At 72.5% G+C, this 113,749-nt stretch carries 102 protein-coding genes and 3 pseudogenes (2 of these 105 running past the window's edge); 58 read left to right on the top strand and 47 right to left on the bottom strand.

Annotation, left to right across the window (positions count from 1 at the left end; all coding sequences use genetic code 11):
• Window positions 1-282: the 5' portion of a WhiB family transcriptional regulator gene (locus tag D7193_RS18885; RefSeq protein ID WP_120781366.1), read on the bottom strand. It extends 102 nt beyond the left edge of the window; only the first 282 of its 384 coding nucleotides appear in the window; it begins with the start codon at window positions 280-282; its stop codon lies off the left edge, out of view.
• A 255-nt stretch (window positions 283-537) separates the two neighbouring features.
• Between D7193_RS18885 and D7193_RS18880 the strand changes: the two genes are divergently transcribed.
• Complete coding sequence (locus tag D7193_RS18880; protein ID WP_120780836.1) at window positions 538-1,365, top strand: helix-turn-helix transcriptional regulator; 828 nt, start codon at window positions 538-540, stop codon at window positions 1,363-1,365.
• A 67-nt stretch (window positions 1,366-1,432) separates the two neighbouring features.
• Here the strand turns inward: D7193_RS18880 and D7193_RS18875 are convergent, their stop codons facing one another.
• On the bottom strand, window positions 1,433-1,858 hold the full coding sequence (locus tag D7193_RS18875) for a DUF5319 domain-containing protein (RefSeq protein WP_120780835.1): 426 nt from the start codon (window positions 1,856-1,858) through the stop codon (window positions 1,433-1,435).
• Between the two features lie 182 nt (window positions 1,859-2,040).
• On the opposite strand from D7193_RS18875, the gene guaB reads away from it, so the two are divergent.
• From guaB to D7193_RS18855, 4 genes are all read left to right on the top strand, one after another.
• A complete protein-coding gene (guaB, locus tag D7193_RS18870; RefSeq protein WP_120780834.1) occupies window positions 2,041-3,603 on the top strand; it encodes an IMP dehydrogenase in 1,563 nt (520 codons plus the stop codon).
• A gap of 37 nt (window positions 3,604-3,640) precedes the next feature.
• A complete protein-coding gene (locus tag D7193_RS18865; RefSeq protein ID WP_120780833.1) occupies window positions 3,641-4,759 on the top strand; it encodes a GuaB3 family IMP dehydrogenase-related protein in 1,119 nt (372 codons plus the stop codon).
• Window positions 4,760-4,808: 49 nt separating this feature from the next.
• A complete protein-coding gene (locus D7193_RS18860; RefSeq protein WP_120780832.1) occupies window positions 4,809-6,212 on the top strand; it encodes a M1 family metallopeptidase in 1,404 nt (467 codons plus the stop codon).
• Window positions 6,213-6,360: 148 nt separating this feature from the next.
• Window positions 6,361-7,821 carry a M1 family metallopeptidase gene (locus D7193_RS18855; protein WP_120780831.1) on the top strand — a complete coding sequence of 487 codons (1,461 nt, stop codon included), beginning with the start codon at window positions 6,361-6,363 and terminating at the stop codon, window positions 7,819-7,821.
• A 126-nt stretch (window positions 7,822-7,947) separates the two neighbouring features.
• Here D7193_RS18855 and D7193_RS18845 read toward each other — a convergent pair whose 3' ends face one another.
• Complete coding sequence (locus D7193_RS18845; RefSeq protein WP_120780829.1) at window positions 7,948-9,081, bottom strand: LCP family protein; 1,134 nt, start codon at window positions 9,079-9,081, stop codon at window positions 7,948-7,950.
• A 143-nt stretch (window positions 9,082-9,224) separates the two neighbouring features.
• Between D7193_RS18845 and D7193_RS18840 the strand changes: the two genes are divergently transcribed.
• A complete protein-coding gene (locus tag D7193_RS18840; protein WP_120780828.1) occupies window positions 9,225-10,922 on the top strand; it encodes an FAD-dependent oxidoreductase in 1,698 nt (565 codons plus the stop codon).
• Between the two features lie 149 nt (window positions 10,923-11,071).
• Window positions 11,072-12,625 carry a glutamine-hydrolyzing GMP synthase gene (guaA, locus tag D7193_RS18835; protein WP_120780827.1) on the top strand — a complete coding sequence of 518 codons (1,554 nt, stop codon included), beginning with the start codon at window positions 11,072-11,074 and terminating at the stop codon, window positions 12,623-12,625.
• A 7-nt stretch (window positions 12,626-12,632) separates the two neighbouring features.
• Here guaA and D7193_RS18830 read toward each other — a convergent pair whose 3' ends face one another.
• Window positions 12,633-13,049, bottom strand: coding sequence for a PspC domain-containing protein (locus D7193_RS18830; protein ID WP_120780826.1), 417 nt, complete (start codon window positions 13,047-13,049; stop codon window positions 12,633-12,635).
• A 144-nt stretch (window positions 13,050-13,193) separates the two neighbouring features.
• On the opposite strand from D7193_RS18830, the gene D7193_RS18825 reads away from it, so the two are divergent.
• The 3 genes from D7193_RS18825 (at window position 13,194) to D7193_RS18815 (ending at window position 16,453) form a co-directional block, all read left to right on the top strand.
• Complete coding sequence (locus D7193_RS18825) at window positions 13,194-14,141, top strand: NUDIX hydrolase (RefSeq protein ID WP_120780825.1); 948 nt, start codon at window positions 13,194-13,196, stop codon at window positions 14,139-14,141.
• 133 nt (window positions 14,142-14,274) lie between these two features.
• Window positions 14,275-15,177, top strand: coding sequence for an NUDIX hydrolase (locus D7193_RS18820; protein WP_120780824.1), 903 nt, complete (start codon window positions 14,275-14,277; stop codon window positions 15,175-15,177).
• Between the two features lie 361 nt (window positions 15,178-15,538).
• On the top strand, window positions 15,539-16,453 hold the full coding sequence (locus tag D7193_RS18815) for a CDP-alcohol phosphatidyltransferase family protein (protein WP_120781365.1): 915 nt from the start codon (window positions 15,539-15,541) through the stop codon (window positions 16,451-16,453).
• 61 nt (window positions 16,454-16,514) lie between these two features.
• Here the strand turns inward: D7193_RS18815 and D7193_RS18810 are convergent, their stop codons facing one another.
• The 4 genes and pseudogenes from D7193_RS18810 to D7193_RS18800 form a co-directional block, all read right to left on the bottom strand.
• Window positions 16,515-17,768 (bottom strand): phosphatidylserine decarboxylase, encoded by a 1,254-nt coding sequence (locus D7193_RS18810; RefSeq protein ID WP_120780823.1) that lies wholly within the window; start codon window positions 17,766-17,768, stop codon window positions 16,515-16,517.
• A 493-nt stretch (window positions 17,769-18,261) separates the two neighbouring features.
• Window positions 18,262-18,522: a hypothetical protein gene (locus tag D7193_RS33275; protein WP_147434420.1), complete on the bottom strand. Its 261-nt coding sequence runs from the start codon at window positions 18,520-18,522 to the stop codon at window positions 18,262-18,264.
• A gap of 841 nt (window positions 18,523-19,363) precedes the next feature.
• Window positions 19,364-19,547: pseudogene (locus D7193_RS18805) on the bottom strand (hypothetical protein); the annotation flags it as partial.
• Complete coding sequence (locus tag D7193_RS18800) at window positions 19,544-21,619, bottom strand: PspC domain-containing protein (RefSeq protein WP_377456140.1); 2,076 nt, start codon at window positions 21,617-21,619, stop codon at window positions 19,544-19,546. The pseudogene D7193_RS18805 and the gene D7193_RS18800, both read right to left, overlap by 4 nt.
• A gap of 450 nt (window positions 21,620-22,069) precedes the next feature.
• On the opposite strand from D7193_RS18800, the gene D7193_RS18795 reads away from it, so the two are divergent.
• From D7193_RS18795 to D7193_RS18785, 3 genes are all read left to right on the top strand, one after another.
• The gene (locus tag D7193_RS18795) at window positions 22,070-23,266 is read left to right on the top strand and encodes a PspC domain-containing protein (protein WP_241563194.1); all 1,197 of its coding nucleotides are present in this window, start codon (window positions 22,070-22,072) and stop codon (window positions 23,264-23,266) included.
• A 2-nt stretch (window positions 23,267-23,268) separates the two neighbouring features.
• Window positions 23,269-23,955 (top strand): response regulator, encoded by a 687-nt coding sequence (locus D7193_RS18790; protein ID WP_120780820.1) that lies wholly within the window; start codon window positions 23,269-23,271, stop codon window positions 23,953-23,955.
• 189 nt (window positions 23,956-24,144) lie between these two features.
• Window positions 24,145-25,314 (top strand): thioester domain-containing protein, encoded by a 1,170-nt coding sequence (locus D7193_RS18785; RefSeq protein ID WP_120780819.1) that lies wholly within the window; start codon window positions 24,145-24,147, stop codon window positions 25,312-25,314.
• A gap of 80 nt (window positions 25,315-25,394) precedes the next feature.
• Here D7193_RS18785 and D7193_RS18780 read toward each other — a convergent pair whose 3' ends face one another.
• Entirely contained in the window at window positions 25,395-26,129 is a 735-nt protein-coding gene (locus D7193_RS18780; RefSeq protein WP_120780818.1) for a PIG-L deacetylase family protein, read from the bottom strand.
• Between the two features lie 433 nt (window positions 26,130-26,562).
• Here D7193_RS18780 and D7193_RS18775 point away from each other — a divergent pair, with 433 nt between their 5' ends.
• The 5 genes from D7193_RS18775 (at window position 26,563) to D7193_RS18755 (ending at window position 32,292) form a co-directional block, all read left to right on the top strand.
• Window positions 26,563-28,200, top strand: a complete 1,638-nt coding sequence (locus tag D7193_RS18775) for a peptide ABC transporter substrate-binding protein (RefSeq protein ID WP_120780817.1) — start codon at window positions 26,563-26,565, stop codon at window positions 28,198-28,200.
• A gap of 140 nt (window positions 28,201-28,340) precedes the next feature.
• Entirely contained in the window at window positions 28,341-29,267 is a 927-nt protein-coding gene (locus tag D7193_RS18770; RefSeq protein WP_120780816.1) for an ABC transporter permease, read from the top strand.
• The gene (locus tag D7193_RS18765; RefSeq protein WP_120780815.1) at window positions 29,260-30,237 is read left to right on the top strand and encodes an ABC transporter permease; all 978 of its coding nucleotides are present in this window, start codon (window positions 29,260-29,262) and stop codon (window positions 30,235-30,237) included. Before D7193_RS18770 ends, D7193_RS18765 begins: the two co-directional genes overlap by 8 nt.
• 26 nt (window positions 30,238-30,263) lie before the next feature.
• Complete coding sequence (locus tag D7193_RS18760; protein ID WP_120780814.1) at window positions 30,264-31,286, top strand: ABC transporter ATP-binding protein; 1,023 nt, start codon at window positions 30,264-30,266, stop codon at window positions 31,284-31,286.
• The gene (locus D7193_RS18755; protein WP_120780813.1) at window positions 31,279-32,292 is read left to right on the top strand and encodes an ABC transporter ATP-binding protein; all 1,014 of its coding nucleotides are present in this window, start codon (window positions 31,279-31,281) and stop codon (window positions 32,290-32,292) included. Before D7193_RS18760 ends, D7193_RS18755 begins: the two co-directional genes overlap by 8 nt.
• Window positions 32,293-32,376: 84 nt before the next feature.
• Here the strand turns inward: D7193_RS18755 and D7193_RS18750 are convergent, their stop codons facing one another.
• A complete protein-coding gene (locus D7193_RS18750) occupies window positions 32,377-32,745 on the bottom strand; it encodes a chorismate mutase (protein ID WP_377456139.1) in 369 nt (122 codons plus the stop codon).
• A gap of 495 nt (window positions 32,746-33,240) precedes the next feature.
• On the opposite strand from D7193_RS18750, the gene pcrA reads away from it, so the two are divergent.
• Window positions 33,241-35,643: a DNA helicase PcrA gene (gene pcrA / locus D7193_RS18745; RefSeq protein WP_120780812.1), complete on the top strand. Its 2,403-nt coding sequence runs from the start codon at window positions 33,241-33,243 to the stop codon at window positions 35,641-35,643.
• A 77-nt stretch (window positions 35,644-35,720) separates the two neighbouring features.
• Here pcrA and D7193_RS18740 read toward each other — a convergent pair whose 3' ends face one another.
• The gene (locus D7193_RS18740) at window positions 35,721-36,488 is read right to left on the bottom strand and encodes a M23 family metallopeptidase (RefSeq protein ID WP_120781363.1); all 768 of its coding nucleotides are present in this window, start codon (window positions 36,486-36,488) and stop codon (window positions 35,721-35,723) included.
• 275 nt (window positions 36,489-36,763) lie between these two features.
• Window positions 36,764-37,474: a M23 family metallopeptidase gene (locus D7193_RS18735; protein WP_120780811.1), complete on the bottom strand. Its 711-nt coding sequence runs from the start codon at window positions 37,472-37,474 to the stop codon at window positions 36,764-36,766.
• A 432-nt stretch (window positions 37,475-37,906) separates the two neighbouring features.
• Between D7193_RS18735 and D7193_RS18730 the strand changes: the two genes are divergently transcribed.
• The 4 genes from D7193_RS18730 to D7193_RS18710 all read left to right on the top strand — a co-directional run bounded on the left by D7193_RS18730 (window position 37,907) and on the right by D7193_RS18710 (window position 42,368).
• Window positions 37,907-38,311 carry a coenzyme B12-dependent isobutyryl CoA mutase small subunit gene (locus tag D7193_RS18730; RefSeq protein WP_120780810.1) on the top strand — a complete coding sequence of 135 codons (405 nt, stop codon included), beginning with the start codon at window positions 37,907-37,909 and terminating at the stop codon, window positions 38,309-38,311.
• 442 nt (window positions 38,312-38,753) lie between these two features.
• Entirely contained in the window at window positions 38,754-39,932 is a 1,179-nt protein-coding gene (sucC, locus tag D7193_RS18725) for an ADP-forming succinate--CoA ligase subunit beta (RefSeq protein WP_120780809.1), read from the top strand.
• 2 nt (window positions 39,933-39,934) lie between these two features.
• The gene (gene sucD, locus D7193_RS18720) at window positions 39,935-40,822 is read left to right on the top strand and encodes a succinate--CoA ligase subunit alpha (RefSeq protein WP_120780808.1); all 888 of its coding nucleotides are present in this window, start codon (window positions 39,935-39,937) and stop codon (window positions 40,820-40,822) included.
• A 256-nt stretch (window positions 40,823-41,078) separates the two neighbouring features.
• Complete coding sequence (locus D7193_RS18710; protein ID WP_120780807.1) at window positions 41,079-42,368, top strand: cell division protein PerM; 1,290 nt, start codon at window positions 41,079-41,081, stop codon at window positions 42,366-42,368.
• A gap of 54 nt (window positions 42,369-42,422) precedes the next feature.
• Here D7193_RS18710 and D7193_RS18705 read toward each other — a convergent pair whose 3' ends face one another.
• Window positions 42,423-43,001, bottom strand: coding sequence for a DUF4190 domain-containing protein (locus D7193_RS18705; protein WP_120780806.1), 579 nt, complete (start codon window positions 42,999-43,001; stop codon window positions 42,423-42,425).
• Between the two features lie 27 nt (window positions 43,002-43,028).
• Complete coding sequence (locus tag D7193_RS18700) at window positions 43,029-43,325, bottom strand: CD225/dispanin family protein (RefSeq protein WP_120780805.1); 297 nt, start codon at window positions 43,323-43,325, stop codon at window positions 43,029-43,031.
• Window positions 43,326-43,518: 193 nt separating this feature from the next.
• On the opposite strand from D7193_RS18700, the gene purN reads away from it, so the two are divergent.
• A complete protein-coding gene (purN, locus tag D7193_RS18695) occupies window positions 43,519-44,136 on the top strand; it encodes a phosphoribosylglycinamide formyltransferase (RefSeq protein WP_120780804.1) in 618 nt (205 codons plus the stop codon).
• Window positions 44,133-45,701: a bifunctional phosphoribosylaminoimidazolecarboxamide formyltransferase/IMP cyclohydrolase gene (purH, locus tag D7193_RS18690; protein WP_120780803.1), complete on the top strand. Its 1,569-nt coding sequence runs from the start codon at window positions 44,133-44,135 to the stop codon at window positions 45,699-45,701. The genes purN and purH overlap by 4 nt, the downstream gene beginning before the upstream one ends.
• Before the next feature lie 179 nt (window positions 45,702-45,880).
• Here the strand turns inward: purH and D7193_RS18685 are convergent, their stop codons facing one another.
• The 5 genes from D7193_RS18685 to D7193_RS18665 form a co-directional block, all read right to left on the bottom strand.
• Window positions 45,881-46,912 carry an ABC transporter ATP-binding protein gene (locus tag D7193_RS18685; protein WP_120780802.1) on the bottom strand — a complete coding sequence of 344 codons (1,032 nt, stop codon included), beginning with the start codon at window positions 46,910-46,912 and terminating at the stop codon, window positions 45,881-45,883.
• Entirely contained in the window at window positions 46,896-47,933 is a 1,038-nt protein-coding gene (locus D7193_RS18680) for an ABC transporter ATP-binding protein (protein ID WP_120780801.1), read from the bottom strand. The genes D7193_RS18685 and D7193_RS18680 overlap by 17 nt, the downstream gene beginning before the upstream one ends.
• A gap of 66 nt (window positions 47,934-47,999) precedes the next feature.
• Complete coding sequence (locus D7193_RS18675; protein ID WP_120780800.1) at window positions 48,000-48,956, bottom strand: ABC transporter permease; 957 nt, start codon at window positions 48,954-48,956, stop codon at window positions 48,000-48,002.
• 72 nt (window positions 48,957-49,028) lie between these two features.
• Entirely contained in the window at window positions 49,029-49,967 is a 939-nt protein-coding gene (locus tag D7193_RS18670) for an ABC transporter permease (RefSeq protein WP_120780799.1), read from the bottom strand.
• Between the two features lie 191 nt (window positions 49,968-50,158).
• Entirely contained in the window at window positions 50,159-51,760 is a 1,602-nt protein-coding gene (locus D7193_RS18665) for a peptide ABC transporter substrate-binding protein (protein WP_120780798.1), read from the bottom strand.
• A 450-nt stretch (window positions 51,761-52,210) separates the two neighbouring features.
• Here D7193_RS18665 and D7193_RS18660 point away from each other — a divergent pair, with 450 nt between their 5' ends.
• The gene (locus D7193_RS18660) at window positions 52,211-53,071 is read left to right on the top strand and encodes a bifunctional methylenetetrahydrofolate dehydrogenase/methenyltetrahydrofolate cyclohydrolase (RefSeq protein WP_120780797.1); all 861 of its coding nucleotides are present in this window, start codon (window positions 52,211-52,213) and stop codon (window positions 53,069-53,071) included.
• Between the two features lie 119 nt (window positions 53,072-53,190).
• Entirely contained in the window at window positions 53,191-54,141 is a 951-nt protein-coding gene (gene mdh, locus D7193_RS18655) for a malate dehydrogenase (RefSeq protein ID WP_120780796.1), read from the top strand.
• Window positions 54,142-54,331: 190 nt separating this feature from the next.
• On the opposite strand, the gene D7193_RS18650 is transcribed toward mdh, so the two are convergent.
• Window positions 54,332-55,138: an MBL fold metallo-hydrolase gene (locus tag D7193_RS18650; protein ID WP_120780795.1), complete on the bottom strand. Its 807-nt coding sequence runs from the start codon at window positions 55,136-55,138 to the stop codon at window positions 54,332-54,334.
• Between the two features lie 163 nt (window positions 55,139-55,301).
• Here D7193_RS18650 and D7193_RS18645 point away from each other — a divergent pair, with 163 nt between their 5' ends.
• Window positions 55,302-56,516 (top strand): NADP-dependent isocitrate dehydrogenase, encoded by a 1,215-nt coding sequence (locus D7193_RS18645; protein ID WP_120780794.1) that lies wholly within the window; start codon window positions 55,302-55,304, stop codon window positions 56,514-56,516.
• Between the two features lie 404 nt (window positions 56,517-56,920).
• Here D7193_RS18645 and galT read toward each other — a convergent pair whose 3' ends face one another.
• The 4 genes from galT to D7193_RS18625 form a co-directional block, all read right to left on the bottom strand.
• Window positions 56,921-57,997: a galactose-1-phosphate uridylyltransferase gene (gene galT, locus D7193_RS18640; protein WP_120780793.1), complete on the bottom strand. Its 1,077-nt coding sequence runs from the start codon at window positions 57,995-57,997 to the stop codon at window positions 56,921-56,923.
• The gene (locus D7193_RS18635; protein WP_120780792.1) at window positions 57,994-58,818 is read right to left on the bottom strand and encodes a DeoR/GlpR family DNA-binding transcription regulator; all 825 of its coding nucleotides are present in this window, start codon (window positions 58,816-58,818) and stop codon (window positions 57,994-57,996) included. Before D7193_RS18635 ends, galT begins: the two co-directional genes overlap by 4 nt.
• 112 nt (window positions 58,819-58,930) lie before the next feature.
• Complete coding sequence (cysC, locus tag D7193_RS18630; protein WP_120780791.1) at window positions 58,931-60,457, bottom strand: adenylyl-sulfate kinase; 1,527 nt, start codon at window positions 60,455-60,457, stop codon at window positions 58,931-58,933.
• Between the two features lie 116 nt (window positions 60,458-60,573).
• On the bottom strand, window positions 60,574-62,121 hold the full coding sequence (locus tag D7193_RS18625; RefSeq protein ID WP_120780790.1) for a glycosyltransferase family 2 protein: 1,548 nt from the start codon (window positions 62,119-62,121) through the stop codon (window positions 60,574-60,576).
• 206 nt (window positions 62,122-62,327) lie between these two features.
• Here D7193_RS18625 and D7193_RS18620 point away from each other — a divergent pair, with 206 nt between their 5' ends.
• From D7193_RS18620 to D7193_RS18600, 5 genes are all read left to right on the top strand, one after another.
• Complete coding sequence (locus D7193_RS18620) at window positions 62,328-63,242, top strand: ABC transporter ATP-binding protein (protein WP_120780789.1); 915 nt, start codon at window positions 62,328-62,330, stop codon at window positions 63,240-63,242.
• Window positions 63,235-64,122: an ABC transporter permease subunit gene (locus D7193_RS18615; RefSeq protein ID WP_120780788.1), complete on the top strand. Its 888-nt coding sequence runs from the start codon at window positions 63,235-63,237 to the stop codon at window positions 64,120-64,122. Before D7193_RS18620 ends, D7193_RS18615 begins: the two co-directional genes overlap by 8 nt.
• The gene (locus D7193_RS18610) at window positions 64,119-65,078 is read left to right on the top strand and encodes an ABC transporter ATP-binding protein (protein ID WP_120780787.1); all 960 of its coding nucleotides are present in this window, start codon (window positions 64,119-64,121) and stop codon (window positions 65,076-65,078) included. Before D7193_RS18615 ends, D7193_RS18610 begins: the two co-directional genes overlap by 4 nt.
• A 1-nt stretch (window position 65,079) precedes the next feature.
• Window positions 65,080-65,790, top strand: coding sequence for an ABC transporter permease (locus D7193_RS18605; protein ID WP_120780786.1), 711 nt, complete (start codon window positions 65,080-65,082; stop codon window positions 65,788-65,790).
• A 124-nt stretch (window positions 65,791-65,914) separates the two neighbouring features.
• Window positions 65,915-66,562: a hypothetical protein gene (locus D7193_RS18600; protein ID WP_241563190.1), complete on the top strand. Its 648-nt coding sequence runs from the start codon at window positions 65,915-65,917 to the stop codon at window positions 66,560-66,562.
• A 70-nt stretch (window positions 66,563-66,632) separates the two neighbouring features.
• Here D7193_RS18600 and valS read toward each other — a convergent pair whose 3' ends face one another.
• Entirely contained in the window at window positions 66,633-69,197 is a 2,565-nt protein-coding gene (gene valS / locus D7193_RS18595) for a valine--tRNA ligase (protein ID WP_120780784.1), read from the bottom strand.
• Between the two features lie 56 nt (window positions 69,198-69,253).
• Here valS and D7193_RS18590 point away from each other — a divergent pair, with 56 nt between their 5' ends.
• Window positions 69,254-69,916, top strand: a complete 663-nt coding sequence (locus D7193_RS18590; protein ID WP_120780783.1) for a nitroreductase family protein — start codon at window positions 69,254-69,256, stop codon at window positions 69,914-69,916.
• 171 nt (window positions 69,917-70,087) lie between these two features.
• On the opposite strand, the gene D7193_RS18585 is transcribed toward D7193_RS18590, so the two are convergent.
• The 6 genes from D7193_RS18585 to D7193_RS18560 form a co-directional block, all read right to left on the bottom strand.
• Window positions 70,088-72,010 (bottom strand): ABC transporter ATP-binding protein, encoded by a 1,923-nt coding sequence (locus D7193_RS18585; RefSeq protein WP_377456137.1) that lies wholly within the window; start codon window positions 72,008-72,010, stop codon window positions 70,088-70,090.
• Window positions 72,011-72,072: 62 nt separating this feature from the next.
• Window positions 72,073-73,959, bottom strand: a complete 1,887-nt coding sequence (locus tag D7193_RS18580) for an ABC transporter ATP-binding protein (RefSeq protein WP_120780782.1) — start codon at window positions 73,957-73,959, stop codon at window positions 72,073-72,075.
• Window positions 73,960-73,996: 37 nt separating this feature from the next.
• Window positions 73,997-74,509, bottom strand: a complete 513-nt coding sequence (locus D7193_RS18575; protein WP_120780781.1) for a methylated-DNA--[protein]-cysteine S-methyltransferase — start codon at window positions 74,507-74,509, stop codon at window positions 73,997-73,999.
• A complete protein-coding gene (locus D7193_RS18570; RefSeq protein WP_120780780.1) occupies window positions 74,506-76,008 on the bottom strand; it encodes a DNA-3-methyladenine glycosylase 2 family protein in 1,503 nt (500 codons plus the stop codon). The genes D7193_RS18575 and D7193_RS18570 overlap by 4 nt, the downstream gene beginning before the upstream one ends.
• Window positions 76,009-76,078: 70 nt before the next feature.
• Window positions 76,079-77,416 (bottom strand): FAD-binding oxidoreductase, encoded by a 1,338-nt coding sequence (locus D7193_RS18565; protein WP_158674822.1) that lies wholly within the window; start codon window positions 77,414-77,416, stop codon window positions 76,079-76,081.
• On the bottom strand, window positions 77,413-78,312 hold the full coding sequence (locus D7193_RS18560; protein WP_120780778.1) for an LLM class flavin-dependent oxidoreductase: 900 nt from the start codon (window positions 78,310-78,312) through the stop codon (window positions 77,413-77,415). The genes D7193_RS18565 and D7193_RS18560 overlap by 4 nt, the downstream gene beginning before the upstream one ends.
• A 67-nt stretch (window positions 78,313-78,379) precedes the next feature.
• Here D7193_RS18560 and D7193_RS18555 point away from each other — a divergent pair, with 67 nt between their 5' ends.
• Both D7193_RS18555 and D7193_RS18550 read left to right on the top strand, forming a co-directional pair.
• A complete protein-coding gene (locus tag D7193_RS18555) occupies window positions 78,380-78,763 on the top strand; it encodes a winged helix-turn-helix transcriptional regulator (RefSeq protein WP_120780777.1) in 384 nt (127 codons plus the stop codon).
• Window positions 78,764-78,935: 172 nt separating this feature from the next.
• Window positions 78,936-79,481 (top strand): hypothetical protein, encoded by a 546-nt coding sequence (locus D7193_RS18550; RefSeq protein WP_241563188.1) that lies wholly within the window; start codon window positions 78,936-78,938, stop codon window positions 79,479-79,481.
• 62 nt (window positions 79,482-79,543) lie between these two features.
• Here the strand turns inward: D7193_RS18550 and D7193_RS18545 are convergent, their stop codons facing one another.
• The gene (locus tag D7193_RS18545; RefSeq protein WP_120780776.1) at window positions 79,544-80,518 is read right to left on the bottom strand and encodes an EamA family transporter; all 975 of its coding nucleotides are present in this window, start codon (window positions 80,516-80,518) and stop codon (window positions 79,544-79,546) included.
• Between the two features lie 87 nt (window positions 80,519-80,605).
• Between D7193_RS18545 and D7193_RS18540 the strand changes: the two genes are divergently transcribed.
• The 3 genes from D7193_RS18540 to ychF all read left to right on the top strand — a co-directional run bounded on the left by D7193_RS18540 (window position 80,606) and on the right by ychF (window position 83,045).
• Entirely contained in the window at window positions 80,606-81,118 is a 513-nt protein-coding gene (locus tag D7193_RS18540; RefSeq protein WP_241563186.1) for a MarR family winged helix-turn-helix transcriptional regulator, read from the top strand.
• A gap of 83 nt (window positions 81,119-81,201) precedes the next feature.
• The gene (locus D7193_RS18535) at window positions 81,202-81,936 is read left to right on the top strand and encodes a Type 1 glutamine amidotransferase-like domain-containing protein (RefSeq protein ID WP_120780774.1); all 735 of its coding nucleotides are present in this window, start codon (window positions 81,202-81,204) and stop codon (window positions 81,934-81,936) included.
• Between the two features lie 23 nt (window positions 81,937-81,959).
• Complete coding sequence (gene ychF / locus D7193_RS18530; RefSeq protein ID WP_120780773.1) at window positions 81,960-83,045, top strand: redox-regulated ATPase YchF; 1,086 nt, start codon at window positions 81,960-81,962, stop codon at window positions 83,043-83,045.
• Window positions 83,046-83,296: 251 nt separating this feature from the next.
• On the opposite strand, the gene D7193_RS18520 is transcribed toward ychF, so the two are convergent.
• Entirely contained in the window at window positions 83,297-84,253 is a 957-nt protein-coding gene (locus D7193_RS18520; RefSeq protein ID WP_241563184.1) for a sulfotransferase family protein, read from the bottom strand.
• A gap of 384 nt (window positions 84,254-84,637) precedes the next feature.
• Here D7193_RS18520 and D7193_RS18510 point away from each other — a divergent pair.
• Window positions 84,638-84,999 (top strand): annotated as a pseudogene (locus D7193_RS18510) (hypothetical protein).
• Here D7193_RS18510 and D7193_RS18505 read toward each other — a convergent pair.
• Entirely contained in the window at window positions 84,983-85,243 is a 261-nt protein-coding gene (locus tag D7193_RS18505; protein WP_187356260.1) for a hypothetical protein, read from the bottom strand. The pseudogene D7193_RS18510 and the gene D7193_RS18505 overlap by 17 nt on opposite strands.
• Window positions 85,236-85,589, bottom strand: coding sequence for a hypothetical protein (locus D7193_RS18500; RefSeq protein WP_120780770.1), 354 nt, complete (start codon window positions 85,587-85,589; stop codon window positions 85,236-85,238). Before D7193_RS18500 ends, D7193_RS18505 begins: the two co-directional genes overlap by 8 nt.
• Window positions 85,590-85,962: 373 nt before the next feature.
• Between D7193_RS18500 and D7193_RS33485 the strand changes: the two genes are divergently transcribed.
• The 5 genes from D7193_RS33485 (at window position 85,963) to D7193_RS18475 (ending at window position 88,601) form a co-directional block, all read left to right on the top strand.
• Window positions 85,963-86,223, top strand: a complete 261-nt coding sequence (locus D7193_RS33485; protein WP_158674821.1) for a hypothetical protein — start codon at window positions 85,963-85,965, stop codon at window positions 86,221-86,223.
• 198 nt (window positions 86,224-86,421) lie between these two features.
• On the top strand, window positions 86,422-86,784 hold the full coding sequence (locus D7193_RS18490) for a nuclear transport factor 2 family protein (RefSeq protein ID WP_120780769.1): 363 nt from the start codon (window positions 86,422-86,424) through the stop codon (window positions 86,782-86,784).
• Window positions 86,785-86,798: 14 nt separating this feature from the next.
• On the top strand, window positions 86,799-87,338 hold the full coding sequence (locus D7193_RS18485; protein ID WP_241563182.1) for a hypothetical protein: 540 nt from the start codon (window positions 86,799-86,801) through the stop codon (window positions 87,336-87,338).
• A 97-nt stretch (window positions 87,339-87,435) separates the two neighbouring features.
• Window positions 87,436-88,017 (top strand): dihydrofolate reductase family protein, encoded by a 582-nt coding sequence (locus D7193_RS18480; RefSeq protein WP_120780768.1) that lies wholly within the window; start codon window positions 87,436-87,438, stop codon window positions 88,015-88,017.
• Window positions 88,018-88,184: 167 nt separating this feature from the next.
• Window positions 88,185-88,601: a carboxymuconolactone decarboxylase family protein gene (locus D7193_RS18475; RefSeq protein WP_120781360.1), complete on the top strand. Its 417-nt coding sequence runs from the start codon at window positions 88,185-88,187 to the stop codon at window positions 88,599-88,601.
• On the opposite strand, the pseudogene D7193_RS18470 reads toward D7193_RS18475, so the two are convergent.
• The 4 genes and pseudogenes from D7193_RS18470 to D7193_RS18455 all read right to left on the bottom strand — a co-directional run bounded on the left by D7193_RS18470 (window position 88,598) and on the right by D7193_RS18455 (window position 91,098).
• Window positions 88,598-89,228, bottom strand: a pseudogene (locus tag D7193_RS18470) (class I SAM-dependent DNA methyltransferase). The gene D7193_RS18475 and the pseudogene D7193_RS18470 overlap by 4 nt on opposite strands.
• The gene (locus D7193_RS18465) at window positions 89,225-89,788 is read right to left on the bottom strand and encodes a GNAT family N-acetyltransferase (protein WP_120780767.1); all 564 of its coding nucleotides are present in this window, start codon (window positions 89,786-89,788) and stop codon (window positions 89,225-89,227) included. Before D7193_RS18465 ends, D7193_RS18470 begins: the two are co-directional and overlap by 4 nt.
• A 23-nt stretch (window positions 89,789-89,811) precedes the next feature.
• Window positions 89,812-90,174, bottom strand: a complete 363-nt coding sequence (locus D7193_RS18460) for a PH domain-containing protein (protein ID WP_120780766.1) — start codon at window positions 90,172-90,174, stop codon at window positions 89,812-89,814.
• A 39-nt stretch (window positions 90,175-90,213) separates the two neighbouring features.
• Window positions 90,214-91,098, bottom strand: coding sequence for a LysR family transcriptional regulator (locus D7193_RS18455; protein WP_120780765.1), 885 nt, complete (start codon window positions 91,096-91,098; stop codon window positions 90,214-90,216).
• 119 nt (window positions 91,099-91,217) lie between these two features.
• Here D7193_RS18455 and D7193_RS18450 point away from each other — a divergent pair, with 119 nt between their 5' ends.
• Window positions 91,218-91,616, top strand: coding sequence for a VOC family protein (locus D7193_RS18450; RefSeq protein ID WP_120780764.1), 399 nt, complete (start codon window positions 91,218-91,220; stop codon window positions 91,614-91,616).
• Here D7193_RS18450 and D7193_RS18445 read toward each other — a convergent pair.
• Window positions 91,603-91,908 carry a 4a-hydroxytetrahydrobiopterin dehydratase gene (locus tag D7193_RS18445; protein ID WP_120780763.1) on the bottom strand — a complete coding sequence of 102 codons (306 nt, stop codon included), beginning with the start codon at window positions 91,906-91,908 and terminating at the stop codon, window positions 91,603-91,605. The genes D7193_RS18450 and D7193_RS18445 overlap by 14 nt on opposite strands.
• A 184-nt stretch (window positions 91,909-92,092) precedes the next feature.
• On the opposite strand from D7193_RS18445, the gene D7193_RS18440 reads away from it, so the two are divergent.
• Window positions 92,093-92,533, top strand: coding sequence for a (deoxy)nucleoside triphosphate pyrophosphohydrolase (locus D7193_RS18440; protein ID WP_120780762.1), 441 nt, complete (start codon window positions 92,093-92,095; stop codon window positions 92,531-92,533).
• Window positions 92,534-92,717: 184 nt separating this feature from the next.
• Here the strand turns inward: D7193_RS18440 and D7193_RS18435 are convergent, their stop codons facing one another.
• The 5 genes from D7193_RS18435 to D7193_RS18415 form a co-directional block, all read right to left on the bottom strand.
• A complete protein-coding gene (locus tag D7193_RS18435) occupies window positions 92,718-93,812 on the bottom strand; it encodes a succinate dehydrogenase/fumarate reductase iron-sulfur subunit (RefSeq protein ID WP_120780761.1) in 1,095 nt (364 codons plus the stop codon).
• Window positions 93,813-93,816: 4 nt separating this feature from the next.
• The gene (locus tag D7193_RS18430) at window positions 93,817-95,730 is read right to left on the bottom strand and encodes a fumarate reductase/succinate dehydrogenase flavoprotein subunit (protein WP_120780760.1); all 1,914 of its coding nucleotides are present in this window, start codon (window positions 95,728-95,730) and stop codon (window positions 93,817-93,819) included.
• 11 nt (window positions 95,731-95,741) lie between these two features.
• Window positions 95,742-96,548 (bottom strand): hypothetical protein, encoded by an 807-nt coding sequence (locus D7193_RS18425; protein ID WP_120780759.1) that lies wholly within the window; start codon window positions 96,546-96,548, stop codon window positions 95,742-95,744.
• A gap of 389 nt (window positions 96,549-96,937) precedes the next feature.
• On the bottom strand, window positions 96,938-98,329 hold the full coding sequence (locus tag D7193_RS18420) for a TldD/PmbA family protein (RefSeq protein WP_120780758.1): 1,392 nt from the start codon (window positions 98,327-98,329) through the stop codon (window positions 96,938-96,940).
• Window positions 98,326-99,762, bottom strand: a complete 1,437-nt coding sequence (locus D7193_RS18415; protein WP_120780757.1) for a TldD/PmbA family protein — start codon at window positions 99,760-99,762, stop codon at window positions 98,326-98,328. Before D7193_RS18415 ends, D7193_RS18420 begins: the two co-directional genes overlap by 4 nt.
• Before the next feature lie 387 nt (window positions 99,763-100,149).
• On the opposite strand from D7193_RS18415, the gene D7193_RS18410 reads away from it, so the two are divergent.
• The 5 genes from D7193_RS18410 (at window position 100,150) to D7193_RS18390 (ending at window position 106,205) form a co-directional block, all read left to right on the top strand.
• Complete coding sequence (locus D7193_RS18410; protein WP_377456136.1) at window positions 100,150-101,172, top strand: ABC transporter ATP-binding protein; 1,023 nt, start codon at window positions 100,150-100,152, stop codon at window positions 101,170-101,172.
• 55 nt (window positions 101,173-101,227) lie between these two features.
• Window positions 101,228-102,304, top strand: coding sequence for an ABC transporter ATP-binding protein (locus D7193_RS18405; RefSeq protein ID WP_241563180.1), 1,077 nt, complete (start codon window positions 101,228-101,230; stop codon window positions 102,302-102,304).
• A complete protein-coding gene (locus D7193_RS18400) occupies window positions 102,301-103,308 on the top strand; it encodes an ABC transporter permease (RefSeq protein WP_120780754.1) in 1,008 nt (335 codons plus the stop codon). The genes D7193_RS18405 and D7193_RS18400 overlap by 4 nt, the downstream gene beginning before the upstream one ends.
• Window positions 103,309-103,319: 11 nt before the next feature.
• Window positions 103,320-104,306: an ABC transporter permease gene (locus tag D7193_RS18395; RefSeq protein WP_120780753.1), complete on the top strand. Its 987-nt coding sequence runs from the start codon at window positions 103,320-103,322 to the stop codon at window positions 104,304-104,306.
• A gap of 156 nt (window positions 104,307-104,462) precedes the next feature.
• Window positions 104,463-106,205: an ABC transporter substrate-binding protein gene (locus D7193_RS18390; protein ID WP_120780752.1), complete on the top strand. Its 1,743-nt coding sequence runs from the start codon at window positions 104,463-104,465 to the stop codon at window positions 106,203-106,205.
• Window positions 106,206-106,312: 107 nt separating this feature from the next.
• Here D7193_RS18390 and D7193_RS18385 read toward each other — a convergent pair whose 3' ends face one another.
• Window positions 106,313-108,460 carry a S9 family peptidase gene (locus D7193_RS18385; protein WP_120780751.1) on the bottom strand — a complete coding sequence of 716 codons (2,148 nt, stop codon included), beginning with the start codon at window positions 108,458-108,460 and terminating at the stop codon, window positions 106,313-106,315.
• 85 nt (window positions 108,461-108,545) lie between these two features.
• Here D7193_RS18385 and mshB point away from each other — a divergent pair, with 85 nt between their 5' ends.
• The 3 genes from mshB to D7193_RS18370 all read left to right on the top strand — a co-directional run bounded on the left by mshB (window position 108,546) and on the right by D7193_RS18370 (window position 110,470).
• The gene (gene mshB / locus D7193_RS18380; RefSeq protein ID WP_174242664.1) at window positions 108,546-109,469 is read left to right on the top strand and encodes an N-acetyl-1-D-myo-inositol-2-amino-2-deoxy-alpha-D-glucopyranoside deacetylase; all 924 of its coding nucleotides are present in this window, start codon (window positions 108,546-108,548) and stop codon (window positions 109,467-109,469) included.
• A gap of 17 nt (window positions 109,470-109,486) precedes the next feature.
• A complete protein-coding gene (locus D7193_RS18375; RefSeq protein ID WP_120781359.1) occupies window positions 109,487-109,924 on the top strand; it encodes a hypothetical protein in 438 nt (145 codons plus the stop codon).
• Between the two features lie 78 nt (window positions 109,925-110,002).
• The gene (locus D7193_RS18370; protein ID WP_120780749.1) at window positions 110,003-110,470 is read left to right on the top strand and encodes a hypothetical protein; all 468 of its coding nucleotides are present in this window, start codon (window positions 110,003-110,005) and stop codon (window positions 110,468-110,470) included.
• A gap of 272 nt (window positions 110,471-110,742) precedes the next feature.
• Here the strand turns inward: D7193_RS18370 and D7193_RS18365 are convergent, their stop codons facing one another.
• Window positions 110,743-111,792: a GNAT family N-acetyltransferase gene (locus tag D7193_RS18365; RefSeq protein WP_120780748.1), complete on the bottom strand. Its 1,050-nt coding sequence runs from the start codon at window positions 111,790-111,792 to the stop codon at window positions 110,743-110,745.
• Between the two features lie 79 nt (window positions 111,793-111,871).
• Here D7193_RS18365 and fdxA point away from each other — a divergent pair, with 79 nt between their 5' ends.
• The 3 genes in view from fdxA to D7193_RS18350 are tightly spaced (at most 16 nt apart) and all read left to right on the top strand, a layout consistent with a single transcriptional unit that may run on beyond the window.
• Window positions 111,872-112,198, top strand: coding sequence for a ferredoxin (fdxA, locus tag D7193_RS18360; protein WP_007464872.1), 327 nt, complete (start codon window positions 111,872-111,874; stop codon window positions 112,196-112,198).
• Window positions 112,195-113,304, top strand: coding sequence for a succinyldiaminopimelate transaminase (dapC, locus tag D7193_RS18355; RefSeq protein ID WP_120780747.1), 1,110 nt, complete (start codon window positions 112,195-112,197; stop codon window positions 113,302-113,304). Before fdxA ends, dapC begins: the two co-directional genes overlap by 4 nt.
• A gap of 16 nt (window positions 113,305-113,320) precedes the next feature.
• Window positions 113,321-113,749, top strand: the 5' portion of a protein-coding gene (locus D7193_RS18350; protein ID WP_120780746.1) for a prephenate dehydrogenase. 597 nt of this gene lie beyond the right edge of the window; the window shows 429 of its 1,026 coding nt (coding positions 1-429); its start codon is at window positions 113,321-113,323; its stop codon lies beyond the right edge, outside the window.

The following is a 113,749-nucleotide window of genomic DNA, read 5'->3' as shown; positions in this document are numbered from 1 at the left end:
GTCCTCCCAGCCGATGGCGAGCAGGCGCAGCCGCTCGGACTCGCTGAAGCCACCCCAGACGCCGTACGGCTCGCGGACGGACAGCGCGTGCGCGGCGCACTCGGCGCGTACCGGGCAGGTGCGGCAGACCGCCTTCGCGCCGGACTCGCGGCGCAGGCGGGACGATCCCCGCTCGCCGTCCGGGTGGAAGAACTGGGCACTGTCCCGGCCACGGCAGGCGCCGAGCCGCTGCCAGTCCCAGAGATCGACGATGGGTCCGGGCAGTCTACGTACGTTCGACATCAGCATCCCTCCTCCCGCGCGGCACCGCGAGATACTCATGGCCGGCTTTCCGGGCGGCGGGCCGCACAGGCGCACCGTTTCCCGGCCTGGATCTCCCGGTACCCGGACGCTCCGCAACTCACACGTGTGTGATCCAAAACCTTCCGACAACTTGCGGCATATGCCCCATCTGTCGGAAAAGTTCGGAGGATTGCCGGGAACCTCCTCCCCAGCCCACCCGGTCATGGTCTGCTCGTGGGCGGAGAGGAGACCACAGTGCGTACCGTCCTTGTGTGCGTCCGGACACCACTTGCGGCGCAACATCTCACGTCCGCCGCGGCCCGGCTCGGACTGTCCGCGGTCGTCCGTACCGCCGTCTCCGATCCTGAGGTGATGTTGCGGCTCGCGGAACGACAGCCGGACGTGGTGCTCGCCGACACGGCGCTCACCCGGCCCGACAGCGCCGGTTTCGTCCGGCGGGTGCTGGCCCGGGCGCCGCAGGCGGCCGTCCTGCTGTTCGGCGCGGAGGAGTCCGAGGCGGCCGCCGCCACCATCAGCGCCGGCGCCCGCGGCCTGATCCAGGGCGCCGACCACGATCTCACCAGCGCCGTGGCGAAGGCGCTGCTGCTGCTCTCGGCGCCCGGGCGCGCGGCCCGGCACCGGGTCACCGACCCGGCGCGGGACACGGCGGCCGTCGGCGGGCCCTCCCGCTCGGCGCCGGGCGGCCGGCGCGGCGGGGAACCCGGCCCGGGCTGGACGGCCGGCCCCGAGGAGGGGCCGGGCGGCGTGCCGGCGGTGGTGCCCGTACAGCGCGGCGACGACGGCCCGGAGGGCAACGGCGGCGAGCCGGAGGGCGGGCAGCCGGACGGCCAGGCGCCGGCCTCGAACGTGCGGGCCGCGCGGGCGGCCATCGGGCTGACCGAACGCGAGCTCCAGGTGCTGCTCGGCATGGCCGAGGGCAAGAGCAACGCCGAGATCGGGCGGGAGCTGTTCGTCTCGGAGGACACCGTCAAGACGCACGCCCGGCGGCTGTTCCGCAAGCTCGGCGCCCGGGACCGGGCGCACGCGGTGGCCGCTGGCTTCCGCGCCGGCCTGGTGGCCTGAGCCGGTCCGGGGCGTCACCTCCGGGGCGACCCCGCGCCGGGTGCCGCGGCCGGACGCCCCACCCGCCTCAACGGTCGGCGGGCGCCTCGTCGGCCCCGGGCTCCCCGTCGGTGCCCTCGCTCAGCGTGTCGTGGACGCCGTCGGCGTAGCCCCGGGCGTACTCCCAGGTGACGTAGTGGTCCGGATCCGGGTCGTAGGCCGGCTCGTGCACCCGCGGCCGGCCGGAGCTCAGCAGGTGGCGCAGGTTGCCCCGGAGCAGGTCCCAGTCGAAGTAGTGCGGCTCGCGGCAGTCCTCGCATTCGATCACCAGCCCGCGCACCCCGATGGGCGCCAGGAGTGCCTGGTAGATCTCCAGGTCGGCGAGGTCCTCCAGCACGTCCTGCCGCTCGACGTCGGTCAGCGGGTCGAGCGGCGCGTCGTCGCCCGGATCGTGCAGCCCCGCGGCCGGATCGGCCGGGTCGCCGTTGAACGGGTCGATGGGCTCCTCGTGCACCCCCTCACCGTAGACCCAACGCCCCGGCCATGCCCGCCCCCGGGCGCGCGCCGGCCGGCCCGGCGCGACGGGGGTCGTTCAGCTGCACGGGTACGATGGTCAGGCGCGCCGCGTGCGGCGCTGCTCCGGTGCCGCCCGCGCCACCTCGCCGAAGCCCGTACGAGCCGCTCAGGGGAGCAATCGTGGAATTTTCGCCCAGCACCGATCTTCCGGCCGGCGCCGATCACGGCGAGCTGGGCGGCCACCTGCCGGAGCTGCCCGCCGGCTCGGCCCGCGTGGTGCCGCTCGGCCTCACCTTCGACGACGTACTGCTCCAGCCCGGCGAGTCGGACGTGGTGCCGAGCCGGGTCAACACCGTCACCCGGATGACCCGCAACGTCACCCTCTCCGTGCCGCTGCTCTCCAGCGCGATGGACACGGTGACCGAGGCCCGGATGGCGATCGCCATGGCCCGCCAGGGCGGCATCGGCGTGCTGCACCGCAACCTGTCCGTGGAAGACCAGGCGCTCCAGGTCGACCTCGTGAAGCGCTCCGAGTCCGGGATGATCACCAACCCGGTGACCGCCAGCCCCGACGACACCCTCCGCGACGTCGACGCGCTCTGCGGCCGGTACCGGATCTCCGGCGTGCCGGTGGTCGACGGCGACGGCGAGCTGGTCGGCATCGTCACCAACCGGGACATGCGGTTCGTCTCCGACCCGGCCACCCCGGTCCGGGAGATCATGACCCGCACCCCGCTGATCACCGCGCCGGTCGGCGTGAGCAAGGACGAGGCGCTGGCCCTGCTGCGCCAGCACAAGGTGGAGAAGCTGCCGATCGTGGACGGCTCCGGGCGGCTGCGCGGGCTGATCACCGTGAAGGACTTCACCAAGAGCGAGCAGTACCCGGACGCCACGAAGGACGAGGCGGGCCGGCTGCGCGTGGCCGCCGCGATCGGCGTCGGCGAGGACTCGTACAAGCGGGCCCGGGCCCTGGTCGACGCGGGCGTCGACGTGCTCATCGTGGACACCGCGCACGGCCACCAGCGGGCGGTGCTGGACATGGTCCGCCGGCTCAAGAAGGACGTGACGGTCGACGTCGTGGGCGGCAACATCGCCACGTACGCGGGCGCCCGTGCGCTGGTCGAGGCCGGCGCCGACGGCGTCAAGGTCGGTGTCGGCCCGGGCGCGATCTGCACCACCCGGATCGTCGCCGGCGTGGGCGTCCCCCAGATCACCGCGATCATGGAGGCCACCCGGGCCGCCCGCCCGGCCGGCGTGCCGGTGATCGGCGACGGCGGCATCCAGTACTCGGGCGACATCGCCAAGGCGCTGGTGGCCGGCGCCGACACGGTGATGCTCGGCAGCCTGCTGGCCGGCTGCGAGGAGAGCCCCGGCGAGCTGATCTTTGTCAACGGCAAGCAGTTCAAGGCGTACCGCGGCATGGGCTCGCTCGGCGCGATGCAGTCCCGCGGTCAGGCCAAGTCGTACTCGAAGGACCGCTACTTCCAGCAGGACGTGACCAGCGACGAGAAGCTGGTCCCGGAGGGCGTCGAGGGCCAGGTGCCGTACCGGGGGCCGCTGTCCCGGGTCGCCCACCAGCTGGTCGGCGGCCTGCGGCTGGCCATGGGGTACGCGGGCGCGGAGAGCATCCCCGAGCTCCACGAGCGCGGTCAGCTGATCCGGATCACCGCGGCCGGGCTCAAGGAGAGCCACCCGCACGACATCCAGATGACCGTCGAGGCGCCCAACTACCACACTCGCTGACCCCCACCATCACCCCCGACACCAGCAGGAGCGAGCCATGCGTGACGTGGTCGAGATCGGGTTGGGCAAGACCGCGCAGCGCGGCTACCACCTGGACGACATCGCGATCGTGCCGAGCCGCCGGACCCGGGACGTCGACGATGTCTCCACGTCCTGGCAGCTCGACGCCTACCAGTTCGGCATCCCGTGCGTCGGGCATCCCTCCGACGCCACGATGAGCCCCGCCTCGGCCGTGCGGCTCGGGCAGCTCGGCGGCCTCGGCGTGCTCAACGTCGAGGGCCTGTGGACCCGCTACGAGAACCCGACCAAGGTGCTCGAGGAGCTGGCCGGGCTCGACGAGGACGCCCCGGCCACCAAGCGGCTCCAGGAGGTGTACGCCGAGCCGATCCGTCCCGACCTGATCGCGGAGCGCGTACGCGAGCTGCGGGCTGGCGGCGGCACGGTGGCGGTGCGGGTGTCCCCGCAGCACACCCTGGCGCTCGCCCCGGTGATCCTGGACGCCGGCGTGGACATCCTGGTCATCCAGGGCACCATCGTCTCCGCCGAGCACGTCTCGACGACCGACGAGCCGCTGAACCTCAAGGAGTTCATCGCCGACCTCGACCTGCCGGTCATCGTGGGCGGCTGCACCGACTACAAGACGGCGCTGCACCTGATGCGCACCGGCGCGGCCGGCGTGATCGTCGGCATCGGCGGCGACGACTGGTCGACCACCGAGTCGGTGCTCGGCATCCGGGTGCCCATGGCGACCGCGATCGCCGACGCGGCGGCGGCCCGCCGTGACTACCTCGACGAGACCGGCGGCCGGTACGTGCACCTCATCGCCGACGGCGACATGCAGACCTCCGGCGACATCGCCAAGGCACTCGGCTGCGGCGCGGACGCCGTCATGCTCGGCGAGCCGCTGTCGCTCTGCGAGGAGGCACCGGCCGGTGGCGCCTGGTGGCACTCGGCGGCCAGCCACCCGTCGCTGCCGCGTGGCGCGTTCGAGCCCGCCAATGAGCCGCTCGGCACCATGGAGCAGGTCCTCTTCGGCCCCGCCGACGAGCCCGACGGCCAGCTCAACCTCTTCGGCGGGCTGCGCCGGGCCATGGCCAAGTGCGGCTACCGGGACCTCAAGGAGTTCCAGAAGGTGGGCCTGGTCCTCGACCGCTGACCTGCACGAACGCACCCTGCCGCACCGGCCGCGCCGATAGGCTCGGCCGGTGCGACGTATCTCCCCCCGGTCGGTGCTCGCCGCCGCGCTCGTGGTCGTGCTGGCCGCGTCCGGCTGCACACCCTCCGATGAGGACGCGCCGTTCCGGCCGGGCAGCGCCGACCTCGGCGACCCGTACGTGCCGGGGCACGGCAACGGCGGGTACGACGTGGGCCACTACGCCCTCGACGTGCGGTACGACCCGGCGACCGACCGGCTGACCGGCCGTGCGCAGCTGACCGCGACGGCCACCCAGGGGCTGTCCCGGTTCAACCTGGACCTCGCGGGCCTCACGGTCGACCGGGTGACCGTCGACGGCGCGGCGGCCGAGCACCGCCGGAACGGCGACGAACTGGTCGTCACCCCGTCCCGCGGGCTGGCCCGGGGCGCCCGCTTCACCGTCGACGTGGCGTACGGCGGCGTACCGGCCCCGACCACCGACGGCGCGCTGGGCTCCGGCGGGTTCCTGCACACCGACGACGGCGCGATAGCGCTCGGCCAACCCGACTCGGCGGCCACCTGGTACCCGGTCAACGACCACCCGTCGGACAAGGCCACCTACGACATCGCGGTGACCGTCCCCGACGGGCTCGCGGCGCTCAGCAACGGGGTGCCCGGGCCGAGAAGCGACGACGGCGGCTGGACCACCTGGCGGTGGAGCGAGCGGTCCCCGATGGCCAGCTACCTCACCACGCTGGTGATCGGGAACTACCGGGTGGCCAGCGGCACCCACGCGGGCCGGCCCATGGTCACGGCGGTGCCCGCCGGCGAGCCGGAGACCGGCCCGGCCGCCACCTCGCTGGCCCGCACCGGCGAGATCGCCGACTTCCTGGCCAGCCGCTTCGGGCCGTACCCGTTCGAGGCGTACGGCGGGATCGCGGTGGCCGACGACCGGATCGGGTACGCGCTGGAGACCCAGTCGCGGCCGGTGTACGGGCCGGGCTTCTTCCTGGACGGCCGGCCGAACCCGAGCGTGGTGGCCCACGAACTGGCCCACCAGTGGTTCGGCGACAGCGTCTCGCTGACCCGCTGGAGCGACATCTGGATCAACGAGGGTTTCGCCACGTACGCCGAATGGCTCTGGGAGGAGCACGACGGCGGCCGGACCGCCCAGCGTGCCTTCGAGGCGCAGTACGCGACCACCGACTGGTCGGCGCCCTCGGTGGATCCCGGCCGCGACGCGATGTTCGGCAGCGCCGTCTACAAGCGCGGCGCCCTGGCCGTGCACGCGCTGCGCCGGACCGTCGGCGACGACGCCTTCTTCCGGATCCTGCGCGGATGGACGGCCGAGCGGCGCGACGGCAACGGCAGCACGCAGGACCTGGTGGCCCTCGCCGAACGGGTCGCCGGCCGGCAGCTGCGGTCGCTGTTCGACGCGTGGCTCGTGGGCGGCAGCCCGCCCGCCCTACCGTGACGGCCCCGTGATGGTCTGTGGGTAGGCTGCCGCGGACGGACCGGGCGACGAGGTGCCGCGTGCCCGCACCTTGCGGGGGCGGCGGGGCGGCCCGGGGCGCCGGCGGACGGGCGCGGGAGCCGTCTCGGCACTGCGGGAGGGCGAGACGATGGGGCTGCCAGGGCGGGCACTGCGGGTGGGCTCCGGTCTGCTGCTGACCGGGGCGCTGCTGGCCGGTTGCGACTCGTCGCCGGCCGGCCCCGGTCCGGCGCCGGCCGACGCGCCGTCGTCGCCCGCCGCCCGGCAGTTCAAGCCCGGTGCCGCCGGCGCGGGCGACCCGTACTTCCCCAGCTACGGCAACGGCGGCTACGACGTCGGCCGGTACACGGTGAAGGTCCGCTACGACCCGGCGGAGGACCGGCTGACCGGCACCACGACGGTGCACGCGGCGGCCACCGCCGACCTGTCGGCGTTCAACCTCGACCTGGCCGGGCTGACCGTGCGCTCGGTGACGGTGGACGGCGCACCGGCGAAGCACACCCGCAAGGACGACGAGCTGGTGGTGACGCCGGCCCACGGCCTGATCGCGGGCAACGGCTTCGTGACCGAGATCGCGTACGAGGGCGAGCCGGAGCCGCTGGAGAACGAGGTGCTCGGCGAGGGCGGTTTCCTCCACACGCAGGACGGCGCGATCGCGCTCGGCCAGCCGGAGTCGGCGAGCACCTGGTTCCCCGTCAACGACCACCCGTCGGACAAGGCCACGTACGACTTCGAGGTGACCGTCCCGGACGGACTGACCGCGGTCAGCAACGGGGTGCCGGCCGGTAAGGCGACCCGCGCCGGCTGGACCACCTGGAAGTGGTCGGAGCGGGCGCCGATGGCCAGCTACCTGAGCTTCGTGGTGATCGGCAAGCTCCGGGTCACCACCGGCGAGCACAAGGGACGGCCGGTCTACAGCGCGGTGGAGAGCGACATCCCCGAGGGCGCGGCGGACGCGTCGATCGCGAAGACGGTGGAGGTCGCCGACTACCTGGAGAGCGTCTTCGGGCCGTACCCGTTCGAGGCGTACGGCGGGGTGGTGGTGTCGGACCAGCGGATCCGGTACGCGCTGGAGACGCAGTCGCGGCCCGTCTACTCGGTCGGGTTCTTCCGGCAGGGCACGAACACCGACGTCGTGGCGCACGAGCTGGCGCACCAGTGGTACGGGGACAGCGTGTCGTTGACCCGGTGGCAGGACATCTGGCTCAACGAGGGGCTCGCCACGTACGCCGAGTGGCTGTGGGCCGAGCACAGTGAGGGCCGGCGGGCCGAGGCGACCTTCGCCACCCGCTTCACCGGCTCTCCCGCGCAGCTCTGGCGGACCCCGCCGGGCAAGCCGGGTGTGGAGAACCTGTTCAGCGCGTCGGTCTACCAGCGCGGCGGGATGACCGTGCACGCGCTGCGGGTGGCGGTCGGCGACAAGGCGTTCTTCGAGATCCTGAAGACGTGGGCCGCGGAGAAGCGCAACGGCAACGGCTCGACCGCCGAGTTCATCGCGCTCGCCGAACGTGTCTCCGGCAAGAAGCTCAAGCCCCTCTTCGACGCGTGGCTCTACGGCACAACCCGCCCCGAAAACCCAAAACCCCTCTAACCCCGCCCCCGCGCGCCCGCGGCCCCCGCCCCCTCCCCGCGATCTTGCAGTTTGTGCCCGGGCATTCGGGGTGAAAGCCGCGTACCGGGGGCCGAAAGTGCAAGATCGCGGGGCGGGGGGGTCGGGTCAGGCCTTTACCCGCAGGGTCGGGTGGTCGGACAGGTAGGCGTCGGCGCGCCCGGCGCGGAGCTCGGTGAGGAACCGGCGGCCGACGGAGGTCAGCTGCTCGCCGCGGTAGGCGCCGCCCGAACCGACCGAGGAGCCCGGGAGGCCGACCAGCACGAACCGGTCCGCCGGCAGGCCGCCCAGGGCGTACGCGAGGTCCACGAGCCGCCGCCCGCCGCCCGCGTACACGAGCGTGTCGCCGAGCGCGTCGGTGACCTGCTGGACCCGGTCCGGGTCGCGGGCGAGGCCCTGGTCCAGGATCTTCCGGACGAGCGCGCGGATCAGCTGCTGCTGGTGGCGCTGCCGGCTGTAGTCGCCGCCGGTGAGGTACCGCTGCCGGGCGTAGTCCAGCGCCTGCCAGCCGGTCAGGTGGCGGCTGCCCTTCTCGTAGACCATCTGCGGGCCGACGTACCCGCCCGCGCCGGGCTCCCGGTGCCGGCCGTCCGGCTGCCGGTGCCGCGACACGACCCGCTGGTCGACGTACAGGTCGACCCCGCCGAGGCTGTCCACGAGCCGGTCGAAGCCGTTGAAGGTGATCACCGCGCCGGCGTCGATGCGCAGCCCGGTGTAGCCGCTCACGGTGCTGCGCAGCAGCTCGTACCCCTGGGCGGTGTCCGGCTGCTTGGGGCGGCCCGGCACCCGGCTGCCGTAGCTCATCGCGTGGGTCAGCTTCGTCCGCCCGCCACGGTAGCCGGCCTTCGGGAAGGCCGGGATGTCGACGAGCAGGTCGCGGGGGAGGGAGAAGAGGTACGCGCGGCCGAGCCCGCGCGGCACGTGCAGCACCAGCACGGCGTCGGCGTGCGGCTCCCACCCGGGGACGCTCACCCGGGTGTCCACTCCCACGAGCAGCAGGTTGAGCGGGCCCGTGATGTCGGCGCCCGGCGGCGGCGACGGGCTGGACGCGGTGGGGGACGGGGCGGCCGTGGTGGGGGACGGGCTCGCCGAGGCGGTGGGCGTCGCCGCCCCCGGCTCCGCGCCCCGGTCGCCGGCCAGCCGGACGGCCACCACCCCGCCGGCCGTGACCAGCACGATCGCGGCGAGCAGCAGCGCGCCGAGCAGCCACCGGCGGCGCGTGAGCCCCGACCCCAATGTCATCTCGCGACCCCTTCCACCCGTACCTCTGTGACGTTCCGACGGGTGCCCCGGTTGCGGCCGGGGCGCCGGTGCGGCGCGGTGCTGTGGATGATCGCGCGAAAACGCCCCTGGCGCGATGGCTACCGGCCGGTAATGATGCGGTCATGCGGTACGACGTGGTGGTCATCGGGTCCGGCTTCGGTGGCAGCGTCACGGCGCTGCGGTTGGCCGAGAAGGGCTACTCGGTGGGCGTGCTGGAGGCCGGGCGGCGCTTCGCCGACGACGAGTTCCCGGAGACGTCCTGGCGGCTGCGGCGTTTCCTCTGGGCGCCGCGGCTCGGCTGCTACGGCATCCAACGGATCACGCTGCTGCGCTCGGCCGACCGCCGCGCCGGAGGCGGGGTGCTGGTGCTCTCCGGCGCCGGGGTGGGCGGCGGCAGCCTGGTCTACGCGAACACCCTCTACGAGCCGCTGCCCGCGTTCTACACCGATCCGCAGTGGCGGGAGATCACCGACTGGCGCGACGAGCTGGCCCGCCACTACGACCAGGCGAAGCGGATGCTCGGCGTCACCACGTACCCGCTCGACACCGGCGCGGACCGGGCGATGCGGGCGGTGGCCGGGCGGATGGGGGTCGGGCACACCTTCCACGCCACCCCGGTGGGCGTGCACATCGGACGCCCCGGCGAGCGCGTCGCCGACCCGTACTTCGGTGGGGCCGGCCCGGAGCGCACCGGGTGCACGCACTGCGGCTCCTGCATGACCGGCTGCCGGCACGGGGCGAAGAACACGCTGGTCAAGAACTACCTCTGGCTGGCCGAGCGGCTCGGCGCGCGGGTGCACCCGCTCACCACGGTGACCGCCGTCCGCCCGGCCGAGGGCGGCGGGTACGAGGTGCGCACCGTCCGCACCGGGGCGTGGCTGCGCCGGCGGGCGCAGGTGTTCCACGCCGACCAGGTCGTCTTCGCCGCCGGCGCGCTCGGCACCCAGCGGCTGCTGCACGAGATGCGGACGACCGGCGCGCTGCCCGGGCTCTCCCCGCGCGTGGGCGAGCTGACCCGGACGAACTCGGAGGCGATCCTCGGCGCCTCGGTGCCCCGAGGGCAGGCCCGGGCCCGGGGCGTCGACTTCACCGAGGGCGTGGCGATCACCAGCTCGTTCCACCCCGACCCGCAGACCCACATCGAGCCGGTCCGCTACGGGCGCGGCTCGAACGCCATGGGCCTGCTCCAGTCCCTGCTGGTCGACGGCGGCCCGCACCGCCTCCGGCGCTGGTTCGGGGTCCTGCTGCGCCAGCCCGGCACGGCCGCCCGGCTGCTCTCCGTCCGCGACTGGTCCGAGCGCACCGTGATCGCCCTGGTGATGCAGTCGCTCGACAACTCGTTGACCACCCGATGGCGGCGCGGGCTGCTCGGGCGGCGGCTGGTCACGACCCCCGGCCACGGCGAGCCGAGCCCGACCTGGATCCCGGCCGGCAACACCGCGGCGCGGCTGCTCGCCGACGAGATCGGGGGTACGCCGGGCGGTGCGTTGACCGAGCCGTTCGACATCCCGGTGACCGCGCACATCCTGGGCGGGGCGGCGATCGGCGCCACCCCGGCCGACGGGGTGATCGACCCGTACCACCGGGTCTACGGGCACCCGGGGCTGCACGTGGTGGACGGGGCGGCGGTCACGGCCAATCTCGGGGTGAACCCGTCGCTCACGATCACCGCGCAGGCCGAGCGGGCGATGTCCTTCTGGCCGAACGAGGGCGAGGACGACCCGCGCCCGCCGCTCGGCACCCCGTACCGCCGCCTACCCCCGGTTCCCCCGCACAACCCCGCCGTGCCCCCAGAAGCCCCCGCCGCGCTGAGACCCTGATCCTCCCTTCCGCGATCTTGCAGTTCTGGCCCCTGGAATGCGGTGTGTGTCCCGGATTGTCGGGGCGGAAAGTGCAAGATCGCGGGGCAGGGGGCGTGGTCGGCGGGGCGTGGCGGCTTCGTCCGTGACTGTCGGTAGGCTTGGCCCACATGAGCATGCCTCGCCCCGTCCTCGTGGTGGACTTCGGAGCCCAGTACGCCCAGCTCATCGCGCGCCGCGTGCGCGAGGCGAAGGTCTACTCCGAGATCGTGCCGCACACCATGCCGGTCGCCGAGATGCTGGCGAAGGATCCGGCCGCGATCATCCTCTCCGGCGGCCCGGCCAGCGTCTACGCGCCGGAGGCCCCCCAGGTCGACGCCGGCATGTTCACCGCCGGGGTGCCGGTCTTCGGCATCTGCTACGGCTTCCAGGCCATGGCGCAGGCGCTCGGCGGCACGGTGGCCCACACCGGCAACCGCGAGTACGGCGGCACCCCGCTGCGCGCCCGTCCGGACGCCGGTGTGCTGCTCCGCGAACTTCCCGACGACCTGCCGGTCTGGATGAGCCACGGCGACTGCGTGACCGAGGCCCCGGCCGGCTTCACGGTGACCGCCGAGTCGGCGGGCGCACCGGTCGCCGCCTTCGAGGACGTGGCCGGCCGCCGGGCCGGCGTGCAGTTCCACCCGGAGGTCGGGCACACCGCGCACGGCCAGGAGATGCTCACCCGCTTCCTGTACGACATCGCCGGCATCGAGCCCACCTGGACGCCGGAGAACATCATCGACGAGCAGGTCGCCCGGATCCGCGAGCAGGTCGGTGACAAGGAGGTCATCTGCGCCCTGAGCGGCGGCGTCGACTCCGCGGTCGCCGCGGCGCTCGTGCACCGGGCCATCGGCGACCAGCTGACCTGCGTCTTCGTCGACCACGGTCTACTGCGCGCCGGCGAGGCCGAGCAGGTGGAGAAGGACTACGTGGCGGCCACCGGCATCACGCTCAAGGTGGTCGACGCCGCGGACCGGTTCCTCGGCGCGCTCGCCGGGGTGACCGACCCGGAGCAGAAGCGGAAGATCATCGGCCGGGAGTTCATCCGGGTCTTCGAGTCCGCGGCCCGGGAGATCGCCTCGCACGGCGACGTGGAGTTCCTCGTGCAGGGCACCCTCTACCCCGACGTGGTCGAGTCCGGCGGCGGCACCGGCACCGCCAACATCAAGAGCCACCACAACGTCGGCGGGCTGCCGGAGGACCTGAAGTTCGCGCTGGTGGAGCCGCTGCGCACGCTGTTCAAGGACGAGGTCCGGGCGCTGGGCCTGGAGCTGGGCCTGCCCGAGGCGATGGTCTGGCGGCACCCGTTCCCGGGCCCCGGTCTGGCGATCCGGATCATCGGCGCGGTCGACCGGGAGCGCCTGGACCTGCTCCGCCGGGCCGACCTGATCGCCCGCGAGGAGCTGAGCGCCGCCGGCCTCGACCGGGGTGTCTGGCAGTTCCCGGTCGTGCTCCTCGCCGACGTACGCAGCGTCGGGGTGCAGGGCGACGGGCGCAGCTACGGGCATCCCGTGGTGCTGCGCCCGGTCTCCAGCGAGGACGCGATGACGGCTGACTGGTCCCGGCTGCCCTACGAGGTGATCGCCCGGATCTCCACTCGGATCACCAACGAGGTGGCCGAGGTCAACCGTGTGGTGCTGGACGTGACCAGCAAGCCGCCGGGCACCATCGAGTGGGAGTGATCCCGGCTCAGCCGGCGGCCGGTGCCTGCGGCGCCGGCCCCGGTCCGGCCGGCGGGTAGGGCATCGTCCGCGGGCTCGGCCCGGCGGGCGGGTAGGGCCCGGCCGGGGCGGGGCCCGTCGGTTGGCCGGCGGCGGGCGGCGACGCGGTGCCTGCGGGCGGCGGGGCGTACGCTGCGGCGCCCGTCGGGTGCGGCCAGGCCGGCGCGCCCGCCGGCTCCTCCGGCATGAGGAACCACATGATCGGGTACGCGATCAGCGCGAGCCCGCCGGTCAGCAGACCGGTGACCGCGAAGATCACCCGGACCAGGGTGGGGTCCACGTCGAAGTAGCGGCCGACGCCGCTGGCGACACCGGCCACCATGCGGTCCGTGGTCGGTCGCCGGAGCTGCTTGTACGGAGGCTGGGGAGGGATGGTGGCGTTCATGTCTCCACCCTCCGCGCGGGGCGGCGTAGCGACCTCGGTGACTGCCCGGATCCCTACCCTGATCGCCCCCTGAGCCGGGAGCCTTGAGTCAGGAATCTGACTCTTTTCGATGCCGGTAACCCGCCCGGGGGAGAATTTTTTCCCGTGACCACCACGCTCTCGCCGCTCCGCAGGATCGCGGCATACGCAGTTTGTGCTGATTCGGCCGGTCGGGTGCTGCTGGTCCGGGCATCGGAGCGATCCGGCACACCGGGCACGTGGTCGCTGCCCGGGGGCGCGGTCGACCACGGCGAGGACCCGAACCACACCGTCGTACGGGAGACCGCCGCCGAGACCGGGTTGTCGGTCGCCGTGACGGGTCTGCAGGACGTCCTGGCCGACATGCGGGCGCTGCCCGAGCGGGGCATCACGATCCACACCGACCGGCTCGTCTACCGCGTCTCGGTGCGGGGCGGCACCCTCACCGACCGGGTCGACCGGCCGACCGACCTGGCCCGGTGGTTCACCCGCGAGGAGGCCGCCGAGCTGCCGCTGCGCGCGTTCACCGCGCGGGCACTCGACCTCCCGGCCGCCTCGGCCGACGTGGTCCCCGAGGAGGCGCCCGAGTTCCCCTCCTTCTACGCGGTGCCCGGTCCGGACGGCCTGCACCGGGCGCAGCGCTTCGCGGCGTACGCGGTCTGCACCGATCCGGACGACCGGGTGCTGCTCACCCGGGTCTCCGACGGCTACCCGGGCGCCGGCCGCTGGCACCTGCCCGGCGGCGGCACCGACTACGGCGAGCAGCCCGGGGCGGCGCTGATCCGTGAGCTGGTCGAGGAGACCGGGCAGACGGGCCGGTTGGTCGGCCTGCTCGGCGTGGCCAGCCACCGGGACGCCGCTTCCCTCGGCCCCGAGGGCTACCCGATCGACTGGCACGGCGTCCGCGCCTTCTACCGGGTGGTGGTCGACCAGCCTGCCCCGCCCACGGTCGCTGACGTCGGCGGTTCCACCTGCGAGGCCCGCTGGTTCGCCCCGGAGGAGCTCGGCGCCCTCCCCGCCGACCGCCTCACCGAGGTGACCGCGGAGGCCGTCCAGGCTGCCCGCCTGACCTGACCCCCGCCCCCCGCCCCCCGTCCCCACCCACCGCCCTTCCCGGCGATCATGAAGTTATTGTCAGGACACGCCGTGACGGGCGGCGATAACTTCATGATCGACGGACGGGCGCGTCGGGGCGCGGGGGGCGGGCATGGAGCAGCGACGGCGGGTGGGCGCGTACGGGCTCTGCCGCGACGACGACCGGCTGCTGCTCGTACGCGGCTCCGCCAGCGCCCACTTCCCCGGCATCTGGCAGGTCCCCGGTGGCGACGTCGAACACGCTGAACACCCCGCCCACGCGGTGGTCCGCGAGGTCACCGAGGAGACCGGGCTGACCGTCGAGGTCACCGACCTGCGGGCCGTGGTCGCGGACGTGATCTCGTTCCCGCTGGCCGACGTGGCCCTGCACACCGACCGGGTGGTCTTCGACCTGACCGTGATCGGTGGCACCCTGCGCGACGAGGGGGAGGGCGCGACCGACCAGGCGCGCTGGGTCACCGCGCAGGAGGCGGCAGACCTGCCGTTGATGCCGTTCACGGCCGAACTGCTCGGCCTGCCGGTCACCCCGCTGCCGGCCGGGCAGGCCGGTCCGGCGGCCTTTCCGCCGCCGCCCGCCGACCGCCGCCTGCGCTTCGGGGCGTACGGGCTGGTCACCGACCCGGACGGGCGGATCCTGCTCACGATGATCGCCGAGGGATACCCGGGCGCGGGCCGGTGGCACCTGCCCGGCGGCGGGACCGACCACGGCGAGCAGCCGGTGCCCGCGCTGCTGCGCGAACTCGTGGAGGAGTCCGGCCAGCTGGGCCGGGTGACCGACCTGATCGGAATCGACAACCTGCACAACCCCGCCGCGCTCGGCCCGGAGGGACGCCCGCTGGACTGGCACGGCGTACGCGTGATCTACCGGGTGGTGGTCGACGCGCCGACCGAGCCCCGGATCACGGAGCTGGCCGGCGGCTCGACCGCGGAGGCCGCCTGGTTCACCCGCGACCAGCTCGTGGGGCTGCCGCTGACCGAGATCGCGGCCCGGGCCACCGGACGCCGGGGCAGGTAACGGGACGTCCGGGTCGGTAACACTCGCCAGCCGCGCCGAGGATGCCGGGCTCCGGTACAGTCGGGGTGGGAAATGATGGCGGAACGGGCGATGAAGCCCGGGTTGGGAACAACGGTGCTGGTCGTGCCGTTTACGGAGATATAAGCCCCCGACAGCTATCGCCAACCGCCGTTCCCTGTGCGATGGTGTACTCCGCACAACGGCTGCCGGGCCAGGAAAGGTCCGGCACGAGACAGCCGGACGCCCGCCCCCAGCGGCGGCCAGCCGATCCGGTGATGGAGGAAGCGTGCCGAGAGCCCCATGGCGCCGGCGTCGTACGACTGACAGTCCGCGCCCCGCAGGGCGTCGCTGGGCGGGCCCGCTGCGCCGCAGCAGCACATTCGCCCGGCAGGTGCTGCTGGTCCGCGTGGGTCGCCGTGACGGCGACCTGCCCGGCGGCACCGAAACGGCGCTCGTCGAGCCCCGCTACGCCGACCGCCGCCGGCGCTACGGCTTCGACCGGTTCGGCCGGGCGGAGATCGAAGCGGTCATGCCGGTCAGCCCGGCCGTGGCGCCCGTCGCCGAGCCCGACGACGCGGCCCGGTCGATCCCGCTGCTCCCCGGCGAGCGCACCGCCACCCGGCGGGCCAAGTTCGCCCTGGTCAACGCGTGCACGCTGAGCAGCCTGACACTGGGCATGCTCGCGATCTTCCTGGCCATGCAGGGTGAGGTACGCGTCGCCGCGCTCTGCCTCATCGCCTGCGTGGCGTTCGACGGCCTGGACGGCGCGCTGGCCCGCAAGCTCGGCGTGGCAAGCCCGTTCGGCGCGCAGATGGACTCGCTGGCCGACATGTGCTCGTTCGGTCTCGCGGCGCCGGTCGTGGTGTACGCCTCGCTCGCCGGTTCCGTCTCGACGGCGGCCGCCGCCGTGGCGTGCGCGCTCGTGGCGGCCTGCGCCGCGATCCGGCTCGCCCGGTTCAACGTCTCGCCGAAGGACGGCCGCTTCTTCTGCGGCGTGCCCACCACCATGGCCGCCGCGGTGCTCGCGCTGACCGTCGCCATCGGCCTGCCCGTTCCCGGCCCGGTGCTGCTGGCGGGCGTGGCGCTGCTCGCGTTCGCGATGGTGTCCAGCTTCCCGTACGCCAAGCTGGCCCGGCTCGTGAAGCTGCCGCCGTGGCTCTGGCTCGCCCCCGTGGTCGGCGCGCTCGTGGACATCCGGCTCACCTTCGCGCTCGTCGTGGTCGGCTACCTGGTCAGCGGGCCCGTGCTCTGGCTCCGCCAGCGCCGCGCCGCCTGACCCCGTACACGAAAGAAGGGGCGCCGCGGGTTCGCGGCGCCCCTTCTTTCGTACGTGCCGGTCAGCGCCAGCGGGCGAGCACCGTGGAACCACCGACCACCTTGTCGCCGGGGCCGACCAGCGGGTCGGCGGCGTCAGCCGGAAGGTAGACGTCGGTGCGCGAGCCGAACCGGATCAACCCGAAGCGCTCGCCCTTCGCCAGTAGCGTGCCGATCGGCGCCCGTTGCACGATCCGGCGGGCGATCAGCCCGGTCCGCTGCGCGACCACCACCGTGCCGTGCGTGGTGTCGAGGACCGTGTACGCGGCCACGTTGTGCTCGGCGTCCGGCTTCATGGCGTTGACGAACCCGCCGTCGGCCACGAAGTAGTCGACCACCTTCCCGGCCACCGGGGCGCGGTTCACGTGCACGTCGAGGACCGACAGGAACACCGCGATCCGCAGCCACTCCCCGTCGCCGAAGCGCGCATCGTGCAGGCGCTGCACCGACAGGACCTGCCCGTCCGCGGCGGCCACCACGGCCGACGGGTCCTCGGGCACGTCCCGCTCCGGGTCCCGGAAGAACGCGGCGACCGGACCGGCGGCGAGCGCGGGCAGCAGCCAGAGCTTCGACTTCGGCCGGGCCAGGCGGGCCAGCGCCGCCAGGCCGAGGGAGATGCCGGCCGCGGCCACGCCGTTGGAGTCGATGTGCATGGTCCGGGTCAGCGGCACGCTCGACGGGCGGTGTGCGGGAGCGAGCCGGTCCGCCGCGGACGGGCCCGCTGGCGTGAACCGGAGCCGGTAGAGCCGCACCGGCGGCGAGTTGCGCAGCACCAGGTCGGCGCCGACGCCGTGGAGCGCGCCCTGCCGCTCCAGCTCGCCGGCCGCACCGACGGTCCGACCGGGCGCGGCGGCGGTCGCCACACTGAGCACCGCGCCGTCACCGAGGTACTTGGTCAGCGTCTCGATCGCGGCCCGGGTCTCCTCGGCCGTGCCGAGCAGCGGCTCGGCGGCGATCACCACCTCGGCCGGGTCGGCCTCGGTGAGGGAGTCGGCCACCCGTACCCGCTCGGCGACCCACCGGCCCTGGGCCGTGACGTGCTCGCGCAGCGCGGCCGCCGAGCATCCCTCGGCGGGTACCACGGTGAGCCGGTCACCGGGCAGCAGCGCCTCGATCGCCGCGGCCAGCACCGCGGACTGCGGGGTCCCGCCGACCAGCAGCGCGGCCTTCGGGTCGTTGAGCCGGGCCAGCTCCGTGACGAGGGTACGGGCGGCTCGCTCGCCGATGCGGGCCGGACCGGGCCGGCCGGGGGTACGCACGGCGGGGGACTGGGTCATGTCGGGCGGGCTCCTGACGGGGTAGACACGGCAATCGCGACGGGCCGCCGTGGGCGGCGCGGGGCCGGCCTCGGGGGCGGATGTCCATCGGCCAGCATAGGCGTCCGTACGCGCCGATCGCACCGCCCGCCGGCAGCCGGGGTCACCGGGTGCGCCGAGCCGGGACTCCGCCCTTGATCGACTCCGTTTCGCCGGTGTGGCGGTGTCCCGGTGCGCTGGACGCCGCAATATCGGCGGTCTGGTGTTGATCGAGCGGGTGGGTTCGCGCTGCCCCGGGCCGTCGTCTGGCGCTTGATCGACTCGGCTTCCTGGATGTCGCGGTGTCCGGGGCGCTTGGATGCCGCGACTTCCTGGAAGGCGAGTTGATCATGGGTGGCGGGATCGCCTCGGGGACGACGGCGACCGCCGGCCGGAGGTGGAATTTGGCCGGCCGGCACCGAGGTGGAATTCGGCCCCGTCGGCGCCGATCCACCCCGCCCACCGACAGCCGGGGTCACCGGTCGCGCCGAGCCCGGACTCCGCCCTTGGTCGACTCCGTTTCGCCGGTGTGGCGGTGTCCCGGTGCGCTGCACGCCGCCACTTCGGCGATCTGGTGTTGATCGAGGGACGTGTTCGCCCTGCCCGGGGCCGCCGGCTGGCGCTTGATCGACTCGGCTTCCTGGATATTGCGGTGTCCGGGGCGCTCGGACGCCGCGACTTCCTGGAAGGTGTGTCGATCATGGGTGGCGGGACCGGCGACGACGGCGGTCCGCACACGGCTAGGCACCGCCGCCAGGCCGGTCAACGCCGCGGGCTGTCCTCGTCGGTGGGGGTGTCCGGCCACGGGTCGGTGCCGGGGCCGCTGCTCGGCCGGTCCTCGGTCGCCGTAACCGGGGTGTCGGTGATCGCCTCGGCTGGCCGCTCGTCGGCCGCCCCGCCCGCCCCGGCCGCATCGGCGTCGTCGGCCGAGTCGGCTGAGCGGTCCCCGGTCGCGTCCGCCGGCCGTGTTGCGCCGGTCGCGTCCGCCGGTCGGGGTGTCCCGGTCTCGTCCGGCCGGGTTGCGTCGGTCGCGTCCGTCGCTTCGGCAGTCCGGTCGGCCCGCCAGGCCGGGTGGATGGCGTCGGTAGGGTGCTCCGACTCCCAGCGGGAGTGGGTGGCGTCGGTCGGCTGCTCGGACTCCCACCGAGGGTGGATGGCGTCCGTCGGCTGCTCGGACTCCCAGCGGGGGTGGATGCCACCGGTGGTCGGCTGCTCCGGCCCCCAGCCCGGGAGGATCCCGCCGGACGTGGGCCGGTCGGCGCCCCAACCCGGGCCGTCACCGGAGACGGGCCGCTCGACGACCGGGCTCCCGGTGGGGCCGACCGCCGCCCCGGCCCGCAGGCCCGGGGCCGTTTCGCCGGCCCGCTCGCCCGGGACCGTCTCGCTGGCCCGCTCGCCCGGCACTGTTTCACCCGCCCGCAGGCCCGGGGTCGTTTCGCCGGCCCGCAGGTACGGGACCGTTTCGCCGGTCCGCGCGCCCGGGACCGCTCCGACGCTGAACTCGTCGGGAGCCTGGCCACCGGCCGGCTCGCCGGGAACGGGTCCGCCGGCGTTGGCGGTGGCGTCGCGGTCGGCGTACCGGCCGGAGCGGAGGGCGCCCACCAGACCCAGCACGCCGATCACGATCAGCGCGCCGGCCAGGAACCAGCCGACCGGCGGCAGGGCGAGCCCGAGCAGCTGGGCGGAGAGCCACCACGCGGCGAGCGCGAGGAAGAGCAGCCCGAAGGCGAACGAGACGAGGTCCGTACGGTGCGCTTTCACCGAGTCACCACCAGGCTTCCGGCGTTGATGTGGACGAAGAGGCGGAGCGTCCCGCCGCCGGCCCCGTCCGGGCCGAGGTCGGTGATCTCCCGCGACCGGCCGGCCGGGCCGGGCTGGTGCCGCCCGAAGATGGTGGCGTCGCCGGCGTTGACGTCGGCCACCGTGGTCACGTCGACGTTCGGCGGTACCACGACGGTGGCCTTGCCGAGGTTGACCGAGACCGTGATCTCGGTGTTCCGCTTGTCGAAGTCGACCGCGCGCAGGTCCAGCACCGCGTCGCCGAGGCTGTTCTCGTAGCGGGTGGCGAGGTCCTGGTAGCTGGTGGGCGCCCAGGTCACCGCACCGTCCACGCCCCGGAACCGGTCGTACGACTCGGCGACCGTTCCCACGGCGAGCGCCGCCGCCGTCACCAGGCCGAGCGCGATCAGCCAGCGGGCCCGGCCGAACCAGGTGCCGACCAGCAGCCCGAGACCGATGGTGGCCAGTGCCGCGGCGAAGTACGCCGAGGCGCCCACGTCGAACGCGTTCACCAGGTCGAGGACGGCGACCGCACCGAGCGCCAGGAAGATCAGCGAGAACGTCACCGCGCCCAGCGGGGACCGCTCCTTGGGCCGTTTCGGCTGCTTGGCGGGCTTCGGCGGTGGCGGCGGGAGCTGACCGCCCGCCGACTGCGAGGCGTACGGGCCGTGTGGCGCGAACGGTGGCCGGTAGCCGCCCGAGGGCAGCGGCGCGGTCGGTGCGTACGCCGTGGCGGCGGGCTGACCGCCCCCGGACCCGGCACCGGCCGGCGGTGCGGGCCAACCGGCTGTCACGCCCGGGCCCTGCGGCGCCCCGACGGGCGGGGCGGCCGGCGGCCAGGCGGGCAGCTCGGCGGTGCGATCCGCGGGCTGGGCGGAGACCGGCGTGGGTACGCCGATCGGCGCCGCCCCGGACACTGGCGCGGTGCCGCCCACCGGGGTGCCACCCGAGACCGGCCCGGGCGTGGCGAGCGGGGCACCGCCCGACACGGGCGTGGACCCGCCGTCCGGAGCACCGCCGGAGACCGGCGTGGACCCGCTGACCGGGGCACCGGAGACCGGAGTGCCGGCGTGGGACGCCGCACCGGCGGGCGCGGCGGTCACGTCCGCGGGCACCGACGGGGCCGGCGCACCGACACCGGGCGCGGGCGTGCCGGGGGCGGTGGCCACGTCGACGGTGGGCGGCGCGGCGTACGGATCGGGTGCCGGGTACGCGACCGGCGGCACCGGCCCGGGCGGCGCGGTGGGCGGCGGTGCGGCGGCCGGGGCGGGCTGCGTCCCCCGCTGCTGCCGGTTGAGCAGGAGCGCGCCGCCGATCAGGATGGCCGCGCCGAGCAGCACGGCCCGGAAGGCGTCGGTGACGATGTAGCCGAAGCCGACCGCGGCCACGATGCTGAGCACGATCACGGTGATCGGGGACATGCTGGAGCGGCCGCGCCCGAGCATCGACTCGACCGGGGAGGCGCTGTCGCCCTCGCCGGGGATGATGAGCCACGCCGCGATGTACACGAGGATGCCGACCCCGCCGAAGAACCCGAGCACCGCGAGCAGCACCCGCCAGAGCACCGGGTCGGTGTTGGTGGCGCGCCCGATCGCCGCGCAGACGCCGGCCAGGTATCGGCCGTCACGAGGGCGGACGAGCCCGTACCGCGTGGTGAAGCCGGCCGCTCCCGGCGGCGGCCCGCCCGCGGCGCCGGCGGGACCGCCGGCCGGGGGCGGCGTGCCACCGCCACCACCGGCCGCCCCCGATCCACCCGCCGGGCCGAAGCCGGCCGCGCCGTACCCGAATGGCGCCCCAGGACCGGCACCCCCCGGGCCGTAGCCCGCGCCAGCGCCAGCGCCCCCCGGGCCGTAGCCGCCAGCACCCCCCGGGCCGTAGCCGCCCGCGCCAGCGCCAGGACCGACACCCGCCGGGCCGTAGCCGCCCGCGCCAGGACCGACCCCACCCGGACCCCCGAAGCCGCCGGCACCGGGCACGCCGGTGCCGCCCGCCGCACCCGGGATCGGGCCGGCGCTCGCCGAGGGCCCCGGGCCGTACCCGGCGGGACCCGACACGGGGCCCGCACCGGACGTCGGCCGGTCACCGCTTCCCGGGCCCGCCGCCTGCGGGCCGGCCGGGACCGGTGAGCCGGCCGTGGCGGGCCCGGTCCAGCCGGCGGCACCGGGCGGGGTGGTCCCACCCGTCGGCGCCGCCGAGGGGTGGGGCGACTGGGCAGCTTCCTCGTTCATGCCTCGATCCTGCTGCCCCACCCGCCCGAACGACCTCAGGACCCGACCCTGACGCCACCCTGAGATCCCGGCCGCCGGAATGTCCGGGGCGTCCCCGTGGTCGGCACCCGCCGCAGCGTGTGACGATCGGAACCGGGTACGGCTGGCGTACCCCGATCCTCGCCGGGGCCACCCGGCACCACCACAGTCACCACAGAGACCACCACCGTCACCAGGGAGTCTGCGATCAGCACCGCGAGCCCGCCACCGCGCCTCTACCGCGCCCCGGAGCACCGGATGGCCGCCGGGGTGGCCGCCGGCATCGCCGACCACCTCGGGATCTCGGTGCTGCGGGTACGCGTGGCCTTCATGGTCCTGCTCGGGCTGAGCGGGCTCGGCCTGCTGCTCTACGCGGCCTTCTGGGCCGTGGTGCCGCTGCGGCCCGGCGACACCGGGGTGCCGCCGCGCCGCGACATCGGCCAGTTGCTGCCGTTCGTGGCCATCGGGCTCGGCGTGCTGCTGGTGCAGGTCATGGTCTTCGACTCGGTGGGCGCCGCGGGCACCGCCGGCTGGCTGGTGGCGATCATCGCGGTCGGCGCGGGCGTGATCTGGCACCAGTCCGCGCCGGAGCGGCGCCGGCAGTGGGGCGAAGCGCTGCCGGTGCCCTGGCTCGGCGCGGTCGTCGAGGAGAGCGACCGGCGGGCCTTCGTGCTGCGGTTCATCGGCGGCGGGGTGCTGGTCGCGGTCGGCATCATCGGCGTCGCCGCGGTCTACTCCCCGGCGCAGAACCTCGACGCGGTGATCAACGGCGTGATCTTCGCGCTGGTCGGTCTCGCCGGGGTGGGCGTGGTCGCCGCGCCGGTGCTGTGGCGGACGTACAACCAGCTCCGCTCGGAGCGCGAGGGGCGCATACGCGAGCAGGAGCGGGCCGAGCTGGCCGCGATGGTGCACGACCAGGTGCTGCACACCCTCGCCCTGATCCAGCGCAACGCGAGCGACATCAAGACCGTCCAGCGGCTCGCCCGCGGGCAGGAACGCTCCCTGCGCAACTGGCTCTACAAGCCCACCGGGTCCCCGACCGAGCGGTTCGGTGCCGCGCTGGAGCAGGCCGCGGCCGAGGTCGAGGACACGTTCGCGATCACCGTCGAGGCGGTCGTGGTGGGGGACCGGGAGACCGACGAGCGGGTAGGCGCGCTGGTCGCCGCCGCCCGCGAGGCGCTGGTGAACGCCGCCCGCCACGCCGGGGTGCAGACCGTGTCGCTGTACGCCGAGGTGGAGCCCGACCAGCTCAGCGTCTTCGTCCGCGACCGGGGGAAGGGCTTCGACCCGGATACGGTGGAGGACCACCGGCACGGCGTCCGTGGTTCGATCATCGGGCGGATGAAGCGGCACGGCGGCCGGGCCGAGATTCGGTCCGAGCCGGGCGAGGGTACGGAGATCCGGTTGATCCTGCCGATCTCCGGTGACTCGTCCACAGCGGAAAGGGACAGGTGACGATGTCCGAGCAGTCGATGGAACCGGTCGAGGGTACGGGTGGCCGCCCCCAGCGGCTGCGGGTGTTCCTCGTGGACGACCACGCCATGTTCCGCGCCGGCGTACGCGCCGAACTCGGCGCACACGTCGAGGTCGTGGGCGAGGCGAGCGCGGTGGCCGAGGCGGTCACCGGGATCGCCGCGACCCTGCCGGACGTGGTCCTGCTCGACGTGCACATGCCCGACGGGGGTGGGCGGGCGGTGCTGGAGGCCATGCGGCGTACGCACCCGCAGGTGAAGTTCCTGGCGTTGAGCGTCTCGGACGCGGCCGAGGACGTGATCGGGCTGATCCGGGCCGGCGCCCGGGGTTACGTCACGAAGACCATCTCCCCGGACGAGCTGACCGCCGCGATCCGTCGGGTGGCCGACGGGGACGCCGTGTTCAGTCCGCGGCTCGCCGGATTCGTGCTGGACGCCTTCGCGGCCCGGCCGGACGCCCCGGTCGCCGACCCGGAACTGGACCAGCTCACCAACCGCGAGCGTGAGGTGCTGCGCCTGCTCGCCCGGGGGTACGCGTACAAGGAGATCGCCAAGGAGCTGTTCATCTCGATCAAGACGGTCGAGACCCACGTGTCCAACGTGCTGCGCAAGCTCCAGATGTCCAACCGGTACGAACTCTCCCGTTGGGCTGCCGACCGGCGCTTGGTGTGATCTATTCCTCTCCCCGCACAAACAGGACACATGCGACGGATGCCGCCCGTAGGGGCTGACAAACGATCAATCGGCATCTCATAATTCCCCGTCGCGTTCTCGCGTGCGGGTGGTGCGCATCCCGCGGGAACGGCGGCTCTCGCATTCCCGCCACGGGCGGGCCACCCCTGGGGAGAGGTAGACAATTTCATGATCGGACAACGAGGACGGCGCTGGGCGCGGGTCGCCGCGGCCGTCGTCGCCGGTGGTGCGCTGGCGCTCGGCGCCGCCGCCCCGGCCGCCGCGGAGCCGGCCACCGGCATCGCGCGGGCCGTTCCGAAGAGCAGCGTCACCCTGATGCTCAACGGCCACGCGCAGGGCGTCGGCCGGTTGGCGCTCGAGGTGGAGCAGAAGAGTCTCGTCGTCTTCTGCATCGACTTCCACACGCCCGTCGCCACCAACAAGCAGTACCAGGAGGGCACCTGGGGCGAGTCCGAGGTGAAGAACCTCGGCAAGGTGCAGTGGGTGCTGACCCACGGCTACCCGAACGCCGACTCCGCCAAGCTGCTGGAGGCCGCCGACGTCACCGCGCCGGCCCAGGCGGACCTGGACAAGCTGCTGTACTTCGGCACCCAGACCGCCGTCTGGCACTTCAGCGACGGCATCACCCTCGGTGACTACGTCGACGGCAAGGGCCTGCTCGGCGAGAAGCAGTACGCCGTGGTCAAGAAGGTGCACGACTACCTGGTGGCCCACGCCACCGACCAGCCGGAGCCGCGCGCGGAGCTGAAGGTCGACCCGGCCGACGCCACCGCGACGGTCGGCGAGAAGGCCGGCCCGTTCACCGTCACCGGCCCGGCCGGCGAGATCGCCCTCGCGGTCACCGGCGGCACCGCCGTCGACGCCGACGGCAAGGCGGTCACCACGACCACCAACGGCGGCCAGTTCTGGCTGACCGCCACGGACGCCGGCAAGGTGCAGGTCTCGCTGGCCGCCAAGGGCTCGGTGTCCTTTGGCCGCGTGTTCCTCTTCTCCGGCGGCAAGAACAAGCACCAGAAGCTGATCCTCGGTGGCAGCACCGACGAGAAGGTGACGGCCGAGGCCGGTGCCAGCTTCGGCGCTGCGCCGACCACGCCGACCTCGCCGTCGGCCTCGCCCTCGGCCAGCCCGTCGCCGTCGACCACCGCCTCGCCCTCGGCGTCGCCGTCGACCCCGGGTGAGACCCCCGCGCCGTCGACCTCGCCGGCCAGCAACGGCGGCAGCCTGCCGCTGACCGGCTCGCCGATCGCCACCGCGGTGATCGCCGGCGTGCTGCTGCTCGCCGCCGGCGTGGGCACCGTGCTGGTGGTCCGCCGCCGCCGGGTTCGCTTCACCGCCTGATCCCGTTCCGTCCGGCCCCGGCACCGCTTTCCGCGGTGCCGGGGCCGGACCGTGTCCGGGGTGGGTGGGCGCCGCCCCGGTCACTCCGTGCGCAGGACGGTGAACGCCTCGGCCAGCCGGCCGGGCGGCAGCCCGGCGTTGTCGGCGACGGTGGTGAGCCGGTCGCGGATCCACGTCTCGACCTCGAAGTGGTCGGTCTGCGAACGGTGGGCCCGCATCGCCGCCACCTTGCGGTCGAAGCGGTCGGTGATGTCGACGGCGTGGTCCGGCGACGGCCCGCCGAAATACCAGACCTCGCGCACCACCCACGGCTCCAACCCTTCGGCGAGCAGGTCCGGGTGTGCGAAGCGGTTGCGCGCGTCGGGGTAGATGGCGCAGGTGACGGCCTCGCCGACGGCCAGGTGGTCGGGGTGGCTCGGCCCGGAAAGCTGTTCCCAGCGGCGCAGCGGCGAGCTGGTGAGCACCCGGTCGGGGCGGAACCGGCGGATCGCCGCCGTGATGTCGCGGCGCAGGTCCATCGTCGGCGCGAGCGCGCCGTCGCGGTAGCCGTCGAGGAACTCCACCTGGCGTACGCCGACCGCCGCCGCGGCGGCACGCTGCTCCGCCTCGCGCAGCCTGGGCATCTCGGCCCGCTCGGTCTCGTCGAAACCCCCGGCGTCCCCCCGGGTGGCGACGAGGTAGGCGACCTCGATACCCTCATCCACCCAGCCGGCGATCGTGCCCGCACAGCCAAAGTCCACGTCATCCGGATGGGCAAAAACGGCTAGTGCCCGGCGGGCGTCGGAGAGTAGGGGAGCGGAGGCGGGAAAGCTCACGGGGTCCGAGCGTACGCCGCGGCAGAAAAGCCGGTGGGAGCATGTCGTACCTGCTCAGAGCGGTAAGAGCGGCATGTTTCATGATCTTTTCTCAAGTATCGGCAACGTGGCGGGCAACTAACGTCTTGATAACGGCATCTTCACGGAACCGGCGGGTGAGTGTCACAGTGGCAAGCACCTCGCCCCCCGTGTGAGGCACCCCGTACGGCCTGATGACCACGCACATCGCTGTCGCCAGCGATCCGTGGCAGCGACGCGTGCGCGGTGTCGAGCCCGACCGGGCGGGGTGGCCCGGCGGATCGGTACATCAGGGGTGTCCCGATTTCCCAGTGGTTCTCGGCGGCCCGCGTACGCGGCCGCCGGTTGGCGTCACCCCCGAACACGTGCGTGAAACCCACGACGGAACCAGGTTAGAAAGAGGAGGCCCCTCGGAATGAGAGTCTCGAAGCGGGCGAGTAGCGCGATCGCGCTGAGCGCGGCGGTCGCGCTCATCGCGTCCGGCTGCTCGGGCAGCGACGACGGCGGCGACGCCGGCAACACCGCAGACGGCGCCATCGTCATCGACGGCACCCAGCCGGAGGTTCCCCTGGTTCCGGCGAACACCACCGAGACCGGTGGCGGTGCCATCATCGATTACCTGTGGACCGGTCTGGTCGAGTACCCGAACAACGGCGGCGCGCCGCAGAACGCCGTGGCGGAGTCGATCGAGACCCAGGACTCCAAGGTCTACACCATCAAGATCAAGAAGGGCCTGAAGTTCCACGACGGGTCCGAGGTGAAGGCCGCGAACTTCACGAAGGCCTGGAACTGGGCGGCGTACTCGCCGAACGGCGCGCAGAACTCGAGCTTCTTCGCCGACATCCAGGGCTTCGACGACGTGCAGTCTGAGGACCCGGACGGCGACGGCCCGAAGCCGGCGCCGGAGCCGAAGGCCAAGGAGATGTCCGGCCTGAAGGTCGTCGACGACTACACCTTCGAGGTCACCCTGGGCGCGCCGACCGCGGTGTTCCCCACCAAGCTCGGCTACAGCGCCTTCGTGCCGCTGCCGGACGTGTTCTTCACCCAGAAGCCGGACGAGTTCGGCCGCAAGCCGATCGGTAACGGCCCGGTGAAGTTCGTGTCGTGGGAAGACGACGTCATGATCAAGCTGACGCGCTTCGACGACTACCAGCTGCGCGACAAGATGAAGATCAAGGACGTCGACGTCAAGCTGTACCAGGAGGACACGGCGGCCTACAACGACCTGCTCGCCGGCAACCTGGACTTCCAGCAGCAGGTCCCGGTCTCCGCGCTCGCCGGTGACAAGTGGAAGGCCGACCTGGGCGACCGGGCCATCCAGTCGACCACGCCGTCGACCGGCATCATCGCCTTCCCGATCTACGACAAGCGCTTCCAGGACCCGAAGCTGCGTCGTGCCGTCTCGCTGGCGATCAACCGGCAGGAGATCACCGACAAGATCTTCTTCGGTAACCGCACCCCGGCCGACAGCTGGGCCAACCCGCTGACCCCGGGCGCCAAGGCCGGCAACTGCACCGCCTGCCAGTTCAACCCGGACGAGGCCAAGCGGCTCCTGGCCGAGGCCGGTGGCTTCCAGGGCGAGATGGTCTTCTACTACAACGCGGACGCCAGCCACAAGGAGTGGATGGAGGCCGTCGCGCAGAGCGTGAAGAACGTGCTGAACATCAACGCTCGTGCCGAGGGCATCCCGACCTTCGCGGTCTTCCGTGAGCAGATCAACGCCCACAAGATGAAGGGCCCGTACCGTGCCGGCTGGCAGCAGGACTACCCGGACGTGGAGAACTGGGTCAACCCGCTCTACGTGACCGGTGGTTCCTCGAACGACGGCCAGTACAGCAACCCGCAGGTCGACGCGCTGGCCAAGGAGGCCAGTGGCGCGCCGAGCCTGGAGGCCTCGCACGAGAAGTTCGCCGAGGCTGTCAAGATCATCGACCAGGACACTCCGTCCATCGTGGTCTACTTCCAGGGCCAGCAGTCCGGCCACTCGGAGAAGATCAAGAAGGTGGAGCTGACCAACGTCGGCGAGATCGACATCACCTCCGTCGAGCTCTGAGCCGTACGGTCTGACCCAGGTCGGGCTCACCTACAAGGTGAGCCCGACCTGGGGCCGTTCCGCGAGGGGTGCAAAATGCCCCTCGACACGTCGTCACGCGTGTCGGTCACCGACGCGCCCCCTGTCTGGAGGACCACCCCATGGGCCGTTATCTGTTGAGACGGCTGCTCCAACTCGTCCCGGTCTTCATCGGAACGACATTCCTCATCTACTGGCTCGTCTGGGCGGTACCCGGCGACCCGTTCGCCGGCAAGTGCGGCGAACGGCCGTGCCCGCCCGGCTTCGTCGCGATGATGACCGAGAAGTTCCAGCTGGATCAGCCGCTCTACGTGCAGTACGCCACCTACATGAAGAACCTCTTCCAGGGGGACTTCGGCACCACCTTCGGCGGCCGCTCGATCAACGACATCATCGCCACGGCGTACCCCAACACGCTGAAGCTGGCCGTCGTGGCCCTGGCGATCGAGGCGCTGATCGGCCTCACCGCCGGTGTGGTCACGGGCCTGCGGCGTAACGGCTTCCTGGACAACCTGGTCCTGATCTCCACGCTCTTCCTGATCGCGCTGCCGATCTTCGTCATCGGTTTCGTGCTCCAGTGGGTGCTCGGTGTGCAGTTGAGCATCATCGAGCCCACCGTGTCGAGCGAAATGCGGTTCCCCGAGCTGATCGTCCCCGGCTTCGTGCTGGGCAGCATCTCGATGGCGTACATCGCCCGGGTGGCCCGCACGAGCATCTCCGAGAACCGCCGCTCCGACTACGTGCGCACGGCCATCGCCAAGGGCCTGCCGATGCGCCGCGTGGTCGGTGTGCACCTGCTGCGCAACTCGCTGATCCCGGTCGTCACCCTGCTCGGCACCGACCTCGGCGCCCTCATGGGCGGCGCCATCGTCACCGAGGGCATCTTCCAGATCAACGGCATCGGTCGGATCGTGTACCGGTCGATCGTCACCAAGGAGAGCGCCACCGTGGTCTCCATCGTGGTGATCCTGGTGCTCGTCTATCTCCTGATGAACCTGCTGGTGGACCTGCTGTACGCCGCCCTGGACCCGAGGATCCGCTATGAGTGACCCGAGCGCCGCTTCGATCGTCTCCACACCGCCGTCGCACGAGCCGACCGAGATCGGTGGCGCGACCAACGCCGGCCTGCCCGAGAACGCCCGCCGGGAGAAGCCCCGTGGCCTGCTCGGGGACGCCTGGCGTGACCTGCGGCGCAAGCCGCTCTTCTGGATCTCCGCGGTCTTCATCCTGATCTTCGTGGTGATGGCCGCCTTCCCGTCGCTGTTCACCTCGGCCGACCCGACCGCCGGCAACCTGAGCCGCAGCCTGGAGAAGCCCTCCGGACACGCCTGGTTCGGTTACGACATCCAGGGCCAGGACGTGTTCGCCCGGACCATCTACGGCGCCAACGCGTCCATCGTGGTGGCACTGCTGTCGGTGATCGGCACCCTGCTGATCGGCGGCACCATGGGCATGATCGCCGGCTACCGGGGCGGCTGGGTCGACGCCCTGCTGTCCCGGATCGCCGACGTCTTCTTCGGCCTGCCGTTCGTGCTCGGCGCGATCGTCATCCTGACCACGTTCAACGGGTCGGGCTCGAGCAACAGCGCCTGGGAGGTCAAGGGCCTCGTCATCGCGTCCCTGGTGGTGCTGAGCTGGCCGGTCGTGATGCGGCTGATGCGCTCCTCGGTGCTGGCCACCAAGGAGGCGGACTACATCGTGGCGGCCCGGGCGCTCGGTGCGGGCACCGGCCGGATCATCCTCAAGCACCTGCTGCCCAACTGCCTGGCGCCACTGCTGGTCTACGGCACGATCCTGGTCGGTTCGTTCATCGGCGCGGAGGCGACGCTGTCCTTCCTGGGCGTCGGGCTGAAGTCTCCCGTCGTGTCCTGGGGCATCATCATCAACGAGGCGCAGAACCTGATCCGGGTCGCTCCGTACCTGCTCTTCTTCCCCGCCGCGTTCCTCGTCGCCGCCGTCCTGAGCTTCGTGATGCTCGGTGAGGCGGTTCGCGAGGCCCTCGATCCGAAACTCCGCTAGGGGAGATCCAGTTGTCCGACATTCTCGTGTCCGAGCAGTCCGCCGTGGGCCCCACGGGGCGCCCGTCCGGCCGCCTGCTCGAGGTCGACGACCTCCGGGTGGAGTTCCGTACCCGCGACGGCGTCGCCAAGGTCATCAACGGGGTCACGTACCACGTCGACGCGGGGGAGACCCTCGCCGTGCTCGGCGAGTCCGGCTCCGGCAAGAGCGTCACCGCGCAGACCATCATGGGCATCCTCGACACGCCGCCCGGGTTCGTGACCGGCGGCCAGGTGCGCTTCCACGGCAAGGACATGCTCAAGATGTCCTTCGAGGAGCGCCGCCGCATCCGCGGCGAGGGCATCGCGATGATCTTCCAGGACGCGCTCTCCGCGCTGAACCCGGTCTTCACCGTCGGGTTCCAGATCGCCGAGCAGTTCCGCGTCCGGCGCGGCATGAGCCGTTCGGACGCCAAGAAGCGCGCGATCGAGATGCTCGACCAGGTCAAGATCCCGAACGCCAAGGGCCGGTTCAACAACTACCCGCACCAGTTCTCCGGCGGCATGCGGCAGCGGGCGATGATCGCCATGTCGCTGGCGCTCGACCCGGAGGTGCTGATCGCGGACGAGCCGACCACGGCGCTCGACGTGACCGTGCAGGCCCAGATCATGGACCTGCTGGCCGAGCTGCAGCGCGAGCGGCACATGGGCATGATCCTGATCACCCACGACCTCGGCGTGGTGGCCGACGTCGCGGACCGGATCGCGGTCATGTACGCCGGCCGGATCGTCGAGGAAGCCGACGTCTACGACCTGTACGCGAAGCCCGCGCACCCGTACACGCTCGGCCTGCTCGACTCGATCCCGCGGCTCGACGAGAAGGGGCAGCAGCTCCGTACCATCAAGGGCCTCCCGCCGAACCTCATGAACATCCCGCCGGGCTGCCCGTTCAACCCGCGCTGCCCCATGGCGCAGCCGGTGTGCCGGGAGAAGGTGCCGCCGCTGCTGCAGATCGGCGCCGGCCGGGCCAGCGCCTGCCACTTCGCCGAGGAGCTGGTGAACCGTGACTGAGAACATCCTCGAGGTCCGCGACCTGGTCAAGCACTACCCCGTCACCCGGGGTGTGGTGTTCAAGAAGACCATCGGCCACGTCAAGGCGGTGGACGGGGTCTCCTTCGAGCTGCGCCAGGGCGAGACGCTCGGCGTGGTGGGCGAGTCCGGCTGCGGCAAGTCGACGCTGGCCCGGGTGCTCATGAACCTGGAGAAGCCGACCGCCGGCAACGTGCTCTACAAGGGGCAGGACATCTCCAAGCTGTCCGGTGGCGGGCTGCGCCGGCTGCGCCGCCAGATCCAGCTGGTCATGCAGGACCCGTACACCTCGCTGAACCCGCGGATGACGGTCGGCGACCTCATCGGTGAGCCGTTCGAGATCCACCCCGAGGTGGCGCCGAAGGGCAGCCGCCGTAGGAAGGTCAAGGAACTGCTCGACCTGGTGGGCCTCAACCCGGAGCACATCAACCGGTACCCGCATCAGTTCTCCGGCGGGCAGCGGCAGCGTATCGGCATCGCCCGGGCGCTCGCCCTGCGTCCGGAGATCATCGTCTGCGACGAGCCGGTGTCGGCGCTGGACGTCTCGATCCAGGCCCAGGTCATGAACCTGCTGGAGCAGCTCCAGTCCGAGTTCGGTCTCGCGTACGTCTTCATCGCCCACGACCTGTCCGTGGTGCGGCACCTGAGCGACCGGGTCGCCGTCATGTACCTCGGCAAGATCGTGGAGATCGGCACCGAGGACGAGATCTACGAGCGGCCGACCCACCCGTACACCCAGGCGCTGCTCTCCGCGGTGCCGGTGCCGGACCCGACCGTCCGGCAGAACAAGGCGATCATCCGCCTGACCGGTGACGTGCCGTCGCCGGCCGACCCGCCGTCGGGCTGCCGGTTCCGCACCCGGTGCTGGAAGGCGCAGGACATCTGCGCCCAGCAGGTGCCGCTGCTCCAGATCCGGCAGGGCTCGGACCACCCGAGCGCCTGCCACTTCGCTGAGAAGCGGGAGATCGTGGCCACCCACGAGGCCTGACGCACCCCCCGGACCGCCTGCCGGTGTCGACGAGACACCGGCAGGCGGTTCCGCGTTTCGGGCCGGCACGGGGAGGCGATGCGGTCAGAGCGGGCCGCGGCCGGCGCGCAGCAGCAGGAGCGCGAACTGGGTGCCGTCGGCGCCGAGCGCCGTACGGAAACGCTCCAGGATCTCCCGTTCCCGGGAGAGCACGAGCCGCGTGCCGCCGGAGGCCCGCCGGGTCGCGCCGACCTCCTGGGAGAGGCGCGCCCGCTCCTGCCAGAGGTCGATGAGCGCCTGGTCGATCTCGTCGATCCGCTTGCGGATGTCCAGGATGCGGGCCGCCGCCGCGGGCTCCCGGGTGCCGGCGTCCAGGTCCTGTGTGCGGTCGGCCGGGGTGGACGCGTCCCCGCCCGCCTGGCCGGCGGCGGCCGGCGGCTCGGTCGCGGCGACCGTCGCGGCGGGCGGCTCCACCGCGCTGTCCGCCCCGGTGGGCGGCTCCGTCGTGCCGTCCCGCACGGTGGGCGGCTCCGTCGCGCCGTCCGGCCCGGTGGGCGTGCCGGACCGGTCGCCGTCGCAGCGCGCCGGGCCGCCGTCTCGCTGTGCCACGTCTGTCATCATCGCCGTACCCCTCGGACATCGGGCCCGGTGCCCGGATCCCGGGGACGGAAAAGCCCCGGGCTCCAGGAGCCCGGGGCTTTTCGCAGGTCTGTGATCAGGCGCGACCTACGGCTGCCGGACTCCCGGTGCCGTAGTAAAAGTAGTAACGCTGACCGAACACGCCGTCGAGTATGCCCACGTCGGCCGTCGGCGCGCAAGGATTCCCACCAACCGGGCTGCCCCCACGCTCCCATCGGCGCTGCGGAGTCGACCGGCGCCGGTCGCACCGGGCCCGCGGCGCATCGCCGGGGTGCTGCCGGGCGTGCGCGGTCCGGGAGTGTCCGGCCGGCGGCATAGACTCGCCGTGCGATGCATCCTCTCTTCGACCTCTCCGCGTCCCCGCCCGCGTCCGAGCCGGCGCCGGCCCGCCCGCACCGGTCCGGGTCCGCCGGCCGCCGCCTCGACCCGCAGGCGCTGCTCACCGGCCTCAACGGGCCGCAGCGTGACGCCGTCACCCACGCCGGTTCCCCGCTGCTGATCGTCGCGGGTGCCGGCTCCGGCAAGACCCGGGTGCTCACCCACCGGATCGCCTACCTGCTCGCCGCACGCGACGTCCACCCCGGGGAGATCATCGCGATCACCTTCACCAACAAGGCCGCGGGTGAGATGAAGGAACGGGTCGCCGCGCTGGTCGGCCCCCGCGCCCGGCTCATGTGGGTGTCGACGTTCCACTCGGCGTGCGTCCGGATCCTCCGCGCCGAGCACGAGCACGCCGGCCTCAAGTCGACGTTCTCGATCTACGACGCGGACGACTCCCGCCGGCTCATGCAGATGGTCGCGCGGGAGCTGGATCTCGACCCGAAGCGCTACCCGGCCCGCGGGCTCGCCGCCCAGGTCTCCAACCTGAAGAACGAGCTGGTCGACCCCGAGGCGTTCGCGGCCCGGGCCAAGGGCCCCAACGAGCGGGCGCTGGCCGAGGCGTACACGCTCTACCAGCGCCGGCTGCGCGAGGCGCACGCCCTCGACTTCGACGACCTGATCATGACGACGGTGCACCTGCTCCAGTCGCACCCCCACGTCGCGGAGACCTACCGCCGCCGGTTCCGGCACGTGCTCGTCGACGAGTACCAGGACACCAACCACGCCCAGTACGTCCTCATCAAGGAACTGGTCTCCGGCACCGAGGGGCTGGCTCCGGCGGAGCTGTGCGTGGTCGGTGACGCCGACCAGTCGATCTACGCGTTCCGGGGCGCGACCATCCGCAACATCCTGGAGTTCGAACGCGACTTCACCGACGCCCGGACGATCCTGCTGGAGCAGAACTACCGCTCCACCCAGACGATCCTCAACGCCGCCAACGCGGTGATCGACCGCAACACGTCCCGCAAGCCGAAGCGGCTGTGGAGCGACGCCGGCGCGGGCGAGCGGATCGTCGGTTACGTGGCCGACACCGAGCACGCCGAGGCCGACTGGGTGGCCCGGGAGATCGACCGGCTGGTCGACGCGGGCGAGACGCGCCCGGGCGACGTGGCGGTCTTCTACCGCACCAACGCGCAGTCCCGTGTCTTCGAGGAGGTGTTCATCCGGGTCGGCCTGCCCTACAAGGTGGTCGGCGGGGTGCGCTTCTACGAGCGCAAGGAGGTCCGCGACGCGCTCGCGTACCTGCGGGCCGTGGTGAACGACGACGACACGGTGAGCCTGCGCCGGATCCTGAACACCCCGCGCCGGGGCATCGGCGAGCGGGCGGAGGCGTGCGTGGAGGCGCTCGCCAGCCGGGACCGGATCTCCTTCGGCGCGGCCCTGCGCCGGGCCAAGGAGGCGCCGGGCATCTCGACCCGGGCCGCGAACGGCATCGCCGACTTCGTGGCCCTGCTCGACGGCGCCCGCGAGCTGGCCGAGACGGGCACCCCGGAGGAGGTGTTGGAGGCGCTGCTCACCCGCTCGGGCTACCTCACCGAGCTGGAGGAGAGCATCGACCCGCAGGACGCGGGCCGCGTCGACAACCTCCAGGAACTGGTCAGCGTGGCCCGCGAGTACACCGAGCGCATCGAGGCGACCGGCGACGAGGGGGAGCGGGCCACCGTGGCGGGCTTCCTGGAGCAGGTCGCCCTGGTCGCCGACGCCGACCAGGTGCCCACCGACGACCCGGAGCACCAGGGCGTGGTCACCCTCATGACCCTGCACACGGCGAAGGGGCTGGAGTTCCCGGTGGTCTTCCTGACCGGCCTGGAGGACGGCGTCTTCCCGCACCTGCGCTCGCTCGGCGACACCCGGGAGCTGGAGGAGGAGCGGCGGCTCGCGTACGTGGGGATCACCCGCGCCCGGCAGCGCCTCTACCTGTCCCGGGCGGTGACCCGCTCGGCGTGGGGGCAGCCGGCCTACAACCCGCCGTCACGGTTCCTGGAGGAGCTGCCGCCGGAGCTGGTGCGCTGGGAGCGCACCGAGGGGTCGTACACCTCGTGGGCCGGCGGGGGCGGCGGCGTGGGAGGGCGCGCGGACCGCGTGCCCGGCGGGCGCGGCTTCACCGGCGGCACCCCGAAGGCGGCGCAGCTGGCGCGGCAGCTCGGTGTGGACGGCAGCCGGTTGACCACCGCCAGCGAGCTTCCGCAGGCGCCGAAGGTGGCCGCCGGCGACCGGGTCAACCACCAGCGTTACGGCCTGGGCCGGGTCATCGTCGTGGAAGGGCACGGCCCGGGTGCCCGTGCCCAGATCGACTTCGGCGACCAGACCCTCTGGCTGGTGCTCCGGCACGCACCGATCGACAAGCTTTGACGTCCGGCGCCGGAAAGACGGCGAGGCCCGGCCCGGCGTGACCGCCGGGACCGGGCCTCTCCCTCGTGCCGTGGCCGTCAGCAGGCCACGTCGATGCCCCGGGCGCTCAGGAACGGCGCCGGGTCGATCTGGTTCCACATCTGGCCCTGGTGCACCTCGAAGTGCAGGTGCGGGCCGGTGGCGTCGCCGGTGGCTCCCTCGTAGCCGATGACCTGGCCGGCGGTCACCTTGTCGCCCACGCTCACGATCAGGCGGCTCTGGTGGGCGTAGTGGGTCAGGTAGCCGTTGCCGTGGTCGATGAAGACCGAGTTGCCGTACCCGTCGCCGGCGTCACCGGCCTTGACCACGGTCCCGCCGAAGGCGGCGTGGATCGGGGTGCCGGCGGGCATGGCGAAGTCGATACCGGCGTGCTGGGTGCCCCACCGCGGACCGAAGCAGGAGGTGATGGTCGCGCCCTTCATGGGGATGACCCAGGCCGGCTTCGGCTTCACCGTCTTCTTCGGCTTCGGCTTCGCGGTGGTCGGCTTCACCGAGGGCGAGGGGCTGGCGCTGGTCGGGCTCGGTGTCGGGCTGGCCGGTGTGGTCGTCGGCGCGACCGGAGTGCTCGACTCGCGGGCCGAGCGGTCGGCACGGGCGGCGGCGTCGGCACGGGCCTGCGCGTCGACCGAGACCGGGGTCGGGGTCTGGTCACCGCCGGTCGTGGCGATCGCGGCGCCGGCGACGCCGAGGCCGACCACGGCGACCGCCCCGACCACGAGGAGCCGGACGCGACCGGCCGGCCGCCGGTGCCGGACCACCGTGGCGTCGGTGGGCTGCTCGTTCTGGATGGCGCTGTCTTCCTGCACGGGGTGGACCTTCACGAGTCGAGGGGGGTCGGACCCGAACGATCCTGGTGAGGGCGGGTGGGCGGCCCACCGAGGGGTCGCGGCGGCCCGCCCGCCACGGTGTCGCCTGCCGCCCGGTTCGGCACCGGTCGACGGGTTCGTCCCGCTATCTGATCATGAGCGCTGGTGGCACCCGTCACAGTCGCGGGAGTGGCGCGGGTTACTTCGCGGGGAGGAGGGCAGAAAGAAACCGCCCGGATCGGTCGATCCGGGCGGTGAAGGAACGATGCGCAGCGTCAGGACGCCGCTACGTCGTTGTAGTACGTCTCCACTTGTAGCTTGATGTCCACTCCGCGGTCCTGGAGCCACGGCACCGGGTCGACCGGTTCGCCCTTGACATGCACCTCGAGGTGCAGGTGGGAGCCGTAGGAGTGGCCGGTGTTGCCGACGAGACCGAGCTGGTCGCCGGCCTTGACCTGCTGCCCCTCGTGGACGCTGACGGCCGACGAGTGCCCGTAGATCGCCTCGCTGCCGTCCGGGTGCTGGACGATCACCGCGTAGCCGTAGCCACCGAACCAGCCGGCCTTGGTGACCGTGCCGGAGTGGACCGCGACGTACGGGGTGCCCTCGGGGGCGACCAGGTCGACGCCCGTGTGGAGCTGCCCCCAGCGCATGCCGTAGGGCGACTTGAAGTCGTAGCCCTGGAGGGGCAGCAACCAGACGTCGGGCTCACCGGCCTCGTCGGTCCGCGAGTTGTCACGGGAGGCGCGCTCGGCGGTGTCGGCACGGGCCGCGGCGTCCTGGCTGGTGATCGAGGCCTGGCGAAGCTCGTCGAGGACCGTGGGGCTGACGCTCTTCGCGTCGGGCAGGGCGCCCGCGCCGAGCGCGACGACGCCGGCGCCGACGAAGGCGGTGGTGACGACTGCGGCGTAGCGGCTCCGCGGCGGGGTGGGTACACGGCGGCGGCCGCGATATCTATCGGGCTCAGACGACAGGCGCTGGCGCACGCACACCCTCCGTTGTCGGGGTTCCGAAGCGGCTCGCGGACGGCCGGTGAAGCGCCGGTGAACGTCTGCGGGTCGCGTCGTCACCCGTCCGTGGACCTGATGACAACCGTGGACACGTTAGCCAACCGCCACACGAGTCACAAGCCAGACCGCCGAATTGGCGTGTCGTTCTGTCCGTTTGCGTCCATGATTGTTATGCCTCGTGCCGCCGTTCGGTGCCCCGTTTACTGTCCGTTCGTCGCGCAGCGTGACCGATGCGGCGGAGTAGTCCGGCTTGACGACACGGGCGCCGGCGCCCCTCCCGTACGCGCCTGCCCCGCCCGTCGACGCCGCCCCGGGGTGACGTTCCCGGCCCCGACTTCCCGCCCCCGCCCGCCCGGGTTACCGTTCGTTCAGGTGATTGGCCGCGGAGCCGGTGAAAGGTGTGCGCTGATGAGCTCTCGTATTCGGGTCGTCGTGGCCAAGCCGGGTCTGGACGGCCACGACCGGGGCGCGAAGGTGGTCGCCCGTGCCCTGCGGGACGCTGGCATGGAGGTCATCTACACCGGGCTGCACCAGACTCCGGAGCAGATCGTGGAGACCGCGATCCAGGAGGACGCGGACGCGGTCGGGCTCTCCGTTCTCTCCGGTGCGCACATGACCCTCTTCCGGCGGGTGCTCGAACTGCTCGCCGAGCGCGACGCGCGGGACATCGTGGTCTTCGGCGGCGGCATCATCCCCGACGCCGACATCCCCGAGTTGCAGCAGCTGGGGGTCGCCAAGATCTTCACGCCGGGCGCCACCACCACGTCGATCGTGGAGTGGGTGCGGGAGAACGTCGCGCAGCCGGTCAGCTGAGTGCCGGTGGTGCCGCTCAGCGGAGCGGCGACCACCGGTACCTGGAGACGGGGGAGGGGCCGGACGCACCCCTCACACGTCCGGCCCCTCTATGCACGATGCCCCGCCGCCACCCCTCGACCGACAGGGCATCGGCCGTCTCCCGTCATCGCGCTGACCAGCGCTCCGACATCTGACTCAACGACGCCCCCGCGGAGGGGTTACGCACCCGCGGCAACATCGCCCGGACGGTTGACGTGAACCGCTGAAGTCCGGAATCCGGCGCGTACGGGGCAGGGTTGTGCATTACCGCACACCACGCACCCGCTCGGTTGCCACCGGTGTCCACCTCGCTAGGCTGCGGCCAATGGCCTGTTTCAACTGATGACAGGCGTCAAACTGTTTTCTGAACGCTGGTGGCGGCGCGACGGCGCGCCGCGGAGACGGGACGGGACGCGCAATCGTGGACCTGTACGAGTACCAGGGGCGGGACCTGTTCGAGCGGCACGGATTGCCCGTGCTCGCCGGCGGCGTCGCCACGACCCCGGAGGAGGCCCGCGCGATCGCCGAACGCCTCGGCGGCCGGGTGGTCGTCAAGGCGCAGGTGAAGGTCGGTGGCCGGGGCAAGGCCGGCGGCGTGAAGCTGGCCGAGGGCGCGGAGGAGACGGTGGCCCGCGCCACCGACATCCTCGGCATGGACATCAAGGGCCACACCGTCCACAAGGTCATGATCACCGTGACCGCGGACGTGGCCGAGGAGTACTACTTCTCCTACCTGCTCGACCGGGCGAACCGCACCTTCCTCTGCATCGCCAGCGTCGCCGGCGGCATGGACATCGAGCAGGTCGCCGCCGAGACCCCGGAGAAGGTCGTCAAGGCCCCGATCGACGCGGTCACCGGGGTGGACGAGGCCAAGGCGCGCGAGATCGTCACCGCCGCCGGCTTCCCGGCCGAGGTCGCCGACCAGGTCGTCGAGGTCGCCGTCGGGCTGTGGAAGGCCTTCGTGGCCGAGGACGCCACGCTCGTCGAGGTGAACCCGCTGGCCAAGACCGGCGACGGCAAGCTGCTGCTGCTCGACGCCAAGGTGAGCCTGGACGAGAACGCCGGGTTCCGGCACCCGGACCACGAGGCGCTGGTCGACCAGGCCGCGGTGGACCCGCTGGAGCAGGCCGCCAAGGAGAAGGACCTCAACTACGTCAAGCTCGACGGCGAGGTCGGCATCATCGGCAACGGCGCCGGGCTGGTCATGTCCACGCTCGACGTGGTCGCGTACGCCGGTGAGCGGCACGGCGGCGTGAAGCCGGCCAACTTCCTCGACATCGGCGGCGGCGCGAGTGCCGCGGTCATGGCGAACGGCCTGGAGATCGTCCTCTCCGACCCGTCGGTGAAGAGCGTCTTCGTCAACGTCTTCGGCGGCATCACCGCCTGCGACGCGGTCGCGAACGGCATCGTGCAGGCTCTCGCCCTGCTCGAGCAGCGCGGTGAGCAGGTCACCAAGCCGCTCGTCGTCCGGCTCGACGGCAACAACGCCGAGGCCGGCCGGGCGATCCTCGACGGCGCGAACAACCCGCTGATCGAGCGGGTCGACACGATGGATGGCGCGGCCGAGCGGGCCGCCGAGCTGGCCGCTGCGGGGGTCTGAACATGGCAATCTGGCTGACCAAGGACTCGAAGGTCATCGTTCAGGGGATGACCGGTTCCGAGGGCTCCAAGCACACCCGGCGGATGCTCGCCGCGGGTACCACCATCGTGGGCGGCACCAACCCGCGCAAGGCGGGCCAGACCGTCGACTTCGACGGCACCGAGCTGCCGGTCTTCGCCACCGTGGCGGACGCCATGAAGGAGACCGGGGCGGACGTCACCGTCATCTTCGTGCCGCCGCAGTTCACCAAGGCCGCGGTGATCGAGGCGATCGACGCCGGCATCGAGCTGGCCGTCGTCATCACCGAGGGCGTGCCGGTGCACGACACCGCCGCGTTCTGGGCGTACAACGTGGCCAAGGGCGGGCGGACCCGGATCATCGGCCCGAACTGCCCCGGCATCGCCTCGCCGGGCGCCTCCAACGCCGGCATCATCCCGGCCGACATCACCGGCTCCGGCCGGATCGGCCTGGTCAGCAAGAGCGGCACGCTGACCTATCAGATGATGTACGAGCTGCGCGACATCGGCTTCTCGACCTGCGTCGGCATCGGCGGTGACCCGATCATCGGCACCACCCACATCGACGCGCTCGCGGCGTTCGAGGCCGACCCGGACACCGACGCGATCGTGATGATCGGCGAGATCGGTGGCGACGCCGAGGAGCGGGCCGCCGAGTTCATCAAGGCCAACGTCACCAAGCCGGTGGTCGGCTACATCGCCGGTTTCACCGCGCCGCCCGGCAAGACCATGGGCCACGCGGGCGCGATCATCTCCGGCTCGGCCGGCACGGCCGACGCCAAGAAGTCCGCGCTGGAGGCGGTCGGCGTCAAGGTCGGCAAGACGCCGACCGAGACGGCCCGCCTGATGCGGGAGATCATGTCCGCTGGCTGAGTGGACCGTTCCAGGCGAGGGGGTCGACCGGATCGGGTCGGCCCCCTCGGCCGTTTCCCCGTCGCTGTCGCCGTCCCCGCCGCCGTCGCCGCGCCCGTCGCTGTCGCGGTTCCCGTCGCTGTCGCCGTCCCCGCCGCCGTCGCCGCGCCCGTCGTTGTCGCCGTGCCTCTCTGCGGCCGGCGATCGCGGGACTCGCGGTCGTGCGGCGGCGGTATCGGACTGCCGTCGCGGGCGCGGCGTGCCAGAGTAGATCCCGATGTCCCCCGACACCCCTGAGCAACCACGCCGTTCCGGTGCGGTCACCGCCGACGACCGGCCGGTGACCCCTGCCGGTCGGGGCCGGCGGGTGCCCGCCCCACGCGCCGGTGGGTCGCCGCGTGGTCGGGCGCCACTTGCCGTGGCCGCCGCGGTGGCGGCGGTCGGGGCGGCCCTCACCTCGTACCTGCCGGTCGCGGTCGTGCTCGGCCTGGCCCAGCTCAGTGAGGACGCCGGCTCGGTCACCGGGGCGCTGCGTGCCGGTCTGGCCGGCTGGCTGCTCGGCCACGGGGTGCCGCTGGGCACGGACGCGGGCCCGCTCGGGCTCACCCCGCTGGCGCTGACCGCGCTGGTCGTCTGGCGGCTGGCCCGCGCCGGAGTGCACGTCAGCCGGGCCATCGGCGCCCGCGGCGGGCGGTCACCCCGGCAGGCGCTCAGCGCCGCGGCGGCCGTCGCCGCGGGCTACGCGGTGCTCGGCGTGCTCGCCGCGGTGCTGGTCGGTGCCGGCGGCAAGGACGTGTCGCCGGTCCGGTCGGGCGTGACCTTCGCCCTGGTCGGTGCGGTGGCGGCCCTGGCCGGCGCGGCCCGCATCACCGGCGTGTTCGGGCTGCTCGTCGAGCGGTCCCCGGCGGTGCTGCGCGACGGGGTCCGCACCGGCCTGGTCGCCGGTCTGCTCCTGCTCGCGGCGGGGGCGGGGGCCGCCGGGCTCGCGGTGGCCACGGGCGGCGGCGACGCCGCCGACATGATCGGGGCATACCGCACCGGGGTGGCGGGTCAGGCCGGGATCGTCCTCGTGAGCCTCGCCTACGCGCCCAACGCCACCGTCTGGTCGACCAGCTACCTGCTCGGGCCGGGCTTCGCCGTGGGCACCGACACCGCGGTGCGCACCAGCGAGGTGTCGGTCGGCGCGCTGCCGGCCGTACCGCTGCTGGCCGGCCTGCCCCGCGGCCCCGTCGACGGGGTGGGCGCCGCGCTGCTCGCGGTGCCGGTCCTCGCCGGGATGGCCGCCGGCTGGCTGCTCGCCCGGCGTCTGCTGCGGCTCGCCGCCGACGAGCGGGCGCCGCTGGCCTGGGGGCCGCTGCTCGGGCCGGCGGCGATCGCCGGTCCGGTGGCGGGCGTGCTGCTCGGCCTCGCGGCGGCCGCGTCCGGCGGCCCGCTGGGCGGGGGCCGCCTCGCCGAGATGGGCCCGGTCGCCTGGCAGGTGGGGGTGGTCACCACCGCGGTGGTGGCGGCCGGGGCGTTGCTCGGCGCCGCCGCCACACGCGCGCTCACCCGCGCGCCCGCCCGCTGACACGGCAAGGGGCGCCCCGCGGTCCGCGGGACGCCCCTGGGTGTACGCCGTCGGTCAGGGCTCGGTCGGCAGGTTCACGTTGGCGACGATGCCGAGGATGAGCACCAGGATGCCCAGGACCGCGCCGATCGCGCCGCAGATGAGGCCGGCCTTGGCCTGGCCGGCGTTGCTGGCCTGCCCCTGGTCAGCCTTCTGCTTGGCCAGGTAGCCGGTGATGACGCCGGCGATGCCGACCGGGATGCCCAGGTAGAGGCAGCAGACCAGCGGGATCGACGCGATGCCGAGGATCATCGACACGAGGCCGAGCGTGTTGTTCTGCCCGCCCGCCTGCGGGTAGCCGGCGTTCGGGTAGGTGGGGGCGCCACCGTACGGCTGCTGCTGGCCGTACGGGTCCTGGTACGGCTGCTGGCCGTACGGCTGGCCGGACGTGGGCTGCTGGCCGTACGGCGCGGCCGGCGGCTGCTGGCCGTAGGGCTGACCCGACGTGGGCTGCTGGCCGTAGGGCTGGCCCGACGTGGGCTGCTGCCCGTACGGCGCGGCCGGCGGCTGCGCGTACGGGTCGGGCTGCGGGGCGGTCGGATCCTGGTGGGGCTGCTGCTCGTGGGGATCCTGACCGGGGTAACCGGGCTGCATTCGACGAGGCTCCTTGCCTGTTGTCGGTCAGTACGTACTGGTGTCGCTACTGATGATCGCGCCGATGCCGCCCAGAGCGCAGCACAGGATCGCGATCACATACCACGCGATGCCAACGATCAGGGCCCACTTGGACCACTTCCGCGACTCCGTCGCCGCGGCCTGCGCCCCGGCGTAGTCACCCTGCTGGAGGAGCGGGTTGACCTTCGACGCGTTGATGATGGCCGGGATGGCCAGCGGCCAGAAGAGGAAGATCGCAACGATCGACATCGTCATGTTGTTGTTGATCGGCGGCGGCTGCGGAGCTGGATATCCAGGCTGCACGGGGGGCTCCTGTCGTCGGCACGAGTGTCTGATCATGCACCGGGCGTGGGCTGGACGCACACCCGCCCGAGGCAGCGGCAGCGTACCGGTTCCGCGCCTGTCCGGCTGTCGGCCATCGACGGTGCGGGCACGTCCGGTCACCGCGCCGCCGCCCAGACGCTGGTCACTGCGACCTGCCCGATAGGGTGGCCGGGTGACCGAGCCCGCGTCCGCCCGCATCGTCGTCCTCATCTCGGGATCCGGGAGCAACCTGCAGGCGCTGCTCGACGCCACCACCGACCCCGCCTACGGCGCGCGCGTCGTGGCGGTCGGCGCCGACCGGGACGGGATCGCCGGGCTCGACCGGGCCGTCGCGGCCGGCGTGCCGACGTTCGTGGCGCCGCTGAAGGCGTACGACAGCCGGGAGGACTGGGACCGGGCGCTCACCGCGCAGGTCGCCGAGCACCGGCCGGACCTGATCATCTCCGCCGGTTTCCTGAAGCTGGTCGGCCCGCAGTTCCTGGCCGCGTTCGGCGACCGGTACCTGAACACGCACAACACCCTGCTGCCGGCGTTCCCCGGCATCCACGGCCCGCGCGACGCCCTCGCCTACGGGGTGAAGATCACCGGGGCCACCCTCTTCTTCGTCGACGCCGGAATGGACACCGGCCCGATCGTCGCGCAGGTCGCCGTGCCGGTGCTCGACGACGACGACGAGGAATCACTCACCGAGCGCATCAAGTCCGCCGAGCGGCGCCAGCTCGTCGAGCAGGTGGGCCGCCTCGTCCGGAACGGCTGGACGATCACCGGAAGAAAGGTCACTATCCCGTGAGCTCCACTCAGGACGGGCGCCGCCCGATCAGGCGGGCGCTGGTCAGCGTCTACGACAAGACCGGCCTCGTCGAGCTGGCCCAGGCGCTGCACGCGGCCGGCGTGGAGATCGTGTCGACCGGCAGCACCGCCGCGACGATCGCGGGCGCCGGGGTGTCGGTCACCGCGGTCGAGACCGTCACCGGTTTCCCCGAGGTGCTCGACGGTCGGGTCAAGACCCTGCACCCGAAGGTGCACGCGGGTCTGCTGGCCGACCTGCGCAAGGAGTCGCACGTGGCCCAGCTCGACGAGCTGGGGATCGCGCCGTTCGACCTGCTGGTGAGCAACCTCTACCCGTTCCAGGCCACCGTCGCGTCGGGCGCGAGCCTCGACGAGTGCGTCGAGCAGATCGACATCGGCGGGCCCGCGATGGTCCGGGCGGCCGCCAAGAACCACGCCTCGGTCGCCGTGGTGACCGACCCGTCGGCGTACCCGGCGCTGCGCGAGGCGCTCGGCGCGGGCGGCTTCACCCTGACGCAGCGCCGCGCCCTGGCGGCGCGGGCCTTCGCCGACATCGCCGAGTACGACGTGGCGGTGGCCAACTGGTGCGCGGTGCAGCTCGGCGGCGAGCCGGAGTGGCCGGCGTTCGCCGGGTTGGCGCTGCGGTCGCAGCGGGCGCTGCGCTACGGCGAGAACCCGCACCAGGCGGCGGCCCTCTACACCGACCCGGACGCGCCGGCCGGCCTGGCGCAGGCCGAGCAGCTGCACGGCAAGGAGATGTCGTACAACAACTACGTCGACGCGGACGCCGCGTGGCGGGCCGCGAACGACTTCACCGACCAGCCGGCGGTGGCGATCATCAAGCACGCCAACCCCTGCGGCATCGCCGTCGGCGCGGACGTGGCCGAGGCACACCGCAAGGCTCACGCGTGCGACCCGGTCTCCGCGTACGGCGGGGTGATCGCGGTCAACCGGCCGGTCACCGTGGAGCTGGCCGGGCAGGTCGCCGACATCTTCACCGAGGTCGTGGTGGCGCCGGAGTTCGACGCCGGAGCCCTCGAGATCCTCCAGGCCAAGAAGAACATCCGGCTGCTGCGCGCCCCGGCCTGGAACCCGCCGGCAGCCGAGTGGCGGCAGGTCGGCGGTGGCGTACTGGTGCAGATGGCGGACCGGATCGACGCCCCGGGCGACGACCCGGCCAGCTGGCGGCTCGCGGCCGGCGACCCGGCCGACGAGGAGACCCTGCGCGACCTCGCCTTCGCCTGGCGGGCCGTCCGTGCGGTGAAGAGCAACGCGATCCTGCTGGCCCGCGACGGCGCGACCGTGGGCGTGGGCATGGGCCAGGTGAACCGGGTCGACTCGGCGCAGCTGGCCGTCCGGCGGGCCGGCGCCGACCGGGCGCGTGGGTCGGTCTGCGCCTCGGACGCGTTCTTCCCGTTCGCCGACGGGCCGAAGATCCTCATCGAGGCCGGCGTCCGCGCGATCGTGCAGCCGGGCGGGTCGATCCGCGACGAGGAGGTCATCGCGGCCGCCAAGGAGGCCGGCGTAACGATGTACCTGACAAACACCCGCCACTTCTTCCACTAACCCGCCGCGCGCGGGAGGCCGTCGATCATGCAGTTGTGGTGCCCGGACGACCCGGATATGCCCAGTTCATCCACCACCACAACTGCATGATCGACCGGGGATAATGGCCCTGTACGCCGACGCCCCGCGCTCCGTTGTGGAGCGCGGGGCGTCGGTGTTCGCGGATCAACCGCGGTGGGTCAGGCCGCGGCGGGGCGTACCTCGGCGAAGTGGCAGGCCGAGGGGTGCGGGTCGGCGGCACGTGAAACCGTGAGCGGCTCCTCGCGGGCGCAGATGTCCTGCGCCTTCCAGCACCGGGTGCGGAACCGGCAGCCCGACGGCGGGTCGGCCGGCGACGGCACGTCACCGGTGAGGCGGATGATGTTCCGCTCGTGCCGTACCTCCGGGTCCGGCACCGGCACCGCCGAGAGCAGCGCCTGGGTGTACGGGTGGGTGGCGCGCTCGTAGATCTCGTCCTCGGTGCCGATCTCCACGATCTTGCCGAGGTACATCACGGCCACGCGGTCGGAGATGTGCCGGACCACCGACAGGTCGTGGGCGATGAAGATGTACGACAGGCCGAACTCGTCCTGGAGCTGCTCCAGCAGGTTGATCACCTGGGCCTGGATCGAGACGTCGAGCGCCGACACCGGCTCGTCGCAGACGATGATCTCCGGTCGCAGGGCGAGCGCCCGGGCGATGCCGATGCGCTGCCGCTGCCCGCCGGAGAACTGGTGCGGGTACCGGTTGATGTGCTCGGGGTTCAGCCCGACCACGTCCAGCAGCTCCTGCACACGCTTGCGCCGGCTGCCCTTCGGCGCCGCGTCCGGGTGGATCTCGAACGGCTCGCCGATGATGTCGCCGACCGTCATCCGCGGGTTCAGCGAGGTGTACGGGTCCTGCATGACCATCTGCATGTTGCGTCGCAGGCGGCGCAGCTCGGAGCCGGAGGACTTGAACAGGTCCCGCCCCTCCAGGGTGGCCCGGCCCGAGGTCGGCGTCTCCAGCCGCATCAGCAGCCGGGCCAGCGTCGACTTTCCGCAGCCGGACTCGCCGACGATGCCGAGGGTCTCGCCCCGGCGCAGCTCGAAGCTGACGCCGTCCACGGCCTTGACCGCGCCGACCTGCTTCTTGAACAGCACGCCCTGCGAGATCGGGAAGTGCTTGACCACGTTGTCGACCGAGAGGATGGTCTCGCCGCGGACCTTGGTGGAGCTAGCGGGCGCTGTCATCACGCACCTCCTGGGCGAAGTGGCAGGCGCTGGTCCGGCCGTCGCCGAGGACCAGGTCGTGTGGCACCACGTCCACGCAGACCTTCTGCACGTACGGGCACCGGGGGTGGAACGGGCAGCCGGAGGGGATGGCCATGAGGTTCGGCGGCAGCCCCTTGATCGTCGACAGCTCCTGGCCGCGGACGTCCAGGCGCGGGATCGACTCCAGCAGCCCCTTGGTGTACGGGTGCGCCGGCGCCCGGTAGAGCGAGCGGACGTCGGCGTGCTCGACGATGCGGCCGGCGTACATGACGGCGATCCGGTCGGCCACGCCGGCGACGACGCCCAGGTCGTGGGTAATGAGGATCATCGCCATGCCGAGGTCCCGGCGCAGGTCGGCGAGGAGGTCCATGATCTGGGCCTGCACGGTCACGTCGAGCGCCGTGGTCGGCTCGTCGGCGATCAGCACCTTGGGGTTGAGCGCCAGCGCCATCGCGATCATGACGCGCTGCCGCATGCCGCCCGAGAACTGGTGCGGGTAGTCGCCGATCCGCCGCGCGGCGGCCGGGATCTTCACGAGGTCCATCAGCTCGATGGCGCGGCGCCGGGCGTCCGCCCGGGACATCCCCTCGCGCTGGCGCAGCGTCTCGCCGATCTGCCAGCCGACCGGGAACACCGGGTTGAGCGCGGAGAGGGCGTCCTGGAAGATCATCGCGATCTCCTTGCCGCGCACCTGCCGGCGCTGCTCCTCGGGCAGGGCGAGCAGGTCGCGGCCCTGGTAGAGGATCTGCCCGGAGCGGACGTGCGCCGGCGGGCTGTCCAGGATGCCCATGATCGCCTGGGCGGTCACCGACTTGCCGGAGCCGGACTCGCCGAGCACGGCCAGCGTCTCGCCGGCATCCAGGTGGTAGGACACCCCGTTGATGACCCGGGCGACGCCCTCGTTCGTGCGGAACTCGACGTGCAGGTCGCGGACCTCGAGCAGGTGGCCGCCCTCGGGCGTGGCCGAGGCGGGCGTGGGTTGGATGACGGCGTCGGTCATGACTGGTCTGCCTTTCCGCTCGCGACGGCGGGGCTTGCTTCGCTCACTCCTTGCGCTCGCATCACGTCACCGCAGCTTCGGGTCGAAGGCGTCACGGATCGCGTCGCCGAGCATGATGAACGCCAGCACGGTCAGCGCGAGGAAGGCCGACGGGACGATCAGCGGGGTCGCCGACTCCCGCATGTGGATGCGGCCGGTGTCGATGTCCTGGCCCCACGAGATGGTCGGGGCCTTGAGGCCGATACCCAGGAAGGAGAGCGTCGCCTCGGCGGCGATGAACGAGCCGAGCGCGATGGTCAGCACCACGATCGCCGGGGCGAGCGCGTTCGGCAGGATGTGCCGCAGCATGATCCGGCCGTGGCCGGCGCCGAGCATGCGGGCCGCCGCGACGTAGTCCTGCTCCTTCGCGGTGATGACCGAGGAACGCACCACGCGGGCCGCCGTCGTCCAGCCGAGGACGGCCAGTACGAAGATGACTGCGGTGATCCGGGCGTTCGGGCTGGCGCTGCCGATGCGCTTGAGCAGCACGATGGCGGCCAGCAGCAGCGGGATGCCGAGCACGATGTCGATCAGCCGGGAGAGCACCGCGTCCACCCAGCGGCCGAAGTAGCCGGCCAGCAGGCCGACGGCCAGCGCGATGATGCCGGTGAACAGCGCGGACAGCGCGCCCACCAGGAGCGAGGCCCGGGAGCCGTAGACCGCACGGGCGTACGTGTCGCAGCCCTGGAAGTCGTACCCGAAGATCGCGCCGGCGGACGGCCCGGAGTTCTGCCGCGAGAGCACGCAGTCCTGCGGGTCGTTCGAGGTGAACAGGCCGGGGGCGATGGCCATCAGGCTGACGGCCGTCACCAGGGCCAGCGAGATCCAGAAGATCGGGTTGCGGCGCAGGTCGCGCCAGGCGTCGCCGGCGAGGCTGCGCGGCTTGTGCGAGGTGCCGATCTTGTCTGGCGTGCCGGGCTCGCCCGAGGGGCCACGCCGGGCGGCCTGGTTCTCGGTCGCCGCCACCGTTTCGAAGTCACTCATGCCTGTACCTCGCTCCGCTCGGTGCCGGTACGAGCGCCCGAGCACGCTGCGTTGATCATTCGTTCGCCACGCTCACTCATAGCGGATCCTCGGATCGAGTACGGCGTACAGGACGTCCACCAGGAGGTTCGAGATCAGGTAGACCACGACGAGGACGCTCACGAAGCCCACGACCAGGGGGCCGTCCTCGGTGCGGATGCCGCGGAAGAGGTTGAAGCCGACGCCGGGGATGTTGAAGACGCCCTCGGTGATGATCGCGCCGCTCATCAGGTTGCCCAGCTCGACGCCGAGGAAGGTCACCACGGGGATGAGCGAGTTGCGCAGGACGTGGACGCTCACGATGCGCCGCTTGACGAGGCCCTTCGACCGGGCGGTCCGGACGTAGTCGGCGCGCAGGTTCTCCGCCACCGAGGTACGGGTGAGCCGCAGCGCGGTGGCCAGGGAGAGCGACCCGAGCACGATGCCGGGCAGCAGCAGGGCGTAGAAGCTCGGCTCGGCTCCCGCGGTGGGCGGGAAGAGCTGCCACTTGACGCCCAGGAAGTACTGCGCGAGCGGCGCCAGCACGATCGTGGGGATGCCCAGGACCAGCAGCGTGAGCACCAGCGTCGAGTTGTCGAAGATGCCGGCGCGGCGGATGCCGGCGATCACGCCGGACGTCACGCCGAAGACCACGGCCACGGCGAGCGCGATGAGCGCCAGCTTGACGGTGACCGGCCAGGCCTGCTGGAGGATGTCGCCGATCTGGCGGCCGGTCAGTGACTGGCCGAGATCACCCTGGAGCAGGCTCCGGACGTAGTCGAAGTAGCGGTAGAAGAAGCCACCGACGCCGGTCTGGTCGAGGTGGTACTTCTCGGTCAGGTATGCCCGCTGCGCCGCGGTCACCGGGCGCTCTCCCGCGAGGGCCTGGATCGGGTCGGTCTGGCCGGCGAACATCAGCGCGTAGACGATCAGCGTGGTCCCGAAGAATGCCAGGACCATCTGCAGAAGGCGCCGCAGGATGAAGCGGAACATACTTTCCAGTCTCTCCGGAAAAATGCGAAGGGGTCGCAGGACGACTTCTCTGGGCGTACCGGAAAAATCCGCGACCCGGTCCCCGGCCCGAGGGCCGGCGCCGGTACCGGCCCGGGTGGTGGACGACCGGGCGGGTGCGGGTGTGCCCGGGCCACCCGGGGGTTACCCGGGTGGCCCGTGCCGCGGTCAGCTCAGCTGGCCGCCTCGATCTTGACCAGGTTGACGCGCTGGGAGGCGTCCATCTCGACGTTCTGGACCTTCGTCGAGTGCCCGAACACGTTCTGCCCGAAGCGGAGCGGGATCACGGGCATGTCCTTGGCCAGGATGTCCTCGGCCTGCTGGTACTTCTTGATCGCCTCTTCCTGGGACGGCGCCGCGGCGCCCTCCTTCACCAGCTTGTCGAACTCCGGGTTGCTGTAGCCGTAGTAGTTCGACGAACCGTTGGTGCTGTACAGCGGGCCCAGGTAGTCCTCCATGGAGGGGTAGTCCATGACCCAGCCCATGCGGAACAGGCCCACCGGCTGCTTCTTCTCGACCTTGTTCAGCAGGTCGGAGAACTTCGGCTCGGCCGCGCCGACGCAGTCCACGCCGAGGTTGGCCTTCAGCTGGTTGCAGGTCGCGTCGACCCAGTCCTTGTGACCGCCGTCGCCGTTGTAGGAGATGGTGATCTTCGACGGGCCGTTGGCGGCCTGGTACAGGCTCTTCGCCGCGGCGGGGTTGAACTGGCCCGCGTCGCCCGTGGTGTTGTCACGGTAGCCCGGCAGGATCGGCGACACGAACGAGCGCGCCGGCTGCTGCGAGTTCTTGAAGATCGACTTGGTGATCTCGTCCCGGTCGATCGCCATCGAGATCGCCTTGCGCACGTCCGGGTTGCTGTAGTCCTTGTCGAACGTGGGGAACGCCAGGAACTGGAACGACGACATCGGGCTGGTCTGGTACCGGTCGCCCAGGTCGGTCGGCGCGGTGCTCAGGTTCTCGGTCGGGATCGTCGGCAGCACGTCGAGGTTGTCCGCCAGGACGTCCGCGTACGCCGCGGTGAGCTGCTGGTAGATCCGGAACTCGATGTCCTTGACCTTCGGCTTCTCCAGCGGGTACGCGTCGTACCGCTCGACCTCGATCTTGCTGTCGTGCTGCCAGTTGCCCTTCATCTTGAACGGGCCCTGGCCGATCGGCGCCTGCTCGTAGCTGTCCTTGAGCACACCCGGCGCGGAGAACGCGGCCTCCGGCAGCGGGTAGAACGCGTTGTAACCGAGCATCGTCTTGAAGTCGGTGTACGGCGCGGAGAGCGTCACCTGGAAGGAAAGGTCGTCCAGCTTCTTGAGGCCGGACAGGGTCTTGGCCTTCGGCTTCTCGCCCTGCAGGTCCTGGTAGCCAGCGATCTTGTCGAAGAAGTAGCTGGCGCCCTGGCCGTTCGGCGCGTAGGCGCCGTAGTTCCAGGCGTTGATGTAGTCGTCGGACGTGACCTTCTCACCGTTGTGGAAGGTGAAGCCGTCCTTCAGCTTGATCGTCCAGACCGTGTTGTCCGACGACGTCACGGACTCGGCGGCGACCTCGACCGGCTTGTTCTGCGCGTCGTAGTCGACGAGCGGCGCGAACAGGCCGGAGATCACCTGGGAGCCCGATGTCTCCGTGGTGTTGGTCGGGACCAGGTGCTGCGGCTCGGCGATCTGGATGCTGACCGCACCGGAGCCGTTGCTGCCGGACCCACCGTCTCCGCCGCTGCCGCAGGCCGCCAGGCCCAACGTCACCGCGAGCGGGAGAGCGGTCCAGGCGGCGAGTCTACGAACTCGCATGGAGCCTCCTCATTCTCCTCACACTGCGCAGTCAAGCCCGACGTTGGGTAACGCTGCGCAACGACGGGCAACGGTAGGTCGTCGGCGGTTCTTCGGCAACGAGGCGGTTTCGACTCCGTAACAAGCCGACCAGGGTGCTCTTGCCCGAGGGGCGGCGGCCTGCTACTCCCCGGCGGAAGTTGTGGCCATGAAGTGCGGTTTTCCGGCACGTTCGCGAGGCCCGTCGCGCTTTTACTTCCCCTCGGTGCGGTCTGTGCCGGCCCGCCCGAATTCATACCCGGACGGCCTAGCCGTCCCGTCCGGCCGTGATGGAATCCACATTCCAGCAACCCTGAGTGACGAACATCATGTCACGCACAGTCACGAATGCATGCGCCGGACAGGGCCCTCGTGCCCCCCGCCACCCGGGTCGTGGCGGATCGGGGACGCCGGGCGTGAGACGATCAGGACGTGACGGCGACGCTTCTGGACGGCAAGGCGACCGCGGCGGAAATCAAGGACGAGCTGCGGGCGCGGGTCAAGGCACTGGCCGAACGCGGCATCACCCCGGGCCTGGGCACGGTCCTGGTCGGCTCCGATCCGGGCTCGCAGGCGTACGTCAACGGCAAGCACCGGGACTGCGCGGAGGTGGGCATCGCCTCGATCCGCCGGGAGCTGCCGGCCGACGCCACCCAGGAGCAGGTCGAGGCCGTGCTCGCGGAGCTGAACGCCGACCCGGCGTGCCACGGCTACATCGTCCAGCTCCCGCTGCCGGCCCACCTCGACACCCAGCGGGTGCTGGAACTGATCGACCCGGCGAAGGACGCCGACGGCCTGCACCCGGTCAACCTCGGCCGGTTGGTGCTCGGCTACCCGGGCCCGCTCCCGTGCACGCCGCGCGGCATCGTGGAACTGCTCCGCCGCCACGACGTGGCGCTGCGCGGCGCGAAGGTCGCCGTGGTCGGCCGGGGCAACACCGTCGGCCGTCCGCTCGGCCTGCTGCTCACCCGCCGCAGCGAGAACGCCACCGTGACGCTCTGCCACACGGGCACGCTCGACCTCGCCCAGCACACCCGGGCGGCCGACATCGTCATCGTGGCGGCCGGCGTCCCGGGCCTGCTGACCGCCGACATGATCACGCCTGGCGCGGTGGTCGTGGACGTCGGCATCACCCGCGTGGTCGGGCCGGACGGCAAGGGCCGCTACACGGGTGATGTGGACCCGGGCGTGGTCGAGGTGGCCGGCGCGCTGGTCCCGATGCCCGGCGGTGTCGGGCCGATGACGCGGGCCATGCTGCTGACCAACGTGGTCGAGCGCGCCGAGCAGGGCTGAGACGCCCCGGGGGTCCCCTCCCGACCGGTCCCGGCATAACCGTCCGCCCCTGGCCGGATCGGTGCCAGGATGGCTGATACGGTCCGGAAAACCGACTGGTATCAGGGAGTGGGACGACCATGGGTAAGAAGGTCACTGTCGTCGGCGCCGGCTTCTACGGCTCCACCACCGCACAGCGCCTGGCCGAGTATGACGTCTTCGACACCGTCGTGATCACCGACATCGTCGAGGGCAAGCCCGCCGGCATCGCACTGGACCTCAACCAGTCGCGTGCGGTCGAGGGCTTCGAGACCAAGGTCGTGGGCGCCACCACCGGCCCGAACGGCGAGGGCTACGAGGCGATCGAGGGCTCCGACGTCGTGGTGATCACCGCCGGCCTGCCCCGTAAGCCGGGCATGAGCCGGATGGACCTGCTCGAGACGAACGCCAAGATCGTGCGCCAGGTCTCCGAGAACGTGGCCAAGTACGCCCCGAACGCCGTCGTGATCGTCGTATCGAACCCGCTCGACGAGATGACCGCGCTCGCCCAGATCGCCACCCAGTTCCCGAAGAACCGCGTGCTCGGCCAGGCCGGCATGCTCGACACCGCCCGCTTCACCAACTTCGTGGCCGAGGCGCTGAACGTCCCGGTGAAGTCGGTGAAGACGCTGACCCTCGGCTCGCACGGCGACACCATGGTGCCGGTGCCGTCGAAGAGCACCGTCAACGGCAAGCCGCTGCGTGAGGTCATGCCCGACGACCAGATCGAGGACCTGGTCGTCCGCACCCGCAACGGTGGCGCCGAGGTCGTCGCGCTGCTCAAGACCGGTTCGGCGTACTACGCGCCGTCCGCCGCCGCGGCCCGCATGGCCAAGGCGGTGGCCGAGGACTCCGGCGAGGTCATGCCGGTCTGCGCCTGGGTCGACGGGCAGTACGGCATTTCCGGCGTCTACCTGGGCGTCGAGGCCGAGATCGGCGCCGAGGGCGTCAAGCGGGTCGTCGAGACCGACCTGGACGCCGACGAGCTGGCCAGCCTCAAGGAGGCGGCCGAGGCCGTCCGCTCCAAGCAGGCCGACATCGCCAACATGTGACCTGAGCACCACCCGTGGGAGGGGCGCGCCGGCACCGCCGGCGCGCCCCTCCCACGTCCGGCCCGCGCCCCGTCCCCGCGCGCTGCCGCATCCGTCCCGGTCCAGCCCGGTGATCAAGAGGTTCGCGTCAGCCCGGCGGCGGATCCTGACGCAAACCTCTTGATCACCGTTGCTGGCGCGGACCTCGGGGTCAGAGGCGCACGAACGCGGGGCCCAGGTGGGGGGTGGCCAGGACCGTGGGGCCCGCTGCGGCCAGGGCACGGAGCAGCGTCGTGCGGGAGGTACGGGCCGTCGGCGGGTCCATCTCGTGGGCGTACGCCAGCTCCGGGTCGACCAGTTGCACGGCGTGCACCAGCAGGTCGCCCGTGAGCAGCAGCCGCTCGTCGCCCGCGTCCACCAGCACGCACTGGTGGCCGGGTGTGTGTCCCGGCGTCGGCAACAGCCGTACGCCCGACCCGATCGTCGCCTCGCCGTCGACCTCCCGGAGCCGGCCGGCGGCGCGCAACGGCGCCACGAGACCGGCCCGCAGCCCCGGGTTGACCCGGTCGACGGCGGCCACCTCGGCGCGCTGGAGCAGGTAGGTGGCGTTGCGGAAGTACGGCGCGCCCGGCGATCCGGTGACCGCCCAGCCGACGTGGTCGGTGTGCAGGTGGGTCAGCACCACCGTGTGGACGTCGGCCGGGTCGATGCCGGCGACGGCGAGCTCGGCGGGGAGGCGGCCCGGCACCGGCGCCCAACTCGCGGCGGGTGAGCCGGCCGGCCCGATCCCGGCGTCGACCAGGGTGACGGGCCCGTCGCCGACCCGGATCGCGAAGCAGCGGAAGCGCAGCCACCACTGTCCGTCGCCGGTGACAGCGGTCGGGTCCCGCCGGTCGGCCTCCCGCCACTGGCCGGACGTGGCGGCCGGGAACGCCTCCGCGCGGGGCTGGAAGAAGGGCCCCTCGCCGTCGGTGATCGGGATGACCGTGATAGACCCGAGGGTGCGGCTCAGCGACATCGGATGATGGTGCCACTGATCCTCATGGCCGGGCGTTCCTGTCCCCGCCCACGCCCTCGTCCGGGCAGGTCACCGGCCGGACGGAGCCCGAGTGGGGAACGCCGGCCCGTTCCAGTACGCTCGTACTGCTTGAGCACGTGTCCCCCGAGAGGAGCGCCGGCCGATGGCGAAGATCAAGGTAAACAACCCGGTCGTGGAGCTCGACGGCGACGAGATGACCCGGATCATCTGGAAGCAGATCCGGGAGCAGCTGATCCTGCCCTACCTCGACGTCGACCTGCGTTACTACGACCTCTCGATCCAGTACCGCGACGAGACCGACGACCAGGTCACCGTCGACGCCGCCAACGCCATCAAGGAGCACGGCGTCGGCGTCAAGTGCGCGACGATCACCCCGGACGAGGCCCGCGTCGAGGAGTTCGGCCTCAAGAAGATGTGGCGGTCGCCGAACGGCACCATCCGCAACATCCTCGGCGGTGTCGTCTTCCGCGAGCCGATCATCATGTCCAACGTGCCGCGGCTCGTCCCCGGCTGGACCAAGCCGATCATCATCGGCCGGCACGCCCACGGCGACCAGTACAAGGCCACCGACTTCGTCGTCCCCGGCCCGGGCACGGTGACCATCACCTACACCCCGGCCGACGGCTCCGCCCCCATGGAGGTGGAGGTCGCCAACTTCCCCGGCGGCGGCGTCGCCATGGGCATGTACAACTTCGACGACTCGATCCGCGACTTCGCCCGCGCCTCGATGCGCTACGGCCTGGACCGCGGCTACCCGGTCTACCTGTCCACCAAGAACACGATCCTCAAGGCGTACGACGGCCGGTTCAAGGACATCTTCGCCGAGGTGTTCGAGAACGAGTTCAAGGCGGAGTTCGAGGCTGCCGGCCTCACCTACGAGCACCGGCTGATCGACGACATGGTCGCCGCCGCGCTCAAGTGGGAGGGTGGCTTCGTGTGGGCCGCCAAGAACTACGACGGTGACGTGCAGTCCGACACCGTGGCCCAGGGCTTCGGCTCGCTCGGCCTGATGACCTCCGTGCTCATGACCCCGGACGGCCGCACGGTTGAGGCCGAGGCCGCGCACGGCACCGTCACCCGGCACTACCGGCAGTGGCAGAAGGGCGAGAAGACTTCGACCAACCCGATCGCGTCGATCTTCGCCTGGACCCGGGGCCTCGCCCACCGGGGCAAGCTGGACGGCACCCCGGCCGTCACCGAGTTCGCCAACACCCTGGAGCGGGTCTGCATCGAGACCGTCGAGGGCGGCCAGATGACCAAGGACCTCGCGCTGCTGATCTCGCGGGACGCCCCGTGGCTGACCACCGACGAGTTCATGAACGCGCTCGACGAGAACCTGGCGCGCAAGCTCGCCTGACCCTCGTCAGCACCGTACGGGCCCGCCGGCACTCCCGCCGGCGGGCTCCGTCGTTCCCAGAAGCTGGCGGGCTCCGTCGTTCCCCGGGGGCCGGCGGGTCAGCGACCTCGGCCGGGGGACGTGGGAGCGTTTTCCGTCACCCGAACCGGCGCGCCTCGTTGACCAGGGTGGACGAGATGCCAGTCGCGTCCAGGAAGGTTGACCGCGGTAGCCGCGCGGCACTCGTGCCGATCAGCCAGCCTTCCCGGCTGTCGTGCACAGCCAGCCGTCCCTTCCCTGCGGGGGGCCCTGTCCCGGGCCCCCCGCGCCCTGTCCGGGCGACCATCCGCGCCACACCCAGGGCCGGCGATCGTCCGAGCCGTGCCCAGGGCGGCGACCATCCGCGCCACGCGCAGGGCCGGGCGTCAGGCGGCGCGGAGGAGTTCGGCGGCGCGCTCGGGCGCGATGTCGTTGATGAAGACACCCATGCCGGACTCCGAGCCGGCCAGGTACTTCAGCTTGTCCTTCGCCCGCCGGATGCTGAACAGCTGCAGGTGCAGGTGGCCGAACTCGCGGTCGATCCGCACGGGCGCCTGGTGCCACGCCGCGATGTACGGCATGGGCAGGTCGAACAGCGCGTCGAAGCGGCGCAGCAGGTCCAGGTAGAGCGGCGCGAAGGCGTCCCGCTCGGCGTCGTCGAGGGCCGGGATGTCGGGCACCGGCCGGTGCGGCGCGACGTGCACCTCGAACGGCCACCGGGCGGCCGCCGGGACGTACGCCGTCCAGTGCTCGTTGGTCGCGACCACCCGCTCGCCGGCGGCCCGTTCGGCGGCGAGCACGTCGGCGTAGAGGTTGCCGCCGAGGGTGCGCTCGGCGTAGCGGCGGGCCGCGCCGAGGAACGCCCGCGAGCGCGGCGTGACGAAGGGGTACGCGTAGATCTGCCCGTGCGGGTGGTGCAGCGTCACCCCGATCTCCACGCCCCGGTTCTCGAAGCAGAACACCTGCTCCACGCCGGGCAGCTCGCCCAGCGCCACCGTCCGGTCGGCGAGGGCGTCGAGCACCGTGCGCACCCGGCCGGGGGAGAGGCTGGCGAACGATGCGTTGTGGTCGGAGGTGAAGCAGACCACCTCGCAGCGCCCGACCCCGGGCCGCAGCGGGGTGAACGGCGTGACGTCCCCGGGCTCGTCGGCGACCCGGCCGCTCAGCGACGGGAACCGGTTCTCGAAGACCACCACGTCGTAGTCGGGCGCGGGGATCTCGGTGAGCCGGTCGCCCACTGACGGGTCGAGCGGGCACTGGTCGGCGGGCGGCAGGAAGGTGCGGGTCTGCCGGTGGACGGCGACCGCCACCCACTCGTCGGTCAGCGGGTCGTAGCGGAGCTGGGAGGCGGGTGGCGGGGGTGGCAGCTCGCGCCGGTCCGGCTGGTCGCGGACGGCGTCGTCCCGCTCGTCGAAGTAGATCAGTTCCCGGCCGTCGGCCAGCCGGATCGCGGTGCGCTTCACTCCGCCGCCCCTCCAGTCGTCGGCGAGCCGATCGTCCGGCCCGCCTCCGTCGCCCTCACCATCACCAGTTCACCCACGTGGTCGCCCAGTACCCGCCGTGCCGCCGCCGGCAATCCGTCGTCGGTGACCAGCACGTGCGCGGCGGACAGCCCGACGATCGAGGAGATGCCGACCGTGCCCCACTTGGTGTGGTCGGCGAGCACCACGAGCCGGTCCGCCGCCGCGACCAGCGCCCGGTCGGTCTCCGCCTCCATGAGGTTGGGCGTGGTGAAGCCCGCCCGTTCGCTGATCCCGTGGACGCCCAGGAAGAGCAGGTCCAGGTGCAGCGACCGGATCGCGCCGACGGCCAGCGGCCCGACCAGCGCGTCGGACGGCGTCCGGACCCCGCCGGTGAGCACCACCGTCTGGTCCGATCGGCCGCCGGCGTGCAGGATCTCCGCCACCGGGAGCGAGTTGGTCACCACGGTCAGCCCTGGCACGTCCACGAGCCGGCGCGCCAGTTCGGCGGTGGTGGTGCCAGCGGAGAGCGCGATCGCCCCGCCGGGCGGTACGAGCTGCGCCGCCCGCTCGGCGATGGCCGCCTTCTCGCCGGGCTGCCGCACCGACTTCGCCCGGAACCCGGGTTCGTCGGTCGAGCCGGGCCCGGCCAGGGTCGCGCCGCCGTGCACCTTGGCCAGCAGGCCGCGGTCGTGCAGGGTCTCCAGGTCGCGCCGGATCGTCATGTCCGAGACGCCGAACTCGGCCGCCAGCTCGGTGACGCGTACCCCGCCCGCGGCCCGGACCCGCTCCAGGATGGCCGCCTGCCGCTGCTGCGCCAGCATCCGTCCCACCTCCGGCCGTGTCGCGCACTCTCACGCGGTCAAACGTGTTCCAACAAGAACGAACACTAGCGCGTAGCCGGAAACGGTGGAAGGAACGGGGGTGGTCCGGCGGTCAGACGGACGGCAGCTTCGGCTCGACCCAGCCGGTCTCGGTGAGGTGGTGCAGCACGACCTGGACGGCCTCGTCGATGGTCAGGTCGCTCGTGTCCACCACCAGGTCGGCGTCGGTCGGCTCCTCGTACGGGTCGTCCACGCCGGTCATGCCGGTGAGCAGGCCGGCGCGCGCCCGCGCGTACAGGCCCTTGCGGTCGCGCCGCTCGCACACCTCCAGCGGGGTGGCGACGTGCACCAGCAGGAAACCCGCACCGGCCGCGAGCGCCATCTCGCGGGCCGTGGCCCGGGCCGCGGCGTACGGGGCGATGGGGCAGCAGATGGCCACCCCGTGGTGGCGGGCGATCTCCGCCGCCACCCAGCCGATCCGGCGTACGTTCAAGTCCCGGTCGGTCTTGGTGAACCCCAGCCCCGCCGAGAGCTCCCGGCGTACGACGTCGCCGTCGAGCAGGGTGACCGTCCGCTCGCCGCCCTCCCGCAGCGCGTCGGAGAGCCCACGTGCGATGGTCGACTTGCCCGAACCGGAGAGCCCGGTCAGGAAGACCACGAGCCCGCGGTGCCGGCGCGGCGGTCGGGCCCGGGCCAGCTCCCTCGCCACCGCGGGCGGCGTGTGCCACTCGGGCAGCGGGAACCCCCGGTCCAGCAGGTCCTCGATCTCGTCCTGGGTCAACGCCAGCCGCCGGTTGCGCGGCGGGATGTCCTCCCGCCACCGCCACTGGCCGTCGCGGTTGTCGTAGGCCAGCTCGCGCGGCACCAGCACCCGCAGCCCGGCGCCGGCGAGCATGTCGCCGGTGGAGAGCAGGTGGGTCACGCCGTACGCGGCCGACACCCGGGCCCGCAGCAGCGCGTCGCTGATCTCGTCGGGGCGGCGGGAGAGCGGCACCGCGACCAGGGTGGCCGGCGGCATCCGGTCGCGCGCCGCGAACACGGCGCGTACCAGCGACTCGGGCGGCAGGCCCCGGCCGTCCTCGCCGACCGGGATCAGGACCAGCAGGTGCGCGCCGAGCGTACGGGCCGCGTGCGCGATCTGGGCGAGCTGCGGCCGGTGCAGCGGACGGTCGGCGACGACACCGAGCACCCGGCCGGGGGGCAGCAGCGCGCGTACCTCCTCCGGGCTGCGGCGCAGCCGCTGGAACGGCCCGTGGCCGCCGTCGCCCAGCCGGCGCACGACGCCACCGACACCGGCCACGCCGTCGCGGACCGGCCACGCGTCGGCCACCTCCAGCGCGGCCATCGGGGCGCCCTCGCCGTCGGTGAGCACCAGGGTGCGGCGGGCCGGGTCACGCGGGTCGAGCGCCTGGGCGAGCGCCGCGGGCACCTGGAGGGTCACCGGGACCTGCCACGGGCTGCCGTCGGCGAGCCGCCCGCGGCGACTCACCGAGACCAGGTCGGCCCGGGTCATGAAGCCGGTCAGCGGGGCGTACGCCCCGATCAGCAGTAGCTCCAGGTCGGCCAGCTCTCCCGGACGCGGCGTGTACGCCGGCGCGTCCCGAAGCACCTCCTCGGGCAGCACCCACCCGTCGCTCATCACACCCCCCACTCGCTGGCCGGCACACAGTTTCTCAGTCGACCGCCGATCGGTCGAGGGTGCCACTCCACCCCGCCGCCCGGCGCTGCCGGTCGGTCCATTCCGGTGCGCACGGGTCAGCCGCGCCGGCCGCCCTTGGCGAGCGCGACCAGGTCGTCCGGCACCCGCTGTCGGACCGACCGCTTGAGCCGGGTGAGGAACGAGTCCTCCAGCACGCGCGGCGGCGCCCCGTCGGCGGCGCAGTGCACCACCAGCGGCAGCAGGGCGTCCAGCATCCAGCCCATGCTGGTGAGCCGCGTCTTGAGCCGCCACGTCCCGGCGGTGCGGCCGCCGTTGACCGTCGAGACGTCGACCGTCATGGTCGCCCGGTGGACGGCGTGACCCGTGCCGTCCGGCCCGGCCACGCGCTCGACCGTGAACTCCACGGGCAGGAAGACCTCCTCGTTGGTCTCCACGTGACGGGCCACCACGTCCAGCCGGCCGCTGCGCAGCGCCTTCGTCACGTCGCGCAGCTCCGGGGCGATGCCGTCGACCGGCGGCAGCAGCAGGTCCCGGTCGCCCTCCAGGCTGACGCGGACCGGCCGCCGGCCGGACTCGAGCCAGGCGTGGACCGCGAGCGTCAGCGTCGTACCGGAGAGTTCGTACCGCTCCACCCGCGCGGTCGCGTGCAACGCCGCCTCCCACCGGGCGAAACGCCGCAGGTCCGAAAGCCGGTCCTCGGCGGCGAGGTGGGCGAGGATGCGCAGCATCGGCGGCAGCCCGCCGGCCACCCCCGGAGCGAACCGCTCCCGGATGATGTCGCGGACCTCGGCGGCGACCTGCGCCACCCACTGCGGCGACGCCTCCAGCATCCGCCGGCCCCGTAGCCGGTTGAGCATCTCGTTGCGCAGCCAGCGGCGGTGCAGCCGGTCCCGCAGCCGGCCGGGCTCCACGTGCGCGTCGACGACGTCCAGCGCCTCACGCAGGGCCGCGTAGTACTCGGCGGGGTCCATCTCGACGGCAGTCACGCCGCCACCGTCGTCCCGGCGGGTGTGGTGGTAGCAGGTGTAGTCCGACAGCACGCACGTCCGCTTCGACAGCAGGTACGCCCGCACCACCATGCGGTGGTCCTCCAGGCGCCGCGGCCACCCCTCCGGGAACCGCAGCTCGTGCTCGTCGAGGAACGCCCGCCGGAACATCTTGTGGCACGTGAGGCTGTCGATCAGCGGGGCGTTCTCCAGCGTGGCGTCGAACCGGTTGCGCCGGAACAGCTCGCGCGGCACCCCCCGACCGTGCCCGGCCATCCGGCCGATCACCACGTCGGCGTGGTGCGTCGTGGCCGTGTCGTACAGCCGCTCCAGGGCCTCGACGCCGAGCCAGTCGTCGTCGTCGACGAACATCACGTACTCGCCGAGGGCGTGCGCGACGCCCACGTTGCGCGGCCGCGACGGCCAGCCCGAGTTCTCGATGTGCACGACCCGGAGGTGCGGGTGGGCGGCGGCGAGCGCGTCGAGGCGGGCGCCCGTGTCGTCGGTCGAGCCGTCGTCGACGAAGACGGCCTCGAACTGCGCGGCCGGCAGCGACTGCTTGAGCAGCGAGTCGACGAGTCGCCCGATCCGTGGCCCGCAGTTGTACGCGGGCACCACCACGCTCACCTTCGGAGGGGCGCTCGTGTCGCCGGTCATCTTCTCTCCCGATCGGCGTAGGTCACCGCCCGCGGTGGTCGTGCCATCCGCGGGCGGCGATGAACCGCTCCATTGTGAGGGTCGCGGGTCGTCGGCGGAACCCGCGGTTCGACGTCGATCCCTAGGGGCCGCTCCGGCGAGGATCAGGGGAGCGTCGGGGGCGGCGCTGGCCCCACGAGGGGCGTCGGCTGCCTACGCTGGGCGGCGTGACACTCATCGCGACCGAGTCGCTGACCAAGACGTACGGAGGTGGGGTCAGGGCGTTGGCCGACCTCACCGTCGCGGTCGAGCCGGGGATCATCGGGCTGGTCGGCGCGAACGGCGCCGGCAAGTCGACTTTGATCAAGATCCTGCTCGGCCTGCTCGCCCCGACCAGCGGGCGGGTCCGGGTGCTCGGCCTGGACCCGACCACCGACTCCGCCGCCGTACGGGCCCGGGTCGGCTACATGCCCGAGCACGACGCGCTGCCGCCGGACCTCACGGCCGCCGAGCTGGTGACGCACCTCGGCCGGATCAGCGGGCTGCCCCGTACGGTCGCCCGCGAGCGGGCCTCCGAGGCGCTGCGGCACGTGGGCCTCTACGAGGAGCGCTACCGCCCGGTCGGCGGCTACTCGACCGGCATGAAGCAGCGGGTGAAGCTCGCCCAGGCGCTGGTCCACGACCCGGACCTGCTGCTGCTCGACGAGCCGACCAACGGTCTCGACCCGGCCGGCCGCGACGCCATGCTGGCCCTGGTGCACCGGATCGGCACCGAGTTCGGCATCTCGGTTCTGGTGTGTTCACACCTGCTCGGCGAGGTGGAGCGGATCTGCGACACCCTCGTCGCCATCGACGGCGGCCGCCTGCTGCGGGCCGACCACATCTCGGCCATGACCTCGGCCACCGACGTGCTCGCCGTCGAGGTCAGCGAGGGCACCGAGGAGCTGTCCGCCCGGCTCGCCGCGCTCCAGCTGCCGGTCCGCCGGGACGGGCGGCTGCTGCTCGTCGAGCTGGCCGACGACGCCACCTACGACCTGATCCTCGGCGCGGTCGCCGAGCTGGACCTGCCGTTGCACCGGCTGGACCAGCGGCGGCACCGGGTGGCCGAGCTGTTCGCCACGAGGGAGCCCAGCCATGCCTGAGCCGACCGGTGTCATCCACGACATCGGCTACCAGCGCTACACCGGCCCGCTGCTGGGCCGCCGGCACGTCTTCGGCGCGCTCTACCTGCACGGGTTGCGCACCGCGTTCGGGCTGGGCCGCAGCGCCAAGGCCAAGATCTTCCCGTGGCTGGTGGTCGGCATCGTGACGGTGGTCGCCGCGGGCGTCACCGCCGTACGCAGCCAGATCGGCGAGGTGGTGATGACGTACGCGCAGTTCGCCGACAACATGAGCTGGCTCGTCATCTTCTTCGTCGCGGTGGTCGCCCCCGAGCTGGTCTCCCGGGATCTGCGCAGCGGGGTGCTGCCGCTCTACTTCTCCCGTCCGCTGCCCCGCTCGGACTACCCGCTGGCCAAGCTCCTCGCGCTCGCCACCGCGCTGTGGCTGCTGCTCGGCGGGCCGCAGATAGTGATGTTCCTCGGCGCCGCGTTCACCACGGACGACGGCCTGACCGGGGTCTGGAACGAGCTGCTCGACCTGCTGCCCGGCCTGCTCTACGCGGGGCTCTGGGCGGCGGTCTTCGCGTCGGTGGGCCTGCTGGTCGCCTCGCTGACCGGCAAGCGGGCCTTCGCGGCCGGCGGTGTCGTGGCCGTGTTCCTCATGACCACCCCGATCGTCGGGACCCTGTCGATCATGCCGTCCCGGACGCTCAACGAGCTGGCCGGGCTCGCCTCGCCGTCCACGCTCGTGCAGGGCGTCGGGGTCTGGTCCCTCGGCGACCTCCTGGTCACCGAGAACGGTGGGGCCGCCCACTCGCTGATCGGCGACTTCGGTCCGGTCTACGCGGCCGCCGCCGTCCTCCTCGTCGCCGGCTGCGTCGCCCTGCTGCTGGCCCGGTACCGGAAGGTGGCCACCCGATGACCACGACGAGCGCCGCCCCCCGGGCGGGGGCCGCCACCGAGACCGCCAGCACGCTGGACCTCGCCGGCGTCTCCCGCTGGTACGGCAACGTGGTCGCCGTCAACGACGTGAGCATGCGGCTCGGCCCGGGAGTCACGGGGCTGCTCGGCCCGAACGGCGCGGGCAAGACCACGCTTCTGCACATGATGGCCGGTTTCCTGGCCCCCTCGCGGGGCGCGGTGACGCTCGACGGGGCGCCGACCTGGCGCAACCCCGACGTCTACCGCCGGCTCGGGCTGGTCAGCGAGCGGGAGGCGGTGCACTCGTTCCTCAGCGCGTACGAGTTCGTGCTGGCGAGCGCGAAGCTGCACCGGCTGCCGGATCCGCAGGAGGCGGCGCGCCGGGCCATCGCCCTCGTCGAGATGGAGAGCGCGCAGGACCGGCGGATCGGCACGTACTCCAAGGGCATGCGCCAGCGGGCGCGGGTGGCCGCGGCGCTGGTGCACGACCCGCAGGTGCTGCTGCTCGACGAGCCGTTCAACGGCATGGACCCGCGCCAGCGGCTGCACATGATGGACCTGCTGCACCGTCTCGGCGACGCCGGCCGCACCATCCTGTTCAGCTCGCACATCCTGGAGGAGGTCGAGCAGGTCTCCGGCACCGTCCAGGTGATGGTGGCCGGCCGGCTCGCCGCCTCCGGCGACTTCCGGACGATCCGCCGGCTGATGACCAACCGGCCGCACGTCTTCGCGGTGCGTTCCACCGACGACCGGGCCCTCGCCGTCGCGCTGATGGCCGAGCCGTCGGTGACCGGCGTGGAGCTGGCACGCACGGGGCTCACCGTGCGGGCCGGCGACTACGGCGCCTTCACCCGGGCGCTGCCCCGGATCGCCCTCGCGAAGGGCATCCGCGTCCGGCAGCTGGTGCCCGAGGACGAGTCCCTGGAGAGCGTCTTCTCCTACCTGGTGGAGGCCTGACATGTCGACCGTTTCCTGGATCACCGCGCGGGGCCTCTTCGGCCGTCGCCGGTTCCTGCTGCTCTTCCCGCTGCCGGTGGTGCTGGTGCTGCTCGCCGTGCTCTCCCGCTCTTTCGGGGTCGACCCGGGCGAGTGGGGGCCGCCGGTGCTGGTCGGGCTCGGGCTCGCCGTGGTGCTGCCGGTGGTGGCGCTGATCGTCGGCACCGGCGTGCTCGGTGCCGAGATCGACGACGGCACCGTGGTGCACATCCTCACGAAGCCGCTGCCGCGCTGGCAGATCGTGCTGCCGAAGCTCGCGGTCGCGACCGGCGTCACGGCGGCCACCGTCGCCGTGCCGCTCTACGTCGCGGGCGTGCTGGCCGATTCGGTACGCCTCGGCCTGGCGCTCGCCGCCGCCGCGTGCCTCGGCGCGCTGGCGTACTCGGCGCTGTTCCTGGCGCTCAGCCTGCTCACCCGGCGACCGGTGCTGCTCGGCCTGGTCTACGTGCTGATCTGGGAGGGGCTGCTCGGCAACTTCGTGAGCGGCACGAAGGTGCTCTCCATCCAGCAGTACGTGATCGCCCTCGCCGACCGGCTGGCGCCGACCGGGCTGCTGGAAACCAGCGTCTCCGTCCCGGTGGCGGCCGTGATGACCGCCCTCGTGAGCGTCGGCTTCACCGTGCTGGCGATCGACCGGCTGCGCTCGTTCAGCGTGGCGGGCGAGACGAGCTGAGGCCGATGGGCCTGCGTTGGTGCCCCCGCGTCGCCGTCGGCGGCAAGGGGGCACCGCCAGCAGGAGCGCAGATGGTAGGGCTGGCCGGATGGACCGGCCCCCCGAGGTCGGCGAGGCTGGACACGTGAGTGCGGAAGCGGGACAGATCATGGCGCGCCAGCCGTACACGGGCGGCGCACGACACTGGCTGGTGAGCCTCGCGGTGGCCGGACTGGCCGCCGCGGTCACCAGCACGGTCGCCCAGGGCAGCGGCCACTTCCACTGGTGGGCCGGGTTCGTGCTGATCCCCGGCGCGCTGATCGCCGCCAGCGGAGGGCCGATGCTGGCCCGGGGCGGCGGCCTGGCGTTCGCCGGGTACGTGGTCGTCTGCGCGGGCGCCCTGGTCTTCGCCACCGGCGCGCTGCTGATGTTCGGCGTGATGGGTCGGGGCTGGCCTGTCATGATCATCGTGCCGTGCCTGGCGGTCGCCGGCACGTACGTGTGGCGGCCGGCGCACCCGCTCGCGCGGGGGCTGCACCGGGCGGTGGCCCTGCTGGCGTTGACGGGCGCGCTGCTGGGGGCGACGTTCCAGCTGATCCGCGCCGGCGTTGTCGACTTCGGCGACACCGGCTGGTGGGGCGCCTTCCTCATGCTGGCCGGCGTGATCGTCGCCGGGAACGCGGCCGAGCTGATCCGGCACCGGATGCCGTACCGGCTCCAGGCCATCACCCTGCTGGTCGGCCCGTCCGTGGTCTCGTTCCTGCTCGGGCTGCGCTTCCTGCGCGGCTGGTGAACGCGCGCCCCGCCGGGGCCGGCCCTCACCGGGGGCCCGCCCCGCCGGGCGCGCCCCCGGTCGGGCGTCGCTAGAACGCGGAGGCGATGACGAGCTCGGTGGTGCGGTCGGGGAGTAGGTCGAGCTTGCCGATCCGGCCGGCGGCCCGCAGGTCGTCGGAGATCAACGTGAGCTTCTCCAGCTGCGCGGCCGGGCCGAGTGCCTCGGCCAGCGGCACCTCCGCCCGCATCGAGAGCTTCCGCTCCGACTTGGCCCGGCGCACCTGGCTGAGCGCGTCCCCGGCGATCCGCAACAGCTCCGGGTCACCCTCGCCCTCGATGGCCCGGCCCACCTCGTACGTGGTCGGCCACGGCGCGCGGTGCACCGACCCGTACCGCCACCACGACCAGACCTCCTCGGTGACGAACGGCAGCACCGGGGCGAAGAGCCGCAACTGCACCGAGAGGGCGGTGGCCAGCGCCGCCCGCGCCGAGTCGGCCCCCGCGCCGGACCCGTAGGCCCGCTCCTTCACCAGCTCGATGTAGTCGTCGCAGAACCGCCAGAAGAACGCCTCGGTCGCCTGCAGGGCGGCCGTGTGGTCGTACCCCTCGAAGGCGGTCGTCGCGGCCGCGACGACCGTGGAGAGTTCGGCGAGCATGGCCCGGTCGAGGGGTTCGGTCGCGGGAGCGCGCAGCGCCTCCCCGGCACCCAGGTTGAGGGCGAACTTCGACGCGTTGAGCAGCTTGGTCGCCAGCCGGCGGCCGATCTTGATCTGGGCCGGGTCGTACGCGAGGTCCATGCCCGGCTTGCCGCTCGCCGCCCAGTACCGCACCGCGTCCGAGCCGTGCTGCTCCAGCAGCGCCAGCGGCGTGACCACGTTCCCCTTGGACTTGGACATCTTCTTCCGGTCCGGATCGAGGATCCAGCCGGACAGCTCGGCGTCCCGCCACGGCAGCACGCCGTGTTCGAGGTGCGACCGGACGATCGTGGAGAACAGCCAGGTGCGGATGATGTCGTGCCCCTGCGGGCGCAGGTCCATGGGGAAGACCCGGCGGTACAGGTCCGGGTCGGTCTCCCAGCCGCCGACGATCTGCGGGCTCAACGACGACGTGGCCCACGTGTCCAGCACGTCCGGGTCGCCGACGAAACCGCCGGGCCGGCCGCGCTGCGACTCGTCGTAGCCGGGCGCCGGGTCGGTGGACGGGTCGACCGGCAGCGCGGACTCGTCCGGCGTGAGAGGCTGGGACCAGTCCGGCTCGCCAGCGTCGTCGAGCCGGTACCAGACCGGCACCGGCACCCCGAAGTAGCGCTGCCGGCTGACCAGCCAGTCGCCGGTCAACCCGCCCACCCAGTGCTCGTAGCGGTGGCGCATGTACTCCGGCACCCAGCGCAGCTCCCGGCCGCGGGCCAACAGCTCCTCGCGCAGGCCCTGGTCGCGCCCGCCGTTGCCCAGGTACCACTGCCGGGTGGAGACGATCTCCAGCGGCCGGTCGCCCCGCTCGTAGAACTTCACCGGGTGCGTGATCGGCCGCGGCTCGCCGATCAGGTCGCCCGCGTCGGCGAGCATCCCGACGATCTCGCGACGGGCACCGTTGACCGTCTGCCCCGCCAGCGCCGCGTACGGCTCGGCCGGCACCCCGGCCGGCGCCTCCGGCAGCAGCCGGCCGTCCCGGCCGATCACGACCCGGGTGGCCAACCGCAGCTCACGCCACCAGGTCACGTCGTTGAGGTCGCCGAACGTGCAGACCATGACCAGCCCGGTGCCCTTGCTCGGGTCGGCGAGCGGGTGGGCGTACACCGGCACCTCCACCCCGAACAGCGCGCTGCGGGCCATGGTGCCCGCCAGATCGGCGTAGCGCTCGTCGTCCGGGTGGTGGACCAGCGCCACGCAGGCCGGCAACAGCTCCGGGCGGGTGGTGTCGATCAGCAGTTCTCGCCCGCCGGCCCCGGTGAAGCGCAGCCGGTGGTAGGCGCCCGGGCGCTCCCGGTCCTCCAGCTCCGCCTGGGCCACGGCGGTGCCGAAACCGACGTCCCAGAGGGTCGGCGCCTCCGCCTGGTACGCCTCGCCGCGCGCCACGTTGCGCAGGAACGCCCGCTGGCTGGTGGCCCGCGCGACACGGCCGATCGTTGTGTACGTGAGCGACCAGTCCACGGACAGCCCGAGCCGCCGCCAGAGCGTCTCGAAGACCTGCTCGTCGGCCACGGTGAGGCGCTCGCACAGCTCGATGAAGTTGCGCCGGGAGATCGGCGTGGGATTCTTCCGCGCCTCGTCGGTCACCGGGGTGGCCGGCGGCCGCCACACCGGGTCGTAGGGCAGCTCCGGGTCGCACCGCACCCCGTAGACGTTCTGGACCCGCCGCTCGGTCGGCAGGCCGTTGTCGTCCCAGCCCATCGGGTAGAACACCGTCCGCCCGCGCATCCGCTGGAACCGGGCCACGGTGTCGGTGTGCGTGTACGAGAAGACGTGCCCCATGTGCAGCTCGCCCGATACGGTCGGCGGAGGCGTGTCGATCGCGTATACGTCCGAGCGCTCCTTCGAGCGGTCGAACGCGTACGTGCCCTCCTCCTGCCAGCGGCGTGCCCAGGTGTCCTCGATGCCGTCCAGGCTCGGACGGTCGGGGACGCCCGCGTGGGCCGTCCTCTCCGTATCAGTCATCCTGCGATCGTAGGCAGCCGCCAACGGCCGGACCATCGGTTAAGCCTCGTGCCACGATGGAATTCGTGCCGACGCTTCCGCTGAGCCCCGACGAGCTGCTCACCACCACGCGTACGGTCCGGCGCCGGCTGGACCTGACCCGGCCGGTGCCCATGGACCTGGTCCGCGAGTGCCTGGAGATCGCGCTCCAGGCGCCCTCCGGCTCCAACCGGCAGGGCTGGCACTTCGTGGTGGTCACCGACCCGATGCTCCGCGCCGAGATCGGCCTGCTCTACCAGCGGGCCGTGCAGGCGTACCTCGCCTCGGAGTCCTCGGCGGCCCGCCTCTTCGCGGAGGACCCGGCGCGGGCGGCGGTGCAGCGCCGGGTGGGCGAGAGCGTCGCCTGGCTCGGCGACCGGATGGGCCAGGTGCCCGTGCTGCTGATCCCGTGCCTGCGGCTGCATGGTGGTGGGGAGCTGTCGGCCGGCAACCAGGCCGGGCTGTGGGGGTCGCTGCTGCCGGCGGTGTGGAGCTACATGCTCGCCGCCCGGGCGCGCGGCCTCGGCACCGCCTGGACCACCCTGCACCTCACGTACGAGGCGGAGGTGGCCGAGCTGCTCGGCCTTCCCGAGGAGGTACGCCAGGCGGCTCTCGTCCCGACCGCCTGGTACACCGGCGAGGGCTTCCGGCCGGCGAGGCGGCAGCCCCTGGACGAGGTGCTGCACGTCGACCGCTGGTAACCCGCCCGCCCCCCGCCCCCTCCGGCCCCGTCCCGGCCCGGTGATCAAGACGTTTGCGTCAGAATCCGGCTCCGGTCTGACGCAAACCTCTTGATCACGTGGGCGAGGCCGGGGGCTGGGGGCGAACCGGGCCCGAGGCCGGGGGGCTGGGGGCTGGGGGCTGGGGCGGGGTTAGCGGAGGGAGTCCTGCCACTGGCGGTGGAGGGTGGCGTAGCGGCCGCCGGCCGCGGCCAGCCGGTCCGGCGGCCCGTCCTCGACGATGCGGCCCCCGTCGAGCACCAGCACCCGGTCGGCGATCTCCACGGTGGAGAGCCGGTGCGCGATGACCAGCGCGGTCCGGTCCCGCAGGATGGTGCCGAGCGCCCGCTGCACGAGCCGCTCGGTCGGCACGTCGAGGGACGACGTCGCCTCGTCCAGGATCAGCACGGTGGGATCCGCCAGGAACGCGCGGGCGAACGCCACCAGCTGCCGCTGCCCGGCGGAGAGCCGGCCGCCGCGGCGGTGCACCTGGGTGGCGTACCCCTGCGGGAGCGCGGCGATGAAGTCGTGCGCGCCGATGGCCCGGGCGGCGGCCCGCACCGCGGCGTCGTCCGCGTCCGGTCGGCCGAACCGGATGTTCTCCTCGACGGTGCCGCTGAACAGGTGGTTCTCCTGGGTCACGAGGACCACGGCGCGGCGCAGCTCGGCGTCGGCCACGTCCCGCAGGTCGACGCCGTCGAGGCTGACCGTGCCGCGGTCCGGGTCGTGGAACCGGGCGACCAGCTTGGCGATCGTCGACTTGCCCGCGCCCGTCGCCCCGATGAGCGCGACGGTCTGCCCGGCCGGCACGGTCAGCTCCAGGTCGGTGAGGATCGGGGCTTCCGTGCGGTAGCCGAAGGAGACCTGGCGGAAGGCCAGCTCGCCGTGGCCGGGGCCGCGGGGCAGCGGCACCGGGCGGAGCGGTTCGGGCACCTCCGGCCGCTCGTCGAGCACTCCGGCCAGCTTCTCCAGCGCCGCCGTGGCGGACTGGAGCGAGTTGTAGAACTGGCTCAGCTCCTGCATCGGCTCGAAGAAGCGCCGCAGGTAGAGCAGGAACGCGGCGAGCACCCCGACCTCGGTACGCCCGCCGAGCACCCGCCAGCCGCCGTAGCAGAGCACCGCCGCCACCGTCACGTTGCCGATCACCTTGATACCCGGCGAGTACGTGGCGATCAGCCGGAACGCGTGTAGGCTCGCGCCCCGGTAGTCCTCGCTGAGCGCCACGAAGATCCGCTGGTTGCGCGGCTCCCGCCGGTACGCCTGCACGGCCCGGATGCCGCGCATCGACTCGACGAAGTGGACGATGACCAGGGCCACCGCGTCGCGGGTACGCCGGTAGGCGCCGGCCGACGCGCGGGAGAACCAGCGCGACAGCCAGTACAGGAACGGAAAGGCGAGCAGCGTCACGGCGGCCAGCGGCGGGTCGAGCCACAGCAGGATGGCGGCCACGGACACGATGGAGAGCACGGCGAGCACCAGGCTGTCGATGCCGCCGTCGACCAGTTCGGCGATCGAGTCGAGGTCGCTCGTGAGCCGGGAGACCATTCGGCCGGACGTGTACCGCTCGTGGAACGCCACCGACAGGCGCAGGAAGTGCGCGTACACCCGCTGGCGGAGGTCGAGCAGGACGGCCTGGCCGATGCGCGCGGAGAGGGTGAGGAAGCCCCGGCGGGCCACGTACTCGGTGAGCGCCGCCGCCCCGAAGGCCCCGGCCACCGCCACGAGCGGGCCGGGGTCGCCGGCCCGCAGCGGCGCGATGCCCCGGTCGATGCCGAGCATGACCAGGTACGGCCCGGCCATGGCCGCGCCGTTCTGGGCGAGCAGCAGCGCGACGGCGCCGGCGAGCCGGCGGCGGTGCGGGCGCAGGAGGTCGGCCAGGAGCACCTGGCTGCGGGCGCGTAGCCGGGCGAGCGCCTCCGGCGTCGTCTCCTCGGCGCGGCTGCGGTCGGCGTCCGGGTCGGTGGCCTGCCCGCGCCAGCGAGTCAGCTCCGGCTCGCCGTCGGCGGGAGTCGCCTCGTCCACCCGGGACGGGTCGCCGCCGTCGGGTCCGGGCGGCGGCCGGCGGCGGGGCCGCAGCAGCCACCGGGTGCGGCGGTCGTCCCGTGCCGGCCTCCGGCGTCGCCGGGACGCCCCGGTGATCACGACCGCACCAGCCCACGCCCGTCCGGAGTGGCGCCAGTGGCCGGCCCGGACCCGCCGGGGCGTGGCGTACCGTTCGTCGGCGTCGGCCGGCCGCCCTCGGACGGTGGCGGTTCGGCCGAGAGCAGCGCCCGGTACGCGGGGACGCTCGCGAGCAGGTCGGAGTGGCGGCCCACCGCGACGATCCGGCCGCCGTCGAGGAGCGCCACCCGGTCGGCCAGCGCGATGGTCGACGGGCGGTGCACCACGAGCAGCGCCGTGCACTCCCGCAGTACCCGTTTCAGCGCCGCCTCCACGAGCGCCTCGGTCTGCACGTCCAGCGCGGAGAGCGGGTCGTCCAGGACGAGCAGCGCGGGCCGGCCGAGGACCGCGCGGGCCAGCGCCAACCGCTGCCGCTGCCCGCCGGAGAGCGTGAGCCCCTGCTCGCCGACGCGGGTGCCCAGCCCCCACGGCAGGTCGTACGCGAAGTCGGCCTGGGCGAGGGTGAGCGCGGCCGCGACGTCCTCCTCGCTGGCGTCCGGCCGGCCCAGCGTCAGGTTCTCCCGAACCGACATGGAGAACAGGGTGGGTTCCTCGAAGGCCACCCCGACCAGCCGGCGCAGCGAATCCAGCCGCAGCTCGCGGACGTCGTGCCCGTCGAGGGTGATCCGCCCGCCCGTCACGTCGTGCAGCCGCGGCACCAGCGACAGCAGCGTGCTCTTGCCGCAGCCGGTCGCGCCGACCAGGGCGAGCGTCTCGCCCGGATCGACGGTCAGGTCGATCTCGCGCAGTACGGGGGCGGCGGTGCCCGGGTAGGCGAACGAGACGCGCTCGAACCGGAGCCGGCCGCGCACCGCCGGGCGCTCCAACGCGACGGCCGCCGGGGCGTCCACGATCCGGGGCGGCGTGTCCAGCACCTCCTGGATCCGGTCGGCGGCGGTCGCCGCCTCCTGGCCGTTCGCGATGATCCAGCCCAGCGACTGCACCGGCCAGATCAGCATGAGCTGGAGGGTCACGAACGCCACCAGCTCGCCGATGGTGAACACCCCCCGCGCCACGGCGGCCGCCCCGGCGACCAGGACCACGGCCAGCGTCAGGTTCGGCACCAGGTCGAGCAGGGCCGAGGTGCGCGCGAGCAGGCGGCCCTTGCCGACGCCGGTGTCGTGCAGCGCGCGGGCCGCACCGCCGAAGCGGGCGGCGAGCTGCGGCCCGCGCCCGTACGCCCGCATGGTGCGCAGCCCCTGCGCGGTCTCCTCGACCAGCGTGGCCACGTCGCCCTGCTGGTCCTGCATCCGGCGGGAGGCGGCGTGGTAGTGCCGGGCGAACTGGCGGCTGATGAGGAACAGCGGCACCGCGCTCGCGGCCACCAGCAGGCCCAGCACCGGGTGCAGGCGGATCAGCAGTACCACTACGACCGCGTAGGTGAGCAGGTTGAGCACCAGGAAGAGCAGGCCGAACGAGAGGAACCGGCGGATCACCGACAGGTCGGTGGTGATTCGGGACAGCAACTGGCCGGACTGCCACCGGTCGTGGAAGCTCGCCGGAAGCCGTTGCAGATGGGCGTAGACGTCGGCGCGCAGCGCCGCCTCCATGCCCACCGCGGACGACGACTGCACCCAGCGGCGGACGAAGATGAGCACCGCCTCGGCGAGCCCGAGCAGCAGCGCCAGCGCGCCGAGGTGCAGCAGGCCGGCCGGATCGCGCCGCGCCACCGGCCCGTCCACGACGCGCTGCACCACGAGGGGCACGGCGATGCTCGCGCCGGTGCCGGCCAGCGCCGTGAGCAGCAGCCAGGCGAACTGGCCTGCGTACGGGCGCAGGTAGCGGCGCAGCCGCCAGAGGTTGTGCACCGGGTGGGGGCCCGCGGCGACCCGCGCGGCCGGGTCGCCGTCGCTCTCCGCAGGCACTACCCGACGGTATCGGCAAATGTGAGACGAGCCGGTGTCAGCTTGCCGTCAACGGCCGCTCATGACCGAGAAGCCACTTCTTCACGTCGAGCCCCCAGCGGTAGCCGCCCAGCGTCCCGTCCGTCCGCAGGACGCGGTGGCAGGGCACGAAGAGGGCGGCCGCGTTGCGGGCGCAGGCCGCCGCGGCGGCGCGTACGGCCAGCGGCCGGCCGGCGAGCCCGGCGAACCCGGTGTAGGTGACCGGCTCGCCCGGTTTCACGTCCCGGAGCACCTGCCAGGCGTGTGCCATGAACTCGCCGCCGGTGCGCTGCTCGACCGGCACGGCGTCGATCGCGGTGAGGTCGCCGTCGAGGTAGGACCGGACGGCCCGGGTCACCGGGCCGAGGTCCGCCCGCATCCGCACCGGCCCGCGCAGGTCGGGGTGGATCACGGGTAGCAGGTCGTCCGGGCCGGCCGTGAAGCCGGCGGCCCGGACGGCGCCGTCCGCGCTGGTCAGGATGGTCAGCGGGCCGGCCGGGGTGGCGAGCACCGCGCTGTCGATCGTGGTCATGCCGTTCTCCAGAGTCGGATAACCGCGTAGGACCGCCAGGGGCGCCAGCGGTCGGCGTACGCGTTCAGGGTCGTCGGGTCGTCGGGCAGCCCGAGCGCGGCCGCGCCGCGCCGGACCGCCAGGTCGGTGGGGAGGAGGACGTCCGGGTCGCCGAGCGCGCGCATCGCGACGTACCCGGCGGTCCAGGCGCCGATGCCGGGCAGCGCCACCAGCCGCCGGACGGTCTCCTCGCGGTCGCCTCCGGGCGCCAGGTCGAGGGAGCCGTCGGCGACCGCCCGGGCGAGTCCGCGGATCGTCTCCCGCCGCCCGGCCGGCATCCGGAACGCCTCGTCCGGCAGTTCCGCCACCTCGTCGGCCGACGGAAACCCCCGCAACGCGCCCACCCCGCCCCGGTGATCATGAAGTTGTTGCCCCGACACGCCGTCGTTTCCGGCAACAACTTCATGATCAACGTGGGTGGCGGTGGGGGCGGCCGCGATCAGGCGGGTCAGGGTGGTGCGGGCGGCAGCCACCGAGACCTGCTGGCCGACGATCGCGCGTACCGCCATCTCGAAGCCGTCCACCGAGCGGGGCACCCGGATGCCCGGCTCCGCCGCGACCGCGGGGGCGAGCGCCGGGTCCGCGGCCAGGGTCGCGTCGACGGCCACCGGGTCCGCATCGAGGTCCAGCAGGCGGCGGCAGCGGGCCACCGCCGGCGCCAGGTCACGCATGTCGGCGAGCCGCAGCGTCGCCGACACGTGGCCGTCCGCCGGGGTCAGGGCCACCTCGGCGACGCCGTGCGGCAGCCGCAGACCCCGGCGGTACGTGCCGTCGCGGACGTCCTCGACGCCGGGCAACGCCCGCAGGGCGAGGAAGTCCAGCAGCGCGACGGCGTGCAGCGGCGGCCGGTACGCGAGCCGGAGCGTGATCGTGCCCGCCCCGCCCGCGGGGACCCGCCCGCGCCGCGCCTCGCGCAACTGCGTCGGCGGCACCCCGTACACCTCACGGACCGTGTCGTTGAACTGCCGTACGCTGCCGAACCCGGCCGCGAACGCGACCTCCGCCATGCCGAGCGCGGTGGTCTCGATCAGGATCCGGGCGGTCTGCGCCCGCTGGGCGCGGGCCAGCGCGAGCGGTCCGGCCCCCAGTTCGGTGCGGAGCATCCGGTGCAGGTGCCGTTCCGTGTAGCCGAGCCGGGAGGCGAGCCCGGGCACGCCGTCGCGGTCGACCACCCCGTCGGCGATCAGCCGCATGGCCCGACCTACCACGTCCGCCCGGACGTCCCACTGGGGCGAGCCCGGTGCCGCGTCCGGCCGGCAGCGACGGCACGCACGCAGCCCCGCACCCTGTGCCGCGGCCGCCGACGGGAAGAACCTGACGTTCTGCCGTTTGGGCGTGGTGGCCGGGCACGACGGCCGGCAGTAGATGCCGGTCGACGTCACGCCGGTGTAGAACCAGCCGTCGAAGCGCTGGTCACGGCTGTCCACGGCCCGGTAGCACCGCTCGAAGTCCAAGTCCACGCCACCGATGATGCCCCCGGTCGGCGGGTACCGGCTGGCGGGAATCGGACCTGGCCGTGCGGCCGGTCGTTCAGCGGCGCCGCGCGCCCGCCCGGCCCCGCGCCGGGTCGAGCAGGCGCGGCCGGAACACGCCGTCCGGGTCGTACCGGCGCCACAGCTCCGCCACCCGCCGGCCGGTCGCGCCCGGATAGATCCGGTCGAACGCCGCCCGGTCCGGCCGGCTCTCGAAGTTCACGTACGCGCCGTCGGCCCGCTGGCCGATGCCCCGCCACGCGGCGTCCAGCGCCCCGCCGCCCTGCGGCGGGAACACCGTGCCGACCACGAGCGTGTCCTGGTGGCGGTGCGGGTACGCGGTCGCGTCCGGGTCCACGTCGTTGACCGCCCCGCCCACCGACCGGAGCTGGATCAGCGCCCGCTCCGGCCCGGTGACCGCCCGCATGATCGCCCGGGCGCCACCGTCGTCCATCGTGAGCAGGCCGTTCGTGGTCGTACTGGCCTGCTGCCCGACGTTCGGGTGCAGGTGGCCCAGCGGAACCAGAGCGGGATACGGCACGAGGTCGACGCGGTGGTCGAGCAGCCTCCCGATGGCGAGCAGCGGCTCGACCAGCGGGCGGGCCCGGCGCAGGCTCTCGGCGGCGACCACCGCCGTGATCGAGAGGACGGCCGAGCGCCCGTGCGGAAACAGCACCGCCGCCGTGGATAGTTCCCGGGGCGCCTCTGCGAGCCGCTCCGCCCACTGCCACACGGTCGCGCCGTCCGGCGTGGCCTCGATGGCGAGCTGCGCCAGCCCGACGTTGCGGACCTCGGTCGCCTCGATCTCGAACGCCACCACGATGCCGGCCCCGGCGCCCGCGCCGCGGACCACCCAGAACAGCTCCGGCTCGTGTTCGGCGTCGGCGCGTACCAGCGTGCCGTCCGCGAGCACGACCTCCACCGCCCGGACGTGGTCGATGGTCAGCCCGTACCGGCGGACCAGCCAGCCGACGCCGCCGCCGGTGGCGAGGCCGCCGACGCCCACGTTGCCGTGGTCGCCGGAGCTGATCGCCAGCCCGTACGGGGCGAGGGTCTTCGCGACCGCCGCCCAGCGGGCGCCGGCCTCGACCCGGACCAGCCGGGACCGCTCGTCCACGACCTCCACCCGGTTCAGGGCGGACAGGTCGATCACGATCCCGCCGTCGTTCGACGACGTGCCGGCGAGCCCGTGGCCGCCGCTGCGGACGGCGATCGGAAGCCCCTGCTCGCGGGCGTACCGGACCGCGGCGACCACCTCGGCGGTGGTCTCCGGCAGCAGGACGCCCGCGGGGGAGTGCGTCGTGGTGTACGTCGAGCGCAGCAGCGCGTACCGCCGGTCGCCGGGCGTGACGATCTTCCCGGTCAGCGGCTCGGGGACGCGGGACAGCGTTTTCACCGCTGCCCCCGGATCTCGCGCACCTGCTCGCGTACGGCGGGGACCACCCGGTCGGTGAACGCCCGCAGTTGCGAGCGGGGCGACCTGGTGGGCCAGAAGACGAACGTGTCGAAGCCGAGGTCGACGGCCCACGAGGTGAGCGTGTCGACCCAGAGCCGGACGTCGCCCACCAGCCCCGTGCCGCCGCCCGGTGCGCCGATCGCGCCGATGACGTTGTAGATCCGCCGTACCGACGCCGGCTCCCGTCCGGCCGCGCGGGCGGCCTCGTCGATGATCCGCTGCCGGCCCGGCACCTCGGCGGGCGGCACGTAGATGTTGAGCGGGGAGATCCAGCCGTCGGCGTACCGGCCGGCGACCGCGAGCATGCGGGGTCGCTGCCCGCCCAGCCACAGCGGCACCGGCGCCGGCGGCACGGGGCCGCCCGCGTATCCCTCGACGGTGTGCTGCTCGCCGTGGAACCGGACGGCCTCCCCGGCCAGCGCCCGGCGCATGATCTGCAGGGATTCCGCGACGTACGTGATGGTCTCCGCGCCGCTGCGCCGGGGGCCGCCCATGGCCGCCACGGCGTCGGCGCTCGGTCCACCGCCGACGCCGAGGACGATCCGCCCGCCGGTGAGGACGCCGAGCGACGCGCCGGCCTTGGCGAGCATGGCCGGCGGGCGCAGTTGCAGGTCGGCCACGTCGGTGAGGAAGGAGATCCGCCCGGTTTCGGCGGCGAGGTGACTGATGAGGGTCCAGGTGTCGAGGTGTCCGGGTTGGTAGGCGTGGTCCTGGACGGCGAGGTACTCGAGCCCGCCGTCGGCGGCGGCCCGCGCCAGGTGTCGCGTCTCGGCCAGGGTGTCGGCGGACGGATCCAGGCTCAGGCCGAACGTGATCGGGTGTCCGTGATCGGTCATGAGGCAAGCGTGGGCGGCGCCGGGCGAGTGGGCAAACCTGAGGTTAGCTACTAATATTTGGTAAGTGATGAGTGCGGAGATCGCCGCGCTGCGGCGTTACCAGGACATCGACGACACCGGCTGCCGGGTCTTCCAGGACGCGCTGGAGCTGGTGGGCCGGCGGTGGACCGGCGCGATCATGCTGGCCGGCACGCGGGGGGCGCGCCGGTTCGGGGAGTACCGGGCGGCCGTGGCCGGGATCTCCGACCGCCTGCTCGCCCAGCGGCTCAAGGAGCTGGAGGCCGACGGGTTGATCCGGCGCACCGTGATCCCGACCTCGCCGGTCCAGATCCGGTACGAGCCCACCCCCGACGGCCGGGAGCTGATGACCCTCCTCCAGCCCCTGATCGACTGGAGCCACCACCGCCGCGCCAACCCAACCCCACCCCCACCCACGCCCCCGCCCGCGTGACCACCTGCGTGATCAAGAGGTTTGCGTCAGGATCGGGCTCCCGTTTGACGCAGAGCTCTTGATCAGCAGGGCTGGGGGCGGGGTCCGGGACCGGGCCGGGGACCTGGGTGGGCGCGAAAGTGTCGGTAGTGGACGGTACGGTCCGGCCACCAACTCAAGAAGGGGTGCGGCGATGGCGAGCGTGGCGGGTCCGGGAGCGACGCGGAGCGGGCACCCTCCGCTTGACCGGGCCGTCCTTCAGGGCTTCTACCGGCGGATGCGGGCCGTGGCCCCGGCCGCCGTCGGCGCCATCGAGCGCGACCGCGCCACCGATCCCACCCTCCCGTTCGCCGACACCGCGTGCGGCCGGCTGGCCGGTTCCCTCGACGACGACGGGCTCCGGGCGCTCGGCATGTGGGCCCACCACTGGTGCATGCGCTTCTACGACGACGACACGCGGGTCGGCCTGCGGCTGGTCCGCGAGATCGCGGGCCGGGCCGGGCTGGGCTGGACGGCCGACGAGGTGCGCTGGATGCTCCGCGAGTCGCGGGCGGCCGGCCCGGCCGCCGAGGCCCGGTTCACGCTGCCGCTCGCCGCGTCCCGCGAACTGGCGCCGGGCGACCTGACGGCCGAGCTGGTCGAGGCCCTGCCGCCGGTGACCGACCCGCCCACGGAGCCACCGACCGGGCCGGTCCGGCCGTTCGGCGCGGTGATCCCGCGCCAGCTCCGCCGCGGCTGACCGCCCCCAGGATCGTTGACGCTCCACCGAGTCCCCGCGCGGCGTGTCGTGCCGCCCACCCGTCACCGATCGGGGGAGACGAGGCACTGACCGGCGACCGGCCGCGGCTGAGTCGCGTCCGGGAGCGGCCGCCGAGCGTTCACCGGGCGGCGCAGCCGGCGCAGGACGGCCGACCGGGGTCGGTTGTCGGCCCGAGGCGGGCGCTGGCCCAGCGCCGTGGCGCCGACCGCGAGGACGAACCCGGCCAGCTGCCAGGCGGTGAACGACTGGCCCAGCGCCAGCCAGCCGAGGACGGCGGCGGTGAGCGGGCTGAGCGCGCCGAGCAGGGACACCTGGGTGACCGGTAGCCGGGCGGCGCCCCGGAACCAGAGCGCGTACGCGAGTGCGGTGCCGACCAGCGTGAGCCAGGCGTACCCGGCCAGGGCGGGCACGTCCGGTGCCGGCGGCCGGCCCTCGACGGCGAGGGCGAGCGGCACCACCATGAGCCCGCCGGCGGCGAGCTGCCAGCCGGTGACGGTGAGGGTGCTCACCCCGTCGGGCCGTCCCCACCGTCGGGTGAGCACCAGCCCGGTCGCCATGGCGGCCGTGCCGGCCAGCCCGGCGGCGACGCCGATCGCGTCCAGCCCGGCGTCCGGGCGCAGCACCACGAGCGTGACGCCGAGCGGCGCGACGACGGCGGCGGCCACGGCCCGGGGCCGTTCGTGGAGGACCAGCACGGTCAGCCCGGCCACCAGCAGCGGTTGGACGGCGCCCAGCACGGCGGCCGTGCCGCCGGGCAGCCGGTACGCGGCGAGGAAGAGCAGCGGGAAGAACGCCCCGATGTTGAGCGCGCCCAGCACCACCGAGCGCCACCACCAGGTGCCGTGGGGGCGGTGCCGGGTGAGCGCGAGCAGCAGCAGGCCGGCCGGGAGCGCCCGGAGCACGCCGGACCAGAGCGGCCGGCCCGGGGGCAGCAGTTCGCTGGTCACCAGGTACGTCGTGCCCCAGGTGGCGGGCGCGACGGCGGTCGACAGCACGTCGGTCCAACGACGGTCCACGGCATTCTCCTCACGAATAAGTATCTTAGAGCTAAGATACTTAGGGTCGAGTAAAAGGGGAAGGGTTCCATGCGGCACAATCCGGATGTGGCGGAACGCGAGACCCGGGACGACGTGGACGGCATCGTCGCGCAGTGGCGACGCGAGCGCCCCGGCATGCGTCCCGAGCCGATGGCCGTGTTCGGCCGGATCTACCGGCTGGCCCGGCTGGTCGGGGACGAGCAGGAGCGCGTGTACGCGCGCTGGGGGATCGGCCGGGGCGAGTTCGACGTGCTGGCCGCGCTGCGCCGCTCCGGCGAGCCGTACACCCTGGCGCCGAAGGCGCTCACCGCCTCGCTGATGCTCACCTCCGGCGGGATGACCGGAAGGCTCGACCGGCTCGAGCGGGCCGGTCTCGTCCGTCGCTCACCCGACCCGACCGACCGGCGGGGTCTCCAGGTGACCCTCACCGACACCGGCCGACAGGTGATCGAGGAGGCCGCCGACGCCGGGCTGGCCGTGCAGCGCCGGATCCTCGACACGCTGCCGCCGGAGGACCAGGAACGCCTCGGCGACCTGCTGCGTACGCTCCTCGCCGGCGCGGCGGGCGGCGGGCGCTGACGCCCGCGCCCGGTGTCGGCGCGGCCGCCCGGCGCCGGCTGGGGCAGGATGGTCGGCGGCTGCCTCCGACGGAAGGACGACCGGTGCCCGCCAGCGAACCCACCATCCTCGCCACCAGCATGGGCTTCTTCAGCCGCAAGCGCGGGCCGTACGACCTCCGGCCCGGCCCCGTCTTCGACCTTGGCGCGGAGCTGGCGCAGGCCGGCCCGGAGCCGCGCGTCTGCTACCTCGGCCAGGCCGTGGGCGACCAGCCCACCTCGTTCACCGCTCTCTACGGCGCGTTCGCGGGCACCCGGTTCCGGCTGTCGCACCTCGCCCTCTTCCCGATGCCGAACGTCGACGACATCCGGACGCACCTGCTCGCCCAGGACATGATCTGGGTCGGCGGCGGCAGCGTGGCGAACCTCGTGGCCGTGTGGCGGGCGCACGGGCTCGACGAGATCCTCCACGAGTGCTGGCAGGCCGGTGTGGTGCTGGGCGGTGTCTCCGCGGGCTCGATCTGCTGGCACGTCGGCGGGGCCACCGACAGCTTCGGGCCGCAGCTGCGGGCGTTCACCGACGCCCTGGGCTGGCTGCCGTACGGCAACGGGGTGCACTACGACAGCGAGGAGCAGCGCCGGCCGCTGATCCACCGGCTGGTGGGCGACGGCACGCTGCCCGTCTCGCACTGCACCGACGACGGCGTCGGCCTCGTCTACCGGGGCGACAAGCTGGTCGAGGCGGTCGCGGACCGCGAGGGTGTCTCGGCGTACGAGGTGAGCCGCTCCGCCGACGGCACGGTGCGGGAAACGGTCATCGCCCCGCGCCTGCTCGGCTGAGGCCGCGGGTAAGCTGGCTCGTCGTGAGTCTCACCATCGGCATCGTCGGCCTGCCCAACGTCGGCAAGAGCACCCTGTTCAACGCGCTCACCAAGAACGACGTGCTCGCGGCGAACTACCCCTTCGCCACCATCGAGCCCAACGTCGGCGTTGTCGGGCTGCCCGACGAGCGCCTGGGCAAGCTCGCCGAGATCTTCAGCTCGCAGAAGGTGCTGCCGGCGCCGGTGTCGTTCGTCGACATCGCGGGCCTGGTGCGCGGCGCCTCGAAGGGGCAGGGCCGCGGCAACGCGTTCCTCGCGAACATCCGGGACGCCACGGCGATCTGCCAGGTGGTGCGGGCGTTCTCCGACCCGAACGTCGTGCACGTCGACGGCAAGGTCTCCCCGGCCGACGACATCGAGACGATCAACACCGAGCTGATCCTGGCCGACCTCCAGACGCTGGAGAAGGCCGTGCCGCGGCTGGAGAAGGAGGCCAAGCTCCGCAAGGACCGGGCCGCCGCCGCGACCGCCGCGCGGAAGGCGATCGAGCTGCTGGACACCGGCGTCACCCTCTACGCGGGGGCCGCCGGCGCCGGCATCGAAGTCGAGCACCTGCGCGAGCTGCACCTGCTCACCACGAAGCCGTTCCTCTACGTCTTCAACGTCGACGAGGCCGAGCTGGGCAACGCCGAGTTCCTCGACGAGATGCGCGCCCTGGTCGCGCCCGCCGAAGCGATCTTCATGGACGCGAAGATCGAGTCGGAGCTGGTGGACCTGCCCGAGGACGAGGCCCGCGAGCTGCTGGAGTCGATCGGGCAGAGCGAGCCGGGCCTGGACCAGCTGGTGCGGGTCGGGTTCCGCACGCTCGGGCTCCAGACGTACCTCACGGCCGGCCCCAAGGAGGCGCGGGCCTGGACCATCCCGGTCGGCGCGACCGCCCCCGAGGCCGCGGGGGTCATCCACTCCGACTTCCAGCGCGGCTTCATCAAGGCCGAGGTGGTGTCCTACGCGGACCTGGTCGCGGCCGGGAGCATGGCCGCCGCCAAGGCGGCCGGCAAGGTCCGCATCGAGGGCAAGGAGTACGTGATGCAGGACGGCGACGTCGTGGAGTTCCGCTTCAACGTCTGAATCCGGCCCGTTCCTACAGGTCAGGAGGTTAATGCCTCGCCGTGGGGCACACCGGGGGCACAACCCCACGCCTCATCGACCGCCCGGCGGGTGCGCTCCTCCGAGTCCGGCATCAGATGACCGTACGTCGACAGGACCAGCGTCGCGTTCCGCCAAACCGCCCAGGTGAGGCCGGCCGGCTGCCGGCGTGTCGTACTCCGTTTGATCCGTCACACATCAGCTTGCGTCGTCAAGGTGGAGAGCCAGAGCCGTCACTCATATCCCATGGCCGGGATGACCTTACCGAGTGCTTCTTCGATGAACTCGCGGGTTTCGTCGTCGAATTGGTCGTTGCGGTTCGTCAGCCTGTGCGACTGGAACGTTTTGGAGGTGGCGAAGTCGTCGACGTCGAGCCGTTCGAACAGGGCGCGGCGCTGCCCGGGCCAGTCGGCAGCGAGATCCTCCGCTTTCACCTCGACGTATCGCCTGCCCGTCAGGTCGACGGAGTCCTTCCAGGTGAGCCATCGGTGGTAGACCGGCGTGAGGTAGGCGAGCGCGCCGTCGACGGTGGCCGGTGCCCATGGCTGGGCCAGGTGGGATGCGAGCACTGAGACCGGGTGACGCTTGATGTGCACGATGGTCGCTTCGGGGACCAGTTCCCAGAGGAACTCCATGCACAGCAGGTTGAACGGTGTCTTCTCGCACCACGTCGGCTTGCCCGCGTCGGCGGCGGCGCCGCCGAACATGGTGTCGATCAGGCCCCGCAGGATTCCGAGCAGTTCGCTGCGGTCGCTGAAGTACCTGGGGACCACCCGCCGGCGGCTCGCCGGCGCGAACGGCCCGGACGGTCGGTCGGCGTCCCCGAAGCCTTCCGCGGGCGCAGGTTCGTCGTACGTGTACGCGATCAACTGCGGCCAGAGCTGTTGCACCGCGTCCCTATAGCGCCGCTCGCCGACCAACTCGGGAACGGTTTTGCCGCGATCGTCGCGCCGGCCGGGCACTCGTACGGTGAGAAAGTCGCTCAGCCGGTGCAGGGCATCCTCGCCGACGGTGGGGTCGTACCGATCGGTGAGCGCGTCGGCCAGGTCCCGCAGGCCACCCGGGTCGATGAGAAACCGGGTCTCCATGGGAATCCGATGGATCAGCGGATGTTCGCCGATGATGTCGGCGATCCGTGACGTTCCCGAACGACCCGTACCCGCGACGAAGATCGGTGAGGGGGAAGGCATGGCGAGCAGTCAAACTTTCAGCCCGGCGCCCGTGCAAGCCATTTATCCCCGTCACCCGCTGCTACGGGCCGGACCCGCACCCGCCGTGTCGGGTGCGTGCCGGACGGCCGCCTCCTACAAGCGAGCAACGAATTGTCGAAGCTCCCCAACGCGCCGCATCCCGCACACACTGATGCGCTGTTCTCGGCAGAAGCGGATGCCGGGGGCCCCAGCGTGATGGACGGGTGGCGTCACGGGCCGTGTTCGGCATGCTCAAGGCCGGTGTAACTGGTCAACTGGAGTCACCGTGTAACGATCAAGCGGAGTACGACAGGCCGGCTGCCGGCGAGTGGACGCCCCTATTTTTCGCAGGACTTGTAGATCACCATCTGCAAGACTCGGCTCGTGTCTAAGAGCGGTGGGCAGCGTGGTTCGACCGTCCTGTGGCGTCCGACAGGGCCGAAGGAGCTTGAGTTGGTCGCTGCTTCCGGTTGGCGTCTGTGGCCGCCGCGGCTGCCGGACCAGCCAATCTTCTACCCGGTGCTGAACGAGGACTACGTGGTGAAGATCGCCCGTGACTGGAATGTCGCGGCTTCAGGCGTGGGCTATGTGACGAGGTTCGCTGTGGATTCTGCCTTCGTTGCTCGCTATCCCGTCCGGCAGGTCGGTGCCAGACGATTCTGGAGTTGTGGGTGCCTGCGGAGGAGCTGGAGGAGTTCAACGACCACATCATCGGCAGGATTGAAGTGGTTAACGAGTTCCGGTGACCCTGTCCTGGTCGATGCCGGGTAAACCCGGGTAGATCCCTCGGGCGATGTAGCGCTTCAGGCAACGCATGATCTCGGCCTTGGTTTTGCCCTCGGCGGTGCGCTGCGTGACGTAGTCCTTGGTCGGTCGGTGGCGGCGCATGCGAACCAAGGTGATGTGCCAGAGGGCGCGGTTGGCATTGGGGTCTTGCAGTTGCAGGTTGCAGGGCTGGGTGACGATGCTGCGAGCGGGCGCTCTAGTCATCCTCGATGGTTGGCTCAGCCCAGGCGGCGTGCATGAACTCCGATGTCCAGGAGACGCCGTCCGACTCGCCCATCGTTAGCTTGACGGTGGCGGCGATCAAGTGCTGCCCTGGGGGCACGATGGCGACTCGCCCCCGGACTCGCTTCGCGTGGTGGATGCGGTACTTCAGGCCTTCGATGTCTACGACTCCGCACTCCTCACCTGGCTGGTCTAGCGAGGTCGACTCCACGGTCACGGACCAGCCTTCTTTGTGGGCTTTGTAGAGCCACACCTCGAAGGCGCGCTGCTTGCCGTCGCGCTCGTCCACCCGGGCGATGATCTCGACCGGGTCGGTTCGGTTGTCCATCCTTGTCCTTTGCCAGTGAGCTGAGAGTGCACCTTAACGGGTTCGCGGAGGTTCGGGCTTGCGGGCTTTGAACCGGGCAATCGCCTTGCTGGTGGTGCGGGGAACCTCGGTGAGGAGTTGGTCGCCGTCGTGGACGCGGAAGGTGCTGCCGCCGTCTTCGACGGTGACGGTTCGGCCGGCGTGGCCGATGCCAACGTGTATCTCTGGCCGGCGATGACGCCACCACGACTGCTGACGCGCCGTTCGACACGCGGCGGTTCTGCTGATGGTGGCGGTGGGGGTCCGGCGGGGCGGGCATCACGAAGGCGTGCCTGTTCGGTCGGGGCCAGCAGTTTGGGCAGGCTGCGCAACGGGTCCGGTCGGTGTCGAGCAGGTGCAGGACGCCGCGGTCAAGACGGACGGTGACGCGCCGGCCGGCCAGGTGGTAGCCGATGGGGTGCTGCCGGCCGGCGAGGCTGACCAGTCCGGTGGCGTTGACGAGACGGTCGACCTCGACGGCGGCGCCGGGCTTTACCGGGCCGGCGGTGACCGGGGGCGGCCCGGCGGGGCGGCCGCCGTCGGCGAGGAGGTCGCGCAGGTGGGTGGGGGTGAGCCGGGACGGGACGGTCTTGAGGCGGAGGCCGTCGAGGAGTAGGTGGACGACAGTGGTGTCGGCCCAGAGTTCGATCGTGAGCCCAGCTCTGGCTGGGCCGAGCCAGAACTAGCATGAGCAGGCGTCTAAGGCGGACCCGGCTGGTTAGGAGGTTGCGGCCCTTAGTTCCGCTTCAACGTCTGAATCCGGCCTGTTGCACGCAGCCGAGGTAAGGCCGGCGCAGTAGGGCAGGATCTGTTCGTGATCTCGGACATCCATCGGCTCCAGCGCGCCTTCGATCAGGCCGAGCTCCGCGCCGACACTGACGTGCTGAACGTGTTGTTGGCCGACGACTTTCGGTCCATCGGCGAGCAGGGCTACGTGCTTGACAAAGCACAGTGGGTCGGTAAGTTCGCCGAGTTCGCCTACACCAGTCTGGAAAGCGACGACGTAGAGGTGTCCTTCTACGGTCACGCGGCCATCGTCCGGTGCGTCCAGCGCAGCCACTCGACGTGGCGCGGGCACGAGATGGCGTTGACCGTCCGCGTCAGCCAGACCTGGGTCGAGCTGCCCGAGGGCTGGCGGCTGGCCGGCATCCAGTTCAGCTCCCTGGCCGGCGCGTGACGGGGACGTTCGACATGGAGGGCGCCCTGATCTCGGCGGAGCTGGAACTCTTCGCGGACTACCACCAGGTCCACCTGTTCGATGACGGCTCCGTAACCGATCTTGGGGACGTCTGGACCGAAGACTCGGTGCTCGACAACCTTGCCGTCGACACGGACGCCATGGCGGTCGGCACCACCGTCAACGTCAATGTGGCCGTGACGGTGGAGGTGTTGGAGGCAGAGCCGGAAGACGACAGCGCGGAGTTCGACCACGTCGTGGAGGCAAGCCTGCACGTTTCCTCGGGTCGACTCGTCGTCATGGGTTGCACCGACTACGAGCCGGAGGCCGCACGGTTCGGGATAGCGGCGGGACCGGTTCGCGTACGAGCCGCGAGAAGCAACCTGGCCGAAGCAGAACGTCTCGGCATGGAATCCGACGACGATCCGACGACCATGGAGCGACTTCGACTGCAGGTATGGCCCGCCCCGCATACTGACCCGGTTGTCATCAAGCGCTGGAAGCCGCTGGCGGCTCAGCGCACCCGAGCGTCGGGGGACAAGGGGCCGGCGTAGCGCTTCCCGAGAGGGCTTCTGTCGAGTCGAGGCGTTCCCGTTCGTGTACGGGGTGAAGGGCCGGCGCGGGGCCGGCCACGTCTCCCACAGGAGCGGCATGCGGAAGATCGTCGTCACCAACAACGTCAGCCTGGACGGTGTCATGCAGGCCCCGGGGCGTCCGGACGAGGACACCCGGGGCGGCTTCGACCGGGGCGGGTGGGCGGTGCCCTACAACGACCCCGTCATGGGTCGGGTCATGGGCCAGGGGATGGCCCGCACCGGCGCCCTGCTGCTCGGCCGCCGCACGTACGAGGACTTCGCCGGATATTGGCCCCGGCAGCGGGACAATCCGTTCACCCCGGTGCTCGACGCGTTGCCCAAGTACGTCGCGTCGACCACGTTGGACGAGCCGTTGCCGTGGGTGAACTCGTTCCTGCTGAAGGGTGACGTCGTAGAGGCGGTGGCCGAGCTGAAGGCGCAGCCGGGGCCGGACATCGCAGTGCTGGGCAGCGGAGATCTGGTTCGGTCGCTGCGCCGGCACGGCCTGATCGACGAGTACGTGCTGCTCGTCCACCCACTGGTGCTGGGCACGGGCCGGCGGCTCTTCCCGGAAGGGGACTCTTCCGGCGATTTGCGACTGGTCGAGTCCGTCACCACGACCACCGGCGTGCTGATCGCCACCTACCAGCCGGCCTGACCCCTGGTCGATCCGATCACGACCGTCCCCGTCACGGGTCGGGGACGATCGTGAAGCCTGCTCGCCTCGACCACGTCGGCGGAACGCATCAGGCGGTTGCCACGGCGCGGCGCTCCGAAATGCCGGGTATCGCCCGCTTCGTCGGCCCGGCTGGAAGAGTGGGCGTCATGGCGACGAACGATCAGGTGCCCGATGCCGCCGATCCGGCCTACGCCGAGGCGCTGGACGTGGCCGAGCGCCTGCTCGGCTTCCGCCTGGAGCGCTTCCTCGGTGCCAGTCCGGGTGAGCCGGCCAACGGCGCGGACTTCAAGCGGATCGCGACGGTGCACGCCTTCGGCGACGCCTGGCCGCGCACCGAACACCTGGACACGCGGACCCGCGCCCTGGTGTCGGTGACCATCGCGGCGACGCTCGGCGTCCTGGAACCGCTGCGCGGCCAGCTCCGCATAGCGCTCAACGCGGGCGCAACCAGGGAGGAGATCGCCGAGGTCTTCGTCCAGGTCGCCGTCTACGCCGGTGTGGCGCGCGCGTTCGACGGCTACCAGGTCGCGGCCCAGGTCTTCGCCGAGGCGGAAGGCCGCTAGCGAGCGAAGAGAAGCGCCCCGGGCACGCTGTGCTCCAGGTCGATGACCAGCTGGGTTTCCACCGTGAAACCGGCGTCGCGCAGCCACACCGCCACTCGGTCGGGCCGGCGGCGGTGGACTTGGACGCTCATCGGGTGGCCGCCGTAGCCCTGCGTCTTCAACCGTGACCCGTCGCCGACGTGGAAGCCGAGCAGGAGCGGGCCCCCGGGACGCAGCACCCGCCGGAAGGCGTCGAGGACGCCGGGAACCTCGTCGTCGGGGACGTGGATCAGCGACCACCAGGCGAGCAGGCCGGCGACGGTCGCGTCCGGGAGGCGCAGGTCCGTCATGGAACCCACCTCGAACCGCAGCCCCGGGTGGTCGCGCCGGGCGAGGTCGACCATCGCGGGGGAGAGGTCGACGCCGAACGCGTCGACACCCAGCTCGCACAGGGCCGCGGTGACGTACCCCGGCCCACAGCCCACGTCCGCCACCGGCAGCCTGGACCAGGTCGGCGAAGATCGCGAGGCTCCCGCGCAGGTAGGGCTCGGTGTCGAGCGCGCCGCGCACCTGGTCGGCGTAGCTGGCCGCGACGGTGTCGTAGGAGGTACGGGTCTCCGCGAGCCAGCCACCGTCGCCGGGGCTCACAGGGTGATCCAGTAGCGCCGTACGGCGCCCAGCTCCGTGGCCCGGACGTCTTCGAGGACGCCGCCGTGACGTTCGATCGTCCTCGCCGACGGGATGTTGCCCTCCTCGCAGGTGACGAGCACCCGGTCCAGGCCGATCGCCCGCGCCTCACCGAGCATCTCGCCCAACGCCCACGTGGCCAGCCCGCGGCGGCGCGCCGACGGCCGGATCCCGTAGCCGATGTGACCACCGACGCGCAGCAGGAAGTCGTTCAGCTCGTGCCGCAGCGCGATCCCGCCGAGCACCGCCTGCTCACCCGACGCGCCCGCCGCGGCGTCCTCCGCAGCGGGCACGTCGACGATCCAGCGATACGTGCACGGCACCCGGCCGGCCTCCGGCGACGTCGTGGGATCCGCCTGCTCGCTCAGGCGGGCCACCCACGCCGCGAACCCGGCCGGCGAGCGGACCTCGTCGGCGGGCCGCAGCCCGAAACCGTCCTCGTGGAGGCCGGGACCCCACTCGTCGTGCGCCTCGAGCCAGGCGGCGTGCAGCCGGTCGGTGGGCGCGATCAGCTCGGGCATCCGGCGACGATAGCGCTCGCGGGTCAGGAGATGTGGTGGAGGATCACGTTGTGGACGTGATGGCTCTTCTGCGCGCCGCGGAACTCGACCTCGTACGTGTGCGTGCCGACGTGGATGGCGATCGCGCCGGTGGAGAAGAACGACCCGCCCCACGACTTGTTGCTGACCACGCTCACGCTCGTGATCTTCGAGTACGGGATGCTGGTGATCGCGTACCGCTTGCCGACGAAGGACCGGTCCTGGATGATGACGCGCCGATCGGTGAGGCCGATGAACCCGGTGCCCGTGCCCACCGCGTCGTACACGGCGATGATCTGCTCCCCGTCCAGCAGCCCGCTCTGGATCTGCTGGAACTGCTCCTTGCGGTCATAGGTCACGTTGGCCATGCGCCACACGGTAGGTGGGACGCGCCAGCCGAGCGCGGGTCAGCGTACGACCGAGTCGGCCGCGGCCCGGACGAACTCGCGGACCCGGGCCGTCGTGTTGCTCTCCAGCCAGACCGGGCCGCGAGCGATCGGTGGCGCGTCGTGGATCGGCACGTACGCGACGTCCGGCCGGGGGTAGTAGCGCCGGGTGTGCTCGCCGACCGGGAGGACGCCCCGGCCCAGCGCCACCAGCGAGAGCATCTCCGAGAACGTGTTGCCGGCCGGGCCCTTCGGCACCGGGCGGCCGGACGGGGTGCGGTCCGGGGTCCGGTCCCGCTTGAACCCCGCCGATGTCACGTCCGGGTACTGCACCACCGGGTGTTCGGCCAGCACCTCGAGGGAGACCGACGCGGCCTCGGCGAGGGGGTGTCCGGTCGGCACGGCCAGTACCCGCTGCTCGGTGAGCAGCACCGGGCCGTTGGCCATGCCGTCGAACGGGAACGAGGCGATGAGCACGTCGACCGACCCGTCCAGCAGGCTCGGCCGGGAGTTGAACAGCTGGACCTCGCGTACCTCGACCTCGCATTCCGGGTGGCGTTCGGCGAACAGGGCGACGGCCTTGAGCAGCACGGGCGCCGTCCACTCGCCGAGGAACGCGACCCGCAGCGTCCCGGTGATCCCGCGACCCGCGTCGACGGCCCGGGCGACCGCCGCGTCGATCCCCGCCACGAGCGGCCGGAGGTCGTCGGCGAGTTGACGGCCGATCGGGGTGAGGCGTACGACCCGGCTGGTACGCGTGAACAGCGGGGCGCCGATCCGCCGCTCCAGTCGCTTCACGACGTGACTGACCCGGCCGGTGCTGACGTGCAGCAGTTCGGCGGTCCGGCCGAAGTGCAGCTCGTCGGCGAGGGTCAGGAACGTCTCCACCTCGTACCGCTCCAGCATCCTGGCGTCCCATCGTTGCGTCGGGGTCAACGATCGTAGCCCGGTCGACTCTTGGTCCCCGCCGCCGACGGGCGGATCGTGGAGCCGTTCCCGAGAGACCCGAGAGAGAGGCAAACACCATGCGAGTCACCGGGTTCGACCACCTCGTGCTCACCGTGGCCGACGTCGAGCGGTCGCTGGACTTCTACTGCCACCGGCTCGGCCTGGAGCCGGTCCGGGTCGACGAGTGGCGCGCCGGGCACGTCCCGTTCCCCTCCGTACGCGTCAGCCCGGACACCATCATCGATCTCGTGCGCGGCGAGCGTGGTGAGTCGAACGTCGACCACTTCTGCCTGGTGGTGGCACCGCTGGACTGGGCCGAGGTGGTCGAGTCCGGTGTCTTCACGGTGGTGGAGGGGCCGGTCGGCCGGTTCGGAGCGCGGGGTTCAGCCACCTCGATCTACGTCCGCGATCCGGACGGCAACTCGGTGGAGCTGCGGTGGTACCCGCAGGACGCCGGCGGGGTCAGCCCTCGGTGACCGCCCGGTAGGCGTCCTCGATGCGGGCCGCGAGCAGGACTTCGCCCTCGGTGAGCGGGGAGTTGTCGTGACCCACCCGGATCTGGGTCTGGTCCGCCCGGCGGCTGATCACGGGACGCAGGTGGAGCGAGTCGGCCACCACCTTCACCCGCTCGGTGAGCGCGGCGTGCTGGCTGTCGTCGATGACGAGGATGCGGCGGATCTGCTCGCCCTCCCGGGTCCACCCGGGGAGCAGGGTCAGCGCGTCGGAGAGGTAGTCCTGCTTGGTTCGGCTGTTGAACAGCGCACGCATCACCGCACCTCCCAGGCGCCGTTGCCGGCTTGTGGCCAAATCGTCGCCGTCCCGTGTCTTGTCGGTGGCTTCCAGTCTCGTCGCCTCACCGCGGGTGTGTCCACGCCCACACTTCCGGGTTCTCCTGACCTAGCGGCCGGTTACGCTACCCAAACCGCCGATTGATCTGGCACGCTGGACGGCCGTGCGGACCGAACGGGCGAGTGGCGGCGGGCAGGCCGCGCGGCGGGACCTCAAGGTGATCGTCGGTGCGGCGATCATCCAGGACGGGCGCGTGCTCGCCTGCGCGCGCTCCGCTCCGCCGGAGGTGGCCGGCATGTGGGAGTTCCCCGGCGGCAAGGTGGAGCCGGGGGAGTCCGAGACCGACGCGCTGGCCCGGGAGTGCGCCGAGGAACTGGCCGTACGCGTGGAGATCGGCGAGCGGGTCGGCCGCAACGTCAAGATGGCGCACGGCCGGTCGGTGCTCAAGGTGTACGCGGCCCGCCTGCTCCACGACGACGAGCCGCAGCCGCTGGAGCACTCCGCGCTGCGCTGGCTCTCCGCCGCCGAATTGGACTCGGTGACCTGGCTGCCCGCGGACGCGCCGATCGTGGCCGCCCTGCGCCCCCTCCTGGCGGCCGGCTGACGACGCGGCGCCCCCCGAACGCCGCCGTCGATCATGAAGTTGTTGTCACGACACGCCGGAGAATCGGGCAATAACTTCATGATCAACGGGGTGGGGGTGGGCGGCGAACCGCCGAGACGGGCAGAAACGGGACGGGGGCCGGCGGCAACAGCCGCGGCCCCCGTCATCGTCGTCGTGGACGTGCTCAGTGCTTGTCCTGCTCCGGGTGGGCGAAGTTCAGGTGCTCCGGGGGCAGCGGGAACGTGACGTCGTCACCGAACGGCGACGGCGCGGCGGCCCGGTCGAAGGTCAGCTCCGTGAGCGGAAGCTTGCCCCGCTCGTCCACCGCCGGCGCGGTCGGGTGTGGCACCTCGCGGTGCCAGTTGACCCCGCTCTGCGCCTGCGCCTCGGCCTGCGGGTCGTGCGAACCACCCGCGTGCGAGTGCACGCCATCGAGGTTGGGACGGGCCGCCGGGCCCGCGGCCCGTGCGCTGGTCACGCTGCTCTGGGGCGTCTCACCCCGACGGAAGATCTTGCTACCAAGCCACACAAGGGGATCGTACCTGCGGTCGACGACCCGCTCCTTCATGGGGATGATCCCGTTGTCGGTGATCTTGATGTGCTCGGGGCAGACCTCCGTGCAGCACTTGGTGATGTTGCAGTAGCCGAGGCCCATCTCCGACTGCGCGTACTGCTTGCGGTCGGTCCGGGCGTCGAGCGGGTGCATGTCCAGCTCGGCCGCCCGGATGAAGAAGCGCGGCCCGGAGAAGGCGGGCTTGTTCTCCTCGTGGTCACGGATCACGTGGCACACGTTCTGGCAGAGGAAGCACTCGATGCACTTGCGGAACTCCTGCGAGCGCTCGACGTCGACCTGCTGCATCCGGTAGTCGCCGGGGGCCACGTCCGCGGGAGGAGCGAACGCCGGGGTCTCCCGGGCCTTCTCGTAGTTGAACGAGACGTCCGTGACCAGGTCCCGGATGACCGGAAACGTACGCAGCGGGGTGACCGTGACCGTCTCGTCCTCTTCGAACGTCGACATCCGGGTCATGCACGCCAGGCGCGGCTTGCCGTTGATCTCCATGGAGCAGGAGCCGCACTTGCCCGCCTTGCAGTTCCAGCGACAGGCGAGGTCCGGCGCGTCGGTGGCCTGGAGCCGGTGGATGACGTCGAGGACGACCTCGCCCTCGTTCACCTCGACCATGTAGTCCTGCAGGTCGCCGCCGGTGTCGTCGCCCCGCCAGATGCGGAACTGCCGCTTCGCGGCCGCGTCGCCGGCCGCCGGGGAGTTTCGCTCAGCCATCTCGTCAGCTCTCCTTCTCAGCGAGGGCGTCGAACTCCGCGAGTTCCTCGTCCGTCAGGTACTTGGCCAGCTCGGCGCGGTCGAACAGCGTGATCAGCTCGGAGCGCATCTTCGGCAGCGGCTTGCGGGTCAGCTGCACCGTGTCGCCCTCGAGCGAGCAGACCAGGTTCACCCGGCGCCACTGCGGATCCATCGTGGGGTGGTCCTCGCGGGTGTGGCCGCCGCGGGACTCCCGCCGCTCCAGCGCCGCCTTGGCGGTGCACTCGGAGACGACCAGCATGTTGCGCAGGTCCAGGGCGAGGTGCCAACCCGGGTTGTAGCGTCGCCCGCCGGACGCGCTCACCTTGGCCACCCGCTCCCGCAGCTCGGCCAGGCGCACCAGCGCGTCGGCCAGCTCGCCCTCCCGCCGGATGATTCCTACCAGGTCTCCCATGACCGCCTGGAGGTCCTGCTGGAGGGTGTACGGGCTCTCCCCGGTGTCCCGCTGCAACGGCGCGAGCGCGGTCTCGACCGCCGCCTCGACCGCCGGCACGGCCACCTTCGGCCGGCTGGCGAGGGTGTCGGTGTACGAGGCGGCGTGGCCGCCCGCGCGCTTGCCGAAGACCAGCAGGTCGGACAGCGAGTTGCCGCCGAGCCGGTTGGAGCCGTGCATGCCGCCGGACACCTCGCCCGCGGCGAACAGGCCGCGTACGTGGCCGGCCGCGGCGCCCGAGTCCGGGTCCACCTCGACGCCACCCATCACGTAGTGGCAGGTCGGGCCGACCTCCATCGGCTCCTTGGTGATGTCGACGTCGGCCAGTTCCTTGAACTGGTGGTACATCGAGGGCAGACGGCGGCGGATCTCCTCCGCCGGCAGCCGGCTCGCGATGTCCAGGTAGACGCCACCGGCGGGGGTGCCCCGACCGGCCTTCACCTCGCTGTTGATGGCCCGGGCCACCTCGTCGCGGGGCAGCAGCTCCGGCGGGCGGCGGTTGTTGTCCGGGTCGGTGTACCAGCGGTCCGCCTCCTCCTCGGTCTCCGCGTACTGCTTGCGGAAGACGTCGGGGACGTAGTCGAACATGAACCGCTTGCCGTCGGAGTTCTTCAGCACGCCGCCGTCACCCCGCACCGACTCGGTGACCAGGATGCCCTTCACCGAGGGCGGCCAGACCATGCCGGTCGGGTGGAACTGCAGGAACTCCATGTTGATCAGCGTCGCCCCGGCGCGCAGCGCGAGCGCGTGACCGTCCCCGGTGTACTCCCACGAGTTCGAGGTGACCTTGTAGGACCGCCCGACCCCGCCGGTGGCCAGCACCACGGCCGGCGTTTCGAACAGGACGAACTCCCCGGACTCCCGGTAGTACCCGAAGGCCCCGGCCACCCGGTCGCCGTCGAGCAGCAGCTCGGTGATGGTGGTCTCGGAGAAGACCTTGATGCGGGCCTCGTAGTCGCCGAACTCCGCCTTGTCCTCCTGCTGGAGCGACACGATCTTCTGCTGGAGGGTGCGGATCAGCTCCAGGCCGGTGCGGTCGCCGACGTGCGCGAGCCGCGGGTACTCGTGGCCGCCGAAGTTGCGCTGCGAGATCTTCCCGTCCTTGGTGCGGTCGAAGAGCGCACCGTACGTCTCCAGCTCCCAGATCCGCTGCGGCGACTCCTTCGCGTGCAGCTCGGCCATCCGGAAGTTGTTCAGGAACTTGCCGCCGCGCATGGTGTCGCGGAAGTGCACCTGCCAGCTGTCGCGCGGGTTCACGTTGCCCATCGCGGCGGCGGCGCCGCCCTCGGCCATCACGGTGTGCGCCTTGCCGAAGAGCGACTTCGAGATGATGGCCGTCTTCTTGCCGGCGAGCCGGGCCTCGATCGCCGCGCGCAGGCCGGCGCCGCCGGCGCCGATCACGACGACGTCGTAGTGGTGTCGTTCGATACGAGTGGTAGTCGTCATGTCCAGGCCCTCTAGTTGATGAACCGCAGGTCGGGGAACCAGTCGGCCGCGACCGCCATGACGTAGAAGTCGGTCAGCGCCAGCGTGCCGAGCGTGATCCAGGCGAGCTGCATGTGCCGGACGTTGAGCCAGGACACGCCCGTCCAGGCCCGGTAGCGCAGCGGGTGCTTCGAGAAGTGCTTGAGCCGCCCGCCGATGATGTGCCGGCAGGAGTGGCAGGAGATGGTGTACGCCCAGAGCATCACCACGTTGCCGATCAGGATGAGGTTGCCCAGCCCGAAGCCGAAGCCCTTCGGCGAGTGGAAGGCCAGGATCGCGTCGTAGGTGTTGATCAGCGAGATGATCGCGGCGGCGTAGAAGAAGTAGCGGTGCAGGTTCTGGCCGAGCAGCGGGAAGCGCGTCTCACCGCCGTACGTCTTGTGCCCGTCCGGCACGGCGCAGGCCGGCGGCGACAGCCAGAACGACCGGTAGTACGCCTTCCGGTAGTAGTAGCAGGTCAGCCGGAACAGCAGCAGGAAGGGCAGGGTCAGCGCGGCGTCCGGGATGATCCACCAGCCGGGGAGGAACTGCCCGAAGTGCGAGGCGTTCTCGACGCACCGGTCGGTCACGCACGGGGAGTAGAACGGGGTCAGGTAGTGGAAGTCCTCGACCCAGTACCACTTGTGCATGAAGACCCGCACCGTCGCGTACGCCACCCAGGCGGTGAGCCCGACGACGGTGATCAGCGGGGCGAACCACCAGCGGTCGGTACGCAACGTCTTCGCCGCGATGGCGGCGCGCGCCCGCGCCCCCAGCGGCCTCGTTGCCGTTGATGTCATTCGAGTCGTCTCCTCGACGGGGGCCCGCAGGTGCGGGCGGCTCTTCCTCCGGTCGGCACGCGGACCGGCGAACCCGCACCCGCTTGCCACGTCATGCGCACACCAACGACCGCGCCGGGCGCACCGGCGCAGCTAAGTGACACACGTTACGCCGATCTTCGCGGGCCGTCCGCGCAAGGCAGCGTCCCGTGTGTCCGGCCGGCCTGGGAGCGCCGGCACGATGATCGATGGACCGATCGTAGGAAGGTCACCGTGGCGACGTGACGGCGGGGTGGCATCCGGGTCGATGTGATGCGCGCCGGCCCGTCGCGCGGGGGCGGACCGGCCTGCACGGGACCGGTCCCGGCGGGCCGCGCCCCGCGTCGGCTGGCCGCCCCAGGGCGGGCGGATCAGCCGGACGCGCCACCGGTGAAGTGCCAGGAGGCCAGCCGCACCGGCGGCGCCTCCCACCAGACACCGTCCACCCGGTCCGGTTGCCGCACCGGGACCCGGCCGACGCCGAGCACGCCGCCTGGTGCGAGCGCCCGGGGGTACGACTCGGTGAACCGGAGGTCGCGGACCGCGCCGACGACCACGCCGTCCTCGACCAGCCACACCCCGTTGCGGGTCAGGCCGGTGATGACAAGGCTCTTCGGGTCGAGCACCCGCGTGTACCACAGGTCGCTCACCAGCAGCCCGCGCCCGACCTGCGCGACCAGCTCCGCCGTGTCCGGGTCGGCCACCGCGCCCGGCGTCCAGGCGCCCGGGACGGCCCCCGCGGGTGACGCGTCGCCGCCGGCGGCGAGCCGTAGGTTGCGCGCCATCGGGCCGACGGTCGCGCCGCCGGCGATCGCGTGCCCGGTGGACTCGGCGCCCGCCTCCACCGCCGTCCGCCGGTCGTGCGTCACCGCACGGGTGGTGCCGGCCTCGACCAGGGTCACGGCCTTCCGTGTCGTGCCCTCCACGTCGAACGGCAGGCCGGACGCGCCGAGCGGGTCGTCGACCAGCGTGACCGCCGGGTCGAACTGCGCGGCGCCCGGCTCGGCGAAGGACTGCCGCTCGACGTACCGCTTGCCGTTGAAGCCGAACCAGGACAGGTTCTGCAGCAGGTCGGTCACGGCGGCCGGCTCGAACACCACCTCGTACCGGCCGGGCGGCAACTCGACCGGGTCGGCCGCCGCGCGGGCCTTGACCGCCGCCCGGGCGCCCAGTACCGCGCCGTCGAGGTCGGCCAGCCGGTCGGCGCAGAGCCGGGCCACGCCGTCCGCGCCGCCGCTGCGGGCGATGCCGTCCATGGCCGCCTCGACCGCGCGCCAGTGTGCCGTGTGGCCGGCGCTGTTCGCGAACGCCGACGACCGGTGGGCGGTGCGGCAGTAGCCCGCCGTCTCCAGGCCGCCGGCCGCCGACACGAAGGCGCGGACGCGCTCGGCCCGCTCGTCCGGGTCCGCGTACGCGGCGGCCTCGTCGACCGGCCCGCCGGCCGGTGCCGGGGTGGGCGGGGTGAGGCCGGGCCACGCCGGATCGGGTGGGCAGAGCCGCGCGGCGGTCAGGGTGCGCTCGACGAGCGCGCGCAACCCGTCCGGCGTCACCACGCTGCCGCTGCCCGCGGCCGTCCGCCCGTCGACGTGCACCCGCAGCCGGACGCCGACCGTCGACTCGGCGACGTTCTGGTGGATGAACGAGTTGGCGAACCGGGTCAGGGCCAGGTCCGCTCGGGTCACCACCACCTCGGCCTGCGCGCCCGGGCCGCCGGCGCGGCGGACCAGCTCGACGACCTGGCCGGCAAGCTCCAGTTCGGTCATGCCCGCACCCCCACCCGGACGTTGCGGAACCGCGCCGGGGCCGCGGGATGGCCCGTGTGCCCGGTCTGGCCCGGCTGGCCCTTGCCGCAGTTCGGTGTGCCCCAGGCGACGGTCTCCGAGGAGAGCATGTCCATGGAGCGCCAGAAGAGCGGGCCGATGCCGGTGTAGGTCGGGTTGCGCAGCATCCGGCCGCGCCGGCCCTTCTTCACCTCCCAGCCGATCTCGCAGCCGAACTGGAAGTTGAGCCGCTTGTCGTCGATCGACCAGGACCGGTTCAGGTCCATGAGCACCCCGTCGTCGGTGGCCGCGATGATCTCCTCCAGCGTGTGCGGGCCGGGCTCCAGGCCGACGTTGGTCATCCGCACCATCGGCAGCCGGGCCCAGCCGTCGGCCCGTACGCTCCCGCCGTAGTCCAGCCCGGCGACGGCCGCCGAGTCGCGGCCGGCGAGCACGCCCACCCACCGTCCCTCGCGGACGGCGTCGCGCTTCACGGCCGGGGAGCCCTCGTCGTCGAAGCCGAAGCTGCCCAGGGCGCCCGGGATGGCCGGGTCGATGGTGACGTTCATCAGCTCCGAGCCGTACCGCAGCGTGCCGAGCTGGGCCAGGTCGAGCCAGGACGTGCCCGCGAAGGCCGCCTCCCAGCCGAGGATGCGGTCCAGCTCGATGGCGTGCCCCACCGACTCGTGGATCTGGAGGGCGAGCTGCTCGCCGCCGAGGATCAGGTCGGTCTCCCCGGCCGGGCAGAGCGGCGCGGTGAGCAGGGCCCGGGACTCCTCGGCGACCTGGGCCGCGTGCGCGCTCAGGTCGAGCGAGGTGACCAGCTCCCAGCCGGTCGTGCCGTACTGACCGCGGTAGCTCGGGTAGGAGCGGCGCTGCGTCTCGCCGTCACCGATGGAGGTGGCGGAGATGCCACCGCCGCACTCCCGGATTCGCTGGTCGACACGGTGCCCCTCGCTGGACACGAACCACTTCGCGGTGTCCCAGATCTGGTAGAGCCCCTCGGCGATGTCGGCGCCGTGCGCCGCCATGGTCGCTGTCGCGTCGACGAGCAGGTCGCCCTTGTCGGAGAGCGGGACGCCGAGCGGGTCCACCTCGCACGCCGAGGCCCAGCTCGCGGTGGCCGCCTCGACCGGCACGAGGTCGACGGACGGGCCGGGGACCCGCGCGCTCGCCGCGGCGATCCGCGCGGCGCGCCGGCCGGCGTCGCGGGCCGCTGCGTCGGTGAGGTCGGGTACGGCGTGGAAGCCCCAGCTCGACCCGACCAGCGCCCGGACGCCCAGGCCGACACTCTCGTCCTGCGTCAGCTCCTCGATCTCGCCATTGCGCGCCGACATCGACTCGTAGCGCCGGTGCATCACCCGGGCGTCGGCGTACCGGGCTCCCGCGTCCAGGGCGGCCTGCACGGCGGCGGTCGCGGCATCGAATTCGCTCACACAGCCGACCCTAGGCGAGCGGCCCGACATCCGTCAGGCGTGATCGACACCAGCTCGGCGATGTGGTGGGATCCGATGCGCCGCAACACCACCCACATCGGTGGAACGGAGTGGATCAACCCGTCGTCCACCGGGGACGCGGTGGCGGGCAGCCGATCGCGATGAATGAATGTGCTGGTGAGGGCTGTTCACAGCCGTTGCCGACTCGTTACGCTGACGCCCGCTGACAGCCTCCGGCCGTGTAGCTTATTTTCACCCTCAGGTCTTTCCTGTAAGTTCTCTTCGTCACTGAGGGAGGCGGTCGTGGACAGGCCGGAGTCGGCGCCGTCCGGGCAACCGGGCGACCGCCCCAGCGTTCCGGAGCAGCGGGCCAACGGCGACCCCTACCTGCGGGTGCGCGACCTGCGGGTGCGGTTCGACACCACCGACGGCGTCGTCCGCGCGGTCGACGGCGTGTCCTTCGCGGTGGAACGGGGCCGGACGCTCGGCATCGTGGGCGAGTCCGGCTCGGGCAAGAGCGTCACCTCGCTGGCCGTCCTCGGCCTGCACGACGCCCGGCGCGCCACCATCACCGGCGAGATCTTCCTGGGCGGTCGCCAGCTGGTCGGCCTGCCCGAGGAGGAGGTACGCCAGCTGCGCGGGCGCGACATGGCGATGATCTTCCAGGACCCGCTCTCCGCGCTGCACCCCTACTACACGGTGGGGAAGCAGATCGCCGAGGCGTACCGGGTGCACCACCCGCGGGCGGGCAAGCGGGAGGCCCGGCAGCGGGCCGTCGACATGCTGGGCCGGGTCGGCATCCCGCAGCCGGCGCGCCGCTTCGACCAGCACCCGCACGAGTTCTCCGGCGGCATGCGCCAGCGCGCGATGATCGCGATGGCGCTGGTCAACGACCCGGACCTGCTCATCGCCGACGAGCCGACCACCGCGCTGGACGTCACGGTGCAGGCGCAGATCCTGGACCTGTTGGCCGACCTCCAGGCCGAGTTCCACTCGGCGATCATCATGATCACGCACGATCTGGGCGTGGTCAGCCAGGTGGCCGACGACGTGCTGGTGATGTACGGGGGTCGGGCCGTCGAGCACGGCAGCGTCGAGCAGGTGCTGCGCCGGCCGCAGCACCCGTACACCTGGGGGTTGCTCTCCAGCGTGCCCTCGCTGCACGGCGACGCGGACGCGGACCTTGTGCCGATCCGTGGCAACCCGCCGAGCCTCATCAACCTGCCGTCCGGCTGCGCCTTCCACCCGCGCTGCCGGTACGCCGACCGCAACGGTGACCGGTCCCGCACCGAGGTGCCCGCGCTGAGCCCCACCGGCGAGGCCGGCCACCTCGTCGCCTGCCACCTGGCGGCGGAGGAACGGGTCCGGCTCTACCGGGAGGAGATCGCACACGTGGGGGTCGCCCGGTGAGCGCGAGGAACGCAGCGAAGCGGAGTACCGCAGTCGCGAACGGAGGCGGGCTCCGGTGAGCGCGAGTCAGGTGGACGAGGCCCGGGAGGCCGGGTCGACGGCGGAGGCCGAGCCGCTGCTGCGGGTACGCGGGCTCAGCAAGCACTTCCCGGTGCGCAGCGGGCTGCGCGGTCGCCACCTGGTGCGGGCCGTGGACGGACTGGACTTCGACGTGCGGCCGGGCCAGACGCTCGGGCTGGTGGGGGAGTCGGGCTGCGGCAAGACGACGACCGGCCGGATGCTCGTGCGGCTGCTGGAGCCGACCTCGGGCAGCATCGAGTTCGACGGACGGGACATCACCCACGCCGGCCGGCGCGAGCTGCGCCCGCTGCGGCAGGACCTCCAGATCATCTTCCAGGACCCGTACGCCTCGCTGAACCCGCGGCACACGGTGGGCCGGATCATCGCGATGCCGTTGCAGGTCAACGGCATCAAGCCACCCGGCGGGGTGAAGGCGCGGGTGCGGGAGCTGCTGGAGACCGTCGGGCTCAACCCGGAGCACTACAACCGGTATCCGCACGAGTTCTCCGGCGGTCAGCGGCAGCGCATCGGGATCGCCCGCGCGCTCGCGCTGCGGCCGAAGCTCGTCGTCGCCGACGAGCCGGTGTCCGCCCTGGACGTCTCGATCCAGGCCCAGGTCATCAACCTGCTGCGCGACCTGCAACGCGACCTCGGGCTGGCGTTCGTATTCATCGCACACGACCTGGCCGTGGTGCGGCACTTCTGCCAGCGGGTCGCGGTGATGTACCTCGGCAAGGTCGTCGAGATCGGTGACCGGGCGGATATCTACGAGCGGCCGCAGCACCCGTACACCCGGGCGTTGCTGTCGGCGATCCCGGACGTCACCAAGCTCGGCCCCGCGGGCCGCATCCGGCTGGCCGGCGACGTGCCGACGCCGCTGGACCCGCCCTCGGGCTGCCGCTTCCGCACCCGCTGCTGGAAGGCGCGGGACATCTGCGCGACGGAGGAGCCCGCGCTGGTGCCGCGGGACGGCGGCCGCCAGGCCACCGCCTGCCACTTCCCGGAATCCGGCCCGGTGGGGGCGGAGACCGGCGGGCCGGTGGACGTGACGGTCGAGGAGGTGTCGAAGTGAGCCTCTCCCCGGTGGAGGGTGTCGCGCTGGCGGAGATCGAGTCCGGCGGCGACGCCGGGGCGCCGGAGCGCCGGGACGTCCTCGGTCGCTCGCCCGGCCAGCTCGCCTGGCGCCGGCTGCGCGCCGACCGTACGGCGATGGTCAGCGGCGTGATGCTGATCGTCTTCCTGGTGCTGGCGCTGGCCGCCCCGCTGATCGAGATGGCCTACGGGATCGGGCCGCGCGAGCAGTTCCAGAACCTGCTCGACGGCTTCGGCATGCCGCTCGGCTACGCCGGCGGTGTCACCGGCGAGCACTGGTTCGGGCTCGAACCGGGCCTCGGGCGGGACATCTTCATCCGGCTGATCTACGGCCTGCGTACCTCGCTCTTCATCGCGTTCGCCGCGGCGGTGATCACCGCGACCATCGGGGTGGTGCTCGGCACGCTCGCCGGCTACCTCGGTGGCTGGCTGGACGCCGTCATCAACTGGATCACCGACCTCACGCTCGCCATGCCGTTCCTGGTCATCGCGCTGGCGTTGACCCCGACGCTGGTGCTGCGGTTCTACGGCGAGCGGGAGCAGGTCTCGTCGGCGTTCGGCGTGGGCGTGCTGATCGGGGTCTTCGCGATCTTCGGCTGGACGAGCACGGCCCGGCTGGTCCGCGGCCAGGTGATCGCACTGCGCGAGCGGGAGTTCGTCGAGGCCGCCCGGGCGAGCGGCGCCGGGCTCGGGCACATGCTCTTCCGGCAGCTGCTGCCGAACATCTGGGCGCCGATCCTGGTGTCGTTCTCCCTCGCGGTGCCGCAGTTCATCACGAGCGAGGCAGCGCTCTCGTTCATCGGCGTCGGGTTGAGCGACGAGACGCCGAGCTTCGGTCGCATGATCTACCGCAGCCTGGACTACCTCCAGACCGACCCGGCGTACGTGTTCTTCCCCGGCATCACGATCTTCGCGCTCGTGTTCGCCTTCAACCTCTTCGGTGACGCGCTGCGTGACGCGCTCGACCCGAAGTCGTCCCGGTAGGGGTCCCTGCGATGGCGCGGTTCCTGATCAAGCGGCTGTTCTCCGCCACGCTGACCCTCTTCGCGGTGAGCGTGCTGACCTTCCTCATGTTCTTCGCGCTGCCCCGCGACCCGGTCACCGGCATGTGCCCGAAGAACTGCAACCCGGAGCGGCTGGAGCGGGTCCGCGACGAGCTGGGCCTCAACGACCCGCTCGTCGCCCAGTACGCCGGCTACATGAAGGGCATCGTGACCGGTCGGGACCTGGGCAGCGCCCAGGGCGGCCACTGCGACGCGCCCTGCCTCGGCTGGTCGTACGTCACGAACGAGGCGGTCTCGGACACCATCGCCCGGGTGCTGCCGGTGACGCTCAGCATCGTCATTCCGGCGGCCGTCCTCTGGCTGCTGCTCGGCGTGGGCCTGGGCATGATCTCGGCGTTGCGACGGGGCACGTGGCTGGACCGGCTGGCCATCGGCTTCTCGCTGACCGGCGCGTCGTTGCAGCTCTACTTCGTCGGCGCGGTGCTGCTGATCGTCTTCGTCTACAACCTGCGCCTGCTGCCGGTGCCGAGCTACACGTCCATATTCGACAATCCGGTGAAGTGGGCGAGCGGCCTGGTGCTCGCCTGGGTGTCGCTGGCCTTCCTCTTCTCGGCCATCTACGCCCGGCTGTCCCGGGCGCAGATGCTGGAGACGCTGTCCGAGGACTTCGTCCGCACCGCGCGGGCGAAGGGCCTGGCCAAACCCAAGGTGTACGGGCGGCACGCGCTCCGGGCGGCGATCACCCCGGTCGTCACGATCGCCGGTCTCGACGTGGGCGGCGCGCTCGGTGGCACGGTGATCACCGAGACCACGTTCGGCATCCAGGGGCTGGGCCGGACCGCCGTGGACGCGGTGCGGTCGGGCGACCTGCCCACCATAATGGCCACCGTGCTGATCGCCGCGGTCTTCGTGGTGCTCGCGAACGTGCTGGTCGACCTGCTGTACGCGGCCATCGACCCCCGGGTCCGGCTGCGTTGACCGGGGCCCGCCCGGGGCGAGGTGGCCGGCGGTCGACCGGCGGCGGAATTTATCGACAACTGTTACACAACTTGTAGCTTTTCTTCTTTACGATCCTCGGGACGTCGGCGGTACCACCTCCGGCGACCGCGGACAGATGGGTGGAGGAGGTAGGAGATGCGACCACGCGTGGTGGCCGCCGCTGGCGGCGCGATCGCACTGGTTGTGGCACTGGGTGCCTGCTCGAAGAACACGGGCGAGGGCACCACGGTCGACAACAACCGTACGCAGACCGGGGTCATCGCGACCGACCCGAAGGACTCGCAGGGCCCGGCGGCCGAGGTGCCCGGGGCGCAGAAGGGCGGCACCTTCACCATCATCCGGGAGACGCCGATCTCCCACCTGGACCCGCAGCGGACGTACTCGTTCGCCGGTCTCATGGCGAACCCGCTCTTCGCCCGCTACCTCACCACCTGGAAGGACGACGGCAAGGGCGGTCTCGTCCTCGTCGGGGACCTGGCCGAGACGCCGGGCACCAACGTCAACAACGACTGCAAGGTCTGGGAATTCAAGATCAAGGACGGGGTGAAGTTCGAGGACGGCCGCCCGATCACCGCCAAGGAGATCGCGTACGGCATCGCCCGCTCCTTCGACCCCGACCTGACCAGCGGCCCGACCTACATCCAGGAGTGGCTCGCCGACACCCCGCAGTTCGACACCAAGTGGGACTTCAAGAAGAACAAGGGCTCGCTGCCGCCCGGCCTCACCACGCCGGACGACAAGACCCTGCGCTTCGAGTTCGCCAAGCCCCGCTGTGACCTGCCGTTCGCGGTCTCGCTGCCGACCACCGCGCCGCTGCCGCCGGACAAGGACACCGGCGTCAACCTCGACAACCGGCCGTTCTCGTCCGGGCCGTACAAGATCGCGTCGAACCAGGTCGGCGTCAAGCTCACGCTGGACCGGAACACGAACTGGGACCCGAACACCGACCCGGTGCGCCACCAGTACCCGGACCAGTTCGTCTGGAGCTTCGGGCCGACCGCGGACGCCGCCAACAACCGGGTGATCGCCGACAACGGCGCCGACCAGAGCGCGCTCGCGTTCAACTTCGTGCCGGCCTCGCTGGTCGCGAAGGTGGCCGGTGACGCGTCGCTGAAGTCGCGCACCATCCTCTCGCCGACCCCGAGCGCCAACCAGCTCGTCATCAACAACCAGCGGGTCACCGACCTGAAGATCCGGCAGGCGCTCAACTACGCGATCGACCGCGAGGGCCTCGTCAAGGCGCTCGGCGGGCAGACCGTGGCCGCGCCGCTCACCACGCTGATGCCGCCGTCGACCATCGGCTACAAGGCGTACGAGGCGTACCCGGCGGGCCCCAACGGCAACGTCGACAAGGTGAAGGAGCTGCTCGGCGGCCAGACCCCCGAGCTGGTCCTCGGCGTCGCCGACAACACCACCGAGCAGCAGATCGGCACCCAGCTCAAGGCGAACCTGGAGCGGGCCGGCTTCAAGATCACGCTGCGGAACATCCCGGACGACGCGAAGCTCGACGAGATCAAGAAGAAGGACAACCCCTGGGACCTGTACATCGGTAACTGGGCGGCGGACTGGCCGAGCGGCGCCTCGATCCTGCCGGTGCTCTACGACGGCCGCACCATCAAGGCCGAGGGCAACAGCAACCAGTCCTACTTCAACGACCCGACGATCAACGCCGAGTTCGACCGGATCCTCGCCATGCCCCCGGCCGAGCAGGGCCCGGAGTGGGGCAAGCTCGACGAGCGGATCATGAAGGAGTTCGCGCCCGTGGTGCCGCTCTTCGTCGACGTGGCCTACGTGGTGCACGGGTCGAAGGCCGGCGGGGCGTTCATCTCCAGCGTCTTCGGCTACCCGGCGTTCGTGAACGCGTACGTCAAGCCGTAACGCACCGCCTGGACTGGCCCCCGGTCGACAACGTCGTCGACCGGGGGCCGCGGTGTTTCCGGCGCGGGGCCGTGGTGTTCCCGGTGCAGGGCGTGGTGTTCCCGGCGCTATCCCACGTGCGCGCGGAGGAAGTCCAGTTCCAGCCTCAACAGGCGCTCCGCCGTGCCGCCGGCGGCCATGTGCGTCGCGCCGGTCAGCGGCAGCACCGAGTGCGGCCGGCCGGTGGACAGCAGCGCCGCCGACAGGCGCAGCGTGTGCGCGGCCACCACGTTGTCGTCCGCCATCCCGTGCACGAGCAGCAGCGGGCGGGCCTGGTCCGGTCCCGTCACCGGCTCGGCGGCCAGCTCGATGAGCGAATGGTGGGCGTAGACGTCCGCGCCGTCGTCCGGCAGGCCGAGGTAGCGCTCGGTGTAGGCGGTGTCGTAGAGGGCCCAGTCGGTGACCGGCGCGCCCGCGATGCCGCAGCGGAACAGCTCCGGGTGGCGCAGCACCGCGAGGCCGGCCAGCCAGCCGCCGAACGACCAGCCGCGCACGGCCACCCGGCCCAGATCCAGGTCCGGGTGCTTGTCGGCGAGCGCCGTCAACGCGTCCACCTGGTCCAGCAGCGTCACGTCGGCCACCCGCCGGTGGATCGCCTTCTCGAACGACGGCGCCACACCGGGCGTGCCCCGGTTGTCCACGACCACCACCGCGAAACCGGCGTCGGCCCACCACTGCCGCTCCAGCCACGCCGCCCGTGCCGCCACCACCTCCTGGTGGCCGGGGCCGCCGTAGATGTCCAGCAGCACCGGCAACCGGCGGCCCGTCACGTAGCTGTTCGGGTACAGCACCGCGCTCGGCAGCCGCCGGTCGGTCACCCGCTCCAGCAGCGGCAGCGGCGAGTACGGCGGGGTGGCGGCGTGGGACACCAGCTCCGCCACCTCCTGGTCGCCCCGCCACACCGTCCAGCGCGTGCCCGCGTGGTCGAGCGTCGCGACCCCCACCACGAGCACGTCGCCGCCCACGGCCGCCGTGTGCCAGCCCGAGTCGGTGGTCAGCCGGCGGGCGTCGACCCCGCCGCCGATCGTCGTACGCACCCGGAACAGGTGCCGCTCGCTCGGCTCGCCGTCACTCGCCTCGACCAGCAGGTCCGCCGGCCCGGCGGTGGCGGCCGGCAGCCGGCCGACCACCCGGCGCACGTACAGCGACGGCGGGGTGAGCAGCGTCCCGTCGGCGAACAGGCAGCGGGCGTCGTACCCGTCGTGCGCCAGCTCGCCGCCGACCAGCACCCGGCCGTCGGGCAGGTGCGCCGGCGTGCCGTCGATCGGCTCGACCCAGCGCGGGTCGGCCAGCTCGGCGTGCACCTGGGTCTCGCCGGTACGCGGATCCACTGCGAGCACCAGGCCGTGCTGTTGGGACCGGCGCAGCACGGTGATCAGCGGGCCCCCGTCGGCCCAGCTCACCGCCGTCAGGTACGGGTACGTCTCGCGGTCCCAGTGCACGTCCACCCAGCCGCCGTCGAGGTCGAGCAGGTGCAGGCTGACCTCCGCGTTCGGCCCGCCGGCCTGCGGGTACGCGACCGTGGTCGGCGGGCTGGCCGGGGCGGCCGGGTCGTGCAGGTGCCAGCGGCCCAGCCGCGACTCGTCGACCCGGGCCGCGAGCACACAGCGGCCGTCCGGCGCCCACCAGTAGCCGCGGAACCGCCCGAACTCCTCGGCCGCGATGTGCTCGGCCAGCCCCCACGTCACCCCGGCGTCCTCCCCGGCGAGCAGGCTGTCCGTGCCGTCGGCGTCGATCACCCGCAGCTCGCCCCGGCGTACCCCCTCGGCCGTGTCGGTCACGTACGCCAGCCGCTCGCCGGTCGGGTCCGGGCGCGGGTCGATGACCGGCGCCACGGCGGTCACCTCGACCACGTCACCGTGCACCAGGTCGGCGCGGAACAACCGGCCCGCCAGCGCGAAGACCGCCACCCGGCCGGCCGCGTCCAGGGCGTACGAGCCGATCCCGGCGGCGCTCAGGCGCTGGCGTTCGCGCAGCGCGCGCTCGCCCGGCGAGAGAGCGTCCGGGTCGTAGCCGGCGCCCAGCAGCGCCGCCGGGTCGGCGACGAGCCTCTCCTCGCCGCTCGCCACGTCCAGGAGCCACAGCGCGTCGGCCGGGTCCTCCGGACCGGCCGAGCGCAGGAAGATCACTCGGGAGCCGTCGTCGGCCACGGAGACGGCGCGCGGCGCGCCGTGGCTGAACCGGCGGGTACGGGCGGCCACCTCCGGATAGTCCACGGCCAGATCGTAAGGCGGTTGCGGAGGTGATGTGGCCGACCTGCCTGGACGCGTCCGGGCCGGTCGGGCGGAACCGCCGGTTAGAGTGACGGGCGTGACGACGCTGCCCGACCGCCGCCTGCTGCTGGTCCACGCGCACCCCGACGACGAGACCATCGGCACCGGCTCGACCATGGCCCACTACGCCGCCGCCGGCGCCCACGTCACGCTGGTGACCTGCACGCTGGGCGAGGAGGGCGAGATCCACGTACCGGAGCTGGCCCAGCTCGCCGCCGCCGAGGCGGACCAGCTCGGCGGCTACCGGATCGGCGAGCTGGCCGCGGCCTGTGCCGCGCTCGGCGTCACCGACCACCGCTTCCTCGGCGGCGCCGGCCGCTACCGCGACTCCGGGATGATGGGCCTCGCCACGAACGAACACCCCCGGGCCTTCTGGCAGGCCGACCTGGACGAGGCCGCCGGGCACCTCGTGGAGATCATGCGCGAGATCCGTCCGCAGGTGTTGATCACGTACGACGAGAACGGCTTCTACGGGCACCCCGACCACATCCAGGCGCACCGGGTCGCGATGCGCGCCGTCGAGCTGGCCGCCGCCGAGGGGTTCGCGCCGGCCAAGGTCTACTGGACGGCCATGCCGCTCAGCGTGCTCGAGGCGGGCATGACCGAGTTCACCGAGTCGGCCGACAACCCGTTCGTCGGCATCGAGGACGTCGCCGAGTTGCCCTTCGGCACCCCGGACGAGCAGATCGCCGCCCGGATCGACGCCACCGACCAGCACGCCGCGAAGCAGGCGGCGATGCGCGCCCACGCCACCCAGATCCCCCACAACTCCTGGCTCTACGCGATCGCCGGCAACTTCGGCGCGGAGTTCATCGGGGTCGAGTACTACACGCTCGCGGTGGGGGAGAAGGGGCCGGGCAGCGGCCCGTACGCCTGGGAGGACGACCTCTTCGCGGGGCTTCCCGACGTCGGCCCGGACCGGGCCCCGGTCACGGCGGCCGGCCTGCGGTGACCCTGCCCGCCGCCCCGATGTCGGTCGCCCCGGACGAGACCACCCCGCCGCCCGCGGGCCCCCCGCCGCGCCTGCTCGACGTCGGCGTGCGCGTGGCCGGCGGGCTCGTGGCGGTCGTGGCCGGCGTGGTGACCGGCCTGCTGGAACTCATCCTCGCCACGGTCCGGGTGGCCGGGCAGCTCATCGGGGTGTCGGTGCTGCTCGCGATCGGCGCGAACATCGTGCTGAGCTGGTTCGCCCACGAGTCGGTCGGCCGCCGCTGGTCGGTGGCGCTGCCCGCCGTACCGTGGTTCGTGCTGATGGCCGTCGCGGCCGTGCGGACCTCCGAGGGTGACCTGCTGCTCGCCGGCGACAACTGGGTCGGCCTCGTCATGATCGTGGCGGGCGCGATGACGTTCGCGGTCATGGGCTTCCGGCAGATCCTCGCGGTGCCGCCGTCACGTCTGGGGGACTGACGGCACACAGGTTCCGGTGGTAGATATTCCTGCCAGGACACCGCTCCGGGTGCGGGCGGTGGGGCAGGAGGTCGTGCGATGGACAAGCGGTGGCGCGACATCGGGGCGCTCGCCGGAGCGCTCTTCGTGGTCAACGTGGCCGCTCGGCTGATCATCCAGTTCGGCACCGACGACGGCGACGACGCCGCGGCCGACCGGGTGTCGCTGGGGATGTTCGTGCTGATCGGGCTGATCCTGGCCGTTGTCGCGTTCTACTGGGGGCGGCGGCGACCGCTCGGCGACTGGGCGGCCGACGTGGCGGGCGCCGTACTCGTGGCGTTGCTCCTGACCGTGCTGGTCGGGCCGCTACTGGTGGGCGACAGCCCGTTCGCCGGCGGCGCGGGCACCTTCTTCGCGCAGATCTGGCTCTACCTGGCCGCCACCGGCGCCGGGACGCTGGTCGGGTACCTCGTGCTCACCTCGCTCGGGCTCGACCACCGCTCGCAGAGCCTCAAGCGGTACGCCGAACTGAAGGCCGCCAAGCCCCGCAAGGTAGTCCGCCGCTAACCCGCGCGGGGACCGCGGCTCCGCGCGCGGCCCCCTCCGCGAGCCCGGCGTGGGCCGCACGCTCCGCGCGCGGCCCACGCCCCTCCGCGATCTTGCAGTTTCGGCCCCTGAGACGCGGCTTTTGCCCTGTATGCCGGGGCAGAAAGTGCAAGATCGCGGGGGTGGGGGGTGGTGATCCACTCCAGTTCCTTGATGTTGCGGGGACTGGGTTGCTGGGACACCGCTACTTCCGCGATGTGGAGTGGGTCTTGGACATGCCCGGGTGTGGCGGGTCAGTGTGGGGCGACGCGGGTCCGGTACGTGTGGTGGGTGGTGAAGCCGAGCCGCTGGTAGAGGGCCACGGCCCCGGTGTTGTGCTGCTCGACCTGGAGGAAGGAGCGCGTGGCGCCCGCCTGCGCGCCCCACTCGGCCAGGGCCCGGATGAGCCGGCCCGCGAGCCCCTGCCGGCGCGCCTGCGGCAGCACCTCGACGAGGCTGAGCCCCAACCACCGCCCCTGCCCGGTCACGGTGCCGCGGCCGATCCCCACCAGGGCGCCGTCGACGTACGCGTGAGCGAAACGAACCTGGTCCACGGCGGTGAGCACGTGCCGGGCGGCGTCCGGCAGGCCGCCCTTGCGACCGGACGCGACCGCGAGCCACTCGGGAGAGGGCACGGTGGCCAGCTCCACCACGGCCGCGGCGATGCCCGTCGTCGCCGCCCCCGCGACGCCCGCGGACGCGGTGCCGGCGGACGCGGCGCCGCCCGGCGGCCCCTCGCTCGCGGTGCCGGCGGGCGGCAGCGGCAGCGGGACGGGCGGCAGTGGCAGCGCGGCGGTCTGCACCAGCACCGGCGGGCGGCTCGCCCAGCCGCGCGCGTCCAGTTCCGCGCCGACCGGCGCGGCGAGCGGCAGGGGGGTGTTGACCATCGGTGGTAGGCCCCGCTCGGCGTACCAGCGTTCGACCGCGTCGACCGCGGCGGGCAGCGGCCGGTCGGGGTCGCCGACGGGCAGCGCCGAGTTGGCCCGCCCGGTCCACCCGTCGGCGGCGCGCAGGAGCCAGCCGCCCAGCCGGCCGCGGACCGGCGCGGGCCAGGCCTCGTCGGCGGCCAGCTCCAGCTCGATCACGGCGGCGGCGGTCGGGCGCCGGGTGGGCGGTACGCGCTTGGCCCGGTGCACCTCGTCGCGGGGTACGCGCAGGGGGCCCTGTGCGGTGGCCAGCGTGAGATGGGTCTCGCTCAGTTCGACCAGCTCACCGAGGGCGTCCGAGAACAGGGGCCGGCCTTCGCGAATGCCCACAATCCGGCGAACCACTATCCGGTGTCCCACATCCTGCTGACCCAGCACGATCGACCCCCTCCCCGGCGAGATACTAGGCTCTTACCGTCGCGGGAGATCGCGGCGCGTCTTGCGGAGGAGAAGACCGGTGACCTACATCATCGCCGAGCCGTGCGTGGATGTGCTCGACAAGGCATGCATCGAGGAGTGCCCGGTCGACTGCATTTACGAGGGCAACCGGATGCTCTACATCCACCCCGACGAGTGCGTCGACTGTGGTGCCTGTGAGCCTGTCTGCCCCGTCGAGGCGATCTTCTACGAGGACGACGTGCCGGAGCAGTGGAAGGACTACACCGGCGCCAACTACGAGTTCTTCGAGGACCTGGGTTCGCCCGGCGGCGCCTCGAAGATCGGCAAGGTGGAGAAGGACGCGACCTTCGTGGCCGCGCAGCCGCCGCGCGGTGAGGGCCACTGAACCGGCCCGCGCCGGTCTCGGCACGGCTGCCCGAGTTCACCTGGGACACTCTGGACGCCGCGGCCGCCCTGGCCGCGGCGCATCCGGAGGGCATGATCAACCTGTCGATGGGTACGCCGGTCGACCCGGTGCCCCAGGTGATCCGGCAGGCGCTCGCTGACGCGTCCGACGCCCCCGGCTACCCGCTGACCGCCGGCACGCCGGCGCTGCGGGCGGCGATCAGCGCCTGGGTCGCGCGGGCGTGCGGCGCCGGGGTCGACGGTTTCGGGGTGCTGCCGAGCATCGGCTCGAAGGAGCTGGTCGCCTGGCTGCCCACCCTGCTCGGCATCGGGCCGGGTGACGTGGTGGTGGTGCCGTCGATCTGCTACCCCACGTACGAGGACGGTGCCCGTCTGGCCGGCGCGACGACCGTCCGCACCGACTCGCTGACGGCGGTCGGTCCGACCTCGCGGGTCCGGTTGGTCTGGGTCAACTCGCCCGGCAACCCGACCGGTCAGGTGCTGCCCGCCACCCACCTGCGGAAGGTGGTCGACTGGGCCCGGGAGCGCGGCGCGGTGGTCGCCAGCGACGAGTGCTACCTGCCCCTGGGCTGGTCCGCCGAGCCGGTGTCGGTCCTCTCGCCCGAGGTGTGCGGCGGCTCGTACGACAACGTGCTCGCGCTGCACTCGCTCTCCAAGCGCTCCAACCTGGCCGGCTACCGGGCCGGCTTCGTGGCCGGTGACCCGGCGCTGGTGGCCGAGCTGCTCAAGGTGCGGAAGCACGCCGGCATGATCGTCCCCGCTCCGGTGCAGGCCGCCATGGTGGCCGCCCTCCAGGACGAGCGGCACGCCGACGAGCAGCGGGAGCGCTACCGCGCCCGGCGCGAGGCGCTCTACCTCGCGTTCACGGCGGCCGGCTTCACCGTCGAGCACTCCGAGGCGGGCCTCTACCTGTGGATGACCCGGGGCGAGGACTGCTGGACGACGGTCGACTGGCTGGCCCGGCGGGGCATCCTGGTCGCTGCGGGGGTCTTCTACGGCCCGGGCGGCGCGCAGCACGTCCGGGTGGCGTTGACCGAGTCCAACGAGCACGTCGCGGCGGTCGCCGGCCGGCTCGCCGAGTCGTAGCCGATCGAGGTCTCCGATGGTGGACGGCTTCGCGGGGCGGCTGAGGGTCGCCGTGGTGGGCACCGGTCTCATCGGCGGTTCGATCCTGCTCCGCCTGCACGAGGCCTACCCGGACGTGACCGCCTGGGACCCGGATCCGCAGACGCGGACCGAGGGGCGCGAGCGGGGGGTGCGCGTCCTCGACGACCTCGGCGAGGCCGTCCGGGACAGGGACGTCGTGTTCCTCGCCGGCCCGCTCCCGACCCTCCCGGAGACCCTGCTCACGGTGGCCAAGCAGACCGGTGACCGGTGTGTGGTCACCGACGTGGGCAGCACGAAGGGCTCCGTGGCCGCGTTCGCCGCCGCGCACGGCCTGACCGACCGGTTCGTGCCAGGTCACCCGATGGCCGGCACCGAGCGGTCCGGGCTGACGGCCGCCGTGCCGGCGCTCTTCGACGGGGCCGCC

The organism is Micromonospora costi, from assembly GCF_003626655.1.
Lineage (GTDB): Bacteria > Actinomycetota > Actinomycetes > Mycobacteriales > Micromonosporaceae > Micromonospora > Micromonospora costi.
The sequence above is the reverse complement of the archived record's forward strand: the minus strand, read 5'-3'. Positions and strand labels throughout refer to the sequence as shown.

Bases quoted from the DNA above. Each gene is read 5' to 3' on its own strand.
- D7193_RS18865 (WP_120780833.1), top strand. From the start codon at position 3,641: ATGCGTGACGTGGTCGAGATCGGGTTGGGCAAGACCGCGCAGCGCGGC.
- D7193_RS18855 (WP_120780831.1), top strand. From the start codon at position 6,361: ATGGGGCTGCCAGGGCGGGCACTGCGGGTGGGCTCCGGTCTGCTGCTG.
- D7193_RS18845 (WP_120780829.1), bottom strand. From the start codon at position 9,081: ATGACATTGGGGTCGGGGCTCACGCGCCGCCGGTGGCTGCTCGGCGCG.
- D7193_RS18840 (WP_120780828.1), top strand. From the start codon at position 9,225: ATGCGGTACGACGTGGTGGTCATCGGGTCCGGCTTCGGTGGCAGCGTC.
- guaA (WP_120780827.1), top strand. From the start codon at position 11,072: ATGAGCATGCCTCGCCCCGTCCTCGTGGTGGACTTCGGAGCCCAGTAC.
- D7193_RS18830 (WP_120780826.1), bottom strand. From the start codon at position 13,049: ATGAACGCCACCATCCCTCCCCAGCCTCCGTACAAGCAGCTCCGGCGA.
- D7193_RS18820 (WP_120780824.1), top strand. From the start codon at position 14,275: ATGGAGCAGCGACGGCGGGTGGGCGCGTACGGGCTCTGCCGCGACGAC.
- D7193_RS18810 (WP_120780823.1), bottom strand. From the start codon at position 17,768: ATGACCCAGTCCCCCGCCGTGCGTACCCCCGGCCGGCCCGGTCCGGCC.
- D7193_RS18795 (WP_241563194.1), top strand. From the start codon at position 22,070: ATGGCCGCCGGGGTGGCCGCCGGCATCGCCGACCACCTCGGGATCTCG.
- D7193_RS18790 (WP_120780820.1), top strand. From the start codon at position 23,269: ATGTCCGAGCAGTCGATGGAACCGGTCGAGGGTACGGGTGGCCGCCCC.
- D7193_RS18785 (WP_120780819.1), top strand. From the start codon at position 24,145: ATGATCGGACAACGAGGACGGCGCTGGGCGCGGGTCGCCGCGGCCGTC.
- D7193_RS18775 (WP_120780817.1), top strand. From the start codon at position 26,563: ATGAGAGTCTCGAAGCGGGCGAGTAGCGCGATCGCGCTGAGCGCGGCG.
- D7193_RS18770 (WP_120780816.1), top strand. From the start codon at position 28,341: ATGGGCCGTTATCTGTTGAGACGGCTGCTCCAACTCGTCCCGGTCTTC.
- D7193_RS18765 (WP_120780815.1), top strand. From the start codon at position 29,260: ATGAGTGACCCGAGCGCCGCTTCGATCGTCTCCACACCGCCGTCGCAC.
- pcrA (WP_120780812.1), top strand. From the start codon at position 33,241: ATGCATCCTCTCTTCGACCTCTCCGCGTCCCCGCCCGCGTCCGAGCCG.
- D7193_RS18730 (WP_120780810.1), top strand. From the start codon at position 37,907: ATGAGCTCTCGTATTCGGGTCGTCGTGGCCAAGCCGGGTCTGGACGGC.
- sucD (WP_120780808.1), top strand. From the start codon at position 39,935: ATGGCAATCTGGCTGACCAAGGACTCGAAGGTCATCGTTCAGGGGATG.
- D7193_RS18710 (WP_120780807.1), top strand. From the start codon at position 41,079: ATGTCCCCCGACACCCCTGAGCAACCACGCCGTTCCGGTGCGGTCACC.
- D7193_RS18705 (WP_120780806.1), bottom strand. From the start codon at position 43,001: ATGCAGCCCGGTTACCCCGGTCAGGATCCCCACGAGCAGCAGCCCCAC.
- D7193_RS18685 (WP_120780802.1), bottom strand. From the start codon at position 46,912: ATGACAGCGCCCGCTAGCTCCACCAAGGTCCGCGGCGAGACCATCCTC.
- D7193_RS18680 (WP_120780801.1), bottom strand. From the start codon at position 47,933: ATGACCGACGCCGTCATCCAACCCACGCCCGCCTCGGCCACGCCCGAG.
- D7193_RS18675 (WP_120780800.1), bottom strand. From the start codon at position 48,956: ATGAGTGACTTCGAAACGGTGGCGGCGACCGAGAACCAGGCCGCCCGG.
- D7193_RS18670 (WP_120780799.1), bottom strand. From the start codon at position 49,967: ATGTTCCGCTTCATCCTGCGGCGCCTTCTGCAGATGGTCCTGGCATTC.
- D7193_RS18665 (WP_120780798.1), bottom strand. From the start codon at position 51,760: ATGCGAGTTCGTAGACTCGCCGCCTGGACCGCTCTCCCGCTCGCGGTG.
- mdh (WP_120780796.1), top strand. From the start codon at position 53,191: ATGGGTAAGAAGGTCACTGTCGTCGGCGCCGGCTTCTACGGCTCCACC.
- D7193_RS18650 (WP_120780795.1), bottom strand. From the start codon at position 55,138: ATGTCGCTGAGCCGCACCCTCGGGTCTATCACGGTCATCCCGATCACC.
- D7193_RS18645 (WP_120780794.1), top strand. From the start codon at position 55,302: ATGGCGAAGATCAAGGTAAACAACCCGGTCGTGGAGCTCGACGGCGAC.
- D7193_RS18635 (WP_120780792.1), bottom strand. From the start codon at position 58,818: ATGCTGGCGCAGCAGCGGCAGGCGGCCATCCTGGAGCGGGTCCGGGCC.
- cysC (WP_120780791.1), bottom strand. From the start codon at position 60,457: ATGAGCGACGGGTGGGTGCTGCCCGAGGAGGTGCTTCGGGACGCGCCG.
- D7193_RS18625 (WP_120780790.1), bottom strand. From the start codon at position 62,121: ATGACCGGCGACACGAGCGCCCCTCCGAAGGTGAGCGTGGTGGTGCCC.
- D7193_RS18615 (WP_120780788.1), top strand. From the start codon at position 63,235: ATGCCTGAGCCGACCGGTGTCATCCACGACATCGGCTACCAGCGCTAC.
- D7193_RS18610 (WP_120780787.1), top strand. From the start codon at position 64,119: ATGACCACGACGAGCGCCGCCCCCCGGGCGGGGGCCGCCACCGAGACC.
- D7193_RS18605 (WP_120780786.1), top strand. From the start codon at position 65,080: ATGTCGACCGTTTCCTGGATCACCGCGCGGGGCCTCTTCGGCCGTCGC.
- valS (WP_120780784.1), bottom strand. From the start codon at position 69,197: ATGACTGATACGGAGAGGACGGCCCACGCGGGCGTCCCCGACCGTCCG.
- D7193_RS18590 (WP_120780783.1), top strand. From the start codon at position 69,254: ATGGAATTCGTGCCGACGCTTCCGCTGAGCCCCGACGAGCTGCTCACC.
- D7193_RS18575 (WP_120780781.1), bottom strand. From the start codon at position 74,509: ATGACCACGATCGACAGCGCGGTGCTCGCCACCCCGGCCGGCCCGCTG.
- D7193_RS18560 (WP_120780778.1), bottom strand. From the start codon at position 78,312: ATGACCGATCACGGACACCCGATCACGTTCGGCCTGAGCCTGGATCCG.
- D7193_RS18555 (WP_120780777.1), top strand. From the start codon at position 78,380: ATGAGTGCGGAGATCGCCGCGCTGCGGCGTTACCAGGACATCGACGAC.
- D7193_RS18550 (WP_241563188.1), top strand. From the start codon at position 78,936: ATGGCGAGCGTGGCGGGTCCGGGAGCGACGCGGAGCGGGCACCCTCCG.
- D7193_RS18520 (WP_241563184.1), bottom strand. From the start codon at position 84,253: ATGCCTTCCCCCTCACCGATCTTCGTCGCGGGTACGGGTCGTTCGGGA.
- D7193_RS18505 (WP_187356260.1), bottom strand. From the start codon at position 85,243: ATGACTAGAGCGCCCGCTCGCAGCATCGTCACCCAGCCCTGCAACCTG.
- D7193_RS18500 (WP_120780770.1), bottom strand. From the start codon at position 85,589: ATGGACAACCGAACCGACCCGGTCGAGATCATCGCCCGGGTGGACGAG.
- D7193_RS18485 (WP_241563182.1), top strand. From the start codon at position 86,799: ATGGAGGGCGCCCTGATCTCGGCGGAGCTGGAACTCTTCGCGGACTAC.
- D7193_RS18480 (WP_120780768.1), top strand. From the start codon at position 87,436: ATGCGGAAGATCGTCGTCACCAACAACGTCAGCCTGGACGGTGTCATG.
- D7193_RS18475 (WP_120781360.1), top strand. From the start codon at position 88,185: ATGGCGACGAACGATCAGGTGCCCGATGCCGCCGATCCGGCCTACGCC.
- D7193_RS18465 (WP_120780767.1), bottom strand. From the start codon at position 89,788: ATGCCCGAGCTGATCGCGCCCACCGACCGGCTGCACGCCGCCTGGCTC.
- D7193_RS18460 (WP_120780766.1), bottom strand. From the start codon at position 90,174: ATGGCCAACGTGACCTATGACCGCAAGGAGCAGTTCCAGCAGATCCAG.
- D7193_RS18455 (WP_120780765.1), bottom strand. From the start codon at position 91,098: ATGCTGGAGCGGTACGAGGTGGAGACGTTCCTGACCCTCGCCGACGAG.
- D7193_RS18450 (WP_120780764.1), top strand. From the start codon at position 91,218: ATGCGAGTCACCGGGTTCGACCACCTCGTGCTCACCGTGGCCGACGTC.
- D7193_RS18445 (WP_120780763.1), bottom strand. From the start codon at position 91,908: ATGCGTGCGCTGTTCAACAGCCGAACCAAGCAGGACTACCTCTCCGAC.
- D7193_RS18435 (WP_120780761.1), bottom strand. From the start codon at position 93,812: ATGGCTGAGCGAAACTCCCCGGCGGCCGGCGACGCGGCCGCGAAGCGG.
- D7193_RS18430 (WP_120780760.1), bottom strand. From the start codon at position 95,730: ATGACGACTACCACTCGTATCGAACGACACCACTACGACGTCGTCGTG.
- D7193_RS18425 (WP_120780759.1), bottom strand. From the start codon at position 96,548: ATGACATCAACGGCAACGAGGCCGCTGGGGGCGCGGGCGCGCGCCGCC.
- D7193_RS18420 (WP_120780758.1), bottom strand. From the start codon at position 98,329: ATGACCGAACTGGAGCTTGCCGGCCAGGTCGTCGAGCTGGTCCGCCGC.
- D7193_RS18395 (WP_120780753.1), top strand. From the start codon at position 103,320: ATGGCGCGGTTCCTGATCAAGCGGCTGTTCTCCGCCACGCTGACCCTC.
- D7193_RS18390 (WP_120780752.1), top strand. From the start codon at position 104,463: ATGCGACCACGCGTGGTGGCCGCCGCTGGCGGCGCGATCGCACTGGTT.
- D7193_RS18375 (WP_120781359.1), top strand. From the start codon at position 109,487: ATGTCGGTCGCCCCGGACGAGACCACCCCGCCGCCCGCGGGCCCCCCG.
- D7193_RS18370 (WP_120780749.1), top strand. From the start codon at position 110,003: ATGGACAAGCGGTGGCGCGACATCGGGGCGCTCGCCGGAGCGCTCTTC.